We start from the raw sequence: 110,705 nt of genomic DNA, 5'->3' as shown, positions 1-110,705 counted from the left end.
CGTTCCAAACTCGCGCCCAGAACACAAACCAGCAATCGCCAATCCGCTTGAGTTTCACTAGAACGAAAGACTTCGTCGCCAGCAGCGCCGCCGCCCTCGTTCAGTGAGTGGGCTTATAGAACTAACCCAGGAGAACAGTCAACAGCGCTTTTCGAAAAAATTGATTTTTCTTTCAGGCCATTGTTTTTACAGGAAAAATTCCGGACAGCACGCGAATGCGTTCGTTTCCCGGATTCCGACCGGCCTTACACGGCCAGGAAAGATGATCGTCTTTCGACTTTTCGTGGAAAGAACGCTGTTTTGTCTCCCACGCCCCGACATCATCACAATCTGCTGGTCTTAAGAGACACATGATTCACACAGGCAAATGCAGGCAGACTGCCTTTTCCTGAGTGATTTGACTTCCATGCCCAAAATATGCACATCTTTCGCCCCAGCCAGGATGGCCGATACATGCTCCCACAGACGCCTGATGTAAGGACGCGGACCCGACTGCCATGATGACGGAGAAAATGATGATCCGCTCGTTGGGCAACGAGCCTCCGCTTCTGGCCGACGGCAGACGCGCGCCCGACCGGCGCGAAGTTTCCTTGCGCTGGCTCTCGGGCACGTTCCTCACCGGCATTACATCGTCCGTCCTGATGGGAGTCGCCCTTTTTGCCGCCCTTGATGGCCGCCAGCAATTGGCGATCCCCGCCGAAGCCTATGCAAGTGTTGCGGCAGACGCCCATGAGGATACGACAGTGGTCCGCGGTGGCCGGCTGATCGCGCCCGCCATCGCCGCAAAACCGTCCGACCGTGCCATCATGGAAGTCTCGACCGTCGTCCACGACGGCGAAAAGGAAGTCGTGCGCCGCCAGCCCTTCGCGCATGTGAAGATGACGCTGGCCGCCAACCATGTGGCGACGGAAGATTATCCGGACTTCGATCCCCTGGCGATCTTTTCCGCCGACGAGCCGCAGCCCGCGCCGCAAAGCCGCACAGGTGCGCTTTACGGATCCGACGTCGAATCCGAAGTCAGCCTGAAGACCATTCCCTTCCCGACCGGCAAGACCAGCATGCAGATGGCATCCGGCCTGTCGCTCGAGGAGGTCGAAGAGAACGTGCGTTCCAACGGCTCGGTGCTGACGGACGGCAACACGCAGCTCGCAGCCCTTTATTATGTCGATCCGCGTCGTTTCTCCAACGAGGACGCCGATGTCGATCTGACCGCCGGTCTGTCCGCCCGCGTGCTCGAACAGAACATGACGGTCTCCGCATCGGAATCGATCACGCCGCAGACCGAAGAATTCGCCGACGACATCCTGCCGGTGCGCGTCGACACGCCGATCGCCAAAGCGCTAACGGATTCAGGCTATCCGCAGCAATATGCCGATGGCATCGCCGGCTATATCGCGCAGCAACTGGGTTCTCCTGATCTCGACAAGGGCGATGTACTGCGCATCGGCATCATTCAGAAGGGCGAACAGGCAAAGATCATCCGAGCCAGCGTCTATCGCGGCACGCGCCATCTCGTCACCGTGGCCGTCGACGACAAGGGCAGGTACGTGCCCGGCAGCGAGCCGCCGATGCTGGATGCCATCGCCACCGCCTTCGATGACAATTCCTTCGCACCACCGCCCGGCCAGAACCTGCCGCGCGTCTATGACGGCATCTATCGTGCTGCCCTTTCCTACGGCATGACCAAGGATATGACGGCGCTGATCATCAAGCTGCTCGCCAGCAATGTCGATTTCCAGGCGCAGCTGAGGCCGACCGACAGTCTCGAAGCCTTCTTCTCCGTCGCCGACAGCGCCGGTCAGGCGACCGAGGATTCCGAACTGCTCTATGTCAACGCTCGTTTCGGCGATACGCAGACGCGCTTCTACCGTTTCCAGGACCCCGACGACGGCACGGTCGATTATTTCGACGAGAACGGCAAGAGCATCCGCCAGTTCCTGCTGCGCAACCCGGTTCCGAACGGCATCTTCAAATCTGGCTTCGGCATGCGCCGCCACCCGATCCTCGGTTTCGCCCGCATGCACACCGGCGTCGATTGGGCAGCACCGCGCGGCACGGCGATCATCGCCGCCGGCAACGGCACGGTCGAAAAGGCCGGCTGGGATTCCGGCGGTTACGGCAACCAGACGATCGTGCGCCATGCCAACGGCTATGAATCCTCCTACAATCACCAGAGCGCCATCGCCAAGGGCGTCGTCCCCGGCGCCAAGATCCGCCAGGGCCAGGTGATCGGCTGGGTCGGCACGACGGGCGAATCCACCGGCCCGCACCTGCATTACGAGCTGATCGTCAACGGCACCAAGGTCGATCCGCTGCGCATCCGCCTGCCGGGCGGCAAATCGCTGCAGGGCGAGGCGCTGGCGAAATTCGAAGACGAGCGCAAACGCATCGATACGCTGCTCAACAACCAGACGCCGGACCAGGTGGCGAGCAAGTAGCGTCCATCTACGCTGCTTCCCCTCCAACAGACGGCCCCGACTATCCAACGAAAAATGGCGGCCAAAGCCGCCATTTCTCATTCATCCGGCAAACCTATTTACGCTGCTTCGCTCACCGTCTGCCTCGTCCTGAACTGCAACCGGTCCGAACCGCTCGTCACCGTCACCGTCGATCCATCCGGCACCTGGCCGGACAGGATCTGCTCGGCCAGCGGATCCTGCACGAACTTCTGGATCACCCGCTTCAACGGCCTTGCGCCGTAGACCGGATCGTAACCCTTGTTCGCCAGCCAGTGGCGGGCTTCCTCGTCGAGATCGATGACGATCTTGCGCTCGGCCAGCAGAACCACCAGCCGCTTCAGCTGGATATCGACGATCGCACCCATCTCCTCGCGCTTCAGGCGATGGAAGAGGATGATCTCGTCGATGCGGTTCAGGAATTCCGGCCGGAAATGCCCGCGCACGACCTCCATCACCTGCTCGCGAACCGTGTCGCTGTCGTCGCCGTCCCTCAGTTGCGTCAGATATTCGGCGCCGAGGTTCGAGGTCATGATGATCATCGTGTTGCGGAAATCAACCGTCCGGCCCTGGCCGTCCGTCAGGCGTCCGTCGTCCAGCACCTGCAGCAGGATGTTGAAGACGTCGGGATGCGCCTTTTCGATCTCGTCGAACAGCACGACCTGATAGGGCCGGCGGCGCACGGCTTCCGTCAACGCTCCGCCTTCGTCATAGCCGACATAGCCGGGAGGTGCTCCGATCAGCCGGGCAACGGAGTGCTTCTCCATATATTCCGACATGTCCATGCGCACCATCGCCGTTTCGTCGTCGAAGAGGAAGCGGGCGAGCGCCTTGGTGAGCTCCGTCTTGCCGACGCCGGTCGGGCCGAGGAAGATGAACGAGCCGATCGGCCGGTTCGGATCCTGCAGGCCGGCACGCGCGCGGCGAACGGCGCGCGACACGGCCTGAACCGCATCACCCTGCCCGATCACCGATTTCGCCAGCTCGTCTTCCATCCGAAGCAGCTTGTCGCGTTCGCCCTCCAGCATCCTGTCTACCGGAATGCCGGTCCAGCGGGACACGACATGGGCGATGTTATCGGGGATGACCACCTCCTGCACCATCGCGCCGCGGTCGCCATCCTGCTTCTCGGCGTCGACGAGCTGCTTTTCAAGGTCCGGAATGACACCGTAGGTCAGCTCGCCGGCACGCTGGAATTCGCCTTTGCGCTGGGCGATCGCCAGTTCATTGCGGGCATCGTCGAGCTGCTTCTTGAGATCGGCGGCAAGGCCGAGCTTCTGCTTTTCCGACTGCCAGCGGGCCGTCAGCGCATCGGCCTGCTCCTCGAGATCGGTCACTTCGGTTTCCAGCCGCTTCAGACGGTCGGCGGACGCGACGTCCGTTTCCTTTTTCAGCGCTTCGCGTTCGATCTTCAGCTGCATGATGCGACGGTCGAGTTCGTCGAGCTCTTCCGGCTTGGAATCAACCTGCATGCGCAACCGCGCCGCCGCCTCGTCCATCAGGTCGATCGCCTTGTCGGGCAGGAAACGGTCGGTGATATAGCGGTTGGAAAGCGTCGCCGCCGCCACCAGCGCTGCATCGGCGATGCGCACCTTGTGATGCTGCTCGTATTTTTCCTTCAGGCCGCGCAGGATCGAGATCGTGTCTTCGACCGTCGGTTCGTCGACGACGACGGGCTGGAAGCGGCGGGCAAGGGCCGGATCCTTCTCGACATGTTTGCGGTATTCGTCGAGCGTGGTCGCGCCGACGCAATGCAGCTCACCGCGGGCAAGGGCCGGCTTCAGCAGGTTGGAGGCATCCATCGCCCCATCCGCCTTGCCGGCGCCGACCAGCGTGTGCATCTCGTCGATGAACAGGATGATCTCGCCGTTTTCCGCCTGGACTTCATTGAGCACGGCCTTCAGCCGTTCCTCGAATTCGCCGCGGTATTTCGCACCGGCGATCAGCGCGCCCATGTCGAGCGCCATCAGCTTCTTGTCCTTGAGCGATTCCGGCACGTCACCATTGACGATGCGCAGCGCCAGGCCCTCGACGATCGCCGTCTTGCCGACGCCGGGTTCGCCGATCAGCACTGGATTGTTCTTGGTACGGCGCGAAAGCACCTGGATGGTGCGGCGGATTTCGTCGTCGCGGCCGATCACCGGGTCGAGCTTGCCCTCGCGGGCTTCGGCAGTGAGATCGCGTGCGAACTTTTTCAGCGAGTCGAAACCCTGCTCGGCGTTGGAGGAATCCGCCGTCCGACCCTTGCGGATGTCGTTGATCACCTGGTTCAGGCCCTGGGCCGTCACGCCTGCGTTCTTCAGCGTCGAAAAGGTCGAGGCCGAGGATTCGATCGCCAGCGCCTGCAGTAGGCGTTCCACCGTGACGAAGCTGTCGCCGGCCTTCTTCGCCGCTTCTTCGGCAGTCGAAAGCACCTTGGCGAGTGGTTGTGCCAGATAGATATTGCCGTTGCCGCCGGAGATCTTCGGCAATTTGGCGAGAGCCGCGTCATTAGCAAGGCGGGCGGCCTTGGCATCGCCGCCGGCGCGGTCGATCAGCGACGCCGCCATGCCCTGATCGTCGTCGAGCAGGACTTTCAGCACATGTTCCGGCGTAAATTGCTGGTGACCCTGCGCCAGCGCATAGGTCTGGGCGGACTGGATGAAACCGCGCACCCGCTCCGAATATTTCTCGATATTCATATTCTACCTCCATGGATCGCCCTGCCCTGACGAGGCGCAGACCGATGATTGAGATCGACCCCCTGAAAAGGCAGGCCGCGCTTGGCCCGTAAGGGATTCGGGCGAAGCAGTTCGAGGAGAATATGGTAGCCTGTTCTGTGAGTTTAAAGAGCCCATAAAATGAAAATCCCCGGCACAAGGCCGGGGATTTTCAAGCTAATTCGAGTAGATGGCATGAACGTCACGCTGTCCCTGAAGGGAAAGCGAAATCCTCATTCCGATGCGACGTCAGCCAGCACTGGCGCCTCGGCAGAGGCACCCTCGCCTTCAGCGGCGGCTTCTTCGCCCTCAGCACCGCGACGCGGGCGCCGGGGACGGCTGCCGGTGCTGCGGCGGCGGGGCTGGCGTTCGCGCGGCTGGCCGCCGGCACCTTCCTCGTCCATGGCGACTTCGGCCGGAATGCCTTCGATCTCCGGCTGAGGGCCGGTTCCATCGATGACCTCGGACTGAGGTGCTGGTGCAGGCGCCTGAGCGGCTACCGGCTTCGGCTGTGCCTGCGGCTGGTGCTGTCTGCTCTGCTGCGGCTGGTGCGGCCTGCTCTGCGGCGGCTGGACGATAACGACATCGTCGCCGTCATTGTCATTGTCATTCTCATTGTTGTCCATATCGTCGCCGTCGCGGTCCGCACCGTCGCGATCATTGTACTCGCCGCGGTCGTCGCGCTGGAAGCGTTCCTGCATCTGCGCCTGGGCGCTGGCAATGATGCGATTATAATGTTCGGCGTGCTGGAGATAGTTCTCGGCAATCACGCGGTCGCCGGAGCTTTGGGCGTCTCGGGCGAGCTGCGCGTATTTTTCGGCGATATGCTGCGCAGTACCGCGAATCTTCACATCGGGGCCGGAACTGTCATAGGTCCGGGTTAGCGGATTGCCGCCCTTACGGTTGAAATTGTTGTTATTGTTATTTCCACCGCCGCCACCGCCGCCGTTATTATTGTTACCACGCCCTCGACCGCGCTTGTTCTGCTGTCCTGGCCTCATAGATCGTTCACCTGAATTCTCTGTTTGTGATGGATACATGGCACCAACCGCCATGACCGGAAAACCGGATCAGGACCTTTGTGCCGCGAGCATACTGCGCCTTTGCGCCGACCTGCCGCTTGGTTCTCAAGTCAGTTTGACTGATTCACGCATTGGGTCGTGTTCAACCGTTGAAACTCTCGTTTAAAAGAGCGGACCCCCGAGGCAAACCAAGTACCGAACGAATCTCGTTCATTCCTATCTGCCCAACACGTGACCGCAACCTATATTGCTTCACCGGGAAATCCAAGCCTTTTCTTCGCAATAACAATAATGTCTCGTCCAATGCCGCATTATCGTCTTTCACGCGAGCGCGAACACGAGCACCCTGTCGTTCTGACCATAATCTTTCACGGATTTGAGGCACCTGAAGCCTTTCGCTTCAAAGATCGCCGTCACGTCGTTTCGCTGATCGTAGCCGATCTCCAGTCCGACGAACCCATCGGGCCTGATGAACCTTGCCGCATCCTTGGCTATGGCTTTGTAAGCGTCAAGCCCATCCGGGCCGCCATCCAGAGCCGCAGCCGGATCAAATTTGGTCACTTCGGGAGCGAGATCGTGAATGACATTGGAAGCAATATAGGGCGGATTTGAGACAATCGCGTGAAAGGATCCCTGGATGTCCTCGAACCAATTCGACTGTACGGCCTCAAAACGATCCTGCAACCCGTTTCTTTCTGCATTCGATCTTGCCGTCAAAAGTGCATCCGCCGATATGTCGCTGCCGACACCTGACGCATCAGGACATTCGCTCAAAAGCGCAAGGCATATCGCCCCGGTCCCGGTTCCCATGTCAAGGATATGGAGACGGTTTTGCGCCTTTGCAAGGTCCTTGAGATAGACGAGAACCGTATCGACCAGGATTTCCGTATCCGGCCGCGGTTCCAGCGTTTCCGCCGAGAGCCGAAGCGGCAGGCCGTAGAATTCCCGCTCGCCGAGAATGCGATGCACCGGCTCGTGACCGACCCGCCGCTCCAGCGCCTTGAAAGTCACTTCGGCCTGCTCAGGAGAAAGACGCTCGGCCGATCGCGTCAACAGCTCGGTCGGCGACAGTTTCAGAAGGCCCGCGACAAGCAGCCGCGCATCGGTCGCCGGGTCGACGATACCTGCTTCGGTGAAGCGGCGGCGCGCTTCGGCAAGCATATCGGCGACCGTCGAGCTCATTGTTGCTCGCCGAGCTGCGCCAGCTGGCTGGCCTGGTAATCAGCCATCAGTGCGTCGACGACCTCCTCGATCTCGCCTTCCATCATCCGGTCGAGCTTATAGAGCGTCAGATTGATGCGATGGTCCGTCACCCGCCCCTGCGGGAAATTATAGGTGCGGATACGTTCGGAGCGGTCGCCGGAGCCGACCTGGCTTTTGCGATCGGCAGAGCGCTCGCTATCGGCCCTCTGACGCTCGGCATCGTAGAGCCTGGAGCGCAGCACCTGCATCGCCTTGGCGCGATTTTGGTGTTGCGATTTTTCCGAACTGGTGACGACGATGCCGCTCGGCAGGTGGGTGATGCGCACCGCCGAGTCCGTCGTATTGACGTGCTGGCCGCCCGCACCCGAAGAGCGCATCGTGTCGATGCGGATATCTTCAGCCCGGATCTCGATGTCGATCTCCTCGGCCTCCGGCAGCACCGCAACCGTTGCGGCCGACGTATGGATACGCCCGCCCGCCTCGGTTTCCGGCACACGTTGCACGCGATGCACGCCGGATTCGAATTTCAGCTTGGCAAAGACGCCCCTGCCGGTGATCGTCGCGATGATTTCCTTGTAGCCGCCGGCTTCGCCCTCGCTCGCCGAGAGCACCTCCACCTTCCAGCCCTTTTCCGCTGCAAAGCGCTCGTACATACGAAAGAGATCGCCGGCGAAAAGGGCCGCTTCCGAGCCGCCCGTGCCGGCGCGGATTTCGAGGATCGCGCTCTTTTCGTCGGCTGCGTCCTTCGGCAGAAGCAGGATCTGCATCTCCTGTTCCAGCACCTCGATCTGCTCCTTCACCTCGGGCAGTTCCAGCTCGGCGAGGTCGCGCATCTCGCGGTCGACCGACCTGTCCTCGAGCAGCGTTTCGAGATCGGCAAGCTCGGCGACCGCCTTCTCATAGACGCGGATCTTCGTCACGACAGGCTGCAGCTCGGAATATTCGGATGCGAGCTTCACATAGACATCGGCAGCCGGGCCAGCCGACATGCGCGCCTCGATCTCGCCGAAACGACGTTCCAGCTCGCGCATCTTTTCAACGGGAAGCTTCGCCACCCTTCACTCCGATTCTTCTTAAATCTCTGTCTAAAGGGGAATATTGTGGCTCTCGGCGAAGCGGGCAAGCACCTCGCGCATCGGCATCAAGGCGTGGTGATCGTCCAGCACCTCGTCCATCGCCTTCGTCAGCGCCCCGACATCGAGCCCGAGCAGCATCGCCTTCACCGGTCCGATCGAGGCCGGCGACATCGAGATCGATCGGAAGCCGATGCCGAGCAGCGCCATCGCCGAGATCGGTTTGCTGGCGAGTTCGCCGCAGAGCGTCACCGGCGTCTTGTTCCTGTCCGCCCCGCGTACGATATCACGCAGGATGCGCAAGAACGGCTTGCCGAGCGGATCGAAGCGGTCGGAGACCCGCGCATTGCCGCGATCGACCGCCATCGAGAACTGGAAGAGATCGTTCGAACCGACCGAGACGAAATCGACCGCCTCCATCAGCTCGTCGAGCTGCCAAAGCAGGGCAGGCACTTCCAGCATCGCGCCGAATTGCAGCTTGCGCGGCAGCCCGTGGCCGAAACGCGAGAGGTGCTGCACTTCCTTCTGTAAGAGCTCGCGCACCATCTTCAGCTCGGAAACCTCGGTCACCATCGGCACCATCAGCTTCAGCTCGGTGTCGGCCGATGCCTTCAGCAGGGCGCGCAACTGGGTGCGCAACAGCCCCGGCCGGTCGAGCGACAACCGGATGGCGCGCCAGCCGAGTGCGGGATTTTCTTCCTCATGGCCACGGAAATACGGCACCACCTTGTCGCCGCCGATATCGAGCGTACGGAAGGTGACGGTGCGGCCCGCCGCCTGTTTTATCACATTGCGATAGAACTGCTCCTGCTCCTCCGCCTTCGGCATGGTGGAGGCGATCATGAACTGCAGCTCGGTGCGGAACAGGCCGATGCCCTCGGCACCCGATTCCGAAAGCTGCGGCAGGTCGACCAGCAGGCCGGCATTCATCATCAGCGCGATCCGCTGCCCATCCTTGGTCACCGGCTCGACGGCGCGCAGCGCCCGGAACTGCTCCTGCCGTCTGGCGCGGAAGCGAACCTTTTCCTCGTAGGAGCGCCGGTGATCGGCCATCGGCCGCAGATGCACATGTCCCTCGTCGGCATCGATGATCACAGCATCGCCGTTCTCGGCGAGCGCCACCACGCCCGCCGCCTGACCGATGACCGGAATGCCCATGGCCCGCGCAACGATCACCACATGGCTCGTTACCGCCCCTTCTTCCAGCACCAGCCCGCGCACATTGGCACGCGGATAATCGAGCAGTTCGGCCGCTCCCATGGCGCGCGCCAGGACGATCGCATCGCTGGGGAAACCTTCGCCGGTCGTCCGGCCGGTATAACCGGTCAACTGTCTGAGCAGACGGTTCGCCAGATCCTCGAAATCGTGCATGCGTTCGCGCAGATAAGGGTCGGTCAACCGCATCATCCGCGCCTTGGTGTCGCTCTGCACTTTCTCGACTGCTGCTTCCGCCGTCAGGCCGTTGCGGATCGCCTCTTCGAGCTTGCGCACCCAGCCCTGGTCGTGCGCGAACATGCGGTAGGTTTCGAGCACCTCGCGGTGTTCGCCCTCCATCGACACGTCGCGACGCGACAGCATGTCGTCGATCGAAATCCTGAGCGAGCCCATGGCTTCGGCCAGCCGCCGGATTTCCTTCTCGGCATCCTCGTTCAGCAGATTGGTGACGACGATGCGCGGCTCGTGGAGCACCACGTAACCGAGGCCGATACCGTCATTATAAGTATCGCCGTCGACGGTGACCGAACGCGTCAGGTCGAGTTCGAGGCCCGGCTTGGTGATCTTCTTGAGCTCGCCGGTGGCGATCATCTCGGCAAGCACCATCGCCGTCGTCTCGAGCGCTTCCAGCTCTTCCTCGCGATAGTTGCGGCTCGCCTTGTTCTGCACGACGAGAACGCCAAGCGAGCGCCCGGTCCTGAGGATCGGCACGCCGAGGAAGGAATGGTAGATTTCTTCGCCCGTTTCCGGCAGGTAGCGGAAGGCAGGGTGCGACTGCGCGTCGGAAAGGTTGAGCGGCTGGGCCGAGGCCGCGATGGTGCCGACCAGGCCCTGCCCCATCTTCAATTGCGCCAGGTGCACGGCCTCGCGGTTGAGGCCTTCGGTCGCATAAAGTTCGAGTACGCCGTCGGCGCGCAGCACATAGACGGAACAAACCTCCGCCACCATGTTGCCGGCGATCTGGCGAACGATCCGGTCAAGACGCTCCTGCGGCTCCAGCGGCTCCGCCATCAACTCGCGCAGCCGCCTGAGCAGCACGCGCGGACCGCCGGAAAGGTCTCTCATGGCGTCTCAAGCTCCCGAAACAACGCACTTAGTCCCGGCGGGCCGGCCTCATCTCCTCAACCTGAAGGGGCAGGCCGCCCGCTGGGAATCAATTCTTATCCAGACCGTAGCAGGAATGCAAAGTCCTGACAGCGAGTTCTGCATAGGGACCGTCGATCAGGATGGAAATCTTGATCTCGGAGGTGGTGATCGCCTTGATGTTGATGCCTTTTTCGGCAAGTGCACGAAATGCGGTAGCGGCAACGCCCGCATGGCTGCGCATGCCGATGCCGATGACCGATACTTTCACCAGCCCCGATTCGTTCTGCACGACATCGTAGCCGATCTTCTCCTTATGGTCGCCGAGCACCTTGATTGCCTTCTCGACGTCGCCTGACGGTACGGTGAAGGTCATGTCGGTCTTCGACCCGTCCTCGGAAATATTCTGGACGATCATGTCGACATTAATATGGGATTCGGCGAGCGGCCCGAAGATCGCCGCAGAGACGCCCGGCCGGTCGGCAAGACGGCGAAGCGAGATCTGAGCCTCATCCTTGGCATAGGCGATGCCGGTGACTACTTCCTGTTCCACGATTTCATCCTCGTCACAAATCAGCGTTCCGGGCGGGTTCAGCAGATCGCCCATGCCCGGAGCATCGGGATCTTCAAATGATGAGCGCACGAAGGTGCGCACCTTGTGTACCATGGCAAGCTCGACCGAGCGCACCTGCAGTACCTTGGCGCCGAGCGAGGCCATTTCCAGCATTTCCTCGAAGGCTATCTTTTTCAGCCTGCGCGCCTTCGGCACAATGCGCGGGTCGGTCGTGTAGACGCCGTCGACATCGGTATAGATATCGCAGCGGTCTGCCTTGACAGCTGCCGCGATTGCGACGGCCGAAGTGTCCGATCCGCCGCGTCCGAGCGTCGCGATCCGGTTGTCGGGTCCCAACCCCTGGAAGCCTGAGATGACGGCGACCTGGCCCTCGCCCATCCGCTTGACGATGTCGGAACCGTCGATCTCCATGATCCGGGCCGCGCCATGCGCATTGTCGGTGCGGATCGGGATCTGCCATCCCTGCCAGGAACGCGCATTGATATCCATCGCCTGCAATGCGATCGCCAGCAGCCCGGATGTCACCTGCTCGCCGGATGCGACCACGGCGTCATATTCCCGCGCATCGTAAAACGGAGAATTGGCGCCGATCACCTTCGGCGTGCCCTGGACCCAGCCGACCAGTTCATTGGTCTTGCCGGACATGGCCGACACCACCACCGCGACCTCGTGCCCCGCATCGACTTCGCGTTTTACGTGGCGGGCAACATTCTTGATGCGGTCCAGGTCCGCGACGGACGTGCCGCCGAATTTCATTACGATGCGTGCCATATGCCTCTACCACGACTGGCGCCGGGAAAGCGGAAAACCGGACCCGGCATCACGAAAGCTCTGGGGCAGACCGCTTGGGCCAGAGAGCCGGATTCCCAACTTCCGGAACCGCTCTAAAAGCCCAGGCCCCAAAGGCCCCAAGTTGCGGCGTCTCTTAGCGAGTTTGGCGGGGGGAGGCAAGCGCACGCGATAAAAGCTATTGGCGAGCGGTTCCGCACTCGCCAATCCCCTAATCCGCGCCCCTTGACTTATGCCCCCGATCATCCGACTTCACATGTCACGAATGAAGGAGTGGACGATGACGGAAACCGCCAAAAGCACGATCGACCAGGGCGAAGTGGACCGCTTCTCGGCGATGGCGGCGGAATGGTGGAGCCCGACCGGCAAGTTCAAACCACTGCACAAGTTCAATCCCGTCCGGCTCGCCTATATCCGCGACAAGGCCTGCGAGAATTTTAGCCGTGATCCAAAAAGCGCGCGCCCGCTCGAAGGCCTGCGCGTGCTCGATATCGGCTGCGGCGGCGGTCTGCTGTCCGAACCTGTCGCCCGCATGGGCGCTTCCGTCGTCGGCGCCGATCCGTCCGAGAAGAATATCGGCATCGCCTCCACCCATGCGAAGGCCTCCGGCGTTTCGGTCGACTATCGCGCCGTCACCGCCGAGGAACTTACTGAGGCCGGCGAGACCTTCGATATCGTGTTGAACATGGAGGTGGTGGAACATGTCGCCGATGTCGAATTCTTCATGACGACCTGCGCACAAATGGTCCGCCCCGGCGGCCTGATCTTCGTTGCCACCATCAACCGCACGGTGAAGGCGGCAGCGCTTGCCATCTTCGCCGCCGAGAACATTCTACGCTGGCTGCCGCGCGGCACGCATCAGTATGAAAAGCTGGTACGCCCTGAAGAACTGGAGAAGCCGCTGGTGGCGAGCGGCCTTGAGATCACCGACCGCACCGGCGTCTTCTTCAATCCGCTGTCGAACCAGTGGAACCTGTCCAAGGATATGGACGTAAATTATATGCTGCTGGCAAAGCGGCCGGCATAGCTGCCGCCATCAATAAGCCGGCTAGATTTTCAGCGCGATACGCAGGCCGAAATCATCGACAGCAAGCGGCGTGAACTTCATGTCAGTTCACGTCTTCCGGCAAGACGGGAATGGCTGCGATCTCGATGCCCTCTTCCAAGAGCGCCTGCGCCTCATCGACCGTCGCCTGGCCGATGATGCCGCGGGCATCCGCCTCGCCGTAATGGATCTTGCGGGCTTCCTCGGGAAACTGCGTGCCGACGTCCTCGGAATTGGCCTTGACCGCCGCAACGGCCTCCTTGAGTTTTTGCAGGGCCTCGCGGCGCATGGCATCCATCGCCAGCGTCTGCATCTTGTCTTTCCCACGCGCGGTCGATACCGACGGCGCCATCAACAGCTTGGAAATGGCGGCGGAATGACAGACCGGGCAGGTCAGAAAACCGGTTTCGACCTGACGATCGAAATCGGCGCTTTCCGAAAACCAACCTTCGAATTCATGGGCATTGTCACAGGTGAGGGAATAGCGGATCAAGCGGCGACGCCTCCGGCGATTGCCCCTGCAATCTTCTCGACCGAGAATTCCCGCCCATTCCTCAGGTTCGGGATCTTGTCATGCGCGGCCTTGACCGCACTCGGATCGATCTCGGCGACGATGACCGCCTCACCGGTGGCACCGGCCGACGCCAGCACCGTGCCCCAGGGATCGATGATCATCGAATGGCCGAAAGTCTCTCGCCCATCCTCGTGCCGGCCGGCCTGCGCGGCGGCGATGACGAAAACCCCGTTCTCGATCGCGCGTGCCCTGAGCAGGATCTCCCAGTGCGCCTCGCCGGTCTGCTTGGTGAAGGCGGCGGGAACTGTCATCACCTCGGCGCCGGCCATGGCCTGGGCGCGGAAGAGGGCGGGAAACCGCACGTCATAGCAGATCGCAAAGCCCATTTCGGCAAAGGGCAGCGACAGGACGCGGGCCTCCGAGCCAGCCGTATAGGCGGCACTTTCACGCCAGCTCTCGCCATTGTCGAGGTCGACGTCGAACATATGGATTTTGTCGTAGCGATTGAGAATCCTGCCGTCGGGACCGAAGAGGAAACCGCGATTGGCGATCTTGCCGTCGGCAAGGGCGATCGCCGTCGAACCGACATGCATGTGGATGCCGAGTTCCCTAGCGAGCTCTGAGCCGGTCTTGACGATGATATCATGCGCCTCGTCGGCAAGCACGGCGCGTGCCGCTGTACGGTCGCGCTGCAGCATGCCGGTCATCTCGGGCGTCTGCACATAGGTCGCGCCCTGGCCAGCGGCCTCGCGCACAAGCCGCGCCATGGCGGCGGCATTCTTCACCGGATCGACCCCGGAGCACATCTGGACGGCGGCGGCCTTGAAGCTCATCGGTTCTTCCTCAGGCTGCAAGCATCGGGTCGAGCTTGCCGGCCCGATCGAGCGCAAAGAGATCGTCGCAACCGCCGACATGATCGGCGCCGATGAAGATCTGCGGAAAAGTGGTACGCCCGTTCGCCTTGCCGATCATCTCCTGGCGAAGATCCGGCGAAAAGGTCGCGTCGTGCTCGACATATTCGACACCCTTTTCTTCGAGAAGGGACTTGGCGCGGGTGCAATAGCCGCAGAACTGCCGTGTATAGATTGTGACGGGTACCATAATCTCTCCAGACCGATGCCGGGTATTTCTGTCATATAGGCTCGGAGAGAGCCCTTGCAAAGGTCAAAACCGTTATGTCGGCCGCACCCGCCTTGCGCAGTGTCCGGCTTGCCGCAGCGACCGTCGCCCCTGTTGTATAGACGTCGTCGATAAGGACGATGCGCTTGCCGAAAATGTCGTTTTCGCAACCCCTGGTGATTGCAAAAGCGCCCCTGACATTGTCTTCGCGCGCCTTGGCGCCCAGGCCGACCTGCTGGCTGGTGCGCTTGACGCGTATAAGCGTGGCGGCCAGCAGCGGCTTGCCCGAGAGCCTTGCCATATGGCGGGCAAGCTCGGCTGCCTGATTGAACTTGCGCGCCAGCATACGGCTACGGTGCAGCGGCACCGGGATCAGCGCATCGCAGCTTTCGACCGTCCCGTCGGAAGCGCGCAGCATCCAGGCGGCCATCATCGGCGCCAGATCGGTGCGATCGCGATATTTGAGCCCATGGACGAGATCGCGGACCGCATGGTCGTGGGTCGCAGCCGACCGCAGCCGGTCGAAGGGCGGCGGGTTGGCGATCGCCTCGGCGCTGAGGATGCCGGCGCCGAGATCATGCGAGAAGGGAACGCCGAGCACCTCGCAATAGGGTCGTTCGATGAAGCGGATACCGGACCAGCATTTCGCGCAGAGCCCGCGATGGCCGCCGGTGGAAATGCCGCAGACCGAGCAGGCGGGTGGATAAAAGAAATCAGCAAGCGCCGAAAACGGCCGCAAGAGATGTGTCCGCAAGAACTCTGACGGTTTTTCGATGTTGATCAGGCCCATGCCGCAGAGACTAGCGTGTTCTTAGCGAAAGGAAAATCGTCTTGCCGCACAGGCGGCGCGGGACTAAGGACATCGCCATGGAAACGATCTTCGACAGAGCCCTGATCGCCGCACATCGCCATCGCGCGCTTGCCAACAACGATCCGAAAGCCGCCTTCCTGCTCGACATCGCCGCTGAGGAAATGGGCGAAAGGCTTTCCGTCGTCGAGCGGACCTTCGGGACCGCCGTCGAACTGCATGGCGCGACCGGTGCTGCCGCCCGGGCCGCGCTGGCAACGGGCAAGATCGGCACGATGATCCGCGTCGAAAGCGAGAAGGCCTATGCCGGGCCGGACGAAACCTTGATCGAGGCGCCACTCGAGGACGTGCCGCTCGAACCGCAATCGGCCAATCTCATCCTTGCGCCGCTCAGCCTGCATCTGACCAACGATACGCCGGGTGTCTTCATCCAGATCCGCCGCGCCCTGAAGCCGGACGGCTTGTTCCTGGCCGCGATCCCCGGCGCCGGCACGTTGCAGGAACTGCGTGACGTGCTGCTGGCCGCCGAGGTCGAGATGACAGGCGGCGCAAGCCCGCGTGTCATTCCCTTCGCCGATGTGCGCGATGTCGGCAGCCTCATGCAGCGCGCCGGCTTCACGCTGCCGGTGATCGATGCGGAGAATTATACGGTGCGCTATGATTCGCTCTTTCCGCTGATGCGGGATCTGAGAGCGATGGGCATGAGCAATCCGCTTGCAGCCCGCGGTCGGATGCCGCTGACGCGCGCTTTCTTCCTGCGCGCAGCGGAGATCTACGCCGAACGCTATGCCGATCCAGACGGACGCATCCGCGCGACCTTCTCGATCATCTATGTCTCGGGATGGGCTGCCCACGAGAGCCAGCAAAAGCCGCTCAAGCCGGGTTCGGCCAAGGCGCGCCTTGCCGATGCACTGAAGGTGGACGAACACAAGCTCAAGCAGTGAGGGCCAGCGGCTTCTTCAATTCACCGTCATATTGTTGTTGATCACGTTGAAGACGCCTTGCAAGGCGCCGGTGAAGACCCCGAGACCGGAGACGAGCGCGCCACAAATGAGGGCGGCGATCAAGCCATACTCAATTGCCGTCGCACCTCTGTTATCTGCAAGAAATGCTTTCAAAATACGCATTATTTCGCGACCCTCTGAGCGAAACCAACGGCAAACGATCAATTCCACGGCCATCGGGCGACGGCCGGTATTTTTCAGCAGCCGGCGCCGACGCCGTAGCCCTGAACGACGCAGACTGAGCCGGGTGTATCCTGGAGGACGCTGCGGCGGATCGTATAACGCTTGCCGCCTTCGCTCTTGGGGATCGATCCCGTCGTGATCGTATCGAAATCCGCCGGAGCACTGGCAAAGACGCTTTTCTTCGAGGAATCCGCAAGCATTGGCGTCAGGATAAGCGTCAGCGCGACCACCGCCGTGCCGAACAGAAGGGCGATATTCAGCGCACCCGTCCTGCGCGAGGCAGACGAAGCCCGTTCCTTTTCCCGGACAGCTTTCCAGAAATCATCGTCCATGACGTCAAGCCTTTTAATACACGCACGCCAGATGCTTGATTGAGGCCGATCTTTGGCAGAAGGTGTTAAACGATCCATTAATATCCACAGCCGAAATTGGTGTGGCACAATAATAATCAGATAATGCTAAAGTAAATCCTGCAACATCGGGATGAGCGGCTCGTCGGCCGGCGGCATCGGATAATCGCGCAGCGCCTGCGGGCGCACCCATTTCAGCGCCTGGCCCTCGCGGCCCTGGGGAATGCCCTCATAGCGCCGGCAGATATAAAGCGGCATCAAAAGGTGGAAGGTCTCGTAGGAGTGGCTGGCAAAGGTAAGCGGCGCGAGGCAGGCGATCTTGGTGTGGATGCCGAGCTCTTCCTCGAGCTCGCGCACCAGCGTTTCCTCCGGCGTCTCACCCGGCTCGACCTTGCCGCCGGGAAACTCCCAGAGCCCGGCGAGCGACTTTCCCTCGGGGCGCTGTGCCAACAGGATACGCCCGTCGGCATCGATCAGCGCACAGGCGGCGACCAGCAATATCTTCCGGCCCGCCTCGCTCATCGCGGCTCCTTTTGCCAATAGCAATAATGATAGGCGTCGCGAAAACCGAGACGCTCATAGAGTGCGATGGCCGGGCGGTTGGACAGCTTCACCTGCAGCCAGGCCGAACGGGCGCTGCGCATGCGCGCCCAGCGAAGCGCCGAGGTCAGAATTTCGATGCCGAGCCCTTCGCGCCGCCGCGCCTCGGAGACCGAAAGCGACATGATGCCGGCGAGGTCGTTGTCCTGGACGCAGAGCACGGTCGCAAGCGGGCCGTCCACCGCGTTCTCGATCATGAACAGGCCGGATGGCGGCTTGATCGCCGAAATGATTTCGGCAAGCGCCGGCTTCAGCCTCTGTGGCGCCTGGTCGACGGCGAGGTTGGCGTCGACGAAACGGCCGACATCATGGGTCGGCAGGTGATCGAGCGTATCCGGCAGCTCCGCCTCGGCAAGGTCGCAGGTCATCACCACCGTATCGTCGAAGCGTGTCCAGTTCTGTGCGCGCAGAAGTTCGATCAGCACCGGCGAGGCAAGCGGCGTCTGGCGGACCACGGCGGCGCGGCCATAGGCCTCGAACTTCCGGCTCGCCTTTTCCAGGCGGATTTCGACGTCGCGATGATCCGAGGGATCGAGCGGCACGATCGAGTTCAGCCGGTTGGACGGGTGACCGGCCGTCAGCCGCACCTGCCAGCTGCCGTCATATTGCACGGATGCCGCCGGCCAGGCGCGAAAGCCGACGGCCTCCAGCCTGCGCACCAGCGGCAGATTGTGTGAGGAAATGGATGCCTGCGCCAATGAACGATCAGCTCCGATAGTCGCCATTGATCGCAACATATTCCTTGGTGAGGTCGCAGGTCCAGACGGTTGCCGTGCCGGCACCGAGTCCGATATCGACTTTGACGGGGATATCTTGCGCCTTCATGACGTCTGAGGCGGCCACCTCGGAATAATCGGGATCACGCTCACCATTGACGGCGACCCTGATATCGCCAAACCAGATGGCGAGCCTGTCGCGGTCGGCCATCTCGCCGGATTTGCCGACGGCCATGACGATGCGGCCCCAATTGGCGTCTTCGCCGGCGGCCGCGGTCTTGACCAGCGGCGAATTGGCGATCGACAGCGCGATGCGCTTGGCGGCGGCATCGCTCTCGGCACCCGTCACGGTGATTTCGAGCATCTTGGTGGCACCCTCGCCGTCCCGCACCACCTGCAGCGACAGATCCTTCAGCACTTCGTTGAGTGCGGCCCGGAAGGCGGCAAGCCGCGGGTCGTCGGCGCGTTCGATGCGGGCCTGGCCGTCCTCGGCTGCGGCGCCCGTTGCAAACAGCATCAGTGTGTCGGAAGTGGAAGTGTCGCTGTCGACGGTCATGGAATTGAAGGTCGGGCCGACGCCGTCGGACAGAAGCGCTTGCAGCGCGGCAGGCGCAATGTCGGCATCGGTGACGACGAAGGAGAGCATCGTCGCCATATCGGGCGCGATCATGCCGGCGCCCTTGGCGATACCGTTGATCGTCACGGCCACGCCGCCGATCTCGGCGCTGCGGGTCGAAACCTTCGGATAGGTGTCGGTCGTCATGATCGCCTTGGCGGCCTCGAACCAGAAATCGCCGGTCGCTTCGACCTGCATCCGATCCAGAACGCCTGCGAATTTGGTGGCATCGAGCGGCTCGCCGATGACGCCGGTCGAGGCCAGGTAGACCTCGTTTTCGGCGCAGCCAACGGCAGCGGCAGCCGACTTCGCCGTCAGCGCGGTCGCCTGGCGGCCCTTCAGGCCGGTGAAAGCATTGGCATTGCCTGAGTTGACGACGACGGCGCGGGCGCTGCCATGGGGGAGATTGGCCCGGCAGAAATCGACCGGCGCCGACGGGCACTTCGAGCGGGTAAAAACGCCCGCAACAGTCGCCGGTCTGTCGAAGACCATCATCAGCACGTCGGTACGGTTCTTGTACTTGATGCCGGCGGAAGCCGTCGCCATGCGCACGCCGCGCAACGGTGGCATCGAGACGAAGGATTTCGGAGCGAGCGGAGAGACGGAACCGGACATGATGAGACCTGCCAATGAGCATTTCCAGGCGAAATGGAAACCGGTTCGCCGTCCGGAAATGCGACAACAAACGATGCCGGAGCATGATGCCGAAAAGTGTCAGCTGTTTTCGGACGACATCATGCTCTGCTTTTTGATTTAGATCCGGATTCAGATTTCAGGTCGATTAGGCCCAAAGTCATCCGGATCTAATGAAGGGCCCGGAAGAACCGGGCCCTGATGCGATTATTACTGCTGCGGCGCCGGGGCAACCGGCTCGCTGCCCGGCTCCGGCTGCTTGTTGGCCTGGTCGTAACCCTTGCGCAGCGTCTCGTCCGTGATCTCGATCTTGGCCGACGCCTTCGCCTTGTTCAGAAGTTCAAGATACTTGTCGCGCATGACGAGCTGACGAACCTGATCCTGCACCTGCTCGAACGGCGGCGGCGGAGCGTCGCGCTTATCCTCGACCTTGATGACGTGGAAGCCGAAATCGGTCTTAACCGGCGTCTTGGAATAGGTGCCCTTCTCAAGCGCGAAGGCTGCGTCTTCGAATTCCTTGACCATGCGGCCGCGCGAGAAATAACCGAGATCGCCACCTTCCGACTTGTTCGGATCGGTGGACTTTTCCTTGGCGAGTTCGGCGAAATCCTTGCCGGCGTCGAGCTGCTTGATGATGTCCTTGGCTTCGTCCTCGGTCTTGACGAGGATATGACGGGCGTGGACTTCCTCCTGCTTCGGCAGGGCGGCGACTTCCTTGTCGTAGCGGGCCTTAACTTCGTCCGGCGTCACGATGTCGACGACATGCTTCTTGAAATAGGCATTGTGAAGCTCGCGGTCGGAGAGATACTGCATGCGCTTCTTGAATTCGTCGGTCTGATCGAGCTTCTCGGCCGCAGCGTCGGCGGCGAGCAGCTTCACGTCGATGGCGGCGGAAAGGGCTGCGACCTTCTTCTGGTCATCGGGAAGCTGCGCCAGCTGGGGATCGAGATTGGCGACGGCCAGGTCGAGTTCCGACTGGTGGATCTCCAGGGTGCCGACCTTGGCGATGACGGCGTCATCGGCATAGGCCGGGGCCTGGAGCGCAACAAAGGTTGCAAACGCCAGAACGGCAAGTTTGTTGGTGCTCAACATGAAATACCCTTCACAGTTACATTGCCGGTTTCAGCATCCCCTGAATCCAGCCCAAAATAGCCATCAACACCGGATTGTGGCCTTTCTGTATCCGCCAAATCCGTTGACATCATTCGACCCCCCTCTTATCTGTCACGCAACCTCGCGTCCAGAACAGTTTCCGGGCGTTTTAAGGCGCGCGCCTGATTTTCGGCTGGGCCGCGAACAAGAAACGCCGGGGATGAATATTGAGAAAGGGCCAGTCATATGGTCAGCTTTGGCGGTATAGCCCGCAAGTTATTTGGGTCTTCCAACGACCGCCGCGTGCGGTCCTACCAGCCGAACGTCACTGCCATCAACTCTATCGAAGAGAAGACGAAGGCCCTGACGGACGAGCAGCTCGCGGCAAAGACCGTGGAGTTTCGCGCCCTGCTCGCTGAGGGCAAGACGCTCGACGACATTCTGATCCCGGCCTTTGCCGTCGTGCGCGAAGCCTCGCGCCGCGTTCTTGGCCTGCGACCTTTTGACGTACAGCTGGTCGGCGGCATGATCCTGCATTCGAATGCGATCGCCGAGATGAAGACCGGCGAAGGCAAGACCCTCGTCGCCACCCTGCCGGTCTACCTGAACGCGCTTTCCGGCAAGGGCGTGCACGTCGTCACCGTCAACGATTACCTCGCCCAGCGCGATGCCGCCACCATGGGCCGCGTCTACGGCTTCCTCGGCATGACCACCGGCGTCATCGTCCACGGCCTTTCCGACGAGGAACGCCACGCGGCCTATGCCTGTGACATCACCTACGCCACCAACAACGAACTCGGCTTCGATTATCTGCGCGATAACATGAAGTACGAGAAGAACCAGATGGTTCAGCGCGGCCACAACTTCGCCATCGTCGACGAAGTGGACTCGATCCTCGTCGATGAGGCGCGCACGCCGCTGATCATCTCCGGTCCGCTCGACGACCGCTCCGAACTCTATAATACGATCGACGCCTACATTCCGCTGCTGGTGCCCAGCGACTACGAGATCGACGAGAAGCAGCGCTCCGCCAACTTCTCCGAAGAGGGCACCGAGAAGCTGGAAAACCTGCTCCGCCAGGCCGGCCTCCTGAAGGGCAACGCGCTCTACGACATCGAGAATGTTGCGATTGTCCACCACGTCAATAACGCGCTGAAGGCCCACAAGCTCTTCCAGCGCGACAAGGACTATATCGTCCGCAACGACGAAGTCGTCATCATCGACGAGTTCACCGGCCGCATGATGCCGGGCCGCCGCTATTCGGAAGGCCAGCACCAGGCGCTCGAAGCCAAGGAAAAGGTGCAGATCCAGCCGGAAAACCAGACGCTGGCCTCCATCACCTTCCAGAACTACTTCCGCATGTACGAGAAGCTCGCCGGCATGACCGGTACGGCGCAGACGGAAGCGGAAGAATTCGCCAATATCTACAATCTCGATGTGATCGAGGTCCCGACCAACCTGCCGATCAAGCGCCTCGACGAGGACGACGAGGTCTACCGGACCTTCGACGAGAAGTTCAAGGCGATCATCGAGGAGATCCTCGACGCCCACAAGCGCGGCCAGCCGGTGCTGGTCGGCACCACCTCGATCGAGAAATCGGAACTGCTCGCCGAGCGCCTGCGCAAGCAGGGCTTCGACGACTTCAAGGTGCTGAACGCCCGCTACCACGAGCAGGAAGCCTATATCGTCGCCCAGGCCGGCGTGCCGGGTGCCATCACCATCGCCACCAACATGGCCGGCCGCGGCACCGACATCCAGCTCGGCGGCAACCTCGACATGCGCATCGAGCGCGAGCTCGGCGAAGTCGAAGCCGGTCCGGAGCGTGACGCCCGGATCCAGGCGATCATCGAGGAGATCAAGGAACTCAAGCAGAAGGCGCTCGACGCCGGCGGCCTCTACGTCATCGCCACCGAACGCCATGAAAGCCGCCGCATCGACAACCAGCTGCGCGGCCGCTCCGGCCGTCAGGGCGACCCCGGCCGCTCGAAGTTCTACCTCTCGCTTCAGGACGACCTGATGCGCATCTTCGGCTCCGACCGCATGGACAGCATGCTGACCAAGCTCGGCCTCAAGGAGGGCGAGGCGATCGTCCATCCCTGGATCAACAAGGCCCTGGAGCGCGCCCAGAAGAAGGTCGAAGCTCGCAACTTCGACATTCGCAAGAACCTCCTGAAGTATGACGACGTTCTTAACGATCAGCGCAAGGTGGTCTTCGAGCAGCGCCTCGAACTGATGCAATCGACCAATATTTCCGAGACCGTTTCCGACATGCGCCGTGAGGTGATCGAGGACATGGTCGAAAAGCATATCCCCGAGCGCGCCTATGCCGAACAATGGGATGCCGCCGGCCTGAAGACCGGCGCTTTGAACATCCTCAATCTCGACCTGCCGGTCGAGGACTGGGTGAAGGAAGAAGGCATCGGCGAAGACGACATCCGCGAGCGGCTGACGGAAGCCGCCAATGCGGCCTTCACGGAAAAGGCCGAGCGTTTCGGCGACGACATCATGCATTATGTCGAACGCTCGATCGTCATGCAGACGCTCGATCATCTCTGGCGTGAGCACATCGTCAACCTCGACCATCTGCGCTCCGTCATCGGCTTCCGCGGCTATGCCCAGCGCGATCCGCTGCAGGAATACAAGTCGGAGGCCTTCGAGCTCTTCACGGCGCTGCTCAACAATCTGCGCGAGGCCGTCACCGCCCAGTTGATGCGCGTCGAACTGGTGCAGCAGGCCCCTGCCGAGCCCGAACCGCCGCTGATGCAGGCCCATCACCTGGATCCGACGACCGGCGAGGACGATTTCGCCCCGGCGATCTACCAGGCGTCGGAAGTCATCGTTTCTCCTGAAAACCGCAACCCGGATGACCCGGCCACCTGGGGCAAGGTCGGCCGCAACGAGACCTGCCCTTGCGGCTCCGGCAAGAAATACAAGCACTGCCACGGCGCCTTCGAACAGGTCTGAGGCAAGCCCGCAAAGATCCGCGAAAATGCCGCCTCCGGGCGGCATTTTCTTTTCTGCGGCAACGCCGGAGAGCCGGAATTTCAGCGTCGGGCGGCAGACCCGATCCGGAACCGTTTCTTAACCCTGTTCTGTCAAGACTTCAGGGGCGATTTGCCTGACCTCAGAGTTTTGCGTGTTCATCATGGCGGTCATAGAAACAGCGGAGAAGATGCTGCCCGCGGGCCTGCGCCCGATCGGCGGCCGCACGCTGCGTTTGCTTGCTGCCGTGCTCACCGAACGCGGTGAGAGGGCGGCCGCCCAGCGCATGGCGCTGACGGCCTTTTCGATCCGTATCCTCAGCGCCGCACTCGCCTTCGTCTCCCAGATCGTGCTTGCCCGGCTGATGGGCGAATATGAATACGGCATCTTCGTTTTCGTCTGGGTGCTGGTCGTCGTCTTCGGCGATCTTTCATGCCTCGGTTTCCATACCGCGATCGTCCGCTTCCTGCCGCAATACAGGGCAGCGGGCGCTTTCGAGGAAATCCGCGGCCTGACCGGCACGGCGCGCATCTTTGCGCTGCTATCAGGCACGGCGGTGCTCGCCGCCGGCATGCTCGGGCTGCATTTCTTCGGCGATATGATCCAGGTCTATTATCTCGTCCCGATTTTCATCGGCCTGCTCGCCATGCCGATGATCGCGCTCGGCGACATTCTGGAAGGTACGTCACGGGCAAACCATTGGCCGGTGATGGCGCTGAGCCCCGTCTATATCGTCCGCCCGATCCTCATCATCCTTTTCATGCTGATCGCGATTGCCATCGGCGCCGAGCACACGGCCGTCACCGCGATGCAGGCAGCACTCGTTGCGACCTTCGTCACCGCCCTCGGCCAGTATGCCGCAACGCTCTACCGCCTTCGCCGGCATTATGACGACGGCCCGCGCAAGGTCGATTTCCTCGCCTGGTTCAGCGTCGCCTTTCCGATTTTCCTGATCGAGGGCGTGAGCTTCCTGCTGACCAATTCCGACGTCGTCGTCGTCGGCATCTTCCTCGAGCCGCATGACGTCGCCATCTATTTCGCCGCCGCCAAGACGATGGCGCTGGTGCATTTCATCAATTTCTCGGTCAAGGCGGCCTCCGGCCCGCGCTTTTCCTCGATCATCGCCGAAGGCGACCACGCCCAGCTGGCAGCCGCTGCCATCGACGCCGCCCGCTGGACCTTCTGGCCGGCGCTCGGGGTCGGCCTTGTCGTGCTTGCGGCCGGTCATCTGTTGCTGTCGCTCTTCGGCGGCGCCTTCACATCAGGTTATCTGGTTATGGCGATCCTGCTCGCCGGCATCCTCGCCAAATCGCTGGTCGGCCCGGCCGAAACACTGCTGATGATGGCAGGCAAACAGAACCTCTGCGTCGCGCTCTATGCCGGCGCACTGACGGCCAATGTCGGCCTCAACCTCGCTTTGATCCCGCATTACGGCATCGAAGGCACGGCGATCGCCACGGCCTCCGCCATGGCCGTCGAGGCAATCCTGCTGCATGTCGCCGTGCGCCGCACGCTCGGCATCGTTCTTTTCGCCTTCGCCAGCCCCTCCGCCGCAACGCCAGAAATGAGAGTTCGATAGATGGTGCGTGTTCCCCCCGTTACCGAAAGCACCGACAGCGCCGCAAACCGCATGGTGCATGATCTCGCAGCACTGCATTTCGAAGCGCCGCAGGCCGAGGCTCGCGCCGAGATCGGCCGGCCGGGACGCGAGCTCTGCCTTTATCCGGGCAAGCTCGGCTATGAGCTCCAGGATGAGCTCGATTTCCTTTCCAACCGGGCGATGGAACCGAACGTCTTTTTCTCCGGCCGTTTCCTCGCCCCCGCCATGCCGCGGCTCGAAGACCGGCAGGTGAACTTCGCCCTGATCCGCGATCACAATGCCGGCCGCAGCCGCATGCGCTTCCTTTTGCCGTTTTCGGTCGACAAGCCGGGCTTTGCCGTCGGCCCGTCGATCATCCGCGGCTGGTCGAACAGTTTTGGTCCGCTCGGCACGCCGCTCGTCGATGGCGAGGACGCCGCCGAAACCCTCGACAACCTCTTCGAGGGGCTGACCGCCCGTGATCTCAATCTGCCCGGCATATTGGTTCTGCCGGATCTCAGGCTGAACGGCATCTTCGTGCGCATGGTCAAGGCCGTGGCGCTCAGCCGCAATCTTCCCGTCACCGTTACCAATCCCTACCTGCGCCCAATGCTGCAGAGCGAGGAAGAGGCGCCTGCCTATCTTGGCAAAACCATCTCCTCCTCGCATATGCGCGAGATGCGCCGCCAGTGGCGCCTGCTGGAGGAACAGGGAACGGCGGTCTATACCGTCGCCCGGCAACCGCGCGAAATCCATATCCGCTTCGAGGAGTTCCTGGCGATGGAAGCCGGCGGCTGGAAGGGCAAGCGGCGAAGCGCTCTCGTCACCGATCGTTATCACACGGCCTTCGCCCGCGAGGCGGTGTCGAACCTTGCCGCCGTCGATGCCGTGCGTATTCACACGATCGATCTCAACGGCAAGGCGATCGCCGCCATCGTCGTGCTGATGATGGGCGGCGAGGCCTATACTTGGAAGACCGCCTACGACGAAAACTATGCCCGCTATTCGCCAGGCAAGCTGCTGATGAGCGAACTCACCGAATGGCATCTCGACGACGCCAATATCGTCCGCTCCGATTCCTGCGCCGTCTCGGATCATCCGATCATGAGCCGCTTCTGGCAGGAGCGCGAGGAGATGGGAACGCTGGTCATCGGCCTGAGGCAGAACAGCGACCGCGACATGCGCCAGGTCACCGCCCAGCTCCACATGTACCGCAGCACCCGCAATATGGCGAAGATGCTGCGCGAAAAGATCATGTCGCTTGCCGGCCGGGGCTAAGCATTCCAGCAAAATGCGTAGCGGTTCTATCCCTCGCTGGCAGCCCTCTCCCGCAGCAGCCGGCGGATCACCTTGCCGGTGGTGGTCAGCGGCAATGCATCGATGAATTCCACTTCGCGCGGATATTCGTGCATCGAAAGCCGCGTCTTCACCCATTCCCTGATGTCGGCGGCCAGCGCCTCGCTTGGATGATGGCCAGGTGAAAGCACGATATAGGCCTTGACGATTTCGGTGCGCACGGCATCGGGCTTGCCGACGGCGGCGGCAAGCTGCACGGCGGGATGGCCGATCAGGCAGTCCTCGATCTCGGCCGGGCCGATGCGATATCCCGACGAGGTGATCACGTCGTCATCGCGGCCGTCGAAGGTCACATAGCCCTCGGCGTCCTGCCGGCCGATATCGCCGGTGAGCAGCCAGCCCTCGACGAATTTTCGTTCCGTCGCCGCGGCATCGTCCCAGTAACCGAGGAACATGACAGGATCGGGACTGGCGATGGCGATCTGGCCCGGTTCGCCGACGGGCAACTCGTCGCCCGTCTCGCTGACGATCGCGACGCGATGCCCGGGGACCGCCCGCCCGATGGCGCCCGCTTTGGTGACGCCATAGGCAGCACTCGACGCAAGCACGAAATTGCACTCGGTCTGGCCGTAGAATTCGTTGACGGTGATGCCGAGCGTATGACGCGCCCATTCATAGGTCTCGCGCCCAAGCGCCTCCCCGGCCGAACCGATGGTGCGCAGCACCAGATCATATTTCGAGCGCGGATCGGCAACGGATCTCATCAGCCTTAGCGCCGTCGGTGGAATGAAGGCGTTGCGCACCTTCATTTCGGCCATGATGCGATAGGCCATGCCGGCATCGAATTTCTGCGCCGGCGACGAAACGACGGGAACACCGAGCAGAAGGCTCGGCAGCAACGCGTTGAGCAACCCGCCGGCCCAGGCCCAGTCGGACGGCGTCCAGACCTTGTCGTCCGGCCGCGGAAAACCCTCATGGGCGAACTGCATGCCGGGAATATGGCCGGGCAGGACGCGGTGGCCATGCAACGCGCCTTTGGGCGGCCCTGTCGTTCCCGACGTGAAGATCATCAGCGCCGGATCATCCGGACCGGTTTTGGCGATGTCGAAGACAGAGGGATGGCCATCCACCAGTTCGGCGAAAGCAGTCGCATCGGCACTCGCCCCGTCGATGCTGACGATATGCTTCAACGCCGGCAGGCGTCCGCGGATCTGCCGGATGCGTTCGAGACCGAAGCCATTGGTGACGACGGCCGCAGCACCTGCCGCCTTCAGCCGGTATTCCAGCGCCTCGACGCCGAAGAGCAGCGCCAGTGGCAGCGCGATCGCGCCGGCCTTGTAGATCGCCACATGTGCGATCACCGTTTCGAAGGATTGTGGCAATAGCAGCGCGACGCGATCGCCACATTTGATATCAAGCGAAACGAGCGCATTTGCGAAGGCCGAGGAACGGTCGGCGAGCGCGCGATAGGTCATCACGCGGTGATCGCCGTCGGGGCTGAAATGCTCAAGGCAGACGCGCTCGGGATCCCTCGCGGCCCAGTCGTCGCTGACGGCGCGGCCGATATTGAAATCCTCCGGAATCCGCCAGGAGAAATCGCGATAGAGATCGTCATAGCGATCGTGGGACGGCAGTTGCATGGTCGGATTCCGGTAAAAATGCTGCATCAGCTAACATCTTGCGGCGTGGATGTGCAAGCTGCAGCCGGAATCGACAGCGATGAGCTTCAGAGTCGATCACGGATCATTGTGCGCATGCAGCATAGATTCTTCATTTGCCGCCCTGCGACTTTGGCCATCTCGCGCTAAATCATGGAAAGCCGCCTGGGGTCATCCAATTCATCACGGAGTCGTTTCATGGAATACGAAAAATTTGGCAAGACCGGTCTCGAAGTGTCGAAGATCTGCTTGGGCTGCATGACCTTCGGCGATCCCGGCCGCGGCAATCACGCCTGGAGCCTGCGGGAAGAAGAAAGCCGGACGATGATCAAGCAGGCGATCGACCTCGGCATCAATTTCCTCGACACCGCCAACACCTATTCCAACGGCTCATCAGAGGAGATCGTCGGCCGGGCCATAAAAGATTTCGCCAAGCGCGAGGACATCGTGCTGGCAACCAAGGTGTTCAACCGTATGCGGCCCGGCCCGAACGGCGCCGGCCTGTCGCGCAAGGCGATCTTCGACGAGATCGACAACAGCCTGCGTCGTTTAGGCACCGACTACGTGGATCTCTACCAGATCCACCGCTTCGACTATACGACGCCGATCGAGGAAACGCTGGAAGCGCTGCACGACGTCGTCAAATCGGGCAAGGCCCGTTATATCGGCGCCTCCTCCATGTATGCCTGGCAATTCGCCAAGGCGCTTTACGTCTCCAGGCTGAACGGCTGGACCGAATTCGTCAGCATGCAGGACCACCTGAACCTGCTCTACCGTGAGGAAGAGCGCGAAATGCTGCCGCTCTGCGAGGATCAGAAGATCGCCGTCATCCCCTGGAGCCCGCTTGCCCGTGGCCGCCTGACCCGCGACTGGGACGAGACGACGGCCCGCAGCGAAACTGACGAATTCGGCAAGACGCTCTACACCCAGTCCATCGATGCCGACCGCAAGATCGTCGGGACCGTGGCCGAAATCGCCAAGGCCCGCAACATTTCCCGCGCCCAGGTCGCAACCGCCTGGATCCTGCAGAAAAGTGCGGTGACCGCCCCGATTATCGGTGCGTCCAAACCGAACCACCTCACGGACGCCGTTGCCTCGCTCTCGGTCAAGCTTACCGCCGAGGAAATCGCGGCACTGGAGGCACCCTACATCCCGCACGCCATCGCCGGTTTCAAGTAGCCGCTGGCTTCTCGGTTCTCAGGCACATGCAAGATAGATCCCTCTCCAAGTGGAGAGGGAGATCGAAACCATCGCTTTCGCGACTGAGATTATGTCTGGCTTTCAGGATCGAGCTGCCGGCGCATCGTCACCAGAAACTGCTCGGCAAGCGCCCTGTCCTCGACCGCGCGGGCGAGAATGACGGCACCCATCATCGATGAGAGTGTCGTCGTCGCATTGGCGCGGCGCTCCTCTTCCGTTTCGCCGGGAACGATATCGGCAAGCGTGTCGACCAGCACGGATAGCCCATCGCTGAAGACCGCGCGGACTGCGCCGCGGCTGCGGCTGACTTCCTGGATCAGCGTTGCGAAGACACAGCTGCCGCCCGGATCGTCAACCGTGCGCCAGTGGATATAGTGATCGAGAAGGGCTGCTAGCGGCCGGTCTGGCGATTCGGCGATATGTTCTTTCCAGCGCGTCTCAACCTTGTCGATCAGCTTGCGGCTGACCTCAAGTGCTAGGTCGTCCTTCGAACCGAAATGACCGTAGAAGCCGCCATGCGTCAGCCCCGCCGCCTTCATGATGTCGGCGACGCCGACCCCGTCGAAGCCGTTTTCGCGGAAAAGCACGCCGGCAACGCTCAGAATCTTTTCGCGGTTTTCGGCAAATTTCTCGCGGCTGACCCGCATTTGTCGTCTCCAGAAATAGTCGCTTGACAAAATATATGACGTCCATCATCAATACGCAAGAAATATGATGGCCATCATGTAAATCGGTCCAGTACCTTCCAGAACCTGAATTCAAACGGAATCTTGCCCATGGTTTCCACAGCCCTCGCCTCTACTCTTGCCCGGCGCAACATCCATTACGGCTGGGTCGTCGTTGCCGCGACCTTCCTCACCATGCTGGTCACTGCCGGCGCCATGGGCGCACCTGGCGTGCTCATCAAGCCGCTGCAGGACGAATTCGGCTGGGAGACCTCGCAGATTTCCTCGGCCCTTGCGATCCGCCTGATCCTGTTCGGCTTCATGGGTCCGTTCGCCGCCGCCTTCATGAATTATTTCGGCGTGCGCAAGGTCATCGTCTTCGCCTTAGCGCTGATCGGCGCCGGCTTCGTCGGTTCGCTATTCATGACGACGCTGTGGCAGTTGCTGCTGCTCTGGGGCATCGTCGTCGGCTTCGGCACGGGCCTGACGGCGATGGTGCTCGCCGCGACCATCTCTTCCCGCTGGTTTACCAAGCACCGCGGCCTCGTCGTCGGCATGCTCTCGGCAAGCTCGGCCACCGGCCAGCTCGTCTTCCTGCCGCTGATGGCGGAGCTGACGGAACGCTACGGCTGGCGCTCGACTGTGTTTTTCGTCTGCGCGATGATCATGGTCGCAGCCCTTGCCGTGCTGGCTTTCATGCGCGACCGCCCGGCCGACCTCAACCTGCCCTCCTTCGGCGAAACGCAGGTAACGCCGCCGCCGGCAAGCACCTCGCTTGGCGTCGCGCTGATGACGCCGATCACCGTCCTTAGGGAAATCTCGAAGACCTCGACCTTCTGGATCCTCTTTGCCACCTTTTTCATCTGCGGCCTCAGCACCAACGGCCTGATCCAGACCCATTTCGTCACCCTTTGCGGTGATTTCGGCATCGTGCCGGTGGCTGCCGCCAGCGTGCTGGCTGTCATGGGCATCTTCGATTTCTTCGGCACCATCGGTTCCGGCTGGCTGTCCGATCGCTTCGATAATCGCTGGCTGCTGTTCTGGTATTACGGCCTGCGCGGCCTGTCGCTGCTCTACCTGCCGTTCAGCGATTTCAGCTTTTACGGCCTCTCGATCTTTGCCGTCTTCTACGGCCTCGACTGGATCGCCACCGTGCCGCCGACCGTCAAGATCGCCGCCGACCGCTTCGGCCCTGAAAAGGTCGGCCTCGTCTTCGGCTGGGTCTTTGCCGGCCATCAGCTGGGAGCCGCGACCGCCGCCTATGGCGCCGGCCTCTCGCGCACGGAGCTTTCGAGCTACCTGCCCGCCTTCTTCGTCGCCGGCGCCTTCTGCCTGCTGGCCTCGATCCTGGCGATCACGCTGAAGAAGTCCGGCCTGAGCAACCCGACACCGGCCGCCGCCCATTGATATCGGACGAGATCCGGCCTCGAAACGAGGCCGGATCTCTCTACCGGATCAGTCCGATAACTTCGTTTGCCGGTCTTGCGCGTCCGGGCGCTCGCATGTTAGACAGCCGCCCGTTCGTATCCGTTGCCCCATTGGCGGAATTGGTAGACGCGCTCGACTCAAAATCGAGTTTCGAAAGAAGTGCTGGTTCGACTCCGGCATGGGGCACCAGCCTACGCTCTGTGAGCTTTGGCTCGGCAAGCCGAAGAGAGCAGCTAAGCGGAGGCTGTCGCGCCGTAGTTCCGTCAGGGACGAAGGCGGACCGGTTCTATAATGCTCCGGTTAGCTGCACCATCATCTGAAATGCCTAGCCCTTGCCTCAAAGAGCCGATGGCCCACGCGACATAATTCGCATCGAAGCAAAGCTTACTTGTTTTTCAGCAGCCACATCTTGCCGGCCATCGTGATGCCGTAGACGTCTTTTGTTGCGTCGTCATCCAGGTGCCGCCTTTCGAGAAAACCCGGCTCCTTCAACTCGCCCAACGTCTTGGCAGTGACCGACTTTATTTTCTGAGGCCGCTCTTTCCACCGGTCAGTTTTTGCATAAGTCACTGTCGCGTTCTCGTGCGTCCATTTATTGGCTGGCTGAGGATAAAGGTCTCCATCCCTGGCGAGTTTAAGTGCGGCGATCTGGGACGGCGTAAGCTCAATCATACTAAAAGATCCTGTGCGGGCGGTGTTTGCGCTGGGAACGCGCTTTTACCAAAGGCGTGCTCATAACACCGACAGACGACTTTCACCACCGCATTGAGATATTCTTGCCACAAAAGGCGAAAACCCGGCTCGTCGGAACCGGGCTTCGTCCTTATCATATTTTTTCGTTAATTGCAGCGTCGGACCGTCCTGGTGACCTCGCCTTCGTCGGTTTGTCGGGTGACGCTCCTGGTTTCGCAGCCATTATCGCGATAGCGGCGGTGCTCACGCTCGCGCACAGCACCGAAAGTGACGCCACGTTCGCTGATGGTGATGCCGGGTCTCACCCGCTCATGGCGATAGCCCTCGTCATAGGAACGCTCCCTGACGTAGACGCTGTCAGCAAGAACAGGCGCTGCAAACGAGCAGGCGGCAAGGGCCGCCACAGTACAGTTCAGGATGATCTTCCGCATGTCGTTTCTCCTTTCTTGATGAAAGGGCAACGAGACAAGACGCAAGTGGTTCCAACATCGGTGACGGCCCGACCGTGCCGTGGGCGACGTCTGCGCCGCACTCGCCAGGACTGAGAACGAAGGCTTCAAACAGTAGCCCATCCCCCAAATCAACTGTTTAATTTTGCTTGCGCTTCGTCCAAAGTGGCCGCCGCTATCACAAGAGAGGGCGGACGTGCATCAGGAAGTAGGACTTATCGCGACGGTCGCCGTCAGTTTCGTTTTCGCGGCGATCCTGGGCTATGGCGCCGACCGGCTTCGGCTGCCGCCACTCGTCGGCTACCTGATGGCGGGCATCCTGATGGGGCCGTTCACGCCGGGCTTCGTCGCCGATACCGCCCTTGCCGGCCAGCTCGCCGAGATGGGCGTCATTCTTTTGATGTTCGGCGTCGGCCTGCATTTTTCCGCCTCCGACCTGCTCGCCGTGCGTGGCATCGCCGTGCCTGGCGCGATCGGACGGATTATCCTCGCGACCCTCTTGGGCATCGGCCTTTGCAAACTCTGGGGCTGGAGCCTCGGCGCCGGCATCGTCCTCGGCCTCAGCCTGTCGGTGGCGAGCACCGTCGTGCTCTTGAAGGCGCTGGAGGAGCGCAATCTCGTCAACGCGGCAAGCGGACGCGTCGCCGTCGGCTGGCTGATCGTCGAGGACCTGGTGATGGTGCTGGCACTGGTGCTGCTGCCGGCGCTCGCAGAGCTTCTGGGTGGCAACGCCAGCACTACGACCAATCACGGCCTCGGCGACCTGCCGCTGGCGCTGACGATCGGCTTGACGCTGCTGAAGGTTGTGGCCTTCGCCGCCATGGCGATCTTCCTCGGCCCTCGCATCGTGCCCTGGCTGCTGACGATGATCGCCCGCACCGGCTCGCGCGAACTCTTTACGCTGACGGTGTTGGCGATCGCTCTCGGCATCGCCTTCGGCTCGGCGGCGATCTTCGGCGTTTCCTTTGCACTCGGCGCATTTTTCGCCGGCGTCGTCATGAGCGAATCCCAACTCAGCCACAGGGCGGCCGCCGACTCGCTGCCGCTGCAGAACGCTTTCTCCGTGCTGTTCTTCGTCTCCGTCGGCATGCTCTTCGACCCCTCGATCCTGGTGCGCCAGCCGCTGGCCGTGATCGGCGCGCTGGCTCTCGTCATCCTCGGCAAGGGCATCATCACCTTCCTGATCGTCATCCTGCTCAGATATCCGATCAGCATGGGACTGACATTGGCCGGCGGCCTCGCCCAGATCGGCGAATTTTCCTTCATCCTCGCCGGCCTCGGCGTCTCACTCGGGCTCCTGCCGCATGAGGGCCAGGATCTGATCCTCGCTGCCGCGATCCTGTCCATCACACTCAACCCGATCGTGATCTTCGCAACCGACGGCCTGAAGAAGTATATCCATTTGAAATGGCCCTCCCTCTGGGAAAGTTACGGCAGGAGCAAGCAGAAGGCGCTCGGCAAAGAACTGGAAAAGATCAGGGCGCTCGGCGAAGAGCGCGAGCGCCAGCATCAACTGAAGATGCAGCAGCTGATCGAGACTTTCCCGCTGTTCTCCGAGGTCGACGAGGACGCGCAGGAGGAGCTGCTGCTGCTCTTCAAAGCGAAATCCGCGCCGCCCGGCGAACGCGTCATCCGCCGCGGCGACCGGGGCGATAGCATGTATTTCATCTCCTCGGGCGCGGTGGAAGTGCGGCTCGCCAGCGGCGCGATCCGTCTGGAGCCGGGCGCCTTCTTCGGGGAAATGGCGCTGCTGACCGGCGGACGGCGCACAGCCGACGTCATCGCCGTCGATTTCTGCCAGTTCGAGGTGCTCGAACGGCGCGACTTCAACATGTTCATGTCGCACCATCCACATCTGCGCGCCGCCGTCAGCGAAATGGCCCAGCAGCGGACGGAAATGAACGTCCTGCGGCAGCAGCGGGAAAAGTCGATGGACCTGTCCTGACGCAAATATCACCGCATGTCAGCGGCGATCACGCTACCGGTATTGTTTCAACCCGCCGGCCAATAGCCATCGGAGCGGAAATCTTCCGGGATCGGATCGAGCCGCGACAACGTCTCTGCTGCGAAATCGATCTGCAGCGACAGGTATTTAAGAGACGCCAGCATCGGCACGCCGGTCGCGAATTCCCGGATGCGGGACAGATGATAACCGCTCTCGCTGATCCGCCGCGCAGCCTCCCGGCGCACGTCCTCTTTGCTTGGTCCGCGCCTTTCTTCGGACCAGTCATCCATTTGCACGGCCTGCCCACGGCCGCCTTCGATCACTTTGAACATTCTCATGCCACCCTGCACGTCGACCCTAAATCAGCTTGCCGCAGAATGGCCGATTCGCAATCCCGTGAAATCTTGGGAGAGGCGCTGACACCCATCATCACGAAAATTTTTTGACGGCGGCGGCACGAAGGACACAGGCGAGCATTTACAGCGCCGCGCACGGCCCCTAAAGCTCTTTTGCACTGCAACAGGAAGGAAACGGAATGCTCCGCAGACTTTACGACTGGACCATGTCTCTGGCCGCGCGCAAGTCGGCCGAAATCTGGCTCGCCGTCATCGCCTTCGTCGAAAGCTCCGTCTTTCTCGTCCCCGCCGATGTGCTGTTCCTGCCGATGGCGCTTGCCAGGCCGGAACGCTCCTATCGCTACGCGCTGGTCGCGACCGTCGCTTCCGTACTCGGCGGCATCGCCGGCTGGGCGCTCGGCTTTTACGCCTATGAGACGGTGGCGCGGCCGGTTCTGGAATTCTACGGCAAGCTCGAAGCCTTCGAGCAGATGAAGGCCTATGTCACCTACGAGTGGATCCTGCTGCTGCTTGTCACATCAGGTCTTGCGCATCTGCCGCCGATCAAGATCGTGACGATCCTGTCTGGCGTCATTCACGTCAATCTGGGCCTTTTCATTGTTTCGGCGATTATTGCACGCGGCGCGCGTTTCCTCTTCCTCGCTTGGCTGCTGCGCCGCTACGGCGAGCCGATCCGTGACTTCATCGAGAAGCGCCTCGGCCAAATCGTTGGCATCGGTGCCGCTACGGTGATCGTGCTATATGTCGGCTACCGCTCTTTCGCTCACTAGGCGAGGATGATTTTCGGCCGAACAGGCCTAAAATCTCAATCTGCATCTCATGCTCTACTAAACTCGCGGAGCTCCGCCATGACTATTTCCTCGCCGCTCGCCCGCCCCGGCTTTGTCTATTCCATATTGCTCGCCACCGGCATGGCGGCGGCTGTCGGCACCGCGCTCGGCTTCCAGTATATCGGCGGCTATATTCCCTGTGCGCTCTGCCTGTTGCAGCGGCAGCCCTATTATTACGCCATCCCGATCGCGATCCTGGCCGCAATCTCCGAGCTCGTCGGCCTGCCGAACTGGATCACCCGGGCGCTCATTCTCGCCGCCGGCATGCTGATGCTGGTGACGGCAGGCATGGGTGTCTATCACGCCGGCGTCGAATGGCATTTCTGGCCCGGCCCGGCCACCTGCTCGACGACGGCAAGCAGCATGACGACCAATGCCGGCGATCTGCTCGGTGAGCTCAACACCATCAAGGGCCCGTCCTGCACCGATGCGGCGCTGCGCGTGCTCGGCCTGTCTTTTGCGGGCTGGAACGTGATTGCCGGAATCCTGCTCGCAGCCTTCGCCTTTGTCGGCGTTCGCAAGGCCGCCTGATAAAATTAGGCAGCATTCCGAAGGGCTGCAGCGTACTTGCGCGTCCGAAAAGACGCGCGGCGCTGTAGGCCGTTCGATCAGGGCTGCAGTTCGGTATCCCAATAGAGATAGTCGAGCCAGCTTTCATGCAGATAGTTCGGCGGGAACAGCCGGCCGTTATTGTGCAGATCCTGCACCGTCGGCTGATAGGGCTTCTGCGCCGGGAACATGCCTGCCTGCTTCGGAAGCTTGCTGCCCTTGCGCAGGTTGCAGGGTGAGCAGGCTGCCACGACATTCTCCCAGGTCGTCTCGCCGCCATGGGCGCGCGGGGTGACGTGGTCGAAGGTCAGGTCTTCATGGGCGCCGCAATACTGGCATTCGAACCGGTCGCGCAGGAAGACGTTGAACCGGGTGAAAGCGGGATTGCGGGACGGCTGAACGTAAGTCTTCAGGCACACGACACTCGGAAGCCGCATCGAAAAGCTCGGCGATGAAACCGAATGTTCATATTCTGCAATGATGTTCACACGGTCGAGAAATACCGCCTTGATCGCGTCCTGCCAGGACCACAACGACAAGGGGTAATAACTCAGTGGCCGGTAGTCAGCGTTCAGGACGAGCGCCGGCAGGGCCTGTGGGGAGACTGCAATCGTCAAGGGACTCTCCTGATCGATTCGGCATCTGCACCTGTATATTAGGCCGGTTGTTACAGGATTGTGAAGTCCAATAAATTCAGAGGATAAAGGCAATTTGAAGAGTGTTGCCGATCAGCCGATCGGCACCATGTCACGGCGCATCTTCGTGGCGTAGTAAGCCCAGAAAAGCCGTGCCGCTACCGAGCGCCACGGCGACCAGACTGCCGAAAGCTCAGCAAGCGTCTTCGCCTGCGGCCGTGCGGCAAGACCGAATGCGGTCCCGACGGCATTCTGCAGCGCGACATCGCCGGCCGGGAAAACATCGGCATGGCCGCCGCAAAACATCAGATAGACCTCTGCCGTCCACGGCCCGACGCCCTTCAGCGCCGTCAGTTCGCCAAGCGCCTCGCCCGGCGGCTTCAGGCAGAGCCCGGAGAGATCGAGACGGCCGGAGGTGACCGCTTCGGCAATCCGCGACAGCGTCTCGGCCTTGGCGCGCGACAGACCGAATTCGCGCCACGCTTCGGCGTGAAGCAGGGCATAACCTTCGGCCGTCAGCGAACCGTCCGCCGGCAGCATGCGCCGCCAGATCGCCTCGGCACTGGCGCGCGACACCATCTGCGAGACGATGATATGGGCAAGACCGGCAAAGCCGGGCTCGCGCAACCGCAACGGAATGGCCCCGGCTTCCGCGACGATCGGCGCAAGACGCGGATCGAGGCGAAGCAGAGCTTCGAGCCCCTGCCTGACATCGTCTTCGTTGCGGATGATCTGCACTTTGCCTCGCAGTGGTTCAAAAGCCGAATCCATGGCAGAAGAAAGCATGACCACGAGTGAGCGTCAAAAACCTGTCTTTCGGTTTGCGCCGAGCCCCAACGGACCGTTGCATCTCGGACATGCCCTCTCGGCCCTTCTGAACCGCGACATGGCGCAGGCCGAACAAGGCCGCCTGCTGCTGCGCATCGAGGATATCGACCAGACGCGCTGCACGCCCGAGTTCGAGGCCGGCATCCTCAGGGATCTCGAATGGCTTGATATCAGCTGGGAAAGCCCGGTGCGGCGGCAGTCGGAACATTTTCCCGAATATCAGGCGGCGTTGCATGCACTGATCGAGCGCGGACTGGTCTATCCGGCCTTTCTGACGCGCGGCGAGGTGAAGGCGCGCGTCGTCGCCTACGAGGCGGCGGGTGAACCCTGGCCGCGCGACCCCGACGGCACCCCGCATTATCCCGCAAATGATCGCGAGCGTCCGGCAGACGAATGGCGGGACATGCTGACCTCGGGGAAGAAACATGCCTGGCGGCTCGATATGCGCAAAGCGCTCGACCTGATCGGCGAACTGCTGTTCTGGATGGAAACCGGCGATGGCAGGACAGGTGAGATCGCCGCCGAGCCCGACGTCTGGGGCGACGTCATCCTGTCACGCTCGGATGCGCCGTCGAGCTATCATCTTTCCGTGGTCGTCGACGATGCGCTGCAGGGCGTCACCCATGTCGTGCGCGGGCTCGACCTCTTCCACGCCACATCGGTGCACCGGCTGTTGCAGGTGCTGCTCGGCCTGCCGCAGCCGGTCTATCACCATCACCGCCTCATTCTCGGCGCCGATGGCCGCAAGCTCTCGAAAAGCCAAGGCGACAGCGGACTTGGCGAATTGCGCGCCCAGGGCAAGTCAGGGGCGGATATTCGCCGCCTTGTCGGGCTCTGACTGCCTTTCGACACGCTCTCTGCCGACGATCGACAGCGTGTGTGAGAACATGCGGAAGACACGAAACTTGATCAGCGCTGCATTGATCTCCGCCCCGATGATGAAGATGACGCCGACCATGTAGAGGAAGATCAGCACGATCATGACAGAGGCGAGACCGGCATAGGTTGCCGTATAATTGGCGAAGGTCGCGAGATAATAGGCAAAGATCAGCGCGCCGGCGAGCCAGAGAAGCAGCGTCAGCAGCACCCCGGGAATGACGTCGAAGACCCGCCGCTTGCCGGCCGGCAGCCAGAGATGCATGACCAGCAGACCGACGGTCAGAACCACCAGCGTGCCGTAGATGCGCCAGCTGAAGACGATGTCGAGCGTATCGGCAAACAGCGGAAACCACTTCCTCGAATAGTCGAGCGCCAGCGGCAGGGCGACCAGCAGGATGCTGATGGCCGTAAAGATGATGACCGCGATCAGCACGTAGCCGAGGCTGGCGAGACGCGTGAAATACCAGGGCCGCGTTTCCTGCACCCGATAGGCGCGATTGAGCGAAATGCGCAGCGCCTCCACACCGTTCGAGGCGAAATAAGCGGCCGCCAGCACCGAGATCGTCAGCAGCCCGCCGCGCGGAATGGTCAGCACCTGCAGCACCTGGTCGGCGAGCGGCTTGGCGATCGCCTCGGGCCAGGTGTCGAAGATCAGGTGGATGGCAGTCGAGGAAAATTGATCAGCGCCGAGGAAGCTTGCAAGCGCGGTGCCGAAGATCAGGAAGGGGAAAACCGCAAGCAGGCTCGACAGCGCCACATGGCTTGCCATTGCGAAGCCGTCGTCCTCGACCATGTGACAGATCGCGTCATAGACCACGTCATAGATCGTGCGCAGCACCTTCGGCATTCCGTCTCCGGCTTTCCAGATTGTATCCTCTGGCCGAATATGGGAAACGAGTCCCATTTTGTACAGGAATCATTCCATGGCGGGAGAGCGCACCATCGTCGTGACCGGATGTTCGTCCGGTATCGGCGCTCATTGCGCGCGGGCGCTGAAAGCAGATGGCTGGCGTGTCTTCGCGACGGTGCGCAAGCCGGACGATCTTTCGGGGCTGGAAGCGGACGGCATCGAAGCCTTCGTGATGGACTATGTCAGGACCGAGACGATTTCCGACCTGGTCGGCGCGGTTCTGGAACGCAGCGGCGGTCGCATCGACGCACTCTTCAATAACGGCGCCTATGGCCAGCCGGGCGCCGTCGAGGATCTGTCGACGGCAACGCTGCGCGCGCAGTTCGAGGCGAATTTCTTCGGCTGGCATGAGCTGACGCGGCGGGTCATTCCGCCGATGCGCAAACGTGGCCAAGGGCGGATCGTGCAATGCTCGTCGATCCTCGGCGTCGTCCCCTATCGCTATCGCGGCGCCTACACTGCGTCCAAATTCGCACTCGAAGGCCTGAGCATCACCCTGCGCATGGAGCTGCAGGGCAGCGGCATCCATGTGAGCCTGATCGAGCCGGGACCGATCGCCACGCGGTTCACCGCCAATGCGCTCGCAAAGTTCAAGGAGCATATCGACCTCGAAAATTCGCCGCACGCGGTCGACTATATCAGGCAATTGGCGAGACTTGACGGATCGGGGCCGGTCAACCGCCATAAACTCGGCCCGGAAGCGGTCTATTCCGTGTTGAAACACGCATTGAACTCGAAAAATCCGAGGCCACATTATCCCGTAACGACTCCGGCTAAGCAGGGCATGTTCCTGAAGCGGCTGCTTCCAGCAGGCCTCTTCTACCGCCTGATGCGCTGGATGGACTGACTGAGAAAGCTGAACGCCATGTCCACGGTCACCTATATCCTCGCGATCATCGTCATGGGCCTCGTCGCCCTCGTCCTGATCCGCGGCCTCTTCAACATGATGAAGGGCGGCGATCCCAACCGTTCCAACAAGCTGATGCAGCTTCGTGTGCTGTTGCAGGCGATCGCCGTCATCCTGATCATGGTGACGCTGTGGCTGACCGGCGGCGGCCGTCCGACCTGACCAATGGAACGGGGATTTTGATGACGGGCACGGACAGGAATGACAGGGGAGAGGTGAGTGCTGGCTTGAGGAAGCACCCCGACGCTGTGTGCGTGGTGCGGGAGGATGGGATGATGCGAACGCCCTCCCGTCAAGGGGCGGTGTGACATGGTGAAACTCAACAAGATCTACACGAAAACAGGCGATGACGGCACGACCGGGCTGGTGTCCGGCCCGCGCCGGCTCAAAGACGATCTGCGCGTCGAGGCCTACGGTACGATCGACGAGGCCAATTCCGCGATCGGCCTGGCGCGGCTGCACACGGCCGGCTTGCCTGAACTCGACGCCATGCTGATGTCGATCCAGAACGACCTCTTCGATCTCGGCGCCGATCTCGCCACCCCTGACACCGGTGAGCCGCCGGCCTACGAGCCGCTGCGGATCGCCGAGACGCAGGTCGGTCGCGTCGAGCGTGATATCGACCAGTTGAACGCCGGTCTGGAGCCGCTGAAGTCCTTCATCCTGCCAGGCGGCAGCCGGGCTGCCGCACATCTGCATCTTGCCCGCACGATTGCGCGTCGCGCCGAACGTTTGATGGTGGCGCTTGCCCGCACCGACGGCGAAATCGTCGGCGAGCCGGCGATGAAATATGTCAACCGCCTCTCCGATTTCCTCTTCGTCGCCGCACGTCATGCAAATGACCGGGGCCGCGCGGATGTGCTTTGGGTTCCGGGAAAAAACAGATAGGTTTGCCACGATCACGATCGCCGGGGGGCGTTTATGTTCATACCACTTCACGACGCCAATACGCTGAAACATATCAAGGTTCAGTGGGTGACGCTCGCACTGATGACACTGAATATCGCGGTCTGGCTTTTGACCAGCCTGGAGAGCGAACAGGCAGCCCAGGCGACGACCGTCGGGCTCGGCTACATCCCGGCGATTGCCTTCGGCCATGCGATGCTGGCGCAGGGGCTCGAAATCGTGCCGGAACCGCTGACCTACCTCACCTATGCCTTCGTCCATACCGGCTTTTGGCATTTGGCCGGCAACATGATCTTCCTCTGGGTCTTCGGCGACAATGTCGAGGATGCGATGGGACATCTGCGCTTCCTGATCTTCTACCTCGTTTGCGCGGCCGCCGGCGCGCTCTGCCACGGCCTGCTGACCATGACCTCGGAAGCGCCGCTGGTCGGCGCATCGGGGGCGGTCTCCGGCGTCGTTGCCGCCTATGTGATGCTGCATCCGCGCGTCCGGGTCTGGGTGCTGGTGTTTTTCCGTGTGCCGTTGCCCCTGCCGGCCTTCGTGCCGTTGCTTTTGTGGATCGGGCAGCAGTTCTTCATGCTGGCGATCGCACCTGACGGCGACGTTTCCTGGGGCGCGCATGTCGGCGGCATCCTTGCCGGGGCTTTCCTGATCCTGGTGCTGCGCCGGCATGGTGTGCCGCTCTTCGACCGCGAGATCGTCACGCCCCGCGCCGTGAGAAACGACCCGGGCGCCGGCCCGGCCATCGCAGCCGGCACGGACGGGCGGACGGCGCAGCGATTTCCCTGGGGCCGCCGCCGACAATATTGACGTGAACGTAAACGTCCATATATTGCCGAAGCAAATCGCCTACCGGCGTCATGGAAGCGTTGAATTTGGAGGAAAAACGCGTATCCATGTCGCCATTCGACAATCGGAGCGGCGTCCAAACGCGCATTTTCTAAAAAAGTCTCCGAAGCCAGTTTCTCCTGAAGGAAGGACCACATGAAGATACTCGTGCCAGTCAAACGGGTTGTCGACTACAACGTGAAGATCCGGGTGAAGCCGGACGGCACGGGTGTCGAGCTTGCCAATGTGAAGATGTCGATGAACCCGTTCGACGAGATCTCGGTGGAAGAAGCGTTGCGGCTGAAGGAAGCCGGCAAGGCCGAGGAAGTGGTCGTCGTTTCGATCGGTCCTGCCAAGGCCGAAGAGACGCTGCGCACCGCACTTGCCATGGGCGCCGACCGGGCGATCCTGGTCGAGACAGACGATGCTGTAGAACCGCTCACGGTTGCCAAGATCTTGAAGGCTGTCGCCGATGCCGAACAGCCCGGTCTGATCATCGTCGGCAAGCAGGCGATCGATGACGACAGCAACCAGACCGGCCAGATGCTGGCGGCGCTGATGGGAATTGCCCAAGCGACCTTTGCCTCGAAGATCGAGATCGGGGACGGCAAGGCTCAGGTCACCCGCGAAGTCGATGGCGGCCTGCAGACGATCGAGATCAAGCTGCCGGCGGTTGTCACCACCGACCTGCGCTTGAACGAACCGCGCTATGCCTCGTTGCCGAATATCATGAAGGCGAAGAAGAAGCCGCTCGACAAGAAGACGCCCGGCGACTTCGGCGTGTCCACCACACCGCGCCTCAAGGTATTGAAGACCGAGGAGCCGTCGGGCCGTAAGGCCGGCGTCAAGGTCAAGTCGGTCGCCGAACTGATCGACAAGCTCAAAAACGAAGCCGGCGTGCTTTAAGCCAGAACTAAGGAGCCATCATCATGACCATTCTTCTTCTGGCTGACCACGACAATGCCAACCTGTCCGATCAGACCGCCAAGGCGCTGACGGCTGCCGCAAAGATCGGCGGCGACGTGCATGTGCTGGTTGCCGGCAAGGCCGCCAAGGCTGCTGCCGATGCCGCTGCCAAGCTTGCCGGCGTCTCGAAAGTGCTGCTGGCCGAAAGCGACGAACTCGCCAACAACCTTGCCGAACCGCTCGGTGACCTGATCGTTTCGCTGGCTGGCGCCTATGACACAATCATTGCCGCCGCGACCTCCGTCGGCAAGAACGTTCTGCCGCGCGTCGCAGCCCTGCTCGACGTTGCCCAGGTCTCCGAGATCATCGAGGTGATCTCGTCCGACACCTTCAAGCGGCCGATCTATGCCGGCAACGCCATCCAGACGGTGCAGGCAACGGACGCCAAGAAGGTCATCACCGTGCGCACAGCATCCTTTGCTGCTGCGCCCGAAGGTGGCTCGGCAACGATCGAGGCGATCCCGGCGGTTTCCGATCCTGGGCTTTCGACCTTCGTCGGCGATGCGCTGTCGGCCTCCGACCGGCCGGAACTGACATCGGCCAAGATCATCATCTCCGGCGGCCGCGCACTCGGCTCGGCCGAGAAGTTCAGGGAAGTCATCCTGCCGCTTGCCGACAAGCTGGGCGCTGCCGTCGGTGCATCCAGAGCCGCCGTCGATGCCGGCTATGCGCCGAACGACTGGCAGGTCGGCCAGACCGGCAAGGTGGTGGCGCCGCAGCTCTACATTGCCTGCGGCATTTCAGGCGCCATCCAGCATCTGGCCGGCATGAAGGATTCGAAGGTCATCGTCGCCATCAACAAGGACGAGGAGGCGCCGATCTTCCAGGTCGCTGACTACGGACTGGTCGCCGATCTCTTCGATGTCTTGCCGGAATTGGAAAAGGCGCTCTGACCGCGTCAAATGCTTTTCTTTCGCACTTGCGAATGACTGGAAAATTATCTTTTATCGGGCTACTACTGCTGCCGGGCGATCCTTCGTCCGGCAGCATTGCTAGAAAAATGCGGCGGCGCGGGGGCGAACGCCGTGCGGGGGTTTGGAGATGAATGCGGTGTTGAAGAATATTGGTATTATCGGTGCCGGTCAGATGGGCTGCGGCATCGCGCATGTTTCGGCCGCCGCAGGTTATAGGGTTCACATCTACGATCTCTCGCAGGACCGCATCGAATCTGGCCTTGCCACCATCAACGGCAACCTGGCCCGCCTGGTGACGAACGGCAAGATGACCGAAGAGGAGCGCAAGTCGACCTTGTCGCTCATCACAGGCTCGTCCGATGTCAATGATCTCGCCCCCTCCGATCTCGTCATTGAGGCCGCCACCGAGGATGAAACGGTCAAGCGCAAGATCTATACCCAGGTCTGTCCGGTCCTGAAGCCGGAAGCGCTGCTTGCCACCAACACCTCTTCCCTTTCCATCACCCGGCTTGCTGCCGCCACCGACCGCCCCGAGCGCTTCATGGGCATACATTTCATGAACCCGGTGCCGGTCATGAAGTTGGTCGAACTGGTGCGCGGAATCGCCACTGACGAGAAGACCTTTTCCGCCGCCAAGGAATTCGTCGGCACGCTGGAAAAGACCATCACCGTCGCCGAGGATTTCCCGGCCTTCATCGTCAACCGCATCCTGCTGCCGATGATCAACGAAGCGATCTACACGCTCTATGAAGGCGTCGGCACGGTGGACGCCATCGATACCGCGATGAAGCTCGGCGCCAACCATCCGATGGGACCGCTGCAGCTTGCCGATTTCATCGGCCTCGACACCTGCCTCTCGATCATGCAGGTGCTGCATGATGGCCTGGCGGACTCGAAATATCGTCCCTGCCCGCTGCTGGTGAAATATGTCGAAGCCGGCTGGCTCGGACGCAAGTCCGGCCGCGGCTTCTATGACTATCGCGGTGAAGTACCGGTCCCGACGCGGTAAACGCTCGCGGCTCTACGACCCGATCGCACCCTTGATCAGAGCCTTGGCATCCTCGCTGTCCCAGGCAGCCGGACCGTTCATCGCTGAAATCAAGCATCCCTTGTCATCGATCAACAGCGTCACCGGCAGCCCCATGGCGAGGCCCTCTTTCTTCAGGCTGTTGAACACCGAAATCGTATTGTCGCGATAGAGCTGCAGCGCATCGACGCCGATCTCGGTGAGGAAGGTCTTCGGCTTCTCGTCGTCGCCGGTATCGATATTGACCGGCACGACCTGGAACCTGTCGCTGCCCATCTCCTTCTCGAGCGCGTTCAGCGCCGGCATCTCCTCGCGGCAGGGAACGCACCATGTCGCCCAGAGATTGAGAAGCACGGTCTTGCCGGCGAAATGATCGAGCGTCAGCGGCTTGCCGTCCGGCCCGTTGAACGAGACTGCGGTCAGTTTGCGCGGCTCGTAGGCGGCGACCATCGCGGCCACCTGTCCCTTCATCAGCGGCGTGAGGCTGGCGACGCGATCCCTCGCAAGCTTGCATTCGACTGATGCCGTTTCGCCGCCGCCATTGCCAATCCCCGTCTCCTTCACGTATACCGCTGCCGCACCGGCAACGACACCCGCTACGGCGGCCATCATGATCCATTTCAGGGATGGCAGCCCGAGGGGTTTTCTTGTCGTCATTTCATTCTCCTGGACATGCATCCTCAAGGCGGAAACCTTCATGGCCGACGACACCACGGACACCAAATCCTCCAACCAGATGTGGGGCGGTCGCTTCGCCTCCGGCCCGGACGCGATCATGGAGGAGATAAATGCCTCGATCGGTTTCGACAAGAAGCTATTCGCGCAGGATATCCGCGGTTCGATTGCCCATGCGACGATGCTCGCCCATCAGGGGATCATTTCCGCGGAAGATAAGGACAAGATCGTTCACGGGCTAAACACGATCCTGTCAGAAATCGAAAGCGGCAATTTCGAATTCTCGCGTCAGCTCGAAGACATCCATATGAATGTCGAGGCACGTCTGGCGACGCTGATCGGACCGGCGGCCGGCCGGTTGCACACCGCCCGCTCGCGCAATGATCAGGTGGCGCTCGACTTCCGTCTCTGGGTGAAGGAAGAGCTGCAGAAGACCGAGCGGATGCTGACCGGCCTGATTGCGGCTTTCCTCGACCGCGCCGAAGAACATGCCGAAAGCGTCATGCCGGGCTTCACCCATCTGCAGACCGCCCAGCCCGTTACCTTCGGCCATCACTGCATGGCCTATGTCGAAATGTTCGGCCGCGATCGCTCGCGCGTGCGCCACGCTATCGAGCATCTGGATGAAAGCCCGATCGGTGCCGCCGCACTTGCCGGCACCGGCTATCCGATCGACCGCCACATGACCGCCAAGGCGCTCGGTTTCCGCGAGCCGACCCGCAACTCCATCGATACGGTCTCCGACCGCGATTTCGCCATCGAATTCCTGTCGATCGCAGCGATTGCGGGCATGCACCTGTCACGCCTGGCAGAAGAGATCGTCATCTGGTCGACCCCGCAATTCGGTTTCGTGCGCCTCTCCGACGCCTTCTCGACCGGCTCGTCGATCATGCCGCAGAAGAAGAACCCGGATGCCGCCGAACTGGTGCGCGCTAAGACCGGCCGGATCAACGGCTCGCTGGTGGCGTTGCTGACGATCATGAAGGGTCTGCCGCTCGCCTATTCCAAGGACATGCAGGAAGACAAGGAACAGGTCTTCGACGCAGCCGAGAGCCTGGAACTGGCAATTGCCGCCATGACCGGCATGGTGCGCGACATGACCGTCAACACGGCGCGCATGAAGGCGGCTGCCGGCTCCGGCTATTCGACGGCGACCGATCTTGCCGACTGGCTGGTGCGCGAAGCGGGCCTCCCCTTCCGCGACGCCCATCACGTCACAGGCCGCGCCGTAGCGCTCGCCGAAAGCAAGGGCTGCGACCTTGCCGAACTACCGCTCTCCGATCTGCAGGCGATCCATGCCGCGATCACCGACAAGGTCTACGACGTGCTGACCGTCGAAGCCTCGGTCGCCAGCCGCAAGAGCTTCGGCGGCACCGCGCCGTCCGAAGTGCGCAAGCAGATCGCCTTCTGGCGCGCCCGCAACTAGGAGATACCAGGCGTGGCGAAAAGCCGCCGCGCCCTTCCTGCGGGGCGCGCAAAGACCGCCAACAATCAGGGTGCACAAGGCGAATAAACTTCGCTATGAAGATGTCCGTCATTCGATATGAATGATGTCCGTCATTCGATATGAATGATGTCCATCGTTCGGTACGAATGATGCCCATCACATGCCGCAGAAGAGGATATCCATGAAGAGCTTGCCGCACCTCGTCCGCCTGACGGCGGTTCTCGCCGTCATCGGCCTTGCCGTTGCCGGATGCGGGCGCAAGGGCGACCTCGATCCGCCGAGCGCTGCGGCAACCAAGGAAGGCGACGTGTCCAAGCCGACGAAACAGCCGGGAACCGTCGACAAGCCCTTCCTTCTCGATCCCCTTCTTTAAGGCACAAGCCCGTGAACCATTTCGAGTACCGCGACGGCGTCCTTCATGCGGAGAACGTCCCCGTTCCCGAGATCGCCAAGGCGGTCGGCACCCCTTTTTACGTCTATTCCACCGCGACACTGGAGCGCCATTACCGCGTCTTTTCGGAAGCCTTCGCCGACATGGACTCCATGGTCTGCTATGCGATGAAGGCGAATTCGAACCAGGCGGTGCTGAAGACGCTGGGCCGCCTCGGCGCCGGTATCGACGTCGTCTCCGAAGGCGAGCTGCGCCGCGCGCTTGCCGCCGATATTCCGGCGAGCCGCATCATGTTCTCAGGTGTCGGCAAGACGCCGTCCGAGATGGATTTCGCCCTCGAAGCCGGCATCTACTGCTTCAACGTCGAATCCGAGCCCGAGCTCGAGATCCTCAACCAGCGCGCCGTCAAGGCTGGCAAGAAAGCGCCGGTCTCCTTCCGCATCAACCCTGATGTCGATGCAAAGACGCATTCCAAGATCTCGACCGGCAAGAAGGAAAACAAGTTCGGCATCTCCTGGGAGCGCGCCCGCGCCATCTATGCCCATGCTGCCAGGCTGCCGGGCATCGAGGTCACCGGCATCGACATGCACATCGGCAGCCAGATCACTGAATTGCAGCCCTTCGACGATGCCTTCAAGCTGCTGCATGATCTTGTCGCGACGCTCCGCGCCGACGGCCACACCATCCATCACGTCGATATCGGCGGCGGCCTCGGCATCCCCTACAAGGACGACAACAATCCGCCGCCGCTGCCGGATGCCTATGCCGCAATCGTCAAGAACCAGCTGCGCGGCCTGGACTGCAAGATCATCACCGAACCCGGCCGCCTGATCGTCGGCAATGCCGGCATCCTTGTGACCGAAGTCCTCTATGTGAAGGATGGCGGCGAAAAGACCTTCGTCATCGTCGACGGCGCGATGAACGATCTCATCCGCCCGACGCTCTACGAGGCCTATCACGAGATTCGCCCGGTAACGATTTCTGCGGCCAACGCGCCCCGCATCCGCGCCGATGTCGTCGGCCCGGTCTGCGAGACCGGCGACTATCTGGCGCTCGACCGCGAGATGGCGATGCCGAAGCCCGGCGACCTGATGGCCGTCAGCACTGCCGGCGCCTACGGCGCGGTCCAGGCCGGCACTTATAACAGCCGCCTGCTGGTGCCCGAAGTTCTGGTCAGGGGCAGCGATTTTCATACGATTCGCCCGCGCAGAACCTATGCCGAACTGATCAGCCTCGACTCCGTTCCCGCCTGGCTCGACTGAAGCATGTCGCGCAAAAGTGCGCAGCGGTTTTGCGATCACGACATGCGTAAAACAAAGACTTAAAGCGCGCGAAGCGATCTAAAAGATCACGACGCGCTTTAAGTAGCCATCACTTTTTGGCGAACAAACGTGAAAAGCCGGTATTATCGGCCACTCGCCCTCGCCTTCGCCACAAAGAGTGTTATCCTTTCGTTCATGAGCGTATTGCCCTGCAATCGCCGGAAGCGCCCTCTGTTCCAGAACGCCAGATCGCGGAGACCGGACCGATGACAAGCCCCTCTCGGCAGAAGAAAGGTGCATTTGCGTTCCGTCCCTCGCTTGCCCGGCTGGTGACGACGAAACGCCTGCTGGCGCGCATCGTGCTGTTTTTCGAGCAGCTGCTGCCGCCTTTGATGCCGGTACTATCCGTCATCGCCTTTTATCTCTCTGCCTCCTGGTTCGGCCTCTTCCGCAGCGTGCCGGACTGGCTGCGCATCCTGCTGCTCATCGCCTTTGCTGCCGCTTTTCTCGTCTCGCTCCTCCCCTTCCGCACCCTGCGCTGGCCGAGGATCGCTGAAGCCGACCGCATGCTGGAAGAGCGCAACGGCCTGCCGCACCAGCCGGTCACCGTCCAGGAAGACGAGCCGGCCTTCGATACGCCCTTCGGCCGGGCGCTCTGGCGCGAGCACCAGACCCGCATGGCCGAAAAGATCGCGGCACTCGATGCCGGACTGCCGCGGCCTGATATTGCCGTGCATGACCGTTTCGCGCTGCGCGCCATCCCGGCGCTGCTGCTTGTCACTGCCTTCGGTTATTCGCTGTCGATCAACGGCGGCTCGATCCGCGACGCGTTGCAGGCAGCACCCGAGCAGGTGGTCAGCGATCCGGCGGTGCGCATCGACGCCTGGGTGACGCCGCCTTCCTATACCGGCCGCGCCCCGGTTTACCTGACGGCCGACGGCAGTGAGCAGGCGCCGATCGGCATTCCGCAGTTTTCAAGCCTTACTGTCCGCGTCAGCGGCGGAAAGACGGCCGAAAAGGTGGTGTACCGCAAGGCGAACGGCGAAGCGCAGGATATCGCCGTGCAGGCCGATACCAAGCCGCAGCAGACGGCAGCATCAGGCAGCGAGCAGCAGACGGCGGCACCGGCCAGCCAGGCTCTCGTTGCGCAGACGCATATGATGAAGCTTCAGGAGAACGGTGCACTCGAGGTCAATGGCCGCCGCTGGAGCTTCGACGTGCTCCCCGACAAGGCGCCGGAGATTGCCTTTAACGGTTTGCCGAAGCCCAGCGTCAACGGCGCGCTTGAAATCGGTTTCACCGTCAAGGACGATTACGGCGTCCAGGAGGCGCATGCGGAGATCGTTCCCGTCGAAACAGACCCGACCGCAACGCCGCTCTATCCGCTGCCGGAGTACCGGCTGGATGTCCCCCGCCGCAACGCCCGCGACGCCAAGGGCGTGACCAGCCGGAACCTGACCGAACATCCGCTCGCCGGCAAGCGCGTGCGCATCACCCTCGTCGCCAAGGATGCTGCCGGCCAGACCGGCCGCAGCCCGCCGCATGAGATGGTGCTGCCGTCGCGGCCCTTCAACGAGCCGCTTGCCGCGGCCGTCGCCGAGGAACGGCAGGTCTTCGCGCTCGATACGCGCAAGATGCCGCAAGCGATCGCCCTGAACGAGGCGCTGACCATCCGCCCCGAGGAGACCATCCCCAAGCTCACCAACTATCTGCTGCTCGAATCCGCCTTGACGCGCATGAAGCTCGCAAAGGGTGAGGATGCGCTGAAGGATACGGCCCAATATCTCTGGGAGATCGCCCTCGGCATGGAGGACGGCGATCTTTCGCTCGCCGAGCGCAAGCTGCGCGAAGCCCAGCAGAAGCTTGCCGACGCGCTGGACCGCAACGCTCCCGATGCGGAGATCAAGAAGCTGATGGACGAGCTGCGCAAGGCGATGCAGGACTATATGACCGAGCTTGCAGAGCGCATGCAGAACGCGCCGATGCAGCCGAACCAGAATGCGCAGAATATCCTGCGCCAGCAGGATCTGGAACGGATGATGGACCAGATCGAGAATCTTGCCCGCTCCGGCAATCGTGACGCGGCCCAGCAGATGCTGTCGGAATTGCAGCGGATGATGAACAACCTGCAGGCGGGCCGCCCGCAGCGCGGCCAGCAGGGCCAGGAAAACAGCGAAGCCCGCAAACAGATCGACAAGCTCGGCGAGATCCTGCGCGACCAGCAGAAGCTGATGGAACAGACCTTCCGGCTCGACCAGCAGCTCAGGGACCGCATGCAGCGCGGCGAGACTGACATGGGCGAAAACGATCCGCTGCTCGACGAGATGAACCCCGGAGAGAACGGCGAGCCGCAGGACCAGCAGCAGGGCCAGCAAGGCAAGGAAGGCCAGCAGCCCTCCGACCAGATGACGGCCGAGCAACTGCGCGAGGCGCTGAAACAGCTGCGCGCCCAGCAGGATGCGCTCGGCAAACAACTCGGCGAATTGCAGAAAAGCCTTGGCGAGATGGGCATGAAGCCTGGCCCGGGCTTCGGCCAGGCGAAGCGCGAGATGGAAGGCGCCGGCCGTGAACTCGGCCAGGGCCGCGGCCAGCCGGCCGTCGAGGGCCAGGGCCGCGCGCTCGAAGCACTTCGCCAGGGCGCCCGCGACATGATGAACCAGATGATGCAGGCGCAGCAGGGCCAGCAGGGTCAAGGTCCGAACGGCCAGGTGGGCCAGGGCGACCAGAACGGCCGCGACCCGCTCGGCCGGCCACGCCGGACCCAGGGACCTGAGTTCGGCGATAACGTGAAGGTGCCTGACGAAATCGACGTTCAGCGGGCGCGAGAAATCCTTGACGCGATCCGCGAAAAACTCGGCAACAATCCACCGCAGGAAATGGAACGGCGCTATCTCGAGCGGCTGTTGGACATCCAATAGGTCCTGCGTCACCGCACAATGGATCGCAGTCGCTCTAACAGAATGATTTTAGGCCGGAGCGGCCTAAAATCTAAATCCGGATCTCAATCGAGGAAGGTGAGCACCATCTCGTCCGACGATCGCTCACACCTTTCGGCATTACGCGCTACGCGACGAGCGCCCGGGCAACAGCCTTGCGGATATCGGGAAGCGCGAACGGCTTGGCAACGACATCGATGATCTTTTCGGCAAGATCGTCGGCCCGTTCGCGCTGTTCGGCATAGCCGGTCATCAGCAGGATTTTCAAGCCAGGAAAAGCGTCTTTTGCCTGATGGGCGAGTTCAATGCCGTCCATCACGGGCATGCGGATGTCTGAAAGCAGCAGATCGTAGACCCCGTCCTTGAGCTTCTCCAGCCCCTCGGCCCCATCGGCCGCCTCATCGGTCTCGTGACCATCAAGCCGCAGGGCCCGGGCCACGAAGGACCGCAGGGAGTCCTCGTCTTCCGTAATCAGAATTCTTGCCATATGTGCATCGCTCCGTATCAGCCCCGCGACGGAAATCACCAGACTTTCCTTTTCGATCGGTAAAGATGGTGAAGCGATGGACGAGATGGTTAACAACCCGTCTTGAAGGCATTACAGCGCCGCGCGTCTTTAAGACGCGCAAAGGACGCTGTAACACTTTTAATTGCTGCATAATTTTATCCTTAAATCGATTCCGATTTAAGGAATTATGCAGTAGCTCAGGCGTCCCCGGTAACCACGCCGACGAAGGGCAGTTCGCGAAAGGCATAGGCGACATCCATGCCATAGCCGACGACAAAATAGTCAGGGCATTCGAAGCCGACATAGTCGGCCTCCAGCTTTTCCTTGCGCTTGACGCGCTTGTCGAGCAGCACGGCGATCGTGACGTTGCGCGCGCCACGTTCGAAGAGCAGCTCCTTGGCAAAGAGCAGCGTCCGGCCGGATTCGAGGATATCGTCGATCAGCAGGACGTCGCGGCCATGCACGTCGCTGTCGATATCCTTGACGATGCGGACGCCCTGAGAAACCGTGCCGATGCCGTAGCTCGACAGCGTGATGAATTCGACCTCCGGGGCAAGCCCGCTATCATGCAGGGCGCGGATCAGGTCGGCAGCGAAGATGAAGGACCCCTTGAGCACGGCGATGACCAGCAGGTCCTTGGTCGGGCCACTGGCGATCTCCCGCGCCATCGAATGATTGCGCTCGGCGATCTGCTCGGCGGTGAAGAGCGGCTCGATGTTTTTTCCGCGCACGACAGGCATAAGGGCTTGCTCCATGAAAAGAAGGGTAAGCCGTTAGCACATATGCGAGCCTGAAACAGCCTCGCCGGCTATGAAATTAACGCGATTGGCGCGAGCTGCGACGCGAAAATCGGCAATCCATGTCCTGTTACGTCTGTGGCAGGAAGGAAAGCCGGACCTCCGGTATTTTTCCGCCGGCATGCTGGACGCGAGCCGAGAAGCCACGGCTCTGGCCGCCATAGATCACGTCGGCCGGCGGGTTGATGACGATGCTTGCGGTCAGCCGTTCGTCGGTCACGAGATCGGCACGGATCGGATGCACCGTCTGCGTCGTGCCGCTCTCGTTTTCGATGATGCCGTTGATGACGAGCACGCGCATGCCGTTCGCATCACGCGGCGTCACAGTGACATGGGTGAAATGCAGTGACGCTCCGGAAGTGGCTCGCTCGCCGGAGAGGCCGGAAAAACCACCCGCAAGCCCGAAGACGAGCACGACGAGCGCCAGCACCAGCGCTGCGAAGCTCCGCATCGACGCGCGCTGCAGCCAGGATTCCACGGTCTGCAGAATGGAAGCAGCCATTGCCGGCATGAACGGCGGCGGTGCGGCGTTTGCGGCAGCCATACGCTTGCGGTTGTCGTTATAGGTCCTTGCATTGAATTCCCTGGGCCGAACTTTACCGAGGGTGACGAATTCGGCGTCGGAGATATCGGCAGGACGCGCCGAGCGGTACTGACGGTTGGCGGGTTCCGGCGGCAGGAAATCATAGGCCTGGCCCGGCGTCCGGCGACTGAAGGATGCTTCCATGGTGGCTGCCTCGCAGATGTCCACATGGTTTCGCTGCCAGGGGAAATCTTGGCATTGAAACGAATCCTGCTCAGTCGTAAATTTTAATGGTTAATGCTTCGCAAAGATCGCCATCAAACGGGCGTCTTTTCAGCAAAATTTACCGGCTGTTAACGGTGTTGGTTAACAAGTCGTGCGGTGAAACCCACAACAGACTGAGCTGCCCGTTGATCCACTTCGAGAATGTCGGTTTGCGCTATGGCATGGGCCCGGAAATCCTCCGGGACCTGACGTTCGACATTCCGAAGAAATCCTTTCAGTTCCTGACGGGTCCATCGGGCGCCGGCAAGACGTCGCTGCTGCGGATGCTTTTCATGTCGCTGCAGCCGACGCGCGGGTTGATCCGCATGTTCGGGCGCGACATTTCCGAAATCCCCCGCCCCGAACTGCCGCTTCTGCGCCGCCGCGTCGGCATCGTCTTCCAGGATTTCCGCCTCCTCGACCATCTTACCACCTATGAGAATGTCGCTTTGCCCTTACGGGTGCGTGGCAAGGATGAAAGCTCCTACAAGACCGACGTCCTGGAACTTTTGAAATGGGTCGGCCTCGGCGAACGCATCAACGTGCTGCCGCCCGTACTCTCCGGCGGCGAGAAGCAGCGCGCCGCAATCGCCCGGGCGTTGATGGATCGGCCGGAAGTGCTGCTGGCCGACGAGCCGACCGGCAACGTGGACCCGCCGATGGCCAAGCGCCTGCTCAACCTTTTCCTCGAGCTGAACCGCCTCGGCACAGCGGTCGTGATCGCCACGCATGACCTGGCGCTGATGGAACAGGTAGAAGCCCGCCGCATGATCCTCTCAGAGGGGCATCTCGATATCTATGACTGAGCCCCCGTCCAGAAACCCCGAGAAGGCGTCTGCCAAGACCCAGCAGAAGCGGCCGGAATTGCGCGTGCGCCCGACCGCACCGATCCTGCCGCCTTCCAACATCCAGGGCAGCGCCTTGATGGTGGTGATATCGATCATGGCCTTTCTCGCCTGCCTGACGCTCGGCGGCGTCAGCATGGTGCGCTCGACGGCGGCAAGCTGGGAGAGCCAGATCTCGCGCGAGATCACCATCCAGATCAAGCCGGACGACAATCTCGACATGGAAAAGGCGCTGACCCAGGCGCGCGATCTCGCGCTGACCTTCGTCGGCACCAAGAGCGGCCAGATCGTCGACGAGGCGGCGACCGCTCGCCTGCTCGAACCGTGGCTCGGCCCCGGTCTCGATCTCAAGGATCTGCCCGTTCCCCGCCTCGTCATCATCACCATCGACGAGAGCAATCCGCCGGATTTCGATTCGATGCGGGCGCTGCTGAAGGACAGTATCCCGCAGGCCACCCTCGACGATCACCGCACCTGGGTCGACCGGCTGGTATCCATGGCGCACACGACTGTCATGATCGGCACTGGCATCCTGCTCCTGGTTTTCACGGCGATGGTGCTCACTGTCGTCTTCGCCACGCGCGGCGCGTTGTCGGGCAACCGTCACGTCGTCGAGGTGCTGCATTTCGTCGGCGCCGAAAGCTCCTTCGTCGCCACCGAATTCCAGAAGCATTTCCTGAAGATCAGCCTCAAGGGCTCGGCGATCGGCAGCGCGCTTGCCGCTCTCTTCTTCGCCACCGCCGGTTTCTGGCAAAGCCGCACCCTCGCCACTCCCGAAACGGACCAGGCGACCGCGCTCTTCGGCACCTTCTCCGTCGGCGTGCTCGGTTATGCCGGCATCTTCGCAACGATGATTGTCATCGCGCTCCTCACCACCTTCACCGCGCGGCTGACCGTCATGCGGACGATCTACGAAATCGATACGCTACGCTCGGACCCGACACGCACCGACGGCATCGGAAGTTGAACGTGACCGTGCCGTTTTGCCATGAAAGCGTCTGTTCCGCGCCGCAATCAGCGTATAATCACGATTCATGACGATGGGACACACGACACCCAACCCGATTCATCAGGACCCGGAGCTTGATCGCCCGGCGGGTCTGCCGCCGCGGCGTGGGCCGATCCGCCGCCTGCTGCGCTGGGGCGGCTTTGGCTGCCTGCTGGTAATCGCCCTGGTGTTCGGCGGCTTTCTGCGTTTTGCCGATTCGGTGACGACACTCAGGCCGCCGGCCGAGCCTAAAGCGGATGCCATTGTGGTATTGACGGGTGGTTACCAGCGCATCGACCAGGCCGTGGAGCTGCTGCAGAAGGGTGCCGGCAAGCGCCTGCTCATTTCCGGCGCCCACCCGACGACGACACCGGCACAGATCCGCAAGATGACGCAGGGTTCGGCCGATCTCTTCTCCTGCTGTGTCGATATCGGCTATGATGCAATCGACACGATCGGCAATGCCGAGGAAGCTTCGAACTGGATCCACGCCAAGGGATACCGCAGCGTTCTGATCGTCACCAACAACTACCACATGCCGCGAAGCCTCGCCGAGCTCTCCTATGTCGATCCCGACATCGAGTTCATCGCTTATCCCGTGGTCAACTCGGATTTGAAGAGCCGCAACTGGTTCACCGACCCGAATGCGATGCGCGTCATGCTGGCCGAATATGTGAAAGTGCTGCTGACTGGCGCCCGCAACATCACCGGCTTCGGCCGCCACACCGGCTTGCGCTCGGCAAGTGCGTCCGGCCAAGAATAGAGCGCCGCGCTTCGATAGGACGTGCAAGGACGGTCCATCCTTTGAAAGTTGCGCATAATCCCTTGCGAAAATCGATTCCGACTTTCGGGGTCATGCGCTAGGCTTTTAGTTAAGGCGTCATCAAATGCTTTTTATGGCGGGCAATATCGTGTAGGCCGGTCGCGTGAGCATGCCTCGGGAAAGTTTCATGATCGCCCTGCGTTCCGTTCTCTTCAACACGATCTTCTACGCCAACCTCATCATCCGGATGATTGTGCTCTCGCCCTACTATTTCGTGGTGCCGCGCAAGATCGCCTATGCGATCCCGAAGAACTGGGCGCGCTCCAACCACTGGCTGATGCGGGTGATCGTCGGCACCACCTTCGAGATCGAGGGCCTGGAGAACCTGCCTGACGGCAGTTACATCCTGGCGCCGAAGCATCAGTCCTTCTGGGATACCTACGCACTGCTGCCCTGGCTGAAGGATCCGGTTTATATCCTGAAGCGCGAACTGATGTGGATTCCGCTCTTCGGCTGGTATGCGAAGAAACAGCGCATGATCCCGGTCGATCGCGGCGCCCGCGGCAAGGTGATGGTGGAAGTGCTGAAACGCACGAAGGAAGAGCTGTCGACCGGCCGCCAGCTCATCATCTATCCCGAGGGCACCCGCCGCCCGCCGGGCGCGGAGCCGCTCTATAAATACGGCATCGCCCGCATGTACCGCGATCTTAACCTCCCCGTCGTGCCGGTCGCCATGCATCCCGGCCTCTTCTGGCCGCGGCGGAGCATTCGTCGCTATCCCGGCCATTTCAAGGTGAGGATCCTGCCACCGATCATGCCGGGAATGGATCCGGACGCCTTTTTTACCCATCTGATCGAGGTATCGGAGCGGGCAAGCGACGAGCTTCTGCTCGAGACCATCGCGCAAAATCCGCATCTGCCGCTCCCGCCGACAGCGGTCGAAAGGCTGGTCGAGCTGCGCAAGCTGAACGCGGCAACTGGCTGAGATCAGGCGGCGCGTAGCCGCCCCACTTCGTTGACGACCTGCTCCAGCCAATGGTCGCGAATACCCATCTGCTTCAGATGCGTCAGCGTGTTGAAGACATAGGCGTCATTCGGACCAGACTGGCCTTTTGCTTCGTTCACCACGCGCGCCGCCGCAAGCGCATCAAGTGCGCCGGCATATTGTTCATGCTCGCGGTCGATGATGTAGGTGACCGCCTCCACCCGGCGCCGGCCGGAAAGCTGCAGCCGCACCCGGCGCTCCAGGTAGACATTGGTGACCAGCTCGCGGGCGCGGAGATAATCGATCACCTCATCCCATTTTTCCGCAGAAATGCGGAAAGCCATGCCGCGGCAGGCGCCACCCCTGTCGAGGCCGAGAACCAGGCCCGGATTATCGCGGGTGCCGCGATGGACAAAGGAGCGGACGCAGAGCGAACGCCTGTAGCCGTAGACCAGGGCCTCTGCCCGCTCCATGAACTCGAAGCCCGGATTCCACATCAGCGAACCGTAGCCAAATACCCAAAATTCGTCCATATCGCACGCCAGACCGGGAATCACATTTGCGATTCACCATTGGAGAACATCATGGCAGCGTCAAGCCAATCCGGCAGCAGCCAATCCGGCAGCGGTAAGAAATTCTGGTTGCTGGGTGGAGGCGTCCTCCTGGTGATTGCGCTTTATACCGGCGGCTGGTTCTATGCGGCGTCGGCGCTGAAGACCACGGTGCTGAAAGCGATCGCGCCGCGCGACCAGGCAGGCGTCAGCGGCGAATGCTCCAATATCGAATTCCGCGGCTATCCCTTCCGTATCGGCCTGTTCTGCTCCAAGATCGACGTGGACGACAATGTCAACGGCGTCTCCGCCACCTTCGGCGCGCTGCGCTCGGCAGCACAGGTCTATGCGCCCGGCGATATCGTCTGGGAACTCGATTCGCCGGCAGAGATCCGCACCAGCAACGGCCTTTCGATCTCGGCCCAATGGACGAACCTGCAGGCGAGCCTTGCAACCAGGCTGCAGGGCGTCGACCGCAGCTCGACCGTCATCGAGGGTCTGAAGGCGATGGCCGTCTCCTCCTACACCGGCCAGACCATGAGCTTCGATGCCGCTCGCACCGAAATCCATCTGCGCCAGAACGGTGCCGATCTCGACGGTGCGATCTCCGTGCAGGACGCCAACACGGCGATCAAAGACTGGCCGCAGATCTTCCCCAAATTCTCGGCGAGCATCGATCTGACCGTCGCCGGTAAGGCCGGCCTGATCGACGGCAGCGACCGGAACGGCCTCAATGGTGCCACCGGCGACCTGCGCCGCATCGTCGCCGACATCGGCGACGGCAAGGTGATGACACTGACCGGCCCCTTCTCCTTCGACGAGCAGGGCTTCCTTTCGGGAAAATTCAAGCTGGAGATCGAACAACTCGGCCCTTGGGGCGACAGTCTGAAACAGGCCTTTCCGGATATCGCCTCGACCGTCAACACGGCAACCAAGCTCTTGAAGGCACTTGCCGGCGGCGGCGACAAGGTCTCCGTCGATCTCGTCGTCGATCGCGGCAATGCCACCGTCAGCGGTTTCATCCCGCTCGGCCGGATTCCGCCGATCTGATGCATCTCCCCCAAAAGTGTCCAGCGGTCTTGGGATAACGGGATGCATAGGAAAGGCCTGAAGCGCCTCGCATGATTCCGGCTCGACGCGAGGCGCTTCAGGCGATTTGCTTAATGAAAAAGACTTCCGGCACCGATTGCAGGCCGGGCAATTCGATCGCGCCGGTTTCGGAAAATCCGTTGCGGCGATGCCAGTCCTGAGGCCGGCTTTCGTCGCATTCGCTCGACGTCATCAGCAGGCGGGCGCCGTCGTCGCGCATGGCCTCTTCCCAGGCGAGAAACAGCGCCGTTCCAACGCCAGACCGGCGGTGGCCGGGCAGAACGCGGATCATTTCCATATAGGGAACCCTGCCCCAGAAGCGGGAGAAACGCAGGAAGCCGACAATCTCGCCGGCCTCCCTGGCAACCAGATATTCACCGAGCGCGACGCAGCGCGATACCCACGCTTCACCGGCGCTGGCATCCGCGCGCACCAGCCAGTCGATATCCGCCTGGCCGGCACGTGCCACCTCCACCATCGCCGCGGCTACTTCTTGTCCAGCGCATGGCGGCCGAAATCCGGCGCGTCGACATCCTGGCCAGCCTGGACGATCGAACGGCGGATGGCGCGTGTGCGGGTGAAGAGTTCGAAAATCTTGTCGCCCTCACCCCAGCGGATGGCGCGCTGCAAATAGGCGAGATCCTCCGAGAACCGCGCCAGCATTTCGAGGATCGCGTCGCGATTGTGCAGGCAGACGTCGCGCCACATCGTCGGGTCGGAGGCAGCAAGGCGGGTGAAATCGCGAAAGCCGGAGGCGGAATATTTGATGACTTCCGATTCCGTCACCGTCTCCAGATCGTCGGCCGTGCCGACGATATTGTAGGCGATGATATGCGGCAGGTGTGAGACGATGGCGAGCACCTTGTCGTGATGCTCGGCATCCATCTCGTCGACCTTCGAGCCCAGCGTTTCCCAGAAGCTGCGAAGCCGCTTCAACGCTGTCTCATCGGTGCCGGCGACCGGCGTGAAAATGCACCAGCGGCCTTCGAAGAGGCCGGGAAAGCCGGCATCCGGGCCGGATTTCTCGGTGCCGGCCAGCGGATGGCCGGGGATAAAATGCACATTATCAGGCATATGCGGCAGCATCTGCGCAATGACAGAAGCCTTGGTCGAACCGACATCGGTGACGATGGCCCCGGGCTTCAGGCTTGCCGAAATCTCCTTCGCTACACTTTCCGAAGCGCCGACCGGCACCGAGACGATCACCAGATCGGCATCCTTGACGGCATCCTGCGAAGACGTCGTGTAGCGGTCGCCGAGGCCGAGCTCTTCCGCGCGCTTCAGCGTATCGGGGCTGCGTGTGGCGACGACGATCTCCCTTGCAAGACCAAGCCGCCTGATGTCATAGGCGAGCGACGATCCGATCAGGCCGATGCCGATCAGCGCGATACGATCGAACTGCACGCTCATGGCTGATGACCCATGAATTCGGTGAGCGCGGCAATCACGCCGCGATTTGCCTCCTCGGGGCCGATGCTCATGCGCAGCGCATTGGCGAAGCCATAACCGCGCACGGCGCGCAGGATGTAACCGCGGCTCGTCAGCAAATCGTCGGCATCCGCGGCGCGCTTGCCGTCGATCTCGGGGAAATGGATGAGGACGAAATTGGCGACGGACGGCGTCACCTTCAGGCCGATCGCTTCGAGCGCCTGGGTGAGCGTCTCCACCCACATCTGGTTGAAAGAGACCGCCTGCTGGATGAAGGCCTGGTCGCGGATGGCAGCGGCGGCGGCCGCGATTGCCGGTGCGTTCAAGTTGAACGGCGCGCGCACGCGGTTCAACGCGTCGACGATCTCGGCGGGCGCATACATCCAGCCGACGCGCAGCGCCGCAAGACCATAGGCCTTCGAGAAGGTGCGGGTCATCACCACGTTGGCATTGGAGGATACGACCTCGATGCCGGCTTCATAATCATTGCGGCGCACATATTCGGCATAGGCGGCATCGAGCACCAGGACGACATGTTTCGGCAGTCCGGCCTGCAGGCGGCGGATTTCGCTGACGGAAACATAGGTGCCTGTGGGATTGCCGGGATTGGCGATGAAGACGATCTTCGTCTTCTCCGTCACCGCGGCAAGGATCGCATCGACATCAACTGTATAGTCTTTCTCCTTGACGACAACGGGCGTAGCGCCCGCGCCCAGGATCTGGATCTTGTAGACGAGGAAGCCGTGCTCGGTGATGATGCCCTCGTCGCCGGCGCCAAGATAGACATGGCAGAGCAGGCCGAGCAGCTCGTCGGACCCGTTGCCGCAGAGAATGTTTGCCGGATTGAGACCGTGCACGGCGGCGATCGCCTCGCGCAGTTCGATCGCCTGCCCGTCAGGATAACGCCCCAGATTATCGGCAACCGTCTTGAAGGCCTCGATTGCCTTCGGGCTGGCGCCGAGCGGCGTTTCGTTGGACGAAAGCTTGTAGACGCGGGCAACACCCGGCGCATGTTCCTTGCCCGGCACATAGGCTGCGATATCGAGAATACCGGGACGCGGAACGGGCTTGCTCATCTCAACGCTCATGGGTTCGACCTTGGAATTGCCGGTAAATCCGGGCTGAAAAACACCAAGTGGCATTAAAGCGGAATGCGATTGTTGTCGAGAGCCATGGGCGTGACACAAGCAGTTGGGGAACGCCGGGAGCGACGCTACCTCCTGCATAATTCCTTAAATCGGAATCGATTTAAGAATAAAATTATGCAGCATTCAAAGTGCTACAGCGTCCTTTGCGCGTCTTAAAAGACGCGCAAAGGACGCTGTCGTGCGTGTGGTCGGTACGCCATGGGGTGCGAGAACCGGCACAAAGACGCGGCGGGAGGCCCGCGCCGCAACCGGCAGCCCCTGATAGAGCCGCTTCTGCGCTTCGACGATGATGACGCCTGAGAAGGCCGGCCAAAGCGTTCGGCCGATCCGCTCGAAGGCGCGCCGCAGGCGCAGGATGGTTCTGAGCTTCGAGGGCGGGAAGAACAGCGCTTCAGCCGTCGCGCCCGGCGTGAAATTCGTCTCGCGCAGCAGATTTGTCAGCTGACCGCGGGAATAGGGCCGGCCCGAACCGAAGGGCGTATGCTCCATGCGTGCCCAGACGCCGCGCCGGTTCGGCACGACGATGACCAGCCGTCCACCCGGCGCCAGCACCCGCCAGAGCTCCTTTAGAGTCTCGCGCGGGCTTTCGGCAAATTCCAGCGAATGCACCATCAGTACCCGGTCGATCGAGGAGTCCGGCAGCGGCAGTTCCTCATCGAAGACAAGCGCCGTCGTCGAGAGCGAGCCCATCGGCCAATTCACCGCTCCCTGCCCGGCCGGCATGAAGGCGAAGGTGCGTTCGGTATCGGCCTGGAAGCGATCGAGGAAGGGCACGGCATAACCGAGACCGACCAGACGCTCCTGCGGCAGCCGCACCCAGAGCGAGGACAGCGCCATGGCGATCGACTGCTCGGCAAGACGTCCGAGCTCGGAATGATAGAACTGGCGTAAGTCGACGATATCGGCGTGCATTGCGACAAATGTTATCAGCGGGCGGTTGGACTTCAAGGCCGGAACCTCTACATTTCCGCGAGACTCCTGTGATAAGGGATTATTGAACGATGAAACCTTTGGAATTAGACGTTTTTCTCTGCCGCACCGACAATTTCGGCGTTCTCGTGCACGATCCGGAGACAGGCTTTACCGCGGCGATCGATGCGCCGGAGGAGGCGCCGATTCTGGAAGCGGCGACACGTCGCGGCTGGAAAATCACCCATATCTTCACCACTCATCATCACACCGACCATGTCACAGCCAACCTGGCGCTGAAGGAACAGTTCGGCTGCGAGATCATCGGCCCGATCAACGAGGCCGTTGCCATTCCCGGTCTCGATCGGACGATGGGCGATGGCGACAGCTTCCTTTTTGGCGACCACGCGGTCAACGTCATCGAGACGCCCGGCCACACCGCCGGCCACATCTGCTATCACTTCGTCGATGACAAGCTGCTGTTTGCCGCCGACACGCTGTTTGCGCTCGGCTGCGGCCGGCTGTTCGAACGCCCGGCCGCCGATATGTGGCATTCCCTGCAGAAACTCGCCGTGCTGCCCGATGAGACCGCCATCTATTTCGGCCATGAATACACATTGTCCAATGCCCGCTTCGCGCTGACCGTCGACCCCGACAACGAGCGACTGAAGAACCGCGCCGCAGAGATCGAGGCCTTGCGCGCCGACGGCAAATTCACCATCCCGACGACGCTGGGGCTGGAAAAGGAAACCAATCCTTTTCTGCGCGCTGCCGATCCGGCGATCCGCCGCAATCTGCTGATGGAAGGCAAGACCAACGAGGAAGTCTTTGCAGAGATCCGCAAGCGCAAGGACCATTTCTGATGTCGCCTGAGGACATTATCCGCGAACTCGGCATGCAGCCGCATCCCGAAGGTGGCTGGTACGTGCAGACATTTCGCGATACGGCAGGCGGAGAACGCGGCTACTCGACAGCAATCTATTATCTGCTCACCAAGGGGCAGCGTTCGCACTGGCATCGCGTCCATGACGCCGCCGAGGTCTGGCATTATTACGCCGGCGCGCCGCTCTCGCTGCACCGGTCGGAAGACGGAACGGCAAGCGAGACCCTGACGCTCGGAACGAATCTCCCTGCCGGCGAGCGGCCGCAGGCAATCATTCCCGCCAATTGGTGGCAATCGGCCGAAACCCTTGGTGATTTCACCCTGGTCGGCTGCACCGTCTCGCCCGGCTTCGAATTTTCGAGCTTCGAGATGGCGCCGGCCGGTTGGAAGCCCGGCGGCTAGAGCATGATGCCGAAAAGTGTGAGCGGTTTTCGGGCAACATCATGCTCCACTATCTAATTTAGAACAGGATGATTTTAGGCCAACCGGGGCCCAAATTCATCCTGTTCTAAGGCCTACTCCGCCGCTGCAGGCTGTGCCTGGCGCTTGCGGCGGAACATGTCCTGGGCGGCGAGCACCGCCCCGCCGGTGACGAGCAGGCAGGCAAGAGCAATGCGCCAGCTCGGCTCGGCAAATCCGAACAGCACCAGAATAAGCGTCGAAAGCAGAGGTGCTGCATAACTTGCCGCGCCGAGGATCTGAATGTCGCCGTTCTTGACGCCATAGTCCCAGACGTAGAAGGCAGCCCCGACCGGAAAGAGGCCGAGCCCGATGACGGCGACCCATTCGAAGCCGGTTTCCGGCCAGACTGTCGTCTCCAGGCCGAGATGGCAGAAGAGCGACAGGATGGAGGTCGCAAGGCAGAAGCCGGTGACGACATCCGTGGAGACGGCGTTAAAACGCCGCGTCAGCAGCGAATAGCCGGACCACGTGAAAGCGCTGAGAAAGGCCGCCCCGTAACCAACGGCATAGGCGCCGTCGAAATCGATGCCGTTGCGGCCAACGATCAGGAAGGTGCCGCAAAGCCCGGCAACCGCACCCGCCAAGTGATACCATCGCAGCCGTTCGCCCGGCAGCAGCGCCGAACCGACGACGATCAACAGCGGCCAGAGATAGGCGACAAGCCCCGCCTCCACCGCCGGCGCGTTCCGGAGCGCCGTGAAATAGAGGAAATGATAGCCGAACAGCCCAGCAATACCTGTCACCCAGACCTTGGCCGGCTGCTTCAGCAGCGCCAGCCGCGAAGGGTTGAGGATAAACACGACGAGACCGGGAATGCTGCCGATCGCAAAGCAGATGGTCGAAAGCTGGAACGGCGGCATCTTGCCGGAGGCGGCCGTCAACAGCGCCAGGAACGACCACATCAGGATCGCCGTAAAACCGATCAACGTCGCGCGAAGCTTCACCTGTCCCCCCTTCACGGAGGCAGAAGCCCCGTCAGCTGTTGCTGCCGTATTTGACGGCAGTGATCGTCACCATTCCATATTCGGTTGGAATGCGCACATAGACAGGAGCGTATACATTTGCCGCGTCCGACTTGGCAAACCAGATTTCCATCCGGTTACTCTTGCTGAGATAGTCGATGTCCTTGCGGCCCTTCTTGTAGCCCGAGCGCGGTACGAAGCGCACGCTGCAGACGGTCGCCTTGCCCTTGAAGCCATTGGTGGAAAAATCCTCGTCGCCCTTCGGCGAGAGCACCAGATCCATGCGAGTCTCGCCGTCGAAGATCGGCAGGGTCTGCGAGCAGACCTTGGTATCGCCGGTGAAGACCAGGCCGGAGATCGGGTCGAGCACCGAGCGCATGTCGCGCGGCGTGACGTCGATCCAGTTCTTCGGACGCTTCGGCATCGGTGTGGTCGTCGCCGAGATGATGTTGCCGTTGCGGTAGCTGACCTCGTAGAAGCGGGCCTTCCGCTTGCCGCTCTTGTAGTAGAGAGAGTATTTTTGCGCCTGCAATCTGTCATTGCGAACGACGCCAGTGACGCTGGTCTTGGCCGAAATCGTCGTGACGAGATCTGCAAGACCGGCGGAATTGATGTCGCCGGCGATCTTGTAGCTGTGATCGTCCTCGATCTGCGTCAGGAACGCGGCGCGCGCGATCGGCAGGCCGGCGAGCGCCACCCGGTATTCCGTCCGATGCTGGATTTCGGCCGCCGATGCCGGTATGGCAAGAAGTGCGGCGATGGCCGAAATGAAAATCCGTCTGCCCGAATGAGCCATGGAAAAAAGCCTTGTCTTGCTGCGCGCTGGCAGGCCCTTGCTGAGCGCTCTATACTCCTGCCGCGAAGGGAAGAAAACAGCAGCTTTTTGACAGAATTGCGGGAAAGGCCAAGGTTTGGCTTGACGCGAGCAGCCTGTCTGACTATAGAACCGCAACTTTCCAATCATGCCCGTTGGATTGCGCGCCTGGCTTTGCCGGGAATGGCAATTCGATGGCCCGAGAAAAACAAGAATAGGTGTTCCATGTCCCGCGTGTGCGAATTGACCGGCAAGGCCGTCCTGACTGGTAACAATGTCAGCCATGCCAACAACAAGACCAAGCGCCGGTTCCTGCCGAACCTGTGCCAGGTAACGCTGATTTCCGACGCTCTCAACCAGCGTTACCGTCTTCGCGTTTCGGCTGCCGCTCTTCGCACTGTCGAGCATCGTGGCGGCCTCGATGCCTTCCTGCTGAAGGCCAGCGAGAACGAACTGTCGATGCGCGCGCGCCTGCTGCGCCGTCAGATCGCCAAGAAGACCGCTGAAGCCGCTGCTGCGTAAGCTTCTGCCCTTCCTTCATACGGCTTCAAAAGGCTTGAACGGATAATACCGGACAAGCCTTTTGCTTTGCCGGTTTGCTCCTCCAACTGGTGGCATCACCCAGGATAAAAAAATGCTGAAGACCCGCTATACCATCGCCTATGTCGCGCTGATGACGCTCGTCGTCGTCGCCTCCAACTTCCTCGTCCAGTTTCCGCTGAACGCCGAAGTCGCCGACATCAACCTTGCCGACATCCTGACCTGGGGCGCTTTCTCCTATCCGATCGCCTTCCTGATCACCGATCTGACCAACCGCCAGTTCGGCCCGCAGGCAGCCCGCAAGGTCGTGTTTGCCGGCTTCGTCGTCGGCGTGACGCTGTCCTTCTTCACTTCGGTGCCGCGCATCGCCATCGCCTCCGGCTCGGCCTATCTCGCCGGCCAGCTGCTCGATATCGCCGTCTTCAACCGCCTCCGCTGCCAGGCCTGGTGGCGCGCGCCGCTGGTCGGTTCGCTGATCGGCTCGGCGCTCGATACGGTGATGTTCTTCTCGCTGTCCTTCGCCGCATTCTTCGTCTTCCTCGGCCCGAACGATCCCTTCGCGCTGGAAGCAGCCCCCGTCCTCGGCGTCTTCGCCACGGAGGCTCCACGCTGGATTTCCTGGGCGATCGGCGATTTCGCCGTGAAGATGATCGTCGGCCTCGTCATGCTGCTACCCTATGGCGCGCTGATGAATGTGCTGCGGCCGATGCAGGCCGCACGCGCCAGCTAAATCACGGACGCCGCCGGACCGCACCGGCGGCAAGGGCCGGATGCAGCAGCACCTCTGCCGTCAGGTCGTCGATACCTAGCGATGAATCAAGCCGCAGCACCGGTGCTGTCTGTGTTTCCAGCCATTGCTCATGTGCCGCAAGGCTGCGGCGTTCGGGACCGGCCGTATCGTAGCTAGCCGCCCATTCCAGGAATTCCCCGCTTTTTACGGCCATGTCGCCGCCGGGCCCGATTCTGTTTCCGTATCGGGCAATCTCCCGCGTAAGGATGCGCGTCATTCTAAGCTCCGGATCGATCCTGAGGAACACGATCAGATCGTAGAACGGCTCAATCGGCCTTCCCCATTTCAGCGCCGATCCGGAGAGGACCCAGCCGTCATGCCGTGCCGCTTCATCGAGGAGCAGCCTGATGCGCTGGTCGGCATCCCTCGGCGTCGTGAACGGCGGATCGGTCGGCAGCCAGAAGAAATCGTCACTGTCGAGATGGGCGATATGGAGCTTTTCGGCAAGCGCACGGCCCAGCGATGTCGTACCGGAACCCGAGGCGCCCATGACGTGAATATGCACCATGAATCTCCCTGCGAAGACTGATTCCCGATGCCTCGGGGGATAGCCGAGGCATATGACATCAGTCTAACGTCTTGGATCAATTCCGCTTCCGGGAGTTCGGCGCTGACCACGCGGCCTCTTCCGAAAGCCGAAATTCCAGCATCAGATTGCGCTGCAGGATCGAATGATTGTCGTCCGACACCAGAATGATATGGGTCGTGCCGTCGGCGGCCTGGAAAGTATCGAGCCCTTCCATATTGTCGATCTGCGAGTTGAAATTGCCTTCCAGCAGCAAGTCGCCGTCGACGACGGCGCCGGGCCTGATGTCGGCGCCCTTGATGCGCCGAAGACGCATGCCGATGCCTTCGGCCATGTTGAAGCGGCGCTCCAGCAGCAGCAGGTCGCCGTTCGGCAGGAAGGCACCGTCGGTGATATCGAAGCTGCCGTCCCGCTTAACCGAGAAACGCCCTTTCAGCGGCCCGCTGAGAATGGCCGCCAGCCGATTGCCGTCACTGTCGAGACCGCGTTCGGAGACGATGACCACGCCACCCTTGAGCGGGCTGGATGCCGGCGCCACGGTGATGGTTTCGATGCCGCGGTTGTCGTCCAGCATCTTTCGCGGGATAAGGATCGGCAGGGTGGCGATTGCTCCCGAGCCGGCAAAGCCGGGATCGGGATAGACATCGACACGATGAGCCTGCTCGAAGGAGACCAGGATCCGGTCGCCGTCGAGCGCCAGGCCCTCGGCATCCATATGTCCCTTGCCCTCGAAGCTGCGCCCGGCGCTGTTCCTCATCGGCGTGATCTCGACATCCGAAAGGCCGGAAAGCCTGCCCTTGACGTCGCGCTCGATGCTGCCGGTCAGCCACTGACCGGTATCGAGCACGACGACGAAATGTTTTTGGTCCGGCCGGAAACGGATGGAGGAGAGCGAGCCGAATAGCGCTCGGCTGGAGACCATTTCCAGCCCGCCGAGAAATTCCAGCGAACCGAATTGCGTCTCCGAAGAGCCGATCCTGAAATCGGAAATTTGCCGGCTAATGACCGGCACGTCGTCGCCGGCCGCCCATGACGAGGAAGCGCCGGCCGCGATGCAGAGAACGATCGACGCCGCACGGCAGAGGCGCTTGACCGTCATTCTTCCAGCGACGTCAGCCGGCACGGCGTATCCGGCCGCCGCGCGGCTGGACGGCTTGGTCCTCGAACAGTGAGGCAAGCTGCTCGGTCATCGCACCGGCAAGCTCGTCGGCATCGACGATCGTCACGGCGCGGCGATAGTAGCGCGTCACGTCGTGGCCGATGCCGATCGCCAGCAGTTCGACAGGCGAGCGCGTCTCGATCTGTTCGATGACGGCGCGCAGGTGCCGCTCGAGATAATTGCCCGGATTGACCGACAGCGTCGAATCGTCCACCGGCGCGCCGTCCGAGATCATCATCAGGATGCGGCGCTGCTCGCGGCGCGCGAGCAGGCGATTATGCGCCCAGATCAGCGCCTCGCCGTCGATATTTTCCTTGAGCAGGCCCTCGCGCATCATCAGCCCGAGATTGGCGCGCGCGCGCCGCCACGGAGCGTCGGCCGACTTGTAGATGATATGGCGCAGGTCGTTGAGGCGGCCCGGCGTCTGCGGCTTGCCGCCGGCAAGCCAGTTTTCACGCGCCTGCCCGCCCTTCCAGGCCTTGGTCGTAAAGCCCAGGATCTCGACCTTGACGCCGCAGCGCTCCAGCGTTCGGGCGAGAATGTCGGCGCAGGTGGCGGCAACCGTGATCGGCCGGCCGCGCATCGAGCCAGAATTGTCGATGAGCAGCGTAACGACGGTATCGCGAAACTGGGTGTCGCGCTCCATCTTGAAGGAGAGCGCCTGCATCGGATCGATGATGATGCGCTGCAGCCGGGCCGGATCGAGATAACCCTCTTCCAGGTCGAAATCCCAGGAGCGGTTCTGCTGCGCCATCAGGCGGCGCTGCAGCCGGTTGGCGAGACGGCCGACGGCCCCCTGGAGATGCGCCAACTGCTTGTCGAGGAAGGCGCGCAGGCGCTCCAGCTCAGCGGCGTCGCAAAGTTCCTCTGCGGTGATGATCTCGTCGAACTCTTCGGTAAAGACGTGATAGTCGACCTTCTCGTTGAAATCGGCAAAAGGCGTATTAGGCCGGCGGGTCTCGCCCGGCGTTTCCGAATCGTCCTCGCCCTCTTCCATCATGTCGTCGTCGGAGATTTCGGCGCCCTCGGTCTCGCCGTCCTCCATCTGCTCGTCGGCGACTTCACTGTCCTCGACGGGGGCGGCATCGGTGCCGGCATCCTCATCGACCTCGTCCTGGTCCTGTTCGTCGCCGCTCGGCTGGCCTTCCTGCTCCGACTGGTCGTCATTGTCGGCGTCGCTGTCGTCGTCGCCGTATTCCTCGGCCATTTCCATGGCCGACAGCATGTTGCGGATGACCTTGGCGAAGGCCTGCTGGTCGTTGATCGCGCTCGACAGATTGTCGAGTTCGGACCCTGCCTTGTCCTCGATAAAGTCGCGCCAAAGGTCGAGCACCTTGCCGGCGGAGGCCGGCGGGCGCTGGCCGGTCAGCTTCTCGCGCACCATCATCGCAACGGCTTCGCCGACCGGTGCGTCTTCCTGGCGCTCGATGCCGGTAAAATTCGCCTTGGAATATTTCTCATCCGTCATGGAGCGCAGGTTCGACGCCATGCCCTCCATGCGCAGCGCGCCGATCGATTCGACACGCGCCTGCTCGACCACATCGAAGATCGCCCGGGCATCCGAGCCCTGCGGCGCCATCGTCGCATGCACCTTCTCGTCATGGCAGGCGAGGCGCAGCGCCATCGAATCGCCGAGACCACGAGTGACCGCCAGCTCATGCGCCGTCGGCCGCTTGGAAAGTTCCGGCAGCCGAATGCGCTCGCCGGTCATCCCCGGCCGTTCATTGGCGAAGGTCACCTCGACGTCGCCGTCGCCGGCGATCGAGCGCACGCAGCCGGTTATCGCCCGGCGCAGTGGCTCGACGTCGACAGGCGCGCCGGGCTTTGCTTTCGAATTGTCACCGCGAGCTGCCATGATCGGTCGGTCTCAAGCTCCGAGAACGATATTGGCGGCACTTTCCTTCAGCTCGACGCCGAAGGCCCGCTGATAGTGCTCGGCGACCAGCGGACGCTCCAGCTCGTCGCACTTGTTGAGGAATGTGACGCGGAAGGCGAAGGCGAGATCGCCGAAGATCTCGGCGTTTTCGGCCCAGGTGATGACCGTGCGCGGGCTCATGACGGTCGAGAGATCACCGTTCATGAAGGCAGCGCGCGTCAGGTCGGCGACGCGCACCATCTTCGACACGGTCTCGCGGCCGCCCTTGTCCTTGCCGAAGCTCTTCACCTTGGCGGAGACGATATTCACTTCATGATCATGCGGCAGATAGTTCAGCGTCGTCACGATCGACCAGCGGTCCATCTGCGCCTGGTTGATCTGCTGCGTGCCATGATAGAGGCCGGTCGTGTCGCCGAGGCCGATCGTATTTGCGGTCGCAAACAGACGGAATGCCGGGTGCGGCCGGATGACGCGGCTCTGGTCGAGCAGTGTCAGGCGGCCGGAGGATTCGAGCACGCGCTGGATGACGAACATCACATCGGGACGGCCGGCATCATATTCGTCGAAGACGAGCGCAACATTGTGCTGATAGGCCCAGGGCAGGATGCCGTCCTTGAATTCGGTGACCTGCAGCCCGTCCTTGACGACGATCGCGTCCTTGCCGACCAGATCGATACGGCTGACATGGCTGTCGAGGTTGATGCGCACGCAGGGCCAGTTGAGGCGCGCCGCCACCTGCTCGATATGCGAGGACTTGCCCGTGCCGTGATAGCCGGAGATCATCACGCGGCGGTTATGGGCGAAGCCTGCGAGAATGGCGAGCGTCGTGTCGCGGTCGAAAAGGTAGTCGGTATCGAGGTCCGGCACATAGGCGTCGCCCTTGCTGTAGGCGGGAACGCGGATGTCGGAATCGATACCGAAGGCTTCGCGGACCGAAACGGTGGTATCGGGCAGTTCTGATATATCCAGGTCGATCTTGCTCATCATGTCTCCAAGGCGGGTGATGCCACCCGGCCATACTGTCTCAGGCCATGTCGCAACCCAGACGCCGCGTTTTTTATTCCGCGCCCGTCCAGGTCGGAACGTCGGCGATGCTTCTCCGGGACTGAAACGAAACCTCGGCGGGATAATGACCGCATGCGAGCATTCTTGAAAGAGTCCCGGACAAGAAACGCCGCGTCCGGAAGGTCGGCGGAGGCGATGTCGGGAAAACGCACAAATATGAGCCGCGTTTGCCTGCGGCCTCAGCCGATTTGGACCATACCCGATTGAAGCCCAAGAGCAAGGACGGGAATTAACAAAAACCGTTCTGCTTCAACAATTGATAGGCCTGGATGACGGCGCGGAAACGCTCCTCCGAGCCGCGGTCGCCGCCATTGGCATCCGGATGGTGTTTCTTCACCAGTTCCTTGTAGCGGCTCTTGATCTCCGCCGATGTCGCATTGGCGTCGAGGCCCATCGTTTCGAAGGCCTTGGTTTCCAGCGATTTCAGCTTGCGCGCCTGCGGAAAACGCGGCCCGCTGCCCTTGCCGCCTTCCTTGACGAAGCCGAAGGGATCGCGAACGCGTGTATAGGCGCCGGAGCGGATCTCCGAATGCAGCGGACTGTCCTTCGCCGCCTTGTTGACGCCGACGGTCCATGTCGGCCGGTGGCCGGTGATCGCCTCTTTCTGGTACCGCGCGATCTCGCCGTCCGAAAGACCGGAGAAATAATTGTAGCCCTTGTTATATTCCTTGACGTGCTCGAAGCAGAACAAGAAGAACTGGCCTTCCGCATTGCGGCCGACCGGAGCGCGATGCGCCCCCTTCTTGTCGCACCCGTCCCACTGACAGGTAGGCGGCGCCTGCTCTGTCTCTGGCTCGCGTTTGCGGCGTGTTCGGATGCGATCGAAATATTTGGAATCAAGTCTCATGACGGCGCTAATTATGGGGCTGTCGCGAAGCGACAACAAGAATTGACAAACGGGAATGTTGCTGGCTTGGTAGGAACCCTTTTCGCGAACCAGCAAGACCGGATGATGACCCTGCGAACCCGCATCGAAGAAAAACTTGTCGAAGCCTTCGCGCCCGACCGCCTGAGCGTCATCGACGAAAGCCATCTGCATGCCGGCCACCAGCCTGATATCACCGGCACCGGCGAAACCCATATGCGGGTGAGGATCGTTTCCGGAAAATTCGCCGGCATGTCGCGGCTGGCGCGCCACCGGGCGATCACCGACCTGTTGAAACCGGAGCTCGATGCCGGCCTGCATGCGCTGGCCGTCGAACCGGCTGCACCTGGTGAACCGACCCGCTGGTAGCGGCACGCAAGCCCATATAGGCATTGGCCGTCCAATATCCAAGCAGAATCAGCCCGGCTTTGCGCCGTCTTCCCCGGCCGGGCGGATGCGCAGCTTGGTGATGCGGTTCTTCTCCCGCTTCATGACGACGAAACGCTTGCCATAAAAAGTGAAGGCCTGGCGCTCTTCCGGGATGGTCATCGATTCGTGGATGACGAGGCCGGCGATCGTCGTCGCCTCCTCATCGGGCAGGTTCCAGTCGAGCGCGCGGTTCAGATCGCGGATCGGCACGCCGCCGTCGACGACGACGGAACCGTCGGCTTCCTGACGCACGCCCTGTATTTCGATATCGTGTTCGTCGGAAATGTCGCCGACGATTTCCTCAAGAATATCCTCCAGCGTGACGATGCCCTGCACCTCGCCATATTCGTCGACGACGACGGCGAAATGCTGCTTGCGCCGCAGGAAAGCGTTGAGCTGGTCCTCGAGGTTGGTGCTGTCGGGCACGAACCACGGCTTCTGCGCGATCTTCACGATATCGAGGTTCTGCGGCTCCATGTTCGGCTCGGCAAGCGCCCGCAGCAGATCCTTGGCGTGGACGACGCCGATGATGTTGTCGATCGTGCCGCGCCACAACGGCATGCGCGTATAGGGGCTTTCGAGGATGACGCGCACCACCGCTTCCGGCGCATCGTCGGCGTTGATCGCCCGCATCGCGGTGCGGTGGACCATGATGTCGGAGAGTTCGAGCTCGCTAAGATCGAGTACGCCGCCGAGGCGGTCACGGTCGGCCTTCACCACCGATCCCTCGCGGTGCAGCAGATCGACGGCGCCGCGCAGCTCCTCATGCGCCGTCAGCATCGATGTCTCGCGTGAGAGATTGATGCCGAACAGCGAAAGAATCTGCCGCACGATTGCATTGACGAAGGAGGAAACCGGGCCGACGACGGCGACGAAGAGCTTGGCCGGCAGCGCGATGGCGAGTGCGAAGCGCTCAGGCGCCGAAATCGCCCAGCTCTTCGGCAGCACTTCCGCGAAGATGACCAGGATGACGGTCATCGCAAGCGTCGCCAGCGCCACGCCGGAACTGCCGAACAGCCCGAGGAAAAGGCTGGTGGCGATCGATGAGGACAGGATATTGGCGAGATTGTTGCCGATGAGCAGCGCGCCGATCAACCGATCGCGCCGTTCGATCAGTTGCCGGACGAGGCCGGCGCGCTCGTCGCCGTTCGCCTCCAGTGTATGGATGCGGCTGCGCGAAACGGCGGTCAGCGCGGTCTCGGAGCCGGAAAAGAAGGCGGACATGAGCACGAGCGCCGTGATCGAAAGGATCTCCGGCCAGTATGTCGAAAGAAATGCCAGAGCGCCTTCGACCGACATCAGGCGTGTTTTTCCCGGAGAAAGCTGATCACTTCGGACGCCGGAACGTCGTCGGCAACGAAGGACTGGCCGATGCCGCGCGTCAGGATGAAAGTGAGCTTGCCGCTCTTGACCTTCTTGTCCTGGGCGATCGCGTCCATCAGCGTTTCGGCCGGCGGCAGTTCGCCCGGAATGTCGGACATCCGGGTCGGCAAGCCGACCTCCTTCAGATGCCGCTCGACGCGCCGCGCATCATCCGGACTTGCAAGGTTCATCCGTGCGGAGAATTCATGCGCCAGCACCATGCCGATGGAAACGCCCTCGCCATGCACGAGGCGGGAACTGTCATAGGCGGTCGCCGCTTCCAACGCGTGGCCGAATGTATGGCCAAGATTGAGCAGTGCCCGCTGACCATTCTCACGCTCGTCGGCAACAACGACATCGGCCTTCGCCTGGCAGCTGGCGGCAATCGCCTCGATGCGCGCGGAGCCGCCTGCAAAAACCGACTTCCAGTTCGCTTCCAGCCAGGCGAAGAAATCCGGCTTGTCGATCAGCCCGTATTTGGCGACCTCGGCGTAACCCGCGCGGAATTCGCGCTCGCTCAGCGAATTCAGCACATCCGTGTCGGCCAGAACCAGGTCCGGCTGATGGAAGACGCCGATCAGATTCTTGCCGTGGCGGGAATTGATGCCGGTCTTGCCGCCGACCGAGGAATCGACCTGCGACAGAAGCGAGGTCGGCACCTGCACGAAGCGCACGCCGCGACGGACGATGCCGGCCGCAAATCCGGAAAGATCGCCGATGACGCCGCCACCGAGCGCGATGACGTAATCATTGCGCTCGACGCGGGCTTCGAGCACTTTGTCGCAGGCCGTCATCAGATGCTCGAAGCTCTTGGTCTTCTCGCCGGCCGGCAGGACGACCTCAGCCGAGGCGATACCCGCTTCATCCAGGCTTCCGACGAGCGCCTTGAGATAGAGCGGCGCGACATTTTCATCGGTGACAACAGCCGCCTTGCGGCCCTTGAGGCGAGAGGCGATCTCGGCGCCGGCCCGCGCAATCAGCCCCGGCCCGATCAGGATGTCGTAGGCGCGCTCGCCGAGCGGCACATGCACCGTTCGGATGGCGGAGGCGGAGGTTATCGCATTCATGACGCTGCACTTTCCTTCTGAACTTCGATCAAGGCCTTTAAGACTTCGTCGGCCATGATTTCCTTGCGGACGTCGCGCGAAAGCACGGTCAGATCGGCCTGCGCATAGATCGGATAACGCGCATTCATCAGGCCCTCGAGCGTCTGCTTCGGATTTTCGGTCTTGAGCAGCGGCCGCGTGTCGCGCTTGGCGACCCGGTCCCAGAGCACGTCGAGATCGGCCTTCAGCCAGACCGAAAGGCCGCCCTTCTTGATATGCTTGCGCGTCCGGTCGTTGATGAAGGCGCCGCCTCCGGTGGAGACGACGCGCGGCCCGCTCTTCAGCAGCCGCTTGATCACCCGCGCTTCCAGCGCCCGGAACTCCTGCTCGCCATAGGCGGCGAAAAGCTCGGCGATCGTCATGCGCGACACCCGCTCGATCTCGAGATCACTGTCGATGAAGGGAATGGCGAGCTGGCTGGCGACGATGCGCCCGACAGAGGATTTGCCGGCGCCCATCAGGCCGACAAGGATGAGATTGCGTGAACCGAGCGCGGCGCGAGCTCTGTCTTTCAAGCTTTCAGCAACGGTCAGCAGTTGTTCACTCATCGGTCCATTCACACTTTGTTTGCAAACGGTATCGACAAATGCAGATGGAGCGTCAAGTCGCAGGCAAGGGAATCATGGCTTGAATACCGCTTCTTGCACTTGCAGATAGGCTTCTTATAACAGAAGCAGAGCATGAAGGAGTTGCTGGATGCCGACCCTGTTCCGTTTCCTGTTCGTCTGCGCGATCCTCGCCGGGACGGTCTACGGAGCGATGCTGGCGCTTGTGACCTTCGTGGAGCCACAGCAGCGCGACGTGACGATCCGCATTCCGTCCGAGCGGGTCAATCCGCCCGCCACGGGCGCGATCGACACGACCAGGAAGTGACCGGCATGGTGGATCTCGGCCGCGCCCATGTGGAATCCTTCCTGGAGATGATGAGCGCCGAGCGGGGTGCCGCCGCCAACACGTTGCAATCCTATGAACGTGATCTCGACGACGTCCGCTCCTTCCTGACGGAGCGCAGCATACGGCTCACCGAAGCCGCCTCCGCCGATCTCGCCGCCTATCTCTCCTCGCTCGCCCGAAAGGGCTTCAAACCCTCGTCCCAGGCGCGCCGGCTTGCCGCCATGCGGCAATTCTACAAGTTCCTCTACGCCGAGGGACTGAGGACCGACGACCCCACAGGCATACTCGACGCGCCGAAGAAGGGCCGTCCGCTGCCGAAGACGATGGGCGTCGAAGAGGTCGGCAGGCTGCTTTCGCAGGCAGAGACCGAGGCAGAGGATGCGGCTCCCGGCCAGCTGCAGCGCCTGCGCATGCTGGCGCTGCTGGAACTGCTCTATGCCACCGGCATGCGTGTCAGCGAACTTGTCTCGCTTCCTGCCCGCGTGCTCGATCAGGAGGGCCGTTTCCTGATGATCCGCGGCAAGGGCAACAAGGAGCGGCTGGTGCCGCTGTCTCATTCGGCAATATCAGCCCTGAAATCCTATGGCCGCCTGCTGGCGGCCGAAAATGCAGTGGCAAAAGAGCCGCAGGAAAGCCCCTGGCTGTTTCCTTCCGCCTCGAAGGAAGGATACCTGCCGCGCCAGGTGTTCGCCCGCGACCTCAAGAACCTGGCGATCCGCGCCGGTCTGACGCCATCGCTGATCTCGCCGCATGTCATGCGTCACGCCTTTGCCAGCCACCTGCTTGCCAACGGCGCCGATCTGCGCGTCGTGCAGGAACTCCTCGGCCATTCGGACATTTCGACCACGCAGATTTACACACATGTCCTCGAAGAGAGGCTGCAGCAGCTTGTCCAGACGCATCACCCCCTTGCCAAACAGGCGAAAAAGCACGAATAGGACCGGCGACATGGGGCGGAGCCAGGAAAACGCCCCGGGCACAAGGAACGGAAACGCACCTCATGCACAATTATCTCGACTTCGAAAAGCCGATCTCCGACCTCGAAGGCAAGATCATCGAGCTGAAGAAGCTCGCAACGGAAGACGAGAGCATCGACACCACCGATGAGATCGGCCGGCTGGAGGTTCGCGTCCGCGAGGCGATTGTCGAAATCTATTCCAAGCTCAATCCCTGGCAGAAGACGCAGGTCGCCCGCCATCCGCAGCGCCCGCATTTCGTCGATTACGCCAAGACCCTATTCCAGGAATTCACGCCGCTTGCCGGCGACCGCAAGTTTTCCGAGGATGCCGCGATCCAGGCGGGCCTTGCCCGTTTCCGTGGCCAGCCCGTCGCCGTCATCGGCCAGGAAAAGGGCAACGATACCAAGAGCCGCCTGAAGCACAATTTCGGCAGCCCCCGCCCGGAAGGCTATCGCAAGGCGATCCGTATTCTTGAAATGGCCGACCGTTTCGGCCTGCCGGTGATTTCGCTGGTGGATACGGCAGGCGCCTATCCCGGCGTCGGCGCCGAAGAGCGCGGCCAGGCCGAGGCGATCGCCCGCTCGACGGAAATGTGCCTCGGCGTCAAGGTTCCGCTTGTCTCCGTCGTCATCGGCGAAGGCGGCTCGGGCGGCGCCATCGCCATCGCCACCGGCAACAAGGTCTACATGCTCGAGCATTCGATCTACAGCGTCATCTCGCCGGAAGGGGCCGCCTCCATCCTCTGGCGCGATTCCACCCGCGCCCGGGAAGCGGCGACCAACATGAAGATCACCGCCGAGGACCTGAAATCGCTCGGCGTCATCGACGGTATCATTTCCGAGCCGCTCGGCGGCGCGCATCGCGATCCCGACAGCGTGATAGCCGCAACCGGTGACGTGATCGCCGGTGCGCTGGCCGAAATGGCACCCCGCTCCGGCGAGCAGCTGCGCAACGACCGCCGCCAGAAATTCCTCGCCATGGGCCGCAATCTCTAACGGACATTCGGCTCTTCGCCGATTGGGGCCAAACCTTGGCCACATTGATGTTATCTGTAGCATTCGCGCTTGCGGGGATGTTCCAGGCACGTCATAGGCTGGTAAGGATTTATAAAGTATAAGCCGCCTATGATTCCGTTTGATGCCGGACTCCATGGGCGGACCGGGTCGCATTATCTTTATGGGCTAGTTGGGATGCGCATACGTCATTTTGCCTATATTTTCCTCATGGCGCTGGCTCTGTCCGGCTGCAATGACGCGTTGGAAACCGCGCAGGTCGATCTTTCCAAGGTCAAGAACAAGGTCGAGCAGCCGCTTCCCAGCCATATCCTCGCTCAGATGTCCGCCAAGGGCATGGACCGCAATTCGCCGATCATGATCCGCATCTTCAAGGAAGAAGGTGCCATGGAGATCTGGAAGGCGAAGACCGACAACCGTTTCGACAAGATCGCCGATTACAAGATCTGCGCCTGGTCCGGCCGTCTCGGCCCGAAGGTAAAGACCGGCGACCGGCAGGCGCCGGAAGGTTTCTACGACCTGACGCGCGCCAACCTGAACCCCAATTCCAAATATTATCTGGCGATCAACACCGGCTTCCCGAACCGCTACGACGCGGCGAACGGCCGCACCGGTTCCGATCTGATGATCCATGGCGCCTGCTCGTCCTCCGGCTGCTATTCGATGACCGACCAGCAGGTGCTGGAGATCTACGCTTTTGCCCGCGACGCCTTCAAGGGCGGCCAGGCGACGGTGCAGTTGCAGGCTTTCCCCTTCCGCATGACGGCGGAAAACATGGTCAAGCATCGCCTCGACAGCAGTTACGACTTCTGGAAGATGCTGAAGGTTGGCTACGACAATTTCGAAGTGACGAAGCGCCCGCCTGAGGTCAACGTCTGCGAAAAGAAGTACGTCTTCAACCAGCAGGCAACCGACGGCGGCGCCTTTAATGCCGCCGGCAAATGCCCTGCTATGTCGACGCCGCCCGCACTGACGGCGGCTCTCGCCTCCTACGGCAAGACCTATGATGCCGATTATGCCAAGGCGATGGGCAAATTTGACGGCATGGCCTGGTACGACCCCACAGAAGCCGAGCGCAAGGCCGTGGTCGCTAAGCTGCGCAAGGGCCGCGAACTTGCTTACGCCCCGACCGGCACGTCGCTGGAAGCCGGCCGCATGGTCAAGGTCGCGGACCTCGAAGACCTGATGGCCAAGCGCACCGCGCAGGGCCTCGCCGCCAAGACCGCGCCGGGCGCCACGCCTGCAGCACCTGCCCAGCCGCCGGCAACGGCCGTCGCTGCCGCGACACCTGCGGCCGTGCCGGTGCCGATGCAAAACCCGCTGGCCTTTGCGCCGCCCGAACCGCAGGAAACGGCGGAAGCCACCACGAAGAAGCCGTTCTGGAAATTCTGGGCGAGGAACTGAACGGCTTGAACCCCGTTCTCTACGATCTTCGCGGCCTGAAATGCCCACTCCCCGTGATCAAGACACGCAAGAAGCTTGCCGCCATGGCGAGCGGCACGCTCATTCGCATCGACACAACCGATCCGCTCGCCGTGATCGATATGCCGCATTTCTGCAATGAGGACGGCCACGAACTGGTCGAGACGGAAAAGACCGAAAGCGGCCACCGCTTCCTGATCCGCAAGCGCTAAAGCGCGTCGCGCAAAACTGAAACTAATTGAATGAGCCTGAGGATTCTTACGAAGCGCACGCCTCCACCATAAGGCTGTCGCCCGCGTCTCCAACCGTGCCTGCTCGCGCTTCCGCAGCTGTCGGTCGGAGACCAAGCGGCGTCGAAAATTCATCATACAACTACACAGCTTTTGTATGTTGACATTATACTTTACAGGTTCTAGCCATAGTGAGCCGGTCGGAGGAACGGCAAGAATAGAGGAGGCTATCGATCCAAGTCTTCTGTTTCCACAAGAAGAGCGACAATGTTCGCGTGTAAGGTAAGCAGCTGCTCTATCGAACCGATGGGGATGTTGAGCCATGTTGGTATGTCTCGATGAGCCTCGTCCAACTCACGCAACCTTTCGGGCCGACCATCAGTGCCCGAGCGTGGAAATATCGCTGGAAGGAGGCCAAGCGTGCAGAGGAGCTTCCTCTAAGTCGCAAAGCCGGGGATACAAACTCTGAGAATTCATCGTCATGCAAAACGGGAGGAGAGCATGAAGAACTTTGTTAAACTGGCGGCCGGTCTTATGGTTGCCGCTTCATTCATGAGCGGCGCGGCCAGCGCTCAAACGGTGCTGAAATCGTCCGATACGCATCCGGACGGCTATCCGACAGTTGAGGGCGTCAAATATTTCGGCGAGCTGCTGAAGGAGCGCACGCAGGGCCGCTATTCCCTCGAAGTCTATCATTCCGCCCAGCTCGGCGAGGAGAAAGACACGATCGAGCAGGTGCGCTCCGGCGTAATCGAGCTCAATCGTGTGTCAATGGCGCCCTTTAACGGCACTGTGAAGGAATCGATCGTTCCGGCTTTGCCCTATATCTTCCGTTCGGAAGAGCACATGCACAAGGTCATGGACGGCGCCATCGGCGACCAGATCAAGAAGGCGTTCGAACCGGCCGGTCTCGTGGTGCTTGCCTTCTACGATGCCGGCGCGCGCTCGTTCTACAACAAAACGAAGCCGATCAATTCGGTTGCCGATATGAAAGGTCTGAAGTTCCGCGTTATCCAGTCCGATATCTTCGTCGACATGGTGGCGGCCCTCGGCGCCAATGCCACGCCGATGCCCTATGGAGAAGTCTACTCGGGAATCGAAACGGGCGTTATCGACGGCGCGGAAAACAACTTCCCGAGCTACGACACCGCCAAGCACGCCGAAGTGGCGAAGAACTACTCGCTCGACGAGCATACGATCCTGCCGGAGGTGTTCGTCATGAACAAGGCGGCGTTCGACAAGCTGACGCCGGAGGATCAGGCAGTCTTCAAACAGGCAGCCAAGGACAGCGTCGCCAAGCAGCGCGAGCTGTGGTCAGCCAAGGTCACTGAATCGCGCACCAATGTCGAAAAGCTCGGCGCCCAGATCAGCACGCCGGACAAACAGGGGTTCATCGACGCCATGGCCCCGGTTTACGAAAAGCACGTGAAAGACGACGTGCTGAAGAAGATGGTCGAGGACGTAAAGGCTGTGCAATAGCCATAGCTTGCCTTCCTTTTTTGCGGAAAGCGGCGTCGGTTATCGGGGTGGACACTTATCGCCACCCCGGTTCACCCGCCGTTTCGTGCACATCTTTCTCGTTTCCTCCCGCCAAGGGAGAGTGAGCGTCCAATTTCGACGAGGCCCTGATGTCGAACAACCTGACACCCGTCGTCAATTTTCTGACACGCCTGAGCAACGCCGCCCTTTGGCTCGCGGGCACCGGCTTGGTGCTGATGACGGTCTTTGTCGCCTGGCAGGTATTTTGCCGCTATGTGCTGAACGACTCGCCGAGTTGGACGGAGCCGGGCTCGGTCATGCTGATGAGCTGGTTCATCTTCCTCGGCGCCGCCGTCGGCATCCGGGAGAATAATCATCTTGGTTTCGACGTGCTGCTTTATGTGCTGCCGAAATCCGGCAAGCGCGTCCTGCGCATGATCTCGGACGTCGTCATTCTTGCCTTCGGCGCCGGCATGGTCTGGTACGGCGGCGCGCTCATGAGCCTGACCTGGAACACAACCTTGCCGTCGCTGGGTATTTCCGGCGCGTTCGACTATCTGCCGCTCGCAGGCGGCGGCGTGCTTGCCGTGATCTTCTCGCTGGAGCGCATCGTGCTCCGCCTCGCCGGCGAACCGATTGACGATGCGTTGGATGAGATTCTGCCGGCGGAAATCGCCGTCGAGATCGAAAACATCAATGCCGATCCGAACGTCAAATTGAAAGTGTAGCGCGATGGAACTTTGGATCCTGTTCGGTGTTTTCACCACCCTGATGCTGATAGGCACGCCGATCGCCTTCTGCCTCGGCGTCGCCAGCTTCGCCACGGTGCTCTACATGGGCCTGCCGCCGCTGGTCATCTTCCAGCGGCTGAATTCCGGCATGAGCGTATTTTCGCTCCTCGCCATCCCCTTTTTCATCTACGCCGGCGACCTGATGGTGCGCGGCGGCATCGCCAGCCGCATCGTCGCCTTCGCCGCATCACTGGTCGGGCACGTGCGCGGCGGCCTCGGCCAGGTCAACATCGTCACCGCCACGCTGTTCGGCGGCATCTCCGGTTCGGCGGTGGCAGAAGCCGCAGCCGTCGGCGGCCTGATGATCCCGCAGATGAAGCAGCGCGGCTATGGCGCCGATTATGCGGTGAACGTCACCTCAATGGCAGCGCTGATCGCGCTGCTCCTGCCGCCCTCCCACAACATGATCATCTATTCGATCTCTGCCGGCGGCAAGATCTCCATCGCCGACCTGTTCACCGCCGGCGTGTTACCCGGACTATTGCTCGCGGTCGCGCTCATGGTGACGGCCTACATCGTTGCGCGCTCGCGCGGCTATCCGACGGAACCCTTTCCGGGCTTTGTCATGGTGGCTCATTTGTTCGCCGTCGCACTGCCCGGGCTTCTGCTGATCGCCATCATCTTCGGCGGGGTGAGGTCCGGCGTCTTCACTGCGACGGAAAGCTCTTGCATCGCGGTGCTCTACGCGCTGCTGATAACTCTCCTGGTCTACCGGCAGATGAGTTGGAGAGACTTCGTTCATGCCACGCAGGGCGCCGTGCGCACGACGGCAATGGTGCTTTTGATTATCGGCACAGCCGCCGCCTTCTCCTGGTTGATGGCCTTCCTCAAGGTGCCGGCCTCGCTGGTGATCTGGATGAAGAGCGTCGCCGACGATCCGCTGACGGTGCTGCTCCTGCTCAATGTCCTCATGCTTGTGCTCGGCACTTTTATGGACATGGGGCCGACCATCATTATCTGCACGCCGATCTTCCTGCCGGTTGCACAGGCCTACGGTGTCGACCCGGTGCATTTCGGCGTGATCATGATCCTGAATTTCGGCATAGGGCTGAACACGCCTCCAGTCGGCGCGGTGCAATTCGTGGCTTGCGCAGTCGGCAAGATCACGGTCTGGGAGGCCATGCGCTCGATCTGGCCGTTCTACGGTGCGGGCATCGTGGTGCTCGGGCTGGTCACTTACATCCCGGCGATTTCGCTGTGGCTGCCGAGCGTGTTCAAATAGGAGTGCGACATGGCGACCGACACAGCCGTAGATTTCAGGGTCGAGCGAAAGCCGAAACTCTCCGAAGGCGTCGTTTCGGCCATCCGCGCTCAGGTCGTGTCCGGAGTGTATGCGCCAGGCCAGAAGCTGCCGACGGAGACCCGGATGGGCGAACTCTTCGGCGTCAGCCGCACCGTTGTCCGTGAGGCAATTGCAACCCTTGCCGCCGACGGCCTCGTCGAGGCGCGGCAAGGCGCCGGCGTCTTCGTCAAGAACCATCCGACGATTGCCTTCGGTTCGATCAGCGCCGATGTCGGCAACAAGGTTTCCCATGCACTCAACATAATCGAGGTGCGCATGGGGCTGGAAATCGAGAGCGCAGGGCTTGCTGCGCTACGGCGCAATGCGGCTCAGGAAGCGCAGATTCAGGAAGCATTCTTCGAATTCGACCGGCTGCTCGAGCGCGGCGAAGCAACCGGCAAGAGCGACTTCGCTTTCCACCGAGAAATCGCGGCTGCCACCAATAATTCATATTATGTCGAAGTTCTCGATGCGCTTGGCATGCGAGCCATCCCCTGCGACGTCGCCTCGCCTTGGGGTACGGATAGCACCCTGTCGCGTGACTATCAGGAAGGCCTGCAGCGCGAGCATTTGGCGATTTTGAAGGCGATTTCTGCCGGGGACCCAGAAGCCGCCCGCGCCGCCATGCGCGCCCATCTGGCGGCAAGCCAGGAGCGCTATCGCAGCCTTCTCAGCGGCCAGCAGGCCAAGTGGCTTTCAAGTATCCTTAAACGCAAGACCTGAAGAAGATCGCGTAACAACAAACATCAACGGTTTAAATCCGCATGCCGGGAATGGCGAGCGGATTGTCCGACAGCGCCGCACGATCGGGCATATCGATGCGCGGATTGCCGAGGAAGGCATCGAAGAGATCCTTCACGAAGGCTTCCGGCAGATCCCGGGTGATCAGCACCATGCGCGTGCGCCGGTCTTCCCCCGGCCAGGCAGGAAGCCGCACCGGCGGATGGAAGATGCTCTGCACCCCATGCAGCACCAGCGGCCGATCCGGCCGGTCGGAGACGGACACGATCGCCTTCATCCTCAACAGCTTCTCGCCATGGGCCGAACGCAGGAGATCGATGAACATCTCGAGCGCCATCGGATCGATCGGCTTTTCCTCGATGATCGAGAAAGAGCGGATCGAGGCATCGTGACGATTGACGTCGTGCGGATCCTGATCCGCGTGGCCATGATGATCATGATGGTGGTGACCGTGGTGATCGCCATCATGATCGTGATCGTGATGCGCCTCGTGCGCATCCTCATCCTGCAGCCAGCGGCCGACATCGGCAATCTTCGTCGCCGGATCGTAGAGCCCGTTGACCAGCACCGCGGCACTGCCGGCCTCGGCGCTGTCGGCATCCATCATCACAGCACGCGGATTGAGCGCCCGCAGCCGCTTTTCCAACCCCTCCATTGCCTCGGCCATCGTCTTTTTCGAGACGATCAGCCGGTCGGCGACCGCCGCCTGCTTGCGCGCTTCCTCGTGATTGTCGAGCGTCTGCAGCCCATTCACCGCGTCAACGACGGTGACGACGCCATCGAGCTCGAAATTCGTGGCGATGACGGGATTTCCCATGATCGCCTGCATGACCGGTGAAGGATCGGCAAGGCCGGTCGTCTCGATGACGACGCGCTTGACCGGTTTGACGCGGCCCGTCTGCACGGCGTCCATCAGGTTCGCCAGCGTATCGACAAGCTCGCCGCGCACGGTGCAGCAGAGGCAGCCATCGGACAGCTCGATGATCGAATCGCCGGAACTTTCGACCAGGAGATGATCGATGCCGACATCGCCGAATTCGTTGATGATGACGGCCGCATCCTTCATGACAGGATCTTTGAGGATGCGGTTGAGCAGCGTCGATTTGCCGGCGCCGAGAAAGCCGGTCAGGATGGTGACCGGAATCCTGTCGTTGAGCGCGCTCATGTCATTTTACCTTAAAAGCTTAAAAGGATGTCGGGCGCGGCATCGGCACCGGCACATTGGCGATCGCTCCCGCCGTATCGCCCCGCGCCATTTTTTCCGGCTGCGCGGCTGGCTGCGGATCCTGGCCCGGAATGAGGCCGGCAAAGACGAATTGCGGATCGTGATCCATCGGCTGGATATAGGGTGACAGCACCTTCATGCGGCCGACCTCGTCGCGCGTTTCGCTACGCACCTTGGCGCCCTTAGCGCTGCAGATATCGGCACTGATGTCGGTCACCTGGTCTTGTCCCGACCCGTAGGGTCTCAGCGAACCCAGCGTGTCGTTGCTGGCAGGCTGGGTGGTGAAGCCCTTCTGCAAAAGGTTTGCCGTCGCATCGGCGCGGGCTGCAAGGCTGTCGGTGCCGAGCACGACGGAGACCAGCGTGCGGCCGTTGCGCGTCGCCGAACCGATCTGGTTGAAGCCCGAGGCACAGATGAAGCCGGTCTTCATGCCGTCCGCGCCGGCGAAACGGCCGATCAGCATGTTGAGGTTCGGCACGTTCTGCTGGCCGTTGGTGAAACCTTCCAGCGAGAAATAACCGGCATATTGCGGAAAATCGCGGCGCAGCGCCACCGTCAGCACTGCGAGGTCGCGCGCCGTCGTATACTGGCCCTTGCCGGGCAGGCCGTTCGGATTGACGAAGTGCGAATCCGTCATGCCGAGCTTCAGCGCCTCGCCGTTCATCCGCGTCACGAAGCCTTCCTGCGTGCCGCCGATGGCTTCGGCGACCGCGACCGCCACGTCATTGGCCGATTTGACCAGCAGGATCTTCAATGCGCTGTCGAGCGTCAGTTTCTGGCCCGGCTTGAAATACATCTTGGCGGCCGGCTGCGCGGCGGCACGTTTGCTGATGACGACGGGCGTATCGAGGCTGATCTGACCGGCGCGGATCGCGTCGAACACGGTATAGACGGTCATCAGCTTGGTCAGCGAGGCCGGATACCATTTGCGGAAGGCTTCTTCATGCTCGAGCACGCGGCCGGTCTGTACATCGACGAGAATGTGCGGATTGGCCTGGGCCAGCGGAACGGAGGCCAGAAAAACGGCCGTCGCCGCTGACACGAAAGAAAGCGGCCGCAAGGCAGCAAACAAACGGAAGTGGCTCGTCGACACGGTTCGTCCTTCAGATATCAGGAAAATCTCGAAATCTTCCCCTATTTAGCCTATATGGCTATGACATGGCAAAGGTCATTGACTAAGTAATTTCCACAGCCTCACACCCTTGTGATGCGATGAAAGATTGTCGAGATTTCATAACAGGAACGCCGATATGCCGATTTTGAACAGAGCCGCGGAGTTGCAGGACGAGGTCGCCGAATGGCGCCGCCACATCCACGCCCGGCCCGAACTCCTCTTCGCGGTGGAAAATACGGCCGCCTTCGTCGCCGAAAAACTCAAGGAATTCGGCGTCGACGAGATCGTCACCGGCATCGGCCGAACCGGTGTCGTCGGCCTGATCAAGGGCAAGGGCGAAGGCCGCCGCACAGTCGGCCTGCGCGCCGACATGGACGCTCTGCCACTCACGGAGATCACCGGCAAACCCTGGGCTTCGAAGACGCCGGGCAAGATGCATGCCTGCGGCCATGACGGCCACACCGCCATGCTGCTCGGTGCTGCGAAATACCTGGCCGAGACCCGCAACTTCAACGGCAATGTCGCCGTCATCTTCCAGCCCGCCGAAGAAGGCGGCGGCGGCGGCAATCTGATGGTCAAGGACGGCATGATGGAGCGCTTCGCTATCGAAGAGGTCTACGGCATGCACAACCTGCCGGGCCTCCCGGTCGGCCAGTTCGCCACCCGCAAGGGCGCCATCATGGCGGCGACCGACGAATTCACCGTCACCGTCAAGGGCCGCGGCGGCCACGCCGCCCAGCCGCATAAGACGATCGACCCGATCGCCATCGGCGCCCAGATCATCGCCAATCTGCAGATGATCGCCTCGCGCAGCGCCGATCCGCTGCGCTCGGTCGTCGTCTCGGTGACCAAGTTCAATGCCGGCTTCGCCCATAACGTCATTCCGAACGATGCGACCTTCGCCGGTACGGTCCGTACCCTCGACCCCGAGGTGCGCACGCTCGCCGAGACGCGGTTCCGGCAGATCATCGAGGGCCTGGTCGCAGCCCACGGCGCCGAGGCCGACATCAGCTTCCACCGCAACTATCCCGTCACCGTCAACCACCCGGATGAGACCGAGCATGCGGTCGCCACCGCCAGCGCCATCGCCGGCGAGGCGAACGTCAACGCCGAGATCGATCCGATGATGGGCGGCGAGGATTTCTCCTACATGCTGAACGCCCGCCCCGGCGCCTTCATCTTCATCGGCAACGGCGACAGCGCCGGCCTGCACAATCCCGCCTACGACTTCAACGACGAAGCCATCGCCCACGGCATCTCCTATTGGGTCCGCCTCGCCGAACAGCGCCTCGGTCTCTAGCAACAATTAAGGCTTGGCTTCCCGCCAAGCCTTTTGTATGCATGGCACTCAAGTGGTCCCGTAGCTCAGCAGGATAGAGCACCAGATTCCTAATCTGGGGGTCGCGCGTTCGAATCGCGCCGGGATCACCATTTTTTTCAATCACTTAGAACAAGAAGTTGACCATCTCCGTATCGCACTCGTGTTGCATTGGGATTCCCGGCATTTCCCGGTGTCCCCCCTGAGGGCACAGCTAATCCGTGCAACATGCCGCGCGACACGCGCTGTTGGATGTGGAATTGAACGTAACCCACACTATCCACAAGCACCCTGCGTTGTCTCTACGCGAGCACTCTGCCACGCTTCATCAACTCTTGGAGGATTCGCGATGGATGCTGACGTTCAGCAGGTTGATTGGGACGAGATCAGGCGAACCAAATTCGCGCGGACCAAAGTGCCGGAAGACTGGCCTTCCGATGTGCATCCCGTTTCGCTGAATGGCGTTTCGCTTCTTGGCATAGATGAGAAAAACAACCTTTACTGGGATGGGAAGCGCCTGCAGCTCGCAACTCGGTTGGCCACGCCGGAGCGAGTGCTCGCAGTGGCAGTTTCAATCGCGACGGTCTCGACAGCCGTAATCGAAGGTCTGGACCTTTACCTTAGTTGGACGGGGGCAAAATGACGGGGGCGCTGGAGGATTTTTTTACTGCATTGAACTCAGCAAAGGACATCCTGGAGCTTCATGCCCAACTCCAAATGGCGTTCTGGGCTAAATGGGCGGCGATCGCCTCTTTCGTGGGCGTGGCTGTAAGCAGCGCGGCGATCGGATTTGCATTCATGTCACTACGGCTGGCGCGTAAGGCAAATACGCTTAACCGCGAAATGAGCGAGATGCAGAACCAAGCTTACGTTCACGCGACTAAGGCTCAGTTCGGTCAATATGGAAACGTCCTGCTCTATCTCAAGAACAGCGGATTGACACCTGCGACCCAGTTCGCAGTCAGCGCAACTGCCAAGATAGTGCGCCACGGAACGGTCAGCGCTTCAATCACCTTCCGAAATGATGATTTCAAGATCTGGTCTGCGCTGGGGGCAGGAGACGAAATTCCCATCAGCATCCTCGAAGGCGATGAGCAAACAAAAACCTACTCGGGCCTGCCGGGGGGAAACCAGGTGCTGCTGATCTCAGGCCAAATCACGTACTGCACGATTTTCAACAAGGACCACCTCACGCAATTCGCCTTCTTCGTTGATCAGAAATATTCGAGTTCCAAACGGTTCCGAAGGCCAACCGCAAACCTGATCACCTTTCACAAGTTGGGCTCAAAGGCACCCTGGCCGGCGTCCACGAACGTTCTTCTGGATGACAACGACGCGGAGGAATCAACCGCATGAACCTTTCCGAACGACAGCGGGAGAAGATCAAGCTTACGGCCAGTTACCGAAACGGAATTGCCGTTGGGGTCATGCTAATTGGCGGAATAACGGCAGGTCTCCGACTGATCAATCAAGCAACTCCGGACTGGGGTAGCGCACTGGCGATTACTGTAATTGCAATCGTTATTAGTCTCGCGCTGCACTACTTCGCCCGCGCCGCGCTGAATGGTTTGCCGTAGGCATGACGAAGACGTCGATGGGACAGCCTGGGCTCTGGCTGCTCTCGATCTTGTTTCAGGGGAACCTGTCTATGTTATCTTATGTTCAGGTCGCGACGTTTCGGACGTACGCCCAAGGACTGCGAAAGCAGGTCACGAGGCAGCGACCATTCCCCTGAAATCGATAGAGAGTGATCGCCGAGATATGCGTTCGCTTCTCGGCCTGTGGAGAAGTCGAACAAATGTGCACAAGTTGCGGATTAGCGTCCGATTCCTCGCGCTCCGATAGCACGCTCTATTCCCCGACTCAGCGTTGTGTGTCCTGCTGCTCATGCAACTAGCAAAGGAGGCATCAATGCCGAGTTGGTCGGAGAGGACCGAGAATCAGCTTTTCACTGGCATCGAAGAGCAGCCAGGTTCGATGCAAGCTTATAGCCGAGACATCGAGATAAGACGAAGACACTATGCTCTCGATCGAGATGCTGCTGCTTCTCAAATTGAGGCGGCAAACGCTCAGGTGCTCGCCGCGGCTGCAACTGTGGAAACCGCGAAGTGGACAAAGATCTCCGCCGTTGCGGTTGCGATCACCGTCATCATTACAGGCCTTAGCGTCATGCTGCAGCTCATGACCCTGCGGATCCCCGGCATCAGCTAACCTTAGGAGGATAGGAACGTTTTGGAAGTGCTCATGTCGCATGACCTAGAACAAGACGAGCTAGACAGGGCTCTCGCGACCCGCTCGGGCCTGGATGTCGAGAAGCTGTCAGGGCACTCGTTGCGCCCTGGCTTCGTGCCTTCGGCGGCTGAGAACCGGGCAAGCATCTCGCGCATCATGGAAGTGACCAGGCATCGCGATCCGCGGACGGTCGAGACCTATGTTCGACGAGGTGATCGTTTCAAAGATCGATGGCGATGGCTTTCTGTAGGAGGTGGCCGCATGCCAATAAATGAGGATCGGGCACAATGGCGCGACGGCGCAATAATGATGACCGTGGGGACGGAAGACGAGGGGGGAGTGATCGAGTTGCTACCGGTCGGAAGCGCGTTGTACGTGATAAAGGAGAAGGCCACCTATGTGGTCAAAACAGCCGACAGCATTGATCCTCAACGAAAGAACGCGAAAATCCCCCACGTTAATCAGCTCTTTATGAAGGCTGGAGCGCAAGACGAGCTTTTCATTAGGACGGTACTGACGGCAAAGGTTCTTTTCGACAAAAAGCAGATCAATTGCCCGGACGCTGTTTTGAATGCCCTCCTGGATCAGGTGTTGCTCCTTGCTTCAAACCTCGTGGCCGCGCAGGAAATAGCGCGGGACTATGAGAGAGACTTAACGGCAGCTATCGCGCCCGGAAGGAAAAGTTCAAATGGTGTTTTGAGCTTGCCGGCCATTTCTGGCCTCGAAAACCGAGTTCGCAGTTTTCATCAGAAAATCGAGCACTCAATTCAGCGACTTTATCGTATTTGGCCGGCGTTTTATCCTCAGTTTCCCGAAGAGCGCTTCTTTGAAGGATTCGCCAAAAACGTCGCAGAAACCTATGGGGCTGAAGATGGGTTCACTGCGTTTTCAGCTGCGCTAGGGGAATTCGCTCGGGACGTAAGAGACATCCGACACTGTATAGAGCACGAGAAAAGGACGCAGAAACTTATCGTCACAGATTTCTCGGTGACTCCTGACGCCGAAGTCATGGCCCCCACGATTGAGGTTATTCATCCGCAGTCCCCAGTGCCCATGGTGCATATCGACCATTTCATGGAGGGCTTCCTTGAGAATGCCGTTACGAGTGTCGATTTGTTGCTTGCGCACCTGGCGTCAAAAGCCGACCGTCGTCACTTCGGCTTCGACGTCATCGTCGCTCCTGTGCCCAAGGAAGAAGGCCGGCGCTGGGATTCCAGCTATGGATACTTCGCTGTGGGGGAGGATGGCCTTGTGCCTTTTGGATAGCTGAATGATATCGATCGACGAAAGCTTCTTGAGACGCCTGCCGGGCAGACCATTGCAGGCGCACGCAAATACTTGAGCGCGCTAAGCAGCTCAGGTTCTCAGAGACTTGGAAACGCCGACCAACGATGTTGCAGACGCCAACCATCCATCTTCTGGCGCATGGCATAAGCTGCTGTTGAAGTATCCTCTTTTTCTCCGCAACATCGTCACTCCCAACACGTGGGCTCTCGGGCCAGCCCTTCTAATCGACGTTTTCGGACACGCCGCTGAACGATGTAAGATGAACCCACGTCTTTCAAAAAGGGGGTGAAGGGTGGCCGCAACGGTGATTATAACTGTTGGGTCCATCGGAACCAGCTCCTTGAAAAACAGCGAGCGGCTTGCGCTACCCTTCCACTGCTATCAAGGTATCTGACCATGGACCCGTCCCATCCTCACAGCCCGTCGTGCACCCAATCCCAGCAACGCCGCCACGACCCAACCTCCGACAAAACCGATCGCGCCCCAGACGAGACCCGCAAAGCTGACGGGGACGCCGGGCACGAAGTCGCGCCAGGTATTGGCGAAAACGACATCATCGGCATTCCTCAGCAGAACGAACGGCTTGGCGACGGGTGCGGCGGTGCCGAGGTGGAGCTGCTGCGACAGCAGCGTTTCGTAGCGCGTGATCGTGCTCTGCATCGAGACGCCACGGTCGCGCAGGAAATCGTCGGATGATTGCGCATAGGCGCTCAGCGCCTGCTGGCGATCGAGATGGTGCTCGGCGGCCTGGGTATTGAAATCCTCGACGATGACGCGCAATTCGTCGATCGCCCCGCCGATCCTCTGGCGGTATTGCTGCGCAAATTCCGGCGCCTGCGAAAACACCGTGCCGCCGACAAGCCCGGCGACGATGGTGATGATCCTTGCAATCGGTCCCATGATCTATGCCTCCGGCTATCCCCCAGCGCTAACGATCCGGCGCGTCAAAGGTTTCTGCCGTCGACACAATCGGTAACCCTATGTGATTGAACCGACGGTACTTCCAGCGAGTTGATGCCCGTGACCAACTCAGAAAGAGAGGCTCGTCATGAAACAGATTATCCTTGCCTGCACACTCGCTGCTGCGTCCATCTTTTCCGCAATGCCGTCCCAGGCGGCAAGTGTGACAATCACCACCGATGACGCGCGTCCCACTTACCGTCATGCCGAACGGCCCTATTACCGCCATCACATGAGGCCGCGCCACGTCTCCCAGGACTGCTTCACCAAGACGGAAAAAATCCGCCGTCACGGCCATACGGTCGTCAAGGAAACCCGAATCTGCCGATAAGGCAATCCATGCAGGAAAAGCCCGGCTGATCTTCCCCCCGGCCGGGCTTCTCATTTGATCTCGCCCTGACTCGCCGATGAGGAACTTCGCCATATCAGCCGCGTTTATCGCGAAACAGGAGTATTCATCATGCGTATCAAGATGACTCTTTTGGCAATCGCCTATGTCGCCGTCAGCGCCGTGCTGCTTGCCATCGCCTATCAGCCGCAGGGGTCAGTCGCCTCGCAGAAAACGGATCGTCTGGCCGGCTCGTCCTTCCTCGTCGAACGCTTCGCCGGTTGATCGGCTTATCGGCGACGATGTGGAAATAGTCCTCACCCGGCAGGGTCCGGGCTCGGAGCGGCCCGCCATTGGTTAATGCGTGCCGTCGAGCGAGGATCCGCCAAGCAGGATCCGGTTCTGGACCGCATGCACGCCCTCGACCGCCTTGGCGACCGCGGTTGCCCGTTCGATTTCGCCCACCGTGCCAACGGTGCCGCTCAGCACGATCTGGTCGTTTTCCATCGTCACCTCGACATCCGACGCATCGATTCCGCCGGCAATCGCCAGCGCATTGGCAACGGCTGACTCGACCGTTGCGCGATTGGCGATCTCTATTTCCATCTCGGGTTCGAGCCCGTGAAATGTCTGTTCCTTGAAAACCATGATCCGTTCCTCCGTGAAACCTCGTAGGAAACGCTGATCGGCGGAGTTTGGTTCAGCGCCGCTACCAGTTGACGCGATAGCGGAGATTGACGCTGCCCGCCTCACCCCCTGAAAATGGATTGCTGACCGAGGCATCGAGATTGAGGTTCGGCAGAATGGTCTGGCTCACCCCCACCGTGCTCGAGAAGTCGCCGCTGGCATTGCTGACGCCTGTCCCTGCCGAAAGCGCGGTTCCCGTCCAGGGATGAATCAGCCTCAGCGCCTGCGATGCCGTCACCGAAGCCTGCCGGGCCTCGACCGCGTCATATTGCACGCTGATGGACCGGCTCGATTGCATGTCGAGCGAATCGGAGAGGATCCAGCTGCGCGAGCGGCTGAGGGTCAGCGCGCCGCTGCCGCGCAGCGTATCGACGCTGACGCTGGCACCCTGCTGTGACCGGCCTGCCGGGGTAACGCTCGTTCTGCTGATCCTGCCCCAAAGCATTGCCTGTTCGGAATCCGGCAGCAGCGCCCCGCCTTTGGTCGAGGCAAGCGCGATGTCGGCGCCGGCGCTGGTCTCCCATTCCGCTGGCAGGCGGAAACCCATCGTCGCCTTGTAGGACCGGTCCGAAAGCTTGGCCGGCGACCAGATCAGCAGGTCGTCTGCCTTCGCTGCGGCTGTGAGCGAGGGCAGGATGGCGAAAAGGATGCATGCTGTTTTGAATATCGTCATGAAATCCGATCGTTTAACCTGACGCGGAGCTCCAGCGCCGAAACCGACGCGACAGCACCTATGAAAGCGCTCTCAGCGAACGCGATGGGGGATTGCGGCCAAGTCGCCCATCCCGGTTTCATCCTCTATGTAATTTTGGCCGGAAGACCGGTGGCACCGCGTGCCTGTTCTTCAATGGACGCCACAGCGTCCCGAATTGCCCATGCGACCACGGCTGGCCGCAGCGGAACCTCAATCCCCGCAAGGATTGTTATTAGGATCACATTCGGCCGCTGCTCTGTAAACCCCTCAGGGGTTGAAATCTGCTGCACCGCACACTTGCCGCCCCCTCCAAAGCCTAGTAGAGCCTGAGCCTACGAGAGAAATTTTCGCGAAATTCCACATGATGACCGGCAAAAGCGCGCCGCGGCGCCTCAGCATCTTCGGTTCGACGGGTTCGATCGGCCAGAATACACTCAATGTCGTCGATCATCTGGGCGGACGGGAGAACTTCGAAATCTCCGTGCTAACAGGCAGCGGCAATGTCGAATTGCTGGCCCGGCAGGCGAAATCATCCGGCGCGCGGCTGGCGGTGACGGCAAACGACCGGCATTACGAATCACTGAAGAGCGCACTTTCCGGCACCGGCATCGCCGTCGCTTCGGGAAAATCCGGGCTGATGGAAGCCGCTGACCGAGAAGCCGACTGGGTGATGGCGGCAATCGTCGGCACTGCTGGCCTGGCGCCGACCCTTGCCGCTGCCCGCCGCGGCGCCGATATCGCCCTTGCCAACAAGGAATGCCTGGTATCGGCCGGCGACCTGTTCATCGCAGCGATCCGGGCGGGCGGCGGCAAGCTGCTTCCGGTCGACAGCGAGCACAACGCGATTTTCCAGGTGCTGGAAGAGAACCAGCGCCACGCCGTCGAGCGGGTCATCCTGACGGCGTCGGGTGGCCCCTTCCGCACCGCATCGCTGCGTGACATGGCGGATGTGACGGTGGAAACCGCGCGCGCCCACCCGAACTGGTCGATGGGATTGAAGATCTCGATCGACAGCGCCTCGATGTTCAACAAGGCGCTGGAGATGATCGAAGCCCGGCACCTTTTCGGCCTCAGACCCGAACAGATCGAGGTCATCTTCCATCCGCAATCGATCATCCACTCCATGGTCGGCTATACCGACGGATCGGTGCTGGCACAGCTCGGCGCGCCCGATATGCGCACCGCCATCGGTTATGCCCTGTCCTTTCCGCGCCGGCCGAACCTGCCGGTCGAGCGGCTGGATTTCGCCAAGCTCGCCAGGCTGGATTTCGAGGCACCGGATGAGGTGCGGTTTCCGGCGCTTCGGCTTGCACGCCTGGCGATGACGCGCGGTGGCGTTCAGGGCGCGGTGCTGAACGGCGCCAAGGAAGTGGCGCTCGAAGCCTTCATCGAAGGGCAGCTCTCCTTCCTCGCCATGGCCGAGGTCACCGAGAGGGTCATGGACGATCTGGCCGGCCTGCCGCCGGCCTCCGGCATGGACGATGTCTTCGCCGCCGACAGGGAAGCCCGGCAAAGGGCGGCAGAGCTCATGACACTTGCGATAGCCGAGTGAAGTTCAGACGCCGAGTGGTCGCCTGCCTGTGATCCTGACGGCCGCGATTAGCGCAACCGGTTCCCACCCTCGTCGAACAACCGGCAATCCGACGGTTCAAACAGCAGGCTCACCTGCTCGCCCGCCGCGATACTGATCGGTGACCGATGCTCGACGGTGAGTGACTGGCCATCGGCAAGCTGGCAATAGAGATATTGCGTTCCCCCGAGATATTCCGAAAAATCGACCTTGGCCGTCAGGCTGCCTGATAGATCGGAGGCCACCTTCAGATGCTCCGGCCGCAGCCCGAGCGTCACTGCGGCACCAACCGGCCTGTCTGCCGGCGGCAGGCCGCTTTCGATCTGCCGGCCGGCGACTTCGACCAGGCCGCCCTCACCCCAGCGGGCATTCAAAAGGTTCATTCGGGGTGAGCCGATGAACCCCGCCACAAAGGTATTCGAGGGATTTTCGTAGATTTCCCGTGGCGTTCCCGCCTGTTCGACGCGGCCGTCGCGCAGCACGACAATCTTGTCGGCGAGCGTCATCGCCTCCGTCTGGTCGTGCGTGACATAGATCATCGTGTTGCCGAGTTCGCGGTGGAGGCGGGCGATCTCGATGCGCATCGAAACGCGCAGTTCCGCATCGAGATTGGACAGCGGTTCGTCGAACAGGAAGACATCGGGCTTGCGCACGATCGCCCGGCCGATCGCCACACGCTGCCGCTGGCCGCCGGAAAGCTGTCCCGGCCGCCGGTCGAGAAGATGGTCGATCTTCAGGATTGCGGAGGCGGCCTTGACGCGCGTCTCTATCTCCGCGGCATTCGTGCGCGCCATCTTCAAGCCGAAGGCCAGATTGTCGCGCACGCTCATATGCGGATAGAGCGCGTAGGACTGGAAGACCATGGCGATGCCGCGCTCGGATGGATCGAGATCGGTGACAACACGTCCCTTGATCTCGACCTCCCCGTCGGTCACGTCTTCCAGGCCAGCGATCATGCGAAGAAGCGTCGATTTTCCGCAGCCGGAAGGGCCGACGAAGACGACGAATTCACCCTCCGCGATCGTCAGATCGATCCCGTGGACCACCTGCAGATTGCCATAGCTTTTTCGCACGTCCTGGAGCACGACGCTCTTGTTACCCATACCGTTGGTCATCCCCAAAAAGACCTATCTGTCCGACTGGACCCAGACGAGCATCTCTCCGGGCGCGCGGTTGTCCCAGAGATGATAGGGCACGAAACGCGCGGTGGCGACCTGCCTTTCGGCCGGCGCCTTGCGGTAGAGCGGTGTCCCCCAGTTCGATGTTTCCTCGCGCTCGACCTTGAGATCGAGGGCGACGGCATCATTGAGATCCTTCAGCACGACGGTTTCGGCTGTGGAGAGCTCGCGGGGCAGGACGATGGCGTTGAGGTCTTCGCCATTGTCCGTGGTTTCGACGCAATAGACCAGCGGGCCGCGCATCAATGCGACGCGCCCGGCATCCTGGCGCACCTTCGGGTTGGCATATTGCGGCCGAAGCGCCAGCGGCAGGTAGAGGGCGACACGATCGCCCGCGGCCCACTCACGATCGATCCTGGCATATCCGTCGTGCATAGTGGCGTTGAGATCGAGCATCTCTCCATTGACGCTGAGGGTCGCGCCTTCGGCCCAGTCCGGAATGCGCAGCGACAGCGCAAACTTCGCCGGTTTTTCCAGCCTGGTGGTAAAGGCGACCGCCCCTTCCCACGGATAGTTGGTGGTCTGCTCGAGTTCCACCTCGGCGCCGTTGGCAAGCTTCAGCCGCGCGGTGCTCTCACCATAGAGGTGGACGGCGATCTCATTATCCGAAACGGCGTACATGTAGGAGCCGATCGAGGTCACCAGCCGGGCGATGTTGGGCGGGCAGCAGGGGCAATGGTGCCATTTCCACCGGTGGTGCTTGCCGGCACTTTCGAGTGGATTGTCATAGAAGAATGTCTTGCCGTCGGTCGAAAGCCCCGGCAGCGCCCCATTGTAAAGCGCCTGCTCCATGATGTCGGCATAGCGCCGATCCGGACCGCGGCCGAGCATGCGGCTTGCCCAGAACACCAGGCCGACCGAGGCGCAGGTTTCCGCATAAGCGGTATCGTTCGGCAGATCGAAGTAATCGGTAAAGCCTTCGTTGGAGGCCGCCGGCCCGATGCCGCCGGTGATATACATCTGCTTGGTCGTCAGATCGTCCCAGAGCGTTTCCAGCGCTGCCGTCAGGCTATCGTCCTTGTATTCGGTGGCGATGTCGGCCATGCCCGAATAGAGATACATGGCGCGCACGGCGTGGCCGACGACCTTTGTCTGCGCGCGCACCGGCTGGTGCGCCTGCGCATATTCATAGGTCTTCTGGTGGTATTCGGAGACATCGCGCCCATCGCGGCTTGCCTCGGCGGTGAAGAAATGCGGTTCGGTGCCGCGTTCGTCGATGAAGTATTTCGACAGGTCGAGATATTTCTTCTCGCCGGTCACGCGAGCGAGCTTGACCAGCGCCAGCTCAACTTCCTCATGGCCGCAATAGCCTGATATCTGGCCTTCGCCATGGCCGAAAATCTTGATCATGTAATCGGCATAGCGGCACATGATGTCGAGCAGTTTACGTTTGCCGGTCGCCTGATAATAAGCGACCGCGGCTTCCATCAGATGGCCGGCGCAATAGAGTTCGTGATGGTCGCGCAGATTGGTCCAGCGGCGGTTCGGCTCGACGCGCTGGAACCAGGCGTTCAGATAACCGTCCTCATCTTGCAGCTTCTCATACATGTCGATGATCTCGTCGGCGCGCGCTTCGAGCTTCGGGTTCGGCCGGCGATAGAGCGAATAGGCGATCGTTTCGATCGACTTGCCGAGGTCGGAATCCCAGAACATCTGCGTCGTCCCGCCCCATGGCTGAATGGGAATGACGACCCCCGGGCTCGGCTGGTCGACATCGATCGCCTTGAGCATGCCGGCCTCGACGCAGCGGTCGAGCAGGGTCTCGGCAGTGGAATTGCAGACGGCGTCCTGCCATTTGCCCCAGAAGCCGCCCAGCTCCACATCGGGAACGGCGACGGGACGAAACTGGCGGTCATTGCTTGGTTTGTTCATGGGTTCCACTTTCTCTAAGATCATTTCACCGCGCCGGCCATCAGCCCGCGCATGTAGTAGCGTTGCAGGAGCAGGAAGACGATCAGGCAGGGGATCGTCATGACGACGACACCGGCCTGCACCGCTCCCCAATTGATGGCGCCGAGCCGTCCGGCGCGAACCGCCGTCATCAGCACCGGCAGGGTGTATTTCTCATTGCTGGAGAGCAGCACGAGTGCTGCGAGAAACTCGTTCCAGGCATTGAGGAAGGCAAAGATCGCGACCGTCGCGACACCGGGAAGCACCAGCGGCAGAAGAACCCGGACCAAGAGCCTGAGGTCGCGCGCGCCGTCGATGCGCGCGGCCTCTTCGATCTCCTTCGGCACCGCGTCGAAAGCGTTGCGCATCATGAACACCGAGAAGGGCAGCTGCAGCGTCACGTAGACGAGCGTCAGCCCAAGCAGCGAATTGTTGAGGCCGAGCTTTGCAAGGATGATGAAGAGCGGCGTCAGGATCGATTGGAACGGGATCATCAACGTCGCAATGATCAGCACGAAAAGCGCATTCTTCAGCGGGAACCGATAGCGCGAGAAGCCGTAACCGGCGAGCAGGCTGACGGCGACAGTCAGAACCACGGTGGCGACCGAAACGAACAGTGAATTGATCAAGTGCTGCCAGATGCCGGCGCCGAACGTATCGAGCAGCGCGTAGGAATCGATGCTGACGCCGGAGGTCGGCCATGGCGGCAGCGGCGGCAGGCTGGCCTCCGTGCCGTGCCGGAAGGACGACAACAGCGCGATCACGAAGGGGGCGAGAAAGAAGATCGAGATGGCGATGCCGGTCAGATGATAGGCCGACTTCGTCCGGATGGCCTTGCGCGCGCGGCGTTCCCTTGACGTGGTCATGGGCGCTCCTCCCCGACGCGAAGCAGCCAGAGCTGCACGATGCTGATCGCCACCAGGATGGCGAGAAGCACGATCGAGAGTGCTGCGCCATAACCGAGATTGAACGACACGAAGGACTGATTGAAGATGTAGTAGACCACCGAGATCATCTTGTTCTGCGGTCCGCCTGACGTCATGATGTAGAACTGGTCGAAGGCAAGGATCGAACCGGTAACGGAGACGATCAGCGCCAGCGCGATCGTCTTGCGCATCAGCGGCAGCGTCAGATGCCGGAAACGCTGCCAGCGGCCGGCGCCGTCGATGCGGGCGGCCTCCGTCAGCTCGGACGGAATGGCCTGAAGCCCGGTCAAAAGAATGATCATGGTGAAGCCGGCGATCTTCCAGACGACCATCACCACGATCGTCAGAAAGGCGGTGTCGAAGGTTGCAAGAAGATTGGGGCTCTTTTCGACGAGGCCGAGCCCTCTCAAGGCCGGGCCGATGAAGCCGCTATCGACATTGGCGAGCCAGACCCACAGCAGCGAGGCGGTGGCAAGACCGACCACGACGGGCAGGAAGATGATCGTGCGATAGGCGCCGACGAACTGCCGTTCCTTTTCGACGAAGATTGCCAGCGGAAAGGCGATCGCGAAGATCGCGATGGTGACGATCACGGTGTAATAGGCCGTGAAATTCAGCGCCGTCATGAAACGGGTATCGTTGGCCATGCGGAAATAATTGTTGAAACCGATCCAGCGGGACGCCCCCATCAGCGGCCAGTTATGCAGGCTCATCCATCCAGTGAAGAGAACCGGCATGATGAAGAAGACGATGACCAGCGCCATGGCCGGCGCGATGTAGACGAGGCCGCGCCAGTTCGATCGGCGCCGTCGCCTGCGCCGAGGCAATAGAATCTCTGAACCGGAACCGGTCATCAAAACGCTCCGCATCTGTCGAGTGAAATTGGCCGGGAAGCTGCCACCGCTCCCCGGCCGCGGCCGAGGGAGAGTTTACTGGCCGCTATCGATGATCGATTGCATTTCCGATTGCGCACTCGAAAACGCGCCGTCGACGTCGTCGCCGAAGATCGCGGCGTTGGTGAAGCTTGCCCATGGCCCGTTGGCGCTGTTGATCAGGTCGTTGAACTGCAGCGTATAGGGTGTCTTGGCCACGCCGATCGCCTTCAGGCCGACTTGCATGCGTGGATCGAGGCCCTCAAGCACCTTGTCGGCGATATCGCCGCGCGTCGGCAGGCTGCCATACTTCGCCATGATCTTCTGGCCGTCCATCGAATACACATATTCGAGGAACTCCTTCACCGCGTCGATCTTCTTCGTGCCCTTGGTGATGACGAAGTTGTCGCCGCCGGCAAAGGACGAAGGCTTCCCGTCAACGCCGGGAATGAGCGTCACGCCGAAGTTGATATCGGGATGCTCGGTTACCAGCGTGCCGATGGCAAAGGCGCCAAGGCTCTGCTGGCCGATCTTGCCGTTGGTGAAGGTCAGGAAGTTGGCGCCGTTGTCGCTGGCGGCTCCCGCCGGCACCAGGTCCTTCTTGATCATGTTGCGGTAGATATCGACGGCCTTGCGCATCTGCGGCGTATCGAGCGTCGCCGTCTTGCTGTCGGCCGACAGGATATCGGCGCCCGCACCCCAGACCAGCGGCGTGAAGGTGAAGATCATGCAGCCGCCGCAGCCGCCGCCGGAGAAATAAAAGCCGTAGGTATCGTCACCCAGCGCCCGGATCTTCTCGGCATTGGCGGTGATTTCGTCCCAATTTACAGGTGCCTTTTCCGGGTCGAGCCCGGCCTTCTTGTAGAGATCCTTGTTCCAGGCAAAGACGGAGGTCTCGACCGACAGCGGCAGTCCGTAGATCCGGTCCTGATAGGTGCCGAGGCGAACATGCGATGGCGAAAGAGAGTTGAAATAGGGCAGGGATTTTGCCCAGTCCGTCAGATCTTCGAGCTGACCGGCCGCGGCAAAGGCTGGATTATAGATCAGATCCATCGACAGGGCGTCCGGCGCCTGTCCGCCGGCGATTGCCGTCGCATATTTCTGCACGAGTTCGGAGAACGGCACCTCGGTCATCACGACCTTGTTTTCGTGACCGGAATTATAGGCTTCGACGACCTTCTTGAAGGCGTCGCCGATCCCCGAGCGAACCCACATTTCGACATTTTCGGCAGCCGACGCGGCCGACACCAGACATAAGGTAGCGATGCTGGTCGCCGCCAAAAGACGCTTGATCATGACACTCCTCCCAATATGGCGCATCTCCTCGCGCCTTTGCTCATTCTCTTGTTCTCATCCCCGGGGCTTTATCCCCCGCATGACTGCCGGACGATCAGCCGGCACGGCAATTTCCTCACTCCCGGCTCGACAGGCCGTCCTTCCGCAAGCGCAAGCACCGTCAATCCGGCTTGCCGCCCGAGCTCCTTCAGTTCCATGTCCACCGTCGTCAGCGGCGGCCGCGTCTGGGCCGCGACAATCTCCCAATTGTCGAAGCCGATGACCGAGACATCCTGCGGCACCTTGACGCCGCGCTCGCGCAACGCGTCCACCGCACCGCGGGCGATCTGGTCATTGCCGCAGAAGAGTGCATCCGGTTTTTCTCCCGACCTCTTCCAAAGCTGCTCAACCGCCTCATGCCCCCAGCTTTCCGACCAGACGCCGTAGAGCACCGGCTCGCGGTGACCGGCCACCTCGTGATAGGCGCCGGCACGCTCCCGCACCGAGAAGAAGTCCTCCGGCCCGGTGATGTGCGCAATCCGCCGCCGTCCGATCTTCACGAGCCATTCCACCGCCAGCCGCGCACCCTGTTCGTCGTCCGAACGGAAGGTGACACTGTTCTGCGTTCCCTCCGTGAATGCGTAGACGACAGGCACATGCAAATTCGACAGATCGACAGGCAGGCGTCTATCCAGGCGTTTTCCCGTCGCGATAATGCCGTCGACCTGCTTGTCCAGCATTGCGTCGACATGGATCTGGGCGAGCGCCGGATCGTCTTCGATGGCGCACAGGAAGACCGAAACGCCGTGATCGACGAGTGCGTCCGAGATGCCCGCCATAACAGGCAGCGTGAACCGGCCGTAAGTGTCGTTCGTCAGCAGCCCGATGGTGAAGCTGCGCTTGCTGAGAAGACCTCTCGCCAGCGCATTCGGCCGGTATCCGATCTCGGCGGCGATCCGTTTCACCCGTTCGCGTGTTTCCGACCCCATCCGGCCGGTATCATTGAGAGCTTTCGACGCCGTCGAGATGCTCACCGCGGCAGCCGCCGCCACCTCGTGGATGGTGATCCTGCCTCTTTTTCCTCCCGATATGTTCAGAACGTCCTCCTTCTGAAGTGATCTGAGAAAAGCTTTTACCAATCCTTATGTCAAGTGAGAAAAGGTTTTCTCACGTGACCCAAGGCTCGGATCGGCAGGGCCGCTTACGGGAGGAGGCAAGCACGCGGAAAAATCCATGCGCATCGGTCAGGCCGATTGCATGTGTCATAGGTGCTAAGACCAAGCGCAAAGCGGATGATGCTGGACGGGCAAGGGAGGTTTGTTGCAGCGTCTTGCGGGAGCAAGACCGATCGCTGTCAGAGCCTCCAGTGAAGGCCCTGTACTACGGTTCGAACCGAGCGATCATCGAAAAATCAGGCGACGTGCCTTGCGAGCGCGCAACGCGACCAGAGCGAATGCAGCGCCTCGACCAGATGGGCGATATCGGCGTCGGAATGCAGCGGCGTCGGGGTGATGCGCAGGCGCTCGGTCTTCTTCGGCACTGTCGGATAGTTGATCGGCTGGACGTAGACGCCGCAATTGTCGAGCAGCAGATCGGAGATCCACTTGCACTTGGCCGCATCGCCGACCAGCACCGGCACGATATGGCTCGGATTGGGCATATGCGGAATGCCGCGTTGGTCGAGCAGCGCTCTCAGCTTGCGGACGCGATCCTGATGGCGGGCGCGCTCGAACTGGCTGACCTTCAGGTGCTGGATCGAGGCAACGGCGCCGGCGGCAAGCGACGGCGGCAACGCCGTGGTGAAGATGAAGCCCGACGCAAATGAGCGGATGAAATCGCAAAGCGCCGTCGACGCGGCGATATAGCCGCCCATGACGCCGAAGGCCTTGCCGAGCGTGCCCTCGATCACGGTCAGACGGTCCATCAGCCCTTCGCGCTCGGCAATGCCGCCGCCGCGCGGGCCGTACATGCCGACGGCATGCACTTCGTCGAGATAGGTCATCGCGCCATATTTGTCGGCGAGGTCGCAGATCTCCTTGATCGGGGCGATATCGCCGTCCATCGAATAGACGCTCTCGAAGGCGATCAGCTTCGGCGCCTTCGGATCGGCGGCAGCGAGCTTGGCTTCGAGATCGGCCACGTCATTATGCTTCCAGATCACCTTTTCGCACTTGGCGTGGCGAATACCCTCGATCATCGAGGCATGGTTCATAGCGTCAGAGAAGATTACGAGCCCGGGAATCTTCGCACCGAGCGTGCCGAGTGCCGCCCAGTTGGAAACATAGCCTGATGTGAAGATCAGTGCCGCTTCCTTGCCGTGCAGATCGGCAAGCTCACGTTCGAGCACGACGTGGTGATGGTTGGTGCCAGAAATATTCCGGGTGCCTCCCGCACCCGCGCCACAGTGGTCGATGGCGTTCTTCATCGCCTCGATCACCTTGGGATGCTGGCCCATGCCGAGATAGTCGTTGGAGCACCAGACGGTAACTTCTTTTGCGCCATCGGCCGTATGGCGCGTCGCGCGCGGAAAATTGCCGCGGTGACGTTCGAGATCGGCAAAAACGCGGTAACGGCCCTCGGTGTGAAGCCCGTCCAGCTCGCTTTTAAAGTACGCTTCGAAATCCATCATATGCTCCAGTATCACGCGACCGTTCTTGCTGACCGGACGTTCGCGCGTCAACCCTTGCCCCTTGCTTTAACATCAACTGCGGCAAAAGGCGCAGAGTTTTGAATGATTCCAGATAAAGAATATGCGAGCCGCGATCAATGAAATTGATGTGGCAAGCATAATGGAAATTCGCGAAACCGTGCAGCTGGCGACAACATCCTGTATCGAAAAAAATCAGGACAGCAGTGGACAACCCTTTCTTCCGACATAGTTTTCGGGCTAGCCTAAAAAAAACAGAAGGGACGGTCCCCGCCCATTGAGGCGGCAACCCAGGAGAAAAAAGATGAAGAAAGTTGTCATACTCGCATTGATCGGCCTGTCGATCGCAAGCTGCACGCCGACGCAGCAGGGCGCCGGCATCGGTGCTGCATCCGGTGCCGTCATCGGCGGCGTCGTCACCGGCAACGTCCGTGGCGCGGCAGTCGGCGCCGCTATCGGCGGCGTGTCCGGTGCCCTCATCGGCAGCGTCGCCGAACAGCCCGGCCAGTGCTACTATCGCGACCGCTACGGCCGCCGCTACATCGATAGTTGCCCGCGCTGAGAGCACTTGGAAATCGGTAAATCCAGGAAATCCCGGACACAGGTCCGGGATTTTTTGTGCTAAATTAGCGCGTTGGCAATTTAAAATGGTACACCTCGCGCGATTTTGCCGCTAAGCTATTCATGGCTGGGCAACGAAGCTTCAATGTAGACACAACCAAAAGCGGCGGATGCGGATCAGAGGGACAGGCCCGAAAACAGGTACTGCGTATCGGCGAACAGGCACCATGATGGTGGTCGCAGCGGCGGCTGCGTTCTCACCGGTGCTGATCGGCGACGCTTACGCCTTCAAGCTTTTCGGCATCACCATTTTCGGCAAAGAGGAAGACGAAGGCGAACAGGTGCCCGATCCGGTGCGCTACCAGGTCGACCTCAAAGCCGATACCGCCGATCCCGACCTGAAAGAAGCGCTGGAAAACAGTTCCCGTCTCGTCAGCGACCAGAAGCTGCCGGTTTCCGGCGATCTCGGCGTCGTCGTCAAGGCGCGCGACGACCGGGAGCGGCTGATCGCCACTCTGTATGAAAAGGCCCGTTATGGCGGCCTGGTGACGATCACCATCGACGGCAAGAATATCGACGACCTGCCGCCCAATCCGACATTCGACCGGTCCGGGCCGATCCCCGTCACCGTCGCCATTGCTCCCGGCCCCGTTTTCAAGGTCAGGGAGGTCCAGTTCGGCGGCGATGCCGCAAACCATAATCCCGCCGATTACGATCTCGCCCCCGGTGCGCAAGCCGGCTCGCTCGCGATCATCAGGGCCGGCGACAAGATCGTCGAACAATTGAAGAGCGAAGGCCGGCCCTTCGCCAAGTTGACCGAACGCAAGGTGGTCGCCGATCACAACAGCGATACCGTCGATATCGTCCTTGCTGCCGAGGGAGGCCCCATCGCTCCGATCGGCGATGTCGGCGTCACCGGCGAGAAGACCGTCAAGCCAGCTTTCATCCAGCGTTATTCCCGGCTGACCAAAGGCGAAGCCTATTCCCCGGAAACGCTGAAGAAAGCCGGCGAGCGGCTTCGCGCCCTCGGCGTCTTTTCGAGCGTCACCATTCACCAAGGAGATGCATTGGCATCGGACGGCACCTTGCCGATGACGATCGAAGTTTCCGAAGGCAAGAGACGCTACTTCGGCGTCGGCGCGCAATATTCCACCACCGACGGCTTCGGTGTTCAGGGCTATTGGGGCCACCGCAACCTTTTTGGCGAAGCCGAAACGCTGAGGATCGAGGGAGCGGTCTCCAGGCTTGGCGAAACGACGGATGTCGGCAGCCTCGACTATTCCGCCGGCATCCTCTTCACCAAGCCCGGCGCCTTCTTCCCTGCCGCCACTCTGAAGGCCGGCATCGTCGCCAAGACCGAAAATCCGGATGCCTATAACGCGACGCTCGTCACCGCCTCGCTCGGCCTTTCCTACGAGCTGACCGACCAGGACACGATCTCGGCGAGCGGCGAAGTCAGCTGGGAGCGCGACGACGACGCCTTCGGCACGAACGACTATCTGACCGTCACCTTGCCGATCCAATATGATCGCGACGCACGCGACGACAAATTCAACCCGACAGAGGGTTATCGCGCGACGCTTTCGGCAAAGCCCGGCTACGAGATCTTCAACGCCACGCCCTATGCAGCATTCGAGGGCTCGATCTCCGGCTATCTGCCGTTCGGCCAGGAAGACGGCGTGGTGCTTGCCGGCAAGGTTGCAGCCGGCGTCCTGATCGGCGGCGACAGCATTGGGGACATTCCCGCCACGCAGCGCTTCTTTGCCGGCGGCGGCGGCTCCGTGCGCGGATACAGCTATCAGGAAATCTCGCCCTATAACGACAATGGCGATCCCACCGGCGGCCGCTCCTATGTGACCGGTTCGCTGGAGGCCCGCATCAAGATCACCGATACGATCGGCATCGTGCCCTTCATCGATGTCGGCACCGTATCGGACAGCACCTTTCCGGGTTTTTCCGATATTCGCGCCGGCGCCGGCGCCGGAATACGATATGCAACGCCTTTCGGCCCGCTGCGGCTTGATTTTGCCATGCCGCTGAACAAGTACGAAGATGGCACAGATTACGGAATCTACGCCGGCATCGGCCAATCCTTCTAGGATTGCCGATTCCGCTCGTGTTTTCCGATCTGTGGGCCGTCATGAAAACGGGGTAATGTCCGCGCCGATGCAAACGCTGACAAAAATCGTCAACTGGGTCGTACGGCTCACCGGCTATGTCGTCGGCGCCACGTTGATTCTCGCGGTCGTAGCACTGGCGATCTTCGGCTTCACCAGTTTTGGCGCCCGCATCGTCACCGAAAAGATAGCCTCGACGCTGTCCAATCGCGACATGACGATCGAGGTTCGCGAACCGCAAGGCCTTTTGACCGGCGGGCTTCGCGCCGCCGAGATCTCCATCTCCGACACCAGGGGCGTCTTTGCGGAAATTCACGGCGTCGCGATCGACTGGAATCCGCTTGCGCTGCTGACCGGAACCTTCCATGCCAAACGCTTCGAGATCGAAGCGATCAACGTGCTGCGCAAGCCGGTACGCACCCTGCCCTCGCGGCCCGAAGCTGAAAATTCCGGCGGATTCAGCCTTCCGATCAAAGTCGATGTAGACCGCATCGCGCTGCCCGATATCAAACTTGCCGCACCGCTTGCCGGCCGCGCCTTCGCGCTCGCCGCCGAAGGCAGCCTTTCGGCAAACGGCGATGGCGGCGAGGCCGTCGTCAATGTCAGCCGTCACGCGGTTCCGGATGCGCGGCTTGCCGCCGACATCGCTTTTGCGCCAGCCGAAAACCGGCTGCGGCTGAAGGCACAGCTGTCCGAGCCGAAGGGCGGACTGCTGGCAGGCTTTCTCGGCCTGCCGGACAGCCCCGCCGTCAACATAGATCTCGATGGCCAGGGGCCGATATCCGATTGGAAAGGCAAATTGCAGGCTGCCCTCGACGGGCAGCAGCGCGCCGCAATCGAGGCCCGGCATCAAATTACGGAAGACGGGCTGCACCACCTCGACCTCAAGGGCGGCGGTGACCTGAGCTCGCTGCTTCCATCGGCATTCCGGCCGCTTTTTGCCGGCCAGACCAATATCGATCTTGCCACCACCTTCGACAATCACGGCAAGATCGATATCCAGACCGGTAATATCGCCACTGGCAGCGTGGTGATCGCCGCCTCGGGCACCCTTGATCCGGCCGGCAACAACAGCCTGAACGCCAATCTGCTCGGCACGTCGGGGCCTGTCGATTTCCGCTGGCCGCTCGCCGAAGGCGAAGCGCGCTTCCTCATATCGGGCCTCAACCTAGCGCTCACAGGCGATGCGCAGGCCGCCCGACTGAACGTCAGCGGCTCGCTCGACACCGCAACCCTGCCGCAGGCCGATATCGGCAACGTCAAGCTGACGGCAAAGAGCGACGCCTTCAATCTCGCCGCCCGTTCCGGCAGCGTTCAGCTGCGCCTTGTTGCCGGCGACGCGACCTTTGCCGAGCCGAACCTCAATCGTGCGGTCCAAGGCCCGATCACCATCGCCTCGCCGCTGCAGATCTCGCCCAGTGGCATCGGCTTCAACGGCACCACCGTCGAAAGCGCCAATATCAACGGCGGCCTCAACGGCTCCTATCGGCTCACAGACCAAGCGCTGACCGGCAACCTCAAGCTCACCATCAACCCGGCAGCCCTGCCGGCTGCGGCAACAGACAGGTTCGACGGACCGATCTCGCTCGAAAGCCAGGTGGTCGGCACCATCCCGTCGAAATTCGCGCTGTCCAACCTCGTCCTGAAGTCCGGCACGCTCGAAGCCGCCGGCAACGTCGCGCTCGACGGCGGGATCTTGAACGCCGATCTCTCCGGCCGGTTGCCTGACATCGGCAAGCTCACCCCCGGCGCCAGCGGCGGGGCGGGGTATGCGTTGAGAGTGGGAGGTGAGCTCCCGGCAATCTCCGTCACGGCCAATCTCAAGGCACCCAGCCTTGAAATGGCCGACCGCATGCTCGGCAACCTCAATATCGACCTGTCGGGTCTCGCCGATCCCAAGGCGCCGCAGGGCAGGATCGCCGCCACCGGCACGATCGACGGCCAGCCGATCGGCATCAACGGCGACATCCGCTCGCAGGACGGCAAGACGAGCATTCCGGCGCTGACCGCCGATATCGGTGGCAACCGGCTGACCGGCAATGTGGAATTCTCGTCCTCCCTGGAGCCGACAGGCGCGCTGACCTTCGATTTCCCCAATATCGGCCTGCTCGCCGCACTCGGCGGACAGAAGGCCGAAGGCGATCTCAAAGGGTCGCTCGGCGTCAGCAGCGATGGCGGCAGGATTGCGCTCAAGCTGCTTGCGACCGGCGGCTCGATCCGCCGTGATACGCTTGCGATCGTCAAGCCGGATATCGATGTCACGGTCAGCGATCTCAAAGCCCTTGCGGCAAACGGCACGGTCAAGGCCGAGGAGGTGAGTGCCGGAACGAACAGGCTCGACGGCCTTTCGCTCGATTTTACCAAGCAGCAAGACCATACGGATTTCGATCTCGATGCTGCCTATGACGGCAATCCCGTGCTGGCGGCCGGCAATATCGAAGCGGCCGGCGGCACGATGCACCTGAACCTCGATCGCTTCTCGGCAAGCCCCCGCAATATTCCGATCGAGCTTGCCGCACCGACGCAGGTCGCCATCGGCGGTGGTGCCGCCAGCCTGAACGGACTGACGCTGAAGACCGGCGCCGGTTCGGTGACCGTCACCGGTTCGGCCGGCGAAACGCTGAAGATCGATGCAGACATTCGCGAGCTGCCGGCAGCGCTTGCCAACGGTTTCGTGCCGAACCTGTCTGCCGGCGGCACGATCTCCGGAACCGTTGCCGTGACTGGAACGCCGGCAGCACCGGTCGCCGACTTCAAGCTCGACTGGAAAGATGCGACGACGGGCCAGACGAAGGGGGCGGGTCTGGCACCGCTCGGCATCACCGCCGGCGGCAAATTCGCCGACAATAAGCTCGATTTCGACACGACGGTCGGCAGCAATGACGGCCTGTCGCTCAAGGCTGCCGGCAATGTCGCACTTACCGACCCGAAGGCGCCGGTGCTTGATGTCGACGCCGATATCCTCAATCTGCCTGCCCGCATCGCCAATGGTTTCGTTCCCGATCTCGCCGCCGAAGGCACGATTACGGGAAAACTGGCGGCCTCCGGCTCCCTCGCTAATCCCACCGCCAATTTCGATCTCGATTGGAAAAGTGCTGCGACGAGCCATACGAGGCGTGCGGGCCTTGCCGAGCTCGCCGTCAAGGCCTCTGGAAAATTCGCCGACAGCAAGCTCGATTTCGACACCGTGATCGGCGGCGCCAACAGCCTCTCGCTGAAGGCAAACGGCAATGTCGCCATCACGAGCACGACGATCGGCAACGTCAAGGTCGATGCCGCGCTGGCAAATGTCCCAGCAAATATAGCAAACAGCTTCGTCCCGGACCTCGCCGCCGAAGGCGCGGTCTCCGGAAAGATCTCGGCCAGCGGATCGCTCTCCGCCCCGAGTGCCGATTTCGACCTCAATTGGAAAGACGCTGCGACGAGCCACACGAAACGTGC

110 protein-coding genes and 2 tRNA genes (1 of these 112 only partly in view) are annotated in these 110,705 nt (G+C 61.4%); 57 read left to right on the top strand and 55 right to left on the bottom strand.

Features of this window, described 5'->3' with window-relative positions; genetic code table 11:
• The first annotated feature begins 497 nt into the window (after positions 1 to 497).
• Complete coding sequence (locus tag GR198_RS17990; protein WP_029871130.1) at positions 498 to 2,438, top strand: M23 family metallopeptidase; 1,941 nt, start codon at positions 498 to 500, stop codon at positions 2,436 to 2,438.
• Between the two features lie 98 nt (positions 2,439 to 2,536).
• On the opposite strand, the gene clpB is transcribed toward GR198_RS17990, so the two are convergent.
• From clpB to GR198_RS17960, 6 genes are all read right to left on the bottom strand, one after another.
• Positions 2,537 to 5,137 carry an ATP-dependent chaperone ClpB gene (clpB, locus tag GR198_RS17985; protein ID WP_029871129.1) on the bottom strand — a complete coding sequence of 867 codons (2,601 nt, stop codon included), beginning with the start codon at positions 5,135 to 5,137 and terminating at the stop codon, positions 2,537 to 2,539.
• Positions 5,138 to 5,388: 251 nt separating this feature from the next.
• Positions 5,389 to 6,156, bottom strand: coding sequence for a DUF4167 domain-containing protein (locus GR198_RS17980; RefSeq protein ID WP_029871128.1), 768 nt, complete (start codon positions 6,154 to 6,156; stop codon positions 5,389 to 5,391).
• A gap of 342 nt (positions 6,157 to 6,498) precedes the next feature.
• Entirely contained in the window at positions 6,499 to 7,359 is an 861-nt protein-coding gene (prmC, locus tag GR198_RS17975) for a peptide chain release factor N(5)-glutamine methyltransferase (protein WP_164069339.1), read from the bottom strand.
• Positions 7,356 to 8,435, bottom strand: a complete 1,080-nt coding sequence (gene prfA, locus GR198_RS17970) for a peptide chain release factor 1 (protein WP_028734613.1) — start codon at positions 8,433 to 8,435, stop codon at positions 7,356 to 7,358. Before prfA ends, prmC begins: the two co-directional genes overlap by 4 nt.
• Before the next feature lie 30 nt (positions 8,436 to 8,465).
• Positions 8,466 to 10,733, bottom strand: coding sequence for a phosphoenolpyruvate--protein phosphotransferase (ptsP, locus tag GR198_RS17965; protein WP_029871125.1), 2,268 nt, complete (start codon positions 10,731 to 10,733; stop codon positions 8,466 to 8,468).
• 88 nt (positions 10,734 to 10,821) lie between these two features.
• Complete coding sequence (locus GR198_RS17960) at positions 10,822 to 12,096, bottom strand: aspartate kinase (protein WP_011653679.1); 1,275 nt, start codon at positions 12,094 to 12,096, stop codon at positions 10,822 to 10,824.
• 298 nt (positions 12,097 to 12,394) lie between these two features.
• Here GR198_RS17960 and ubiG point away from each other — a divergent pair, with 298 nt between their 5' ends.
• Positions 12,395 to 13,141 carry a bifunctional 2-polyprenyl-6-hydroxyphenol methylase/3-demethylubiquinol 3-O-methyltransferase UbiG gene (ubiG, locus tag GR198_RS17955; RefSeq protein ID WP_029871124.1) on the top strand — a complete coding sequence of 249 codons (747 nt, stop codon included), beginning with the start codon at positions 12,395 to 12,397 and terminating at the stop codon, positions 13,139 to 13,141.
• Positions 13,142 to 13,223: 82 nt separating this feature from the next.
• Here the strand turns inward: ubiG and GR198_RS17950 are convergent, their stop codons facing one another.
• From GR198_RS17950 to GR198_RS17935, 4 genes are read right to left on the bottom strand one after another with little or no spacing between them, the layout of a single operon-like run.
• Complete coding sequence (locus GR198_RS17950; RefSeq protein ID WP_011653681.1) at positions 13,224 to 13,652, bottom strand: DUF1178 family protein; 429 nt, start codon at positions 13,650 to 13,652, stop codon at positions 13,224 to 13,226.
• On the bottom strand, positions 13,649 to 14,506 hold the full coding sequence (locus GR198_RS17945; protein WP_029871123.1) for a carbon-nitrogen hydrolase family protein: 858 nt from the start codon (positions 14,504 to 14,506) through the stop codon (positions 13,649 to 13,651). Before GR198_RS17945 ends, GR198_RS17950 begins: the two co-directional genes overlap by 4 nt.
• Before the next feature lie 10 nt (positions 14,507 to 14,516).
• Positions 14,517 to 14,774 carry a glutaredoxin 3 gene (gene grxC / locus GR198_RS17940; protein WP_029871122.1) on the bottom strand — a complete coding sequence of 86 codons (258 nt, stop codon included), beginning with the start codon at positions 14,772 to 14,774 and terminating at the stop codon, positions 14,517 to 14,519.
• Positions 14,775 to 14,805: 31 nt separating this feature from the next.
• Positions 14,806 to 15,582, bottom strand: coding sequence for a ComF family protein (locus GR198_RS17935; RefSeq protein ID WP_029871121.1), 777 nt, complete (start codon positions 15,580 to 15,582; stop codon positions 14,806 to 14,808).
• 77 nt (positions 15,583 to 15,659) lie between these two features.
• Between GR198_RS17935 and GR198_RS17930 the strand changes: the two genes are divergently transcribed.
• Positions 15,660 to 16,544, top strand: coding sequence for a methyltransferase domain-containing protein (locus GR198_RS17930; protein ID WP_029871120.1), 885 nt, complete (start codon positions 15,660 to 15,662; stop codon positions 16,542 to 16,544).
• Positions 16,545 to 16,559: 15 nt separating this feature from the next.
• Here the strand turns inward: GR198_RS17930 and GR198_RS17925 are convergent, their stop codons facing one another.
• The 5 genes from GR198_RS17925 to argJ all read right to left on the bottom strand — a co-directional run bounded on the left by GR198_RS17925 (position 16,560) and on the right by argJ (position 19,684).
• A complete protein-coding gene (locus GR198_RS17925) occupies positions 16,560 to 16,727 on the bottom strand; it encodes a Flp family type IVb pilin (RefSeq protein WP_026158900.1) in 168 nt (55 codons plus the stop codon).
• Positions 16,728 to 16,801: 74 nt separating this feature from the next.
• Entirely contained in the window at positions 16,802 to 17,119 is a 318-nt protein-coding gene (locus GR198_RS17920) for a hypothetical protein (protein WP_029871119.1), read from the bottom strand.
• 126 nt (positions 17,120 to 17,245) lie between these two features.
• Positions 17,246 to 17,659 carry an 8-oxo-dGTP diphosphatase MutT gene (gene mutT / locus GR198_RS17915; RefSeq protein WP_011653687.1) on the bottom strand — a complete coding sequence of 138 codons (414 nt, stop codon included), beginning with the start codon at positions 17,657 to 17,659 and terminating at the stop codon, positions 17,246 to 17,248.
• A complete protein-coding gene (locus tag GR198_RS17910; RefSeq protein WP_029871118.1) occupies positions 17,656 to 18,462 on the bottom strand; it encodes a GNAT family N-acetyltransferase in 807 nt (268 codons plus the stop codon). Before GR198_RS17910 ends, mutT begins: the two co-directional genes overlap by 4 nt.
• A complete protein-coding gene (argJ, locus tag GR198_RS17905; protein WP_164069338.1) occupies positions 18,443 to 19,684 on the bottom strand; it encodes a bifunctional glutamate N-acetyltransferase/amino-acid acetyltransferase ArgJ in 1,242 nt (413 codons plus the stop codon). Before argJ ends, GR198_RS17910 begins: the two co-directional genes overlap by 20 nt.
• On the opposite strand from argJ, the gene GR198_RS17900 reads away from it, so the two are divergent.
• Positions 19,614 to 19,826 (top strand): hypothetical protein, encoded by a 213-nt coding sequence (locus tag GR198_RS17900; protein ID WP_245279624.1) that lies wholly within the window; start codon positions 19,614 to 19,616, stop codon positions 19,824 to 19,826. The two genes, argJ and GR198_RS17900, sit on opposite strands and share 71 nt — an antisense overlap.
• Before the next feature lie 86 nt (positions 19,827 to 19,912).
• On the opposite strand, the gene GR198_RS17895 is transcribed toward GR198_RS17900, so the two are convergent.
• A complete protein-coding gene (locus tag GR198_RS17895; protein WP_011653690.1) occupies positions 19,913 to 20,794 on the bottom strand; it encodes a peptidylprolyl isomerase in 882 nt (293 codons plus the stop codon).
• 246 nt (positions 20,795 to 21,040) lie between these two features.
• Between GR198_RS17895 and secA the strand changes: the two genes are divergently transcribed.
• The 3 genes from secA to GR198_RS17880 all read left to right on the top strand — a co-directional run bounded on the left by secA (position 21,041) and on the right by GR198_RS17880 (position 26,633).
• Positions 21,041 to 23,758, top strand: coding sequence for a preprotein translocase subunit SecA (gene secA, locus GR198_RS17890; protein WP_164069337.1), 2,718 nt, complete (start codon positions 21,041 to 21,043; stop codon positions 23,756 to 23,758).
• Positions 23,759 to 23,939: 181 nt separating this feature from the next.
• The gene (locus GR198_RS17885) at positions 23,940 to 25,355 is read left to right on the top strand and encodes a lipopolysaccharide biosynthesis protein (protein ID WP_029871115.1); all 1,416 of its coding nucleotides are present in this window, start codon (positions 23,940 to 23,942) and stop codon (positions 25,353 to 25,355) included.
• Positions 25,356 to 26,633: a GNAT family N-acetyltransferase gene (locus GR198_RS17880; RefSeq protein WP_164069336.1), complete on the top strand. Its 1,278-nt coding sequence runs from the start codon at positions 25,356 to 25,358 to the stop codon at positions 26,631 to 26,633.
• A gap of 26 nt (positions 26,634 to 26,659) precedes the next feature.
• Here the strand turns inward: GR198_RS17880 and GR198_RS17875 are convergent, their stop codons facing one another.
• Positions 26,660 to 28,291, bottom strand: coding sequence for an AMP-binding protein (locus GR198_RS17875; RefSeq protein WP_029871114.1), 1,632 nt, complete (start codon positions 28,289 to 28,291; stop codon positions 26,660 to 26,662).
• 216 nt (positions 28,292 to 28,507) lie between these two features.
• On the opposite strand from GR198_RS17875, the gene GR198_RS17870 reads away from it, so the two are divergent.
• Positions 28,508 to 29,488, top strand: coding sequence for an aldo/keto reductase (locus tag GR198_RS17870; protein ID WP_029871113.1), 981 nt, complete (start codon positions 28,508 to 28,510; stop codon positions 29,486 to 29,488).
• A gap of 89 nt (positions 29,489 to 29,577) precedes the next feature.
• On the opposite strand, the gene GR198_RS17865 is transcribed toward GR198_RS17870, so the two are convergent.
• Positions 29,578 to 30,156, bottom strand: a complete 579-nt coding sequence (locus GR198_RS17865) for a TetR/AcrR family transcriptional regulator (RefSeq protein ID WP_011653696.1) — start codon at positions 30,154 to 30,156, stop codon at positions 29,578 to 29,580.
• Positions 30,157 to 30,285: 129 nt separating this feature from the next.
• Between GR198_RS17865 and GR198_RS17860 the strand changes: the two genes are divergently transcribed.
• A complete protein-coding gene (locus tag GR198_RS17860; protein WP_029871112.1) occupies positions 30,286 to 31,581 on the top strand; it encodes an MFS transporter in 1,296 nt (431 codons plus the stop codon).
• A gap of 125 nt (positions 31,582 to 31,706) precedes the next feature.
• Positions 31,707 to 31,791, top strand: a tRNA-Leu gene (locus tag GR198_RS17855).
• 195 nt (positions 31,792 to 31,986) lie between these two features.
• On the opposite strand, the gene GR198_RS17850 is transcribed toward GR198_RS17855, so the two are convergent.
• Together GR198_RS17850 and GR198_RS17845 are read right to left on the bottom strand one after the other, a co-directional pair.
• On the bottom strand, positions 31,987 to 32,274 hold the full coding sequence (locus tag GR198_RS17850; RefSeq protein ID WP_012759154.1) for a hypothetical protein: 288 nt from the start codon (positions 32,272 to 32,274) through the stop codon (positions 31,987 to 31,989).
• 167 nt (positions 32,275 to 32,441) lie between these two features.
• A complete protein-coding gene (locus GR198_RS17845; RefSeq protein WP_029871111.1) occupies positions 32,442 to 32,726 on the bottom strand; it encodes a hypothetical protein in 285 nt (94 codons plus the stop codon).
• A gap of 214 nt (positions 32,727 to 32,940) precedes the next feature.
• On the opposite strand from GR198_RS17845, the gene GR198_RS17840 reads away from it, so the two are divergent.
• Complete coding sequence (locus tag GR198_RS17840; RefSeq protein WP_029871110.1) at positions 32,941 to 34,689, top strand: cation:proton antiporter domain-containing protein; 1,749 nt, start codon at positions 32,941 to 32,943, stop codon at positions 34,687 to 34,689.
• A 47-nt stretch (positions 34,690 to 34,736) separates the two neighbouring features.
• Here the strand turns inward: GR198_RS17840 and GR198_RS17835 are convergent, their stop codons facing one another.
• Positions 34,737 to 35,027, bottom strand: coding sequence for a hypothetical protein (locus GR198_RS17835; protein ID WP_029871109.1), 291 nt, complete (start codon positions 35,025 to 35,027; stop codon positions 34,737 to 34,739).
• A gap of 197 nt (positions 35,028 to 35,224) precedes the next feature.
• Between GR198_RS17835 and GR198_RS17830 the strand changes: the two genes are divergently transcribed.
• Both GR198_RS17830 and GR198_RS17825 read left to right on the top strand, forming a co-directional pair.
• Entirely contained in the window at positions 35,225 to 35,815 is a 591-nt protein-coding gene (locus tag GR198_RS17830) for a YqaA family protein (RefSeq protein ID WP_003543275.1), read from the top strand.
• 78 nt (positions 35,816 to 35,893) lie between these two features.
• Positions 35,894 to 36,406: a disulfide bond formation protein B gene (locus tag GR198_RS17825; RefSeq protein WP_029871108.1), complete on the top strand. Its 513-nt coding sequence runs from the start codon at positions 35,894 to 35,896 to the stop codon at positions 36,404 to 36,406.
• 77 nt (positions 36,407 to 36,483) lie between these two features.
• On the opposite strand, the gene GR198_RS17820 is transcribed toward GR198_RS17825, so the two are convergent.
• Entirely contained in the window at positions 36,484 to 37,041 is a 558-nt protein-coding gene (locus GR198_RS17820) for an HNH endonuclease (protein ID WP_029871107.1), read from the bottom strand.
• A gap of 111 nt (positions 37,042 to 37,152) precedes the next feature.
• Complete coding sequence (locus GR198_RS17815; RefSeq protein ID WP_164026843.1) at positions 37,153 to 37,845, bottom strand: DNA-3-methyladenine glycosylase family protein; 693 nt, start codon at positions 37,843 to 37,845, stop codon at positions 37,153 to 37,155.
• Between GR198_RS17815 and gluQRS the strand changes: the two genes are divergently transcribed.
• Positions 37,844 to 38,725, top strand: coding sequence for a tRNA glutamyl-Q(34) synthetase GluQRS (gene gluQRS / locus GR198_RS17810; protein WP_164026830.1), 882 nt, complete (start codon positions 37,844 to 37,846; stop codon positions 38,723 to 38,725). The genes GR198_RS17815 and gluQRS overlap by 2 nt on opposite strands.
• Here the strand turns inward: gluQRS and GR198_RS17805 are convergent.
• Positions 38,690 to 39,613: a YihY/virulence factor BrkB family protein gene (locus GR198_RS17805; protein ID WP_029871104.1), complete on the bottom strand. Its 924-nt coding sequence runs from the start codon at positions 39,611 to 39,613 to the stop codon at positions 38,690 to 38,692. The two genes, gluQRS and GR198_RS17805, sit on opposite strands and share 36 nt — an antisense overlap.
• Before the next feature lie 76 nt (positions 39,614 to 39,689).
• Between GR198_RS17805 and GR198_RS17800 the strand changes: the two genes are divergently transcribed.
• From GR198_RS17800 to GR198_RS17770, 7 genes are all read left to right on the top strand, one after another.
• Positions 39,690 to 40,523 (top strand): SDR family oxidoreductase, encoded by an 834-nt coding sequence (locus GR198_RS17800; protein WP_164026829.1) that lies wholly within the window; start codon positions 39,690 to 39,692, stop codon positions 40,521 to 40,523.
• A gap of 18 nt (positions 40,524 to 40,541) precedes the next feature.
• A complete protein-coding gene (locus GR198_RS17795) occupies positions 40,542 to 40,745 on the top strand; it encodes a twin transmembrane helix small protein (protein WP_029871102.1) in 204 nt (67 codons plus the stop codon).
• Between the two features lie 147 nt (positions 40,746 to 40,892).
• Positions 40,893 to 41,471, top strand: a complete 579-nt coding sequence (locus tag GR198_RS17790; RefSeq protein ID WP_164069335.1) for a cob(I)yrinic acid a,c-diamide adenosyltransferase — start codon at positions 40,893 to 40,895, stop codon at positions 41,469 to 41,471.
• A 33-nt stretch (positions 41,472 to 41,504) separates the two neighbouring features.
• Positions 41,505 to 42,299 carry a rhomboid family intramembrane serine protease gene (locus GR198_RS17785; protein ID WP_029871100.1) on the top strand — a complete coding sequence of 265 codons (795 nt, stop codon included), beginning with the start codon at positions 41,505 to 41,507 and terminating at the stop codon, positions 42,297 to 42,299.
• 174 nt (positions 42,300 to 42,473) lie between these two features.
• Positions 42,474 to 43,223, top strand: coding sequence for an electron transfer flavoprotein subunit beta/FixA family protein (locus tag GR198_RS17780; protein ID WP_164069334.1), 750 nt, complete (start codon positions 42,474 to 42,476; stop codon positions 43,221 to 43,223).
• A gap of 23 nt (positions 43,224 to 43,246) precedes the next feature.
• Positions 43,247 to 44,176 (top strand): electron transfer flavoprotein subunit alpha/FixB family protein, encoded by a 930-nt coding sequence (locus GR198_RS17775; protein ID WP_029871098.1) that lies wholly within the window; start codon positions 43,247 to 43,249, stop codon positions 44,174 to 44,176.
• A gap of 148 nt (positions 44,177 to 44,324) precedes the next feature.
• Entirely contained in the window at positions 44,325 to 45,206 is an 882-nt protein-coding gene (locus GR198_RS17770) for a 3-hydroxybutyryl-CoA dehydrogenase (RefSeq protein ID WP_003543296.1), read from the top strand.
• Between the two features lie 12 nt (positions 45,207 to 45,218).
• Here the strand turns inward: GR198_RS17770 and tlpA are convergent, their stop codons facing one another.
• Complete coding sequence (gene tlpA / locus GR198_RS17765) at positions 45,219 to 45,881, bottom strand: thiol:disulfide interchange protein TlpA (protein WP_164069333.1); 663 nt, start codon at positions 45,879 to 45,881, stop codon at positions 45,219 to 45,221.
• Between the two features lie 40 nt (positions 45,882 to 45,921).
• Between tlpA and argH the strand changes: the two genes are divergently transcribed.
• From argH to GR198_RS17745, 4 genes are all read left to right on the top strand, one after another.
• Positions 45,922 to 47,325: an argininosuccinate lyase gene (gene argH / locus GR198_RS17760; protein ID WP_164026826.1), complete on the top strand. Its 1,404-nt coding sequence runs from the start codon at positions 45,922 to 45,924 to the stop codon at positions 47,323 to 47,325.
• 181 nt (positions 47,326 to 47,506) lie between these two features.
• Positions 47,507 to 47,719: an LPS translocon maturation chaperone LptM gene (gene lptM / locus GR198_RS17755; protein ID WP_029871095.1), complete on the top strand. Its 213-nt coding sequence runs from the start codon at positions 47,507 to 47,509 to the stop codon at positions 47,717 to 47,719.
• 11 nt (positions 47,720 to 47,730) lie between these two features.
• Positions 47,731 to 48,999, top strand: a complete 1,269-nt coding sequence (gene lysA / locus GR198_RS17750) for a diaminopimelate decarboxylase (protein ID WP_164069332.1) — start codon at positions 47,731 to 47,733, stop codon at positions 48,997 to 48,999.
• Positions 49,000 to 49,265: 266 nt separating this feature from the next.
• Entirely contained in the window at positions 49,266 to 51,917 is a 2,652-nt protein-coding gene (locus tag GR198_RS17745) for a TIGR02302 family protein (protein ID WP_164069331.1), read from the top strand.
• 145 nt (positions 51,918 to 52,062) lie between these two features.
• On the opposite strand, the gene GR198_RS17740 is transcribed toward GR198_RS17745, so the two are convergent.
• The 3 genes from GR198_RS17740 to GR198_RS17730 all read right to left on the bottom strand — a co-directional run bounded on the left by GR198_RS17740 (position 52,063) and on the right by GR198_RS17730 (position 53,967).
• A complete protein-coding gene (locus GR198_RS17740) occupies positions 52,063 to 52,422 on the bottom strand; it encodes a response regulator (protein ID WP_003543311.1) in 360 nt (119 codons plus the stop codon).
• A gap of 218 nt (positions 52,423 to 52,640) precedes the next feature.
• A complete protein-coding gene (hpt, locus tag GR198_RS17735; protein ID WP_003543314.1) occupies positions 52,641 to 53,183 on the bottom strand; it encodes a hypoxanthine phosphoribosyltransferase in 543 nt (180 codons plus the stop codon).
• A 127-nt stretch (positions 53,184 to 53,310) separates the two neighbouring features.
• A complete protein-coding gene (locus GR198_RS17730; RefSeq protein ID WP_029871092.1) occupies positions 53,311 to 53,967 on the bottom strand; it encodes a membrane protein in 657 nt (218 codons plus the stop codon).
• Between the two features lie 206 nt (positions 53,968 to 54,173).
• Here GR198_RS17730 and ftsE point away from each other — a divergent pair, with 206 nt between their 5' ends.
• The 4 genes from ftsE (at position 54,174) to GR198_RS17710 (ending at position 57,608) form a co-directional block, all read left to right on the top strand.
• Positions 54,174 to 54,833: a cell division ATP-binding protein FtsE gene (gene ftsE / locus GR198_RS17725; protein ID WP_003543317.1), complete on the top strand. Its 660-nt coding sequence runs from the start codon at positions 54,174 to 54,176 to the stop codon at positions 54,831 to 54,833.
• Positions 54,826 to 55,839, top strand: a complete 1,014-nt coding sequence (locus tag GR198_RS17720; RefSeq protein WP_003543319.1) for a cell division protein FtsX — start codon at positions 54,826 to 54,828, stop codon at positions 55,837 to 55,839. Before ftsE ends, GR198_RS17720 begins: the two co-directional genes overlap by 8 nt.
• Positions 55,840 to 55,912: 73 nt before the next feature.
• Complete coding sequence (locus GR198_RS17715) at positions 55,913 to 56,623, top strand: YdcF family protein (protein WP_138331697.1); 711 nt, start codon at positions 55,913 to 55,915, stop codon at positions 56,621 to 56,623.
• Positions 56,624 to 56,810: 187 nt separating this feature from the next.
• Complete coding sequence (locus tag GR198_RS17710; protein WP_164069330.1) at positions 56,811 to 57,608, top strand: lysophospholipid acyltransferase family protein; 798 nt, start codon at positions 56,811 to 56,813, stop codon at positions 57,606 to 57,608.
• Positions 57,609 to 57,610: 2 nt separating this feature from the next.
• Here the strand turns inward: GR198_RS17710 and GR198_RS17705 are convergent, their stop codons facing one another.
• The gene (locus GR198_RS17705; protein WP_164069329.1) at positions 57,611 to 58,141 is read right to left on the bottom strand and encodes a gamma-glutamylcyclotransferase; all 531 of its coding nucleotides are present in this window, start codon (positions 58,139 to 58,141) and stop codon (positions 57,611 to 57,613) included.
• A gap of 51 nt (positions 58,142 to 58,192) precedes the next feature.
• On the opposite strand from GR198_RS17705, the gene GR198_RS17700 reads away from it, so the two are divergent.
• Positions 58,193 to 59,209, top strand: a complete 1,017-nt coding sequence (locus tag GR198_RS17700) for a DUF2125 domain-containing protein (RefSeq protein WP_164069328.1) — start codon at positions 58,193 to 58,195, stop codon at positions 59,207 to 59,209.
• A 97-nt stretch (positions 59,210 to 59,306) separates the two neighbouring features.
• Here GR198_RS17700 and GR198_RS17695 read toward each other — a convergent pair whose 3' ends face one another.
• From GR198_RS17695 to GR198_RS17680, 4 genes are all read right to left on the bottom strand, one after another.
• The gene (locus GR198_RS17695) at positions 59,307 to 59,726 is read right to left on the bottom strand and encodes a GNAT family N-acetyltransferase (RefSeq protein WP_164069327.1); all 420 of its coding nucleotides are present in this window, start codon (positions 59,724 to 59,726) and stop codon (positions 59,307 to 59,309) included.
• 8 nt (positions 59,727 to 59,734) lie between these two features.
• Positions 59,735 to 60,658, bottom strand: a complete 924-nt coding sequence (locus tag GR198_RS17690; protein ID WP_164048682.1) for a prephenate/arogenate dehydrogenase family protein — start codon at positions 60,656 to 60,658, stop codon at positions 59,735 to 59,737.
• Positions 60,655 to 61,752: a histidinol-phosphate transaminase gene (hisC, locus tag GR198_RS17685; protein ID WP_171600146.1), complete on the bottom strand. Its 1,098-nt coding sequence runs from the start codon at positions 61,750 to 61,752 to the stop codon at positions 60,655 to 60,657. The genes GR198_RS17690 and hisC overlap by 4 nt, the downstream gene beginning before the upstream one ends.
• 195 nt (positions 61,753 to 61,947) lie before the next feature.
• Positions 61,948 to 62,772, bottom strand: a complete 825-nt coding sequence (locus tag GR198_RS17680) for a class I SAM-dependent methyltransferase (RefSeq protein WP_164069326.1) — start codon at positions 62,770 to 62,772, stop codon at positions 61,948 to 61,950.
• A gap of 53 nt (positions 62,773 to 62,825) precedes the next feature.
• On the opposite strand from GR198_RS17680, the gene gloB reads away from it, so the two are divergent.
• Positions 62,826 to 63,596 carry a hydroxyacylglutathione hydrolase gene (gene gloB / locus GR198_RS17675; RefSeq protein WP_131644457.1) on the top strand — a complete coding sequence of 257 codons (771 nt, stop codon included), beginning with the start codon at positions 62,826 to 62,828 and terminating at the stop codon, positions 63,594 to 63,596.
• Complete coding sequence (locus GR198_RS17670; protein ID WP_131644458.1) at positions 63,596 to 64,018, top strand: cupin domain-containing protein; 423 nt, start codon at positions 63,596 to 63,598, stop codon at positions 64,016 to 64,018. The genes gloB and GR198_RS17670 overlap by 1 nt, the downstream gene beginning before the upstream one ends.
• A gap of 113 nt (positions 64,019 to 64,131) precedes the next feature.
• Here GR198_RS17670 and yddG read toward each other — a convergent pair whose 3' ends face one another.
• Positions 64,132 to 65,022 (bottom strand): aromatic amino acid exporter YddG, encoded by an 891-nt coding sequence (gene yddG, locus GR198_RS17665; protein ID WP_131644459.1) that lies wholly within the window; start codon positions 65,020 to 65,022, stop codon positions 64,132 to 64,134.
• Positions 65,023 to 65,053: 31 nt separating this feature from the next.
• Positions 65,054 to 65,836 (bottom strand): DUF3108 domain-containing protein, encoded by a 783-nt coding sequence (locus GR198_RS17660; protein WP_029871080.1) that lies wholly within the window; start codon positions 65,834 to 65,836, stop codon positions 65,054 to 65,056.
• A gap of 243 nt (positions 65,837 to 66,079) precedes the next feature.
• Here GR198_RS17660 and rpmB point away from each other — a divergent pair, with 243 nt between their 5' ends.
• Together rpmB and GR198_RS17650 are read left to right on the top strand one after the other, a co-directional pair.
• A complete protein-coding gene (gene rpmB, locus GR198_RS17655) occupies positions 66,080 to 66,376 on the top strand; it encodes a 50S ribosomal protein L28 (protein WP_003543341.1) in 297 nt (98 codons plus the stop codon).
• A gap of 112 nt (positions 66,377 to 66,488) precedes the next feature.
• Positions 66,489 to 67,124: a VUT family protein gene (locus tag GR198_RS17650; RefSeq protein ID WP_164069325.1), complete on the top strand. Its 636-nt coding sequence runs from the start codon at positions 66,489 to 66,491 to the stop codon at positions 67,122 to 67,124.
• 1 nt (position 67,125) lies between these two features.
• Here GR198_RS17650 and GR198_RS17645 read toward each other — a convergent pair whose 3' ends face one another.
• From GR198_RS17645 to GR198_RS17625, 5 genes are all read right to left on the bottom strand, one after another.
• Positions 67,126 to 67,692 (bottom strand): ATP-binding protein, encoded by a 567-nt coding sequence (locus GR198_RS17645; RefSeq protein WP_164069324.1) that lies wholly within the window; start codon positions 67,690 to 67,692, stop codon positions 67,126 to 67,128.
• Positions 67,693 to 67,768: 76 nt separating this feature from the next.
• Positions 67,769 to 68,809 (bottom strand): esterase-like activity of phytase family protein, encoded by a 1,041-nt coding sequence (locus tag GR198_RS17640; protein WP_164069346.1) that lies wholly within the window; start codon positions 68,807 to 68,809, stop codon positions 67,769 to 67,771.
• Positions 68,810 to 68,822: 13 nt separating this feature from the next.
• Entirely contained in the window at positions 68,823 to 70,724 is a 1,902-nt protein-coding gene (gene cobT, locus GR198_RS17635) for a cobaltochelatase subunit CobT (RefSeq protein WP_164069323.1), read from the bottom strand.
• Between the two features lie 12 nt (positions 70,725 to 70,736).
• Positions 70,737 to 71,729, bottom strand: coding sequence for a cobaltochelatase subunit CobS (cobS, locus tag GR198_RS17630; RefSeq protein ID WP_003543345.1), 993 nt, complete (start codon positions 71,727 to 71,729; stop codon positions 70,737 to 70,739).
• A gap of 310 nt (positions 71,730 to 72,039) precedes the next feature.
• Positions 72,040 to 72,657, bottom strand: a complete 618-nt coding sequence (locus GR198_RS17625) for a J domain-containing protein (protein ID WP_011653732.1) — start codon at positions 72,655 to 72,657, stop codon at positions 72,040 to 72,042.
• A gap of 102 nt (positions 72,658 to 72,759) precedes the next feature.
• On the opposite strand from GR198_RS17625, the gene GR198_RS17620 reads away from it, so the two are divergent.
• Positions 72,760 to 73,044, top strand: a complete 285-nt coding sequence (locus GR198_RS17620; RefSeq protein WP_017989567.1) for a BolA family protein — start codon at positions 72,760 to 72,762, stop codon at positions 73,042 to 73,044.
• A 48-nt stretch (positions 73,045 to 73,092) separates the two neighbouring features.
• Here GR198_RS17620 and GR198_RS17615 read toward each other — a convergent pair whose 3' ends face one another.
• From GR198_RS17615 to GR198_RS17605, 3 genes are read right to left on the bottom strand one after another with little or no spacing between them, the layout of a single operon-like run.
• The gene (locus tag GR198_RS17615) at positions 73,093 to 74,403 is read right to left on the bottom strand and encodes an HlyC/CorC family transporter (RefSeq protein WP_164069322.1); all 1,311 of its coding nucleotides are present in this window, start codon (positions 74,401 to 74,403) and stop codon (positions 73,093 to 73,095) included.
• Entirely contained in the window at positions 74,403 to 75,533 is a 1,131-nt protein-coding gene (gene aroB, locus GR198_RS17610; protein ID WP_164026817.1) for a 3-dehydroquinate synthase, read from the bottom strand. Before aroB ends, GR198_RS17615 begins: the two co-directional genes overlap by 1 nt.
• The gene (locus GR198_RS17605) at positions 75,530 to 76,120 is read right to left on the bottom strand and encodes a shikimate kinase (RefSeq protein ID WP_131644464.1); all 591 of its coding nucleotides are present in this window, start codon (positions 76,118 to 76,120) and stop codon (positions 75,530 to 75,532) included. The genes aroB and GR198_RS17605 overlap by 4 nt, the downstream gene beginning before the upstream one ends.
• A gap of 148 nt (positions 76,121 to 76,268) precedes the next feature.
• Here GR198_RS17605 and GR198_RS35420 point away from each other — a divergent pair, with 148 nt between their 5' ends.
• The 9 genes from GR198_RS35420 (at position 76,269) to GR198_RS17565 (ending at position 84,365) form a co-directional block, all read left to right on the top strand.
• The gene (locus tag GR198_RS35420; RefSeq protein ID WP_012759201.1) at positions 76,269 to 76,445 is read left to right on the top strand and encodes a hypothetical protein; all 177 of its coding nucleotides are present in this window, start codon (positions 76,269 to 76,271) and stop codon (positions 76,443 to 76,445) included.
• A 5-nt stretch (positions 76,446 to 76,450) separates the two neighbouring features.
• Positions 76,451 to 77,404: a site-specific tyrosine recombinase XerD gene (xerD, locus tag GR198_RS17600; protein ID WP_164026816.1), complete on the top strand. Its 954-nt coding sequence runs from the start codon at positions 76,451 to 76,453 to the stop codon at positions 77,402 to 77,404.
• 62 nt (positions 77,405 to 77,466) lie between these two features.
• Positions 77,467 to 78,420, top strand: coding sequence for an acetyl-CoA carboxylase carboxyltransferase subunit alpha (locus tag GR198_RS17595; RefSeq protein WP_003543368.1), 954 nt, complete (start codon positions 77,467 to 77,469; stop codon positions 78,418 to 78,420).
• A 195-nt stretch (positions 78,421 to 78,615) separates the two neighbouring features.
• Positions 78,616 to 79,842 (top strand): L,D-transpeptidase family protein, encoded by a 1,227-nt coding sequence (locus GR198_RS17590; RefSeq protein WP_164069321.1) that lies wholly within the window; start codon positions 78,616 to 78,618, stop codon positions 79,840 to 79,842.
• 5 nt (positions 79,843 to 79,847) lie between these two features.
• Complete coding sequence (locus GR198_RS17585) at positions 79,848 to 80,072, top strand: sulfurtransferase TusA family protein (protein ID WP_131644467.1); 225 nt, start codon at positions 79,848 to 79,850, stop codon at positions 80,070 to 80,072.
• A 519-nt stretch (positions 80,073 to 80,591) separates the two neighbouring features.
• Positions 80,592 to 81,569, top strand: coding sequence for a TRAP transporter substrate-binding protein (locus GR198_RS17580; protein WP_164069320.1), 978 nt, complete (start codon positions 80,592 to 80,594; stop codon positions 81,567 to 81,569).
• Between the two features lie 149 nt (positions 81,570 to 81,718).
• The gene (locus GR198_RS17575; RefSeq protein WP_064647636.1) at positions 81,719 to 82,297 is read left to right on the top strand and encodes a TRAP transporter small permease; all 579 of its coding nucleotides are present in this window, start codon (positions 81,719 to 81,721) and stop codon (positions 82,295 to 82,297) included.
• Between the two features lie 4 nt (positions 82,298 to 82,301).
• On the top strand, positions 82,302 to 83,582 hold the full coding sequence (locus GR198_RS17570; RefSeq protein ID WP_029871070.1) for a TRAP transporter large permease: 1,281 nt from the start codon (positions 82,302 to 82,304) through the stop codon (positions 83,580 to 83,582).
• Positions 83,583 to 83,591: 9 nt separating this feature from the next.
• On the top strand, positions 83,592 to 84,365 hold the full coding sequence (locus GR198_RS17565) for a FadR/GntR family transcriptional regulator (RefSeq protein ID WP_011653743.1): 774 nt from the start codon (positions 83,592 to 83,594) through the stop codon (positions 84,363 to 84,365).
• Positions 84,366 to 84,396: 31 nt separating this feature from the next.
• On the opposite strand, the gene GR198_RS17560 is transcribed toward GR198_RS17565, so the two are convergent.
• Positions 84,397 to 85,548, bottom strand: coding sequence for a CobW family GTP-binding protein (locus GR198_RS17560; RefSeq protein WP_029871068.1), 1,152 nt, complete (start codon positions 85,546 to 85,548; stop codon positions 84,397 to 84,399).
• A gap of 19 nt (positions 85,549 to 85,567) precedes the next feature.
• A complete protein-coding gene (locus tag GR198_RS17555) occupies positions 85,568 to 86,701 on the bottom strand; it encodes a D-alanyl-D-alanine carboxypeptidase family protein (protein ID WP_028743980.1) in 1,134 nt (377 codons plus the stop codon).
• Positions 86,702 to 86,858: 157 nt separating this feature from the next.
• On the opposite strand from GR198_RS17555, the gene GR198_RS17550 reads away from it, so the two are divergent.
• From GR198_RS17550 to GR198_RS17520, 7 genes are all read left to right on the top strand, one after another.
• Positions 86,859 to 88,022: a M20 aminoacylase family protein gene (locus GR198_RS17550; RefSeq protein WP_029871067.1), complete on the top strand. Its 1,164-nt coding sequence runs from the start codon at positions 86,859 to 86,861 to the stop codon at positions 88,020 to 88,022.
• A 54-nt stretch (positions 88,023 to 88,076) separates the two neighbouring features.
• A tRNA-Arg gene (locus GR198_RS17545) sits at positions 88,077 to 88,153 on the top strand.
• Positions 88,154 to 88,389: 236 nt separating this feature from the next.
• On the top strand, positions 88,390 to 88,683 hold the full coding sequence (locus GR198_RS17540; RefSeq protein WP_164069319.1) for a hypothetical protein: 294 nt from the start codon (positions 88,390 to 88,392) through the stop codon (positions 88,681 to 88,683).
• Positions 88,680 to 89,396 (top strand): hypothetical protein, encoded by a 717-nt coding sequence (locus tag GR198_RS17535; RefSeq protein ID WP_029871033.1) that lies wholly within the window; start codon positions 88,680 to 88,682, stop codon positions 89,394 to 89,396. The genes GR198_RS17540 and GR198_RS17535 overlap by 4 nt, the downstream gene beginning before the upstream one ends.
• Positions 89,393 to 89,617, top strand: a complete 225-nt coding sequence (locus GR198_RS17530) for a hypothetical protein (protein ID WP_029871032.1) — start codon at positions 89,393 to 89,395, stop codon at positions 89,615 to 89,617. Before GR198_RS17535 ends, GR198_RS17530 begins: the two co-directional genes overlap by 4 nt.
• Before the next feature lie 334 nt (positions 89,618 to 89,951).
• A complete protein-coding gene (locus GR198_RS17525; protein ID WP_029871031.1) occupies positions 89,952 to 90,251 on the top strand; it encodes a hypothetical protein in 300 nt (99 codons plus the stop codon).
• A gap of 33 nt (positions 90,252 to 90,284) precedes the next feature.
• Positions 90,285 to 91,538, top strand: a complete 1,254-nt coding sequence (locus tag GR198_RS17520) for a hypothetical protein (RefSeq protein WP_164069318.1) — start codon at positions 90,285 to 90,287, stop codon at positions 91,536 to 91,538.
• Positions 91,539 to 91,940: 402 nt separating this feature from the next.
• Here GR198_RS17520 and GR198_RS17515 read toward each other — a convergent pair whose 3' ends face one another.
• Complete coding sequence (locus GR198_RS17515; protein ID WP_029871029.1) at positions 91,941 to 92,459, bottom strand: DUF2937 family protein; 519 nt, start codon at positions 92,457 to 92,459, stop codon at positions 91,941 to 91,943.
• Between the two features lie 148 nt (positions 92,460 to 92,607).
• Here GR198_RS17515 and GR198_RS17510 point away from each other — a divergent pair, with 148 nt between their 5' ends.
• Together GR198_RS17510 and GR198_RS35415 are read left to right on the top strand one after the other, a co-directional pair.
• Positions 92,608 to 92,850 (top strand): hypothetical protein, encoded by a 243-nt coding sequence (locus GR198_RS17510; protein ID WP_012759211.1) that lies wholly within the window; start codon positions 92,608 to 92,610, stop codon positions 92,848 to 92,850.
• Between the two features lie 129 nt (positions 92,851 to 92,979).
• Positions 92,980 to 93,132: a hypothetical protein gene (locus tag GR198_RS35415; protein WP_172643797.1), complete on the top strand. Its 153-nt coding sequence runs from the start codon at positions 92,980 to 92,982 to the stop codon at positions 93,130 to 93,132.
• Between the two features lie 72 nt (positions 93,133 to 93,204).
• Here GR198_RS35415 and GR198_RS17505 read toward each other — a convergent pair whose 3' ends face one another.
• Together GR198_RS17505 and GR198_RS17500 are read right to left on the bottom strand one after the other, a co-directional pair.
• Complete coding sequence (locus tag GR198_RS17505; protein WP_029871028.1) at positions 93,205 to 93,495, bottom strand: BON domain-containing protein; 291 nt, start codon at positions 93,493 to 93,495, stop codon at positions 93,205 to 93,207.
• Positions 93,496 to 93,556: 61 nt separating this feature from the next.
• Complete coding sequence (locus GR198_RS17500; protein ID WP_164069317.1) at positions 93,557 to 94,207, bottom strand: hypothetical protein; 651 nt, start codon at positions 94,205 to 94,207, stop codon at positions 93,557 to 93,559.
• A 382-nt stretch (positions 94,208 to 94,589) separates the two neighbouring features.
• Here GR198_RS17500 and dxr point away from each other — a divergent pair, with 382 nt between their 5' ends.
• Positions 94,590 to 95,780 carry a 1-deoxy-D-xylulose-5-phosphate reductoisomerase gene (dxr, locus tag GR198_RS17495; protein WP_029871026.1) on the top strand — a complete coding sequence of 397 codons (1,191 nt, stop codon included), beginning with the start codon at positions 94,590 to 94,592 and terminating at the stop codon, positions 95,778 to 95,780.
• 47 nt (positions 95,781 to 95,827) lie between these two features.
• Here the strand turns inward: dxr and GR198_RS17490 are convergent, their stop codons facing one another.
• The 7 genes from GR198_RS17490 to hemA form a co-directional block, all read right to left on the bottom strand.
• Positions 95,828 to 96,901, bottom strand: a complete 1,074-nt coding sequence (locus GR198_RS17490) for an ABC transporter ATP-binding protein (protein ID WP_029871025.1) — start codon at positions 96,899 to 96,901, stop codon at positions 95,828 to 95,830.
• A 24-nt stretch (positions 96,902 to 96,925) separates the two neighbouring features.
• Positions 96,926 to 98,848, bottom strand: coding sequence for a glycoside hydrolase family 127 protein (locus tag GR198_RS17485; protein WP_029871024.1), 1,923 nt, complete (start codon positions 98,846 to 98,848; stop codon positions 96,926 to 96,928).
• Positions 98,849 to 98,868: 20 nt separating this feature from the next.
• Positions 98,869 to 99,732, bottom strand: coding sequence for a carbohydrate ABC transporter permease (locus GR198_RS17480; RefSeq protein ID WP_029871023.1), 864 nt, complete (start codon positions 99,730 to 99,732; stop codon positions 98,869 to 98,871).
• On the bottom strand, positions 99,729 to 100,646 hold the full coding sequence (locus GR198_RS17475) for a carbohydrate ABC transporter permease (RefSeq protein ID WP_020572186.1): 918 nt from the start codon (positions 100,644 to 100,646) through the stop codon (positions 99,729 to 99,731). Before GR198_RS17475 ends, GR198_RS17480 begins: the two co-directional genes overlap by 4 nt.
• A gap of 75 nt (positions 100,647 to 100,721) precedes the next feature.
• Positions 100,722 to 101,960, bottom strand: coding sequence for an ABC transporter substrate-binding protein (locus GR198_RS17470; RefSeq protein ID WP_003543414.1), 1,239 nt, complete (start codon positions 101,958 to 101,960; stop codon positions 100,722 to 100,724).
• Positions 101,961 to 102,028: 68 nt separating this feature from the next.
• Complete coding sequence (locus tag GR198_RS17465; protein WP_029871022.1) at positions 102,029 to 102,991, bottom strand: LacI family DNA-binding transcriptional regulator; 963 nt, start codon at positions 102,989 to 102,991, stop codon at positions 102,029 to 102,031.
• Positions 102,992 to 103,350: 359 nt separating this feature from the next.
• A complete protein-coding gene (gene hemA / locus GR198_RS17460; protein WP_029871021.1) occupies positions 103,351 to 104,565 on the bottom strand; it encodes a 5-aminolevulinate synthase in 1,215 nt (404 codons plus the stop codon).
• A gap of 325 nt (positions 104,566 to 104,890) precedes the next feature.
• On the opposite strand from hemA, the gene GR198_RS17455 reads away from it, so the two are divergent.
• The 3 genes from GR198_RS17455 to GR198_RS17445 all read left to right on the top strand — a co-directional run.
• On the top strand, positions 104,891 to 105,148 hold the full coding sequence (locus GR198_RS17455) for a YMGG-like glycine zipper-containing protein (RefSeq protein ID WP_012759223.1): 258 nt from the start codon (positions 104,891 to 104,893) through the stop codon (positions 105,146 to 105,148).
• 169 nt (positions 105,149 to 105,317) lie between these two features.
• Positions 105,318 to 107,246: an autotransporter assembly complex protein TamA gene (locus GR198_RS17450; RefSeq protein ID WP_029871020.1), complete on the top strand. Its 1,929-nt coding sequence runs from the start codon at positions 105,318 to 105,320 to the stop codon at positions 107,244 to 107,246.
• A 67-nt stretch (positions 107,247 to 107,313) separates the two neighbouring features.
• Positions 107,314 to 110,705, top strand: the 5' portion of a protein-coding gene (locus tag GR198_RS17445; RefSeq protein WP_164069345.1) for a translocation/assembly module TamB domain-containing protein. It continues 2,710 nt past the right edge of the window; only the first 3,392 of its 6,102 coding nucleotides appear in the window; it begins with the start codon at positions 107,314 to 107,316; its stop codon lies off the right edge, out of view.

It is taken from the genome of Rhizobium leguminosarum, assembly GCF_010668065.1.
GTDB lineage: Bacteria > Pseudomonadota > Alphaproteobacteria > Rhizobiales > Rhizobiaceae > Rhizobium > Rhizobium leguminosarum_S.
This window is presented reverse-complemented; position numbering and strand designations above follow the sequence as displayed.

Bases quoted from the DNA above. Each gene is read 5' to 3' on its own strand.
- GR198_RS17990 (WP_029871130.1), top strand. From the start codon at position 498: ATGATGACGGAGAAAATGATGATCCGCTCGTTGGGCAACGAGCCTCCG.
- clpB (WP_029871129.1), bottom strand. From the start codon at position 5,137: ATGAATATCGAGAAATATTCGGAGCGGGTGCGCGGTTTCATCCAGTCC.
- GR198_RS17980 (WP_029871128.1), bottom strand. From the start codon at position 6,156: ATGAGGCCAGGACAGCAGAACAAGCGCGGTCGAGGGCGTGGTAACAAT.
- prmC (WP_164069339.1), bottom strand. From the start codon at position 7,359: ATGAGCTCGACGGTCGCCGATATGCTTGCCGAAGCGCGCCGCCGCTTC.
- ptsP (WP_029871125.1), bottom strand. From the start codon at position 10,733: ATGAGAGACCTTTCCGGCGGTCCGCGCGTGCTGCTCAGGCGGCTGCGC.
- GR198_RS17960 (WP_011653679.1), bottom strand. From the start codon at position 12,096: ATGGCACGCATCGTAATGAAATTCGGCGGCACGTCCGTCGCGGACCTG.
- ubiG (WP_029871124.1), top strand. From the start codon at position 12,395: ATGACGGAAACCGCCAAAAGCACGATCGACCAGGGCGAAGTGGACCGC.
- GR198_RS17945 (WP_029871123.1), bottom strand. From the start codon at position 14,506: ATGAGCTTCAAGGCCGCCGCCGTCCAGATGTGCTCCGGGGTCGATCCG.
- grxC (WP_029871122.1), bottom strand. From the start codon at position 14,774: ATGGTACCCGTCACAATCTATACACGGCAGTTCTGCGGCTATTGCACC.
- GR198_RS17935 (WP_029871121.1), bottom strand. From the start codon at position 15,582: ATGGGCCTGATCAACATCGAAAAACCGTCAGAGTTCTTGCGGACACAT.
- GR198_RS17930 (WP_029871120.1), top strand. From the start codon at position 15,660: ATGGAAACGATCTTCGACAGAGCCCTGATCGCCGCACATCGCCATCGC.
- GR198_RS17925 (WP_026158900.1), bottom strand. From the start codon at position 16,727: ATGCGTATTTTGAAAGCATTTCTTGCAGATAACAGAGGTGCGACGGCA.
- GR198_RS17920 (WP_029871119.1), bottom strand. From the start codon at position 17,119: ATGGACGATGATTTCTGGAAAGCTGTCCGGGAAAAGGAACGGGCTTCG.
- mutT (WP_011653687.1), bottom strand. From the start codon at position 17,659: ATGAGCGAGGCGGGCCGGAAGATATTGCTGGTCGCCGCCTGTGCGCTG.
- GR198_RS17910 (WP_029871118.1), bottom strand. From the start codon at position 18,462: ATGGCGACTATCGGAGCTGATCGTTCATTGGCGCAGGCATCCATTTCC.
- GR198_RS17900 (WP_245279624.1), top strand. From the start codon at position 19,614: ATGCGCACGCCGCGCAACGGTGGCATCGAGACGAAGGATTTCGGAGCG.
- argJ (WP_164069338.1), bottom strand. From the start codon at position 19,684: ATGTCCGGTTCCGTCTCTCCGCTCGCTCCGAAATCCTTCGTCTCGATG.
- GR198_RS17895 (WP_011653690.1), bottom strand. From the start codon at position 20,794: ATGTTGAGCACCAACAAACTTGCCGTTCTGGCGTTTGCAACCTTTGTT.
- secA (WP_164069337.1), top strand. From the start codon at position 21,041: ATGGTCAGCTTTGGCGGTATAGCCCGCAAGTTATTTGGGTCTTCCAAC.
- GR198_RS17885 (WP_029871115.1), top strand. From the start codon at position 23,940: ATGGCGGTCATAGAAACAGCGGAGAAGATGCTGCCCGCGGGCCTGCGC.
- GR198_RS17880 (WP_164069336.1), top strand. From the start codon at position 25,356: ATGGTGCGTGTTCCCCCCGTTACCGAAAGCACCGACAGCGCCGCAAAC.
- GR198_RS17875 (WP_029871114.1), bottom strand. From the start codon at position 28,291: ATGCAACTGCCGTCCCACGATCGCTATGACGATCTCTATCGCGATTTC.
- GR198_RS17870 (WP_029871113.1), top strand. From the start codon at position 28,508: ATGGAATACGAAAAATTTGGCAAGACCGGTCTCGAAGTGTCGAAGATC.
- GR198_RS17865 (WP_011653696.1), bottom strand. From the start codon at position 30,156: ATGCGGGTCAGCCGCGAGAAATTTGCCGAAAACCGCGAAAAGATTCTG.
- GR198_RS17860 (WP_029871112.1), top strand. From the start codon at position 30,286: ATGGTTTCCACAGCCCTCGCCTCTACTCTTGCCCGGCGCAACATCCAT.
- GR198_RS17850 (WP_012759154.1), bottom strand. From the start codon at position 32,274: ATGATTGAGCTTACGCCGTCCCAGATCGCCGCACTTAAACTCGCCAGG.
- GR198_RS17845 (WP_029871111.1), bottom strand. From the start codon at position 32,726: ATGCGGAAGATCATCCTGAACTGTACTGTGGCGGCCCTTGCCGCCTGC.
- GR198_RS17835 (WP_029871109.1), bottom strand. From the start codon at position 35,027: ATGAGAATGTTCAAAGTGATCGAAGGCGGCCGTGGGCAGGCCGTGCAA.
- GR198_RS17830 (WP_003543275.1), top strand. From the start codon at position 35,225: ATGCTCCGCAGACTTTACGACTGGACCATGTCTCTGGCCGCGCGCAAG.
- GR198_RS17825 (WP_029871108.1), top strand. From the start codon at position 35,894: ATGACTATTTCCTCGCCGCTCGCCCGCCCCGGCTTTGTCTATTCCATA.
- gluQRS (WP_164026830.1), top strand. From the start codon at position 37,844: ATGACCACGAGTGAGCGTCAAAAACCTGTCTTTCGGTTTGCGCCGAGC.
- GR198_RS17815 (WP_164026843.1), bottom strand. From the start codon at position 37,845: ATGCTTTCTTCTGCCATGGATTCGGCTTTTGAACCACTGCGAGGCAAA.
- GR198_RS17805 (WP_029871104.1), bottom strand. From the start codon at position 39,613: ATGCCGAAGGTGCTGCGCACGATCTATGACGTGGTCTATGACGCGATC.
- GR198_RS17800 (WP_164026829.1), top strand. From the start codon at position 39,690: ATGGCGGGAGAGCGCACCATCGTCGTGACCGGATGTTCGTCCGGTATC.
- GR198_RS17795 (WP_029871102.1), top strand. From the start codon at position 40,542: ATGTCCACGGTCACCTATATCCTCGCGATCATCGTCATGGGCCTCGTC.
- GR198_RS17790 (WP_164069335.1), top strand. From the start codon at position 40,893: ATGGTGAAACTCAACAAGATCTACACGAAAACAGGCGATGACGGCACG.
- GR198_RS17785 (WP_029871100.1), top strand. From the start codon at position 41,505: ATGTTCATACCACTTCACGACGCCAATACGCTGAAACATATCAAGGTT.
- GR198_RS17780 (WP_164069334.1), top strand. From the start codon at position 42,474: ATGAAGATACTCGTGCCAGTCAAACGGGTTGTCGACTACAACGTGAAG.
- GR198_RS17775 (WP_029871098.1), top strand. From the start codon at position 43,247: ATGACCATTCTTCTTCTGGCTGACCACGACAATGCCAACCTGTCCGAT.
- GR198_RS17770 (WP_003543296.1), top strand. From the start codon at position 44,325: ATGAATGCGGTGTTGAAGAATATTGGTATTATCGGTGCCGGTCAGATG.
- tlpA (WP_164069333.1), bottom strand. From the start codon at position 45,881: ATGACGACAAGAAAACCCCTCGGGCTGCCATCCCTGAAATGGATCATG.
- argH (WP_164026826.1), top strand. From the start codon at position 45,922: ATGGCCGACGACACCACGGACACCAAATCCTCCAACCAGATGTGGGGC.
- lptM (WP_029871095.1), top strand. From the start codon at position 47,507: ATGCCGCAGAAGAGGATATCCATGAAGAGCTTGCCGCACCTCGTCCGC.
- GR198_RS17745 (WP_164069331.1), top strand. From the start codon at position 49,266: ATGACAAGCCCCTCTCGGCAGAAGAAAGGTGCATTTGCGTTCCGTCCC.
- GR198_RS17740 (WP_003543311.1), bottom strand. From the start codon at position 52,422: ATGGCAAGAATTCTGATTACGGAAGACGAGGACTCCCTGCGGTCCTTC.
- hpt (WP_003543314.1), bottom strand. From the start codon at position 53,183: ATGCCTGTCGTGCGCGGAAAAAACATCGAGCCGCTCTTCACCGCCGAG.
- GR198_RS17730 (WP_029871092.1), bottom strand. From the start codon at position 53,967: ATGGAAGCATCCTTCAGTCGCCGGACGCCGGGCCAGGCCTATGATTTC.
- GR198_RS17720 (WP_003543319.1), top strand. From the start codon at position 54,826: ATGACTGAGCCCCCGTCCAGAAACCCCGAGAAGGCGTCTGCCAAGACC.
- GR198_RS17715 (WP_138331697.1), top strand. From the start codon at position 55,913: ATGGGACACACGACACCCAACCCGATTCATCAGGACCCGGAGCTTGAT.
- GR198_RS17710 (WP_164069330.1), top strand. From the start codon at position 56,811: ATGATCGCCCTGCGTTCCGTTCTCTTCAACACGATCTTCTACGCCAAC.
- GR198_RS17705 (WP_164069329.1), bottom strand. From the start codon at position 58,141: ATGGACGAATTTTGGGTATTTGGCTACGGTTCGCTGATGTGGAATCCG.
- GR198_RS17700 (WP_164069328.1), top strand. From the start codon at position 58,193: ATGGCAGCGTCAAGCCAATCCGGCAGCAGCCAATCCGGCAGCGGTAAG.
- GR198_RS17695 (WP_164069327.1), bottom strand. From the start codon at position 59,726: ATGGTGGAGGTGGCACGTGCCGGCCAGGCGGATATCGACTGGCTGGTG.
- GR198_RS17690 (WP_164048682.1), bottom strand. From the start codon at position 60,658: ATGAGCGTGCAGTTCGATCGTATCGCGCTGATCGGCATCGGCCTGATC.
- hisC (WP_171600146.1), bottom strand. From the start codon at position 61,752: ATGAGCAAGCCCGTTCCGCGTCCCGGTATTCTCGATATCGCAGCCTAT.
- gloB (WP_131644457.1), top strand. From the start codon at position 62,826: ATGAAACCTTTGGAATTAGACGTTTTTCTCTGCCGCACCGACAATTTC.
- GR198_RS17670 (WP_131644458.1), top strand. From the start codon at position 63,596: ATGTCGCCTGAGGACATTATCCGCGAACTCGGCATGCAGCCGCATCCC.
- GR198_RS17660 (WP_029871080.1), bottom strand. From the start codon at position 65,836: ATGGCTCATTCGGGCAGACGGATTTTCATTTCGGCCATCGCCGCACTT.
- rpmB (WP_003543341.1), top strand. From the start codon at position 66,080: ATGTCCCGCGTGTGCGAATTGACCGGCAAGGCCGTCCTGACTGGTAAC.
- GR198_RS17650 (WP_164069325.1), top strand. From the start codon at position 66,489: ATGCTGAAGACCCGCTATACCATCGCCTATGTCGCGCTGATGACGCTC.
- GR198_RS17645 (WP_164069324.1), bottom strand. From the start codon at position 67,692: ATGGTGCATATTCACGTCATGGGCGCCTCGGGTTCCGGTACGACATCG.
- GR198_RS17640 (WP_164069346.1), bottom strand. From the start codon at position 68,809: ATGACGGTCAAGCGCCTCTGCCGTGCGGCGTCGATCGTTCTCTGCATC.
- cobT (WP_164069323.1), bottom strand. From the start codon at position 70,724: ATGGCAGCTCGCGGTGACAATTCGAAAGCAAAGCCCGGCGCGCCTGTC.
- cobS (WP_003543345.1), bottom strand. From the start codon at position 71,729: ATGAGCAAGATCGACCTGGATATATCAGAACTGCCCGATACCACCGTT.
- GR198_RS17625 (WP_011653732.1), bottom strand. From the start codon at position 72,657: ATGAGACTTGATTCCAAATATTTCGATCGCATCCGAACACGCCGCAAA.
- GR198_RS17620 (WP_017989567.1), top strand. From the start codon at position 72,760: ATGATGACCCTGCGAACCCGCATCGAAGAAAAACTTGTCGAAGCCTTC.
- GR198_RS17615 (WP_164069322.1), bottom strand. From the start codon at position 74,403: ATGTCGGTCGAAGGCGCTCTGGCATTTCTTTCGACATACTGGCCGGAG.
- aroB (WP_164026817.1), bottom strand. From the start codon at position 75,533: ATGAATGCGATAACCTCCGCCTCCGCCATCCGAACGGTGCATGTGCCG.
- GR198_RS17605 (WP_131644464.1), bottom strand. From the start codon at position 76,120: ATGAGTGAACAACTGCTGACCGTTGCTGAAAGCTTGAAAGACAGAGCT.
- GR198_RS35420 (WP_012759201.1), top strand. From the start codon at position 76,269: ATGCCGACCCTGTTCCGTTTCCTGTTCGTCTGCGCGATCCTCGCCGGG.
- xerD (WP_164026816.1), top strand. From the start codon at position 76,451: ATGGTGGATCTCGGCCGCGCCCATGTGGAATCCTTCCTGGAGATGATG.
- GR198_RS17595 (WP_003543368.1), top strand. From the start codon at position 77,467: ATGCACAATTATCTCGACTTCGAAAAGCCGATCTCCGACCTCGAAGGC.
- GR198_RS17590 (WP_164069321.1), top strand. From the start codon at position 78,616: ATGCGCATACGTCATTTTGCCTATATTTTCCTCATGGCGCTGGCTCTG.
- GR198_RS17580 (WP_164069320.1), top strand. From the start codon at position 80,592: ATGAAGAACTTTGTTAAACTGGCGGCCGGTCTTATGGTTGCCGCTTCA.
- GR198_RS17575 (WP_064647636.1), top strand. From the start codon at position 81,719: ATGTCGAACAACCTGACACCCGTCGTCAATTTTCTGACACGCCTGAGC.
- GR198_RS17570 (WP_029871070.1), top strand. From the start codon at position 82,302: ATGGAACTTTGGATCCTGTTCGGTGTTTTCACCACCCTGATGCTGATA.
- GR198_RS17565 (WP_011653743.1), top strand. From the start codon at position 83,592: ATGGCGACCGACACAGCCGTAGATTTCAGGGTCGAGCGAAAGCCGAAA.
- GR198_RS17560 (WP_029871068.1), bottom strand. From the start codon at position 85,548: ATGAGCGCGCTCAACGACAGGATTCCGGTCACCATCCTGACCGGCTTT.
- GR198_RS17550 (WP_029871067.1), top strand. From the start codon at position 86,859: ATGCCGATTTTGAACAGAGCCGCGGAGTTGCAGGACGAGGTCGCCGAA.
- GR198_RS17540 (WP_164069319.1), top strand. From the start codon at position 88,390: ATGGATGCTGACGTTCAGCAGGTTGATTGGGACGAGATCAGGCGAACC.
- GR198_RS17535 (WP_029871033.1), top strand. From the start codon at position 88,680: ATGACGGGGGCGCTGGAGGATTTTTTTACTGCATTGAACTCAGCAAAG.
- GR198_RS17530 (WP_029871032.1), top strand. From the start codon at position 89,393: ATGAACCTTTCCGAACGACAGCGGGAGAAGATCAAGCTTACGGCCAGT.
- GR198_RS17525 (WP_029871031.1), top strand. From the start codon at position 89,952: ATGCCGAGTTGGTCGGAGAGGACCGAGAATCAGCTTTTCACTGGCATC.
- GR198_RS17520 (WP_164069318.1), top strand. From the start codon at position 90,285: ATGTCGCATGACCTAGAACAAGACGAGCTAGACAGGGCTCTCGCGACC.
- GR198_RS17515 (WP_029871029.1), bottom strand. From the start codon at position 92,459: ATGGGACCGATTGCAAGGATCATCACCATCGTCGCCGGGCTTGTCGGC.
- GR198_RS17510 (WP_012759211.1), top strand. From the start codon at position 92,608: ATGAAACAGATTATCCTTGCCTGCACACTCGCTGCTGCGTCCATCTTT.
- GR198_RS35415 (WP_172643797.1), top strand. From the start codon at position 92,980: ATGCGTATCAAGATGACTCTTTTGGCAATCGCCTATGTCGCCGTCAGC.
- GR198_RS17505 (WP_029871028.1), bottom strand. From the start codon at position 93,495: ATGGTTTTCAAGGAACAGACATTTCACGGGCTCGAACCCGAGATGGAA.
- GR198_RS17500 (WP_164069317.1), bottom strand. From the start codon at position 94,207: ATGACGATATTCAAAACAGCATGCATCCTTTTCGCCATCCTGCCCTCG.
- dxr (WP_029871026.1), top strand. From the start codon at position 94,590: ATGATGACCGGCAAAAGCGCGCCGCGGCGCCTCAGCATCTTCGGTTCG.
- GR198_RS17490 (WP_029871025.1), bottom strand. From the start codon at position 96,901: ATGGGTAACAAGAGCGTCGTGCTCCAGGACGTGCGAAAAAGCTATGGC.
- GR198_RS17485 (WP_029871024.1), bottom strand. From the start codon at position 98,848: ATGAACAAACCAAGCAATGACCGCCAGTTTCGTCCCGTCGCCGTTCCC.
- GR198_RS17480 (WP_029871023.1), bottom strand. From the start codon at position 99,732: ATGACCACGTCAAGGGAACGCCGCGCGCGCAAGGCCATCCGGACGAAG.
- GR198_RS17475 (WP_020572186.1), bottom strand. From the start codon at position 100,646: ATGACCGGTTCCGGTTCAGAGATTCTATTGCCTCGGCGCAGGCGACGG.
- GR198_RS17470 (WP_003543414.1), bottom strand. From the start codon at position 101,960: ATGATCAAGCGTCTTTTGGCGGCGACCAGCATCGCTACCTTATGTCTG.
- hemA (WP_029871021.1), bottom strand. From the start codon at position 104,565: ATGGATTTCGAAGCGTACTTTAAAAGCGAGCTGGACGGGCTTCACACC.
- GR198_RS17455 (WP_012759223.1), top strand. From the start codon at position 104,891: ATGAAGAAAGTTGTCATACTCGCATTGATCGGCCTGTCGATCGCAAGC.
- GR198_RS17450 (WP_029871020.1), top strand. From the start codon at position 105,318: ATGCGGATCAGAGGGACAGGCCCGAAAACAGGTACTGCGTATCGGCGA.